The organism is Sedimentibacter sp. (assembly GCF_032080165.1).
Taxonomy (GTDB): Bacteria; Bacillota; Clostridia; order Tissierellales; family Sedimentibacteraceae; genus Sedimentibacter.
This window is the reverse complement of the sequence record NZ_DAMASY010000001.1, coordinates 381,255-496,146: the sequence shown is the minus strand read 5'-3', so window position 1 is coordinate 496,146 and position 114,892 is coordinate 381,255. Positions and strand designations below refer to the sequence as shown.

At 36.1% G+C, this 114,892-nt stretch carries 107 protein-coding genes, 1 tRNA gene, 1 pseudogene, 1 riboswitch and 1 other annotated feature (1 of these 111 running past the window's edge); of the genes and pseudogenes, 30 read left to right on the top strand and 79 right to left on the bottom strand.

The features are described from left to right. The 18 genes from RT412_RS02305 to ptsP form a co-directional block, all read right to left on the bottom strand. On the bottom strand, positions 1-3,403 hold a 3,403-nt coding region (locus tag RT412_RS02305), incomplete at its 3' end, for an S-layer homology domain-containing protein (RefSeq protein ID WP_313413087.1). 17 nt (positions 3,404-3,420) lie between these two features. Continuing rightward, positions 3,421-3,618, bottom strand: a complete 198-nt coding sequence (locus tag RT412_RS02300) for a DUF6133 family protein (protein ID WP_312833465.1) — start codon at positions 3,616-3,618, stop codon at positions 3,421-3,423. 56 nt (positions 3,619-3,674) lie between these two features. After that, complete coding sequence (locus RT412_RS02295) at positions 3,675-4,232, bottom strand: YodL domain-containing protein (protein WP_313339902.1); 558 nt, start codon at positions 4,230-4,232, stop codon at positions 3,675-3,677. 17 nt (positions 4,233-4,249) lie between these two features. After that, positions 4,250-4,747 (bottom strand): hypothetical protein, encoded by a 498-nt coding sequence (locus RT412_RS02290; RefSeq protein WP_313339900.1) that lies wholly within the window; start codon positions 4,745-4,747, stop codon positions 4,250-4,252. Next, positions 4,734-5,594 carry a DNA adenine methylase gene (locus tag RT412_RS02285; RefSeq protein WP_312833453.1) on the bottom strand — a complete coding sequence of 287 codons (861 nt, stop codon included), beginning with the start codon at positions 5,592-5,594 and terminating at the stop codon, positions 4,734-4,736. Before RT412_RS02285 ends, RT412_RS02290 begins: the two co-directional genes overlap by 14 nt. 18 nt (positions 5,595-5,612) lie before the next feature. Beyond that, on the bottom strand, positions 5,613-5,951 hold the full coding sequence (locus tag RT412_RS02280; RefSeq protein ID WP_312833454.1) for a hypothetical protein: 339 nt from the start codon (positions 5,949-5,951) through the stop codon (positions 5,613-5,615). 199 nt (positions 5,952-6,150) lie between these two features. Then, on the bottom strand, positions 6,151-7,170 hold the full coding sequence (locus RT412_RS02275) for a hypothetical protein (RefSeq protein WP_313339898.1): 1,020 nt from the start codon (positions 7,168-7,170) through the stop codon (positions 6,151-6,153). Continuing rightward, on the bottom strand, positions 7,167-7,463 hold the full coding sequence (locus RT412_RS02270) for a DUF4314 domain-containing protein (RefSeq protein WP_312833456.1): 297 nt from the start codon (positions 7,461-7,463) through the stop codon (positions 7,167-7,169). Before RT412_RS02270 ends, RT412_RS02275 begins: the two co-directional genes overlap by 4 nt. Continuing rightward, a complete protein-coding gene (locus RT412_RS02265) occupies positions 7,456-9,129 on the bottom strand; it encodes an antirestriction protein ArdA (protein WP_312833457.1) in 1,674 nt (557 codons plus the stop codon). The genes RT412_RS02270 and RT412_RS02265 overlap by 8 nt, the downstream gene beginning before the upstream one ends. A 14-nt stretch (positions 9,130-9,143) precedes the next feature. After that, positions 9,144-9,833: a hypothetical protein gene (locus tag RT412_RS02260; protein ID WP_312833458.1), complete on the bottom strand. Its 690-nt coding sequence runs from the start codon at positions 9,831-9,833 to the stop codon at positions 9,144-9,146. Positions 9,834-10,085: 252 nt separating this feature from the next. After that, positions 10,086-10,577 (bottom strand): Csac_0668 family 2Fe-2S cluster-binding (seleno)protein, encoded by a 492-nt coding sequence (locus RT412_RS02255; protein WP_312833459.1) that lies wholly within the window; start codon positions 10,575-10,577, stop codon positions 10,086-10,088. Positions 10,578-10,733: 156 nt separating this feature from the next. After that, positions 10,734-12,578: a heavy metal translocating P-type ATPase gene (locus RT412_RS02250; protein ID WP_312833460.1), complete on the bottom strand. Its 1,845-nt coding sequence runs from the start codon at positions 12,576-12,578 to the stop codon at positions 10,734-10,736. 15 nt (positions 12,579-12,593) lie between these two features. After that, positions 12,594-12,815, bottom strand: coding sequence for a cation transporter (locus tag RT412_RS02245; protein WP_256188793.1), 222 nt, complete (start codon positions 12,813-12,815; stop codon positions 12,594-12,596). A gap of 145 nt (positions 12,816-12,960) precedes the next feature. Next, a complete protein-coding gene (locus RT412_RS02240) occupies positions 12,961-13,329 on the bottom strand; it encodes a metalloregulator ArsR/SmtB family transcription factor (RefSeq protein ID WP_104409634.1) in 369 nt (122 codons plus the stop codon). A 510-nt stretch (positions 13,330-13,839) separates the two neighbouring features. Beyond that, the gene (rlmD, locus tag RT412_RS02235; RefSeq protein ID WP_313370192.1) at positions 13,840-15,213 is read right to left on the bottom strand and encodes a 23S rRNA (uracil(1939)-C(5))-methyltransferase RlmD; all 1,374 of its coding nucleotides are present in this window, start codon (positions 15,211-15,213) and stop codon (positions 13,840-13,842) included. Positions 15,214-15,333: 120 nt separating this feature from the next. Then, the gene (locus tag RT412_RS02230; protein WP_313339893.1) at positions 15,334-15,837 is read right to left on the bottom strand and encodes a PaaI family thioesterase; all 504 of its coding nucleotides are present in this window, start codon (positions 15,835-15,837) and stop codon (positions 15,334-15,336) included. A gap of 55 nt (positions 15,838-15,892) precedes the next feature. Continuing rightward, entirely contained in the window at positions 15,893-16,474 is a 582-nt protein-coding gene (locus RT412_RS02225; RefSeq protein ID WP_313339891.1) for a flavodoxin family protein, read from the bottom strand. Continuing rightward, positions 16,474-18,222 (bottom strand): phosphoenolpyruvate--protein phosphotransferase, encoded by a 1,749-nt coding sequence (gene ptsP / locus RT412_RS02220; RefSeq protein WP_313339889.1) that lies wholly within the window; start codon positions 18,220-18,222, stop codon positions 16,474-16,476. Before ptsP ends, RT412_RS02225 begins: the two co-directional genes overlap by 1 nt. Before the next feature lie 270 nt (positions 18,223-18,492). On the opposite strand from ptsP, the gene aroD reads away from it, so the two are divergent. Continuing rightward, positions 18,493-19,245 (top strand): type I 3-dehydroquinate dehydratase, encoded by a 753-nt coding sequence (gene aroD, locus RT412_RS02215; RefSeq protein WP_313339887.1) that lies wholly within the window; start codon positions 18,493-18,495, stop codon positions 19,243-19,245. Between the two features lie 91 nt (positions 19,246-19,336). On the opposite strand, the gene ileS is transcribed toward aroD, so the two are convergent. From ileS to RT412_RS02195, 4 genes are all read right to left on the bottom strand, one after another. Next, on the bottom strand, positions 19,337-22,462 hold the full coding sequence (gene ileS / locus RT412_RS02210; protein ID WP_313339885.1) for an isoleucine--tRNA ligase: 3,126 nt from the start codon (positions 22,460-22,462) through the stop codon (positions 19,337-19,339). Positions 22,463-22,500: 38 nt separating this feature from the next. Further along, positions 22,501-22,718 (bottom strand) — a binding site (T-box leader). Positions 22,719-22,853: 135 nt separating this feature from the next. Further along, complete coding sequence (locus tag RT412_RS02205) at positions 22,854-23,240, bottom strand: hypothetical protein (protein WP_312812419.1); 387 nt, start codon at positions 23,238-23,240, stop codon at positions 22,854-22,856. 114 nt (positions 23,241-23,354) lie between these two features. Then, positions 23,355-23,756, bottom strand: a complete 402-nt coding sequence (locus tag RT412_RS02200; protein ID WP_313339883.1) for a putative toxin-antitoxin system toxin component, PIN family — start codon at positions 23,754-23,756, stop codon at positions 23,355-23,357. 1 nt (position 23,757) lies between these two features. Next, positions 23,758-24,015 (bottom strand): AbrB/MazE/SpoVT family DNA-binding domain-containing protein, encoded by a 258-nt coding sequence (locus RT412_RS02195; protein WP_313339881.1) that lies wholly within the window; start codon positions 24,013-24,015, stop codon positions 23,758-23,760. Positions 24,016-24,379: 364 nt separating this feature from the next. On the opposite strand from RT412_RS02195, the gene RT412_RS02190 reads away from it, so the two are divergent. The 6 genes from RT412_RS02190 (at position 24,380) to RT412_RS02165 (ending at position 30,413) form a co-directional block, all read left to right on the top strand. After that, the gene (locus RT412_RS02190; RefSeq protein ID WP_313339879.1) at positions 24,380-25,033 is read left to right on the top strand and encodes a metal-dependent transcriptional regulator; all 654 of its coding nucleotides are present in this window, start codon (positions 24,380-24,382) and stop codon (positions 25,031-25,033) included. A 29-nt stretch (positions 25,034-25,062) separates the two neighbouring features. Continuing rightward, positions 25,063-26,001 (top strand): metal ABC transporter solute-binding protein, Zn/Mn family, encoded by a 939-nt coding sequence (locus tag RT412_RS02185; protein ID WP_313339878.1) that lies wholly within the window; start codon positions 25,063-25,065, stop codon positions 25,999-26,001. Positions 26,002-26,014: 13 nt separating this feature from the next. Next, positions 26,015-26,764, top strand: coding sequence for a metal ABC transporter ATP-binding protein (locus RT412_RS02180; RefSeq protein WP_313339876.1), 750 nt, complete (start codon positions 26,015-26,017; stop codon positions 26,762-26,764). A gap of 1 nt (position 26,765) precedes the next feature. Next, positions 26,766-27,689: a metal ABC transporter permease gene (locus tag RT412_RS02175; protein WP_313339875.1), complete on the top strand. Its 924-nt coding sequence runs from the start codon at positions 26,766-26,768 to the stop codon at positions 27,687-27,689. Then, positions 27,673-28,809 carry a metal ABC transporter permease gene (locus RT412_RS02170; RefSeq protein ID WP_313339873.1) on the top strand — a complete coding sequence of 379 codons (1,137 nt, stop codon included), beginning with the start codon at positions 27,673-27,675 and terminating at the stop codon, positions 28,807-28,809. Before RT412_RS02175 ends, RT412_RS02170 begins: the two co-directional genes overlap by 17 nt. A 68-nt stretch (positions 28,810-28,877) precedes the next feature. Beyond that, complete coding sequence (locus tag RT412_RS02165) at positions 28,878-30,413, top strand: FAD-dependent oxidoreductase (protein WP_313339871.1); 1,536 nt, start codon at positions 28,878-28,880, stop codon at positions 30,411-30,413. A 123-nt stretch (positions 30,414-30,536) separates the two neighbouring features. Here the strand turns inward: RT412_RS02165 and RT412_RS02160 are convergent, their stop codons facing one another. From RT412_RS02160 to RT412_RS02135, 6 genes are read right to left on the bottom strand one after another with little or no spacing between them, the layout of a single operon-like run. After that, on the bottom strand, positions 30,537-31,274 hold the full coding sequence (locus tag RT412_RS02160) for a tRNA1(Val) (adenine(37)-N6)-methyltransferase (RefSeq protein ID WP_313339870.1): 738 nt from the start codon (positions 31,272-31,274) through the stop codon (positions 30,537-30,539). Then, positions 31,258-32,058, bottom strand: a complete 801-nt coding sequence (locus RT412_RS02155; RefSeq protein ID WP_313370183.1) for an ATP-binding cassette domain-containing protein — start codon at positions 32,056-32,058, stop codon at positions 31,258-31,260. Before RT412_RS02155 ends, RT412_RS02160 begins: the two co-directional genes overlap by 17 nt. 8 nt (positions 32,059-32,066) lie before the next feature. Then, entirely contained in the window at positions 32,067-33,011 is a 945-nt protein-coding gene (locus RT412_RS02150; RefSeq protein WP_313339868.1) for an ABC transporter ATP-binding protein, read from the bottom strand. Then, on the bottom strand, positions 33,004-33,825 hold the full coding sequence (locus tag RT412_RS02145; protein ID WP_313339866.1) for an ABC transporter permease: 822 nt from the start codon (positions 33,823-33,825) through the stop codon (positions 33,004-33,006). The genes RT412_RS02150 and RT412_RS02145 overlap by 8 nt, the downstream gene beginning before the upstream one ends. After that, positions 33,826-34,782, bottom strand: coding sequence for an ABC transporter permease (locus RT412_RS02140; RefSeq protein WP_313339865.1), 957 nt, complete (start codon positions 34,780-34,782; stop codon positions 33,826-33,828). Positions 34,783-34,801: 19 nt separating this feature from the next. Then, positions 34,802-36,313 carry an ABC transporter substrate-binding protein gene (locus RT412_RS02135; protein ID WP_313339863.1) on the bottom strand — a complete coding sequence of 504 codons (1,512 nt, stop codon included), beginning with the start codon at positions 36,311-36,313 and terminating at the stop codon, positions 34,802-34,804. 308 nt (positions 36,314-36,621) lie between these two features. Here RT412_RS02135 and RT412_RS02130 point away from each other — a divergent pair, with 308 nt between their 5' ends. From RT412_RS02130 to RT412_RS02120, 3 genes are read left to right on the top strand one after another with little or no spacing between them, the layout of a single operon-like run. Next, on the top strand, positions 36,622-36,999 hold the full coding sequence (locus RT412_RS02130) for a hypothetical protein (RefSeq protein WP_313339861.1): 378 nt from the start codon (positions 36,622-36,624) through the stop codon (positions 36,997-36,999). 2 nt (positions 37,000-37,001) lie between these two features. Next, a complete protein-coding gene (locus RT412_RS02125; protein ID WP_313339860.1) occupies positions 37,002-38,723 on the top strand; it encodes an ABC transporter ATP-binding protein in 1,722 nt (573 codons plus the stop codon). 10 nt (positions 38,724-38,733) lie between these two features. Continuing rightward, positions 38,734-39,462 carry an MBL fold metallo-hydrolase gene (locus tag RT412_RS02120; protein WP_313339858.1) on the top strand — a complete coding sequence of 243 codons (729 nt, stop codon included), beginning with the start codon at positions 38,734-38,736 and terminating at the stop codon, positions 39,460-39,462. Between the two features lie 23 nt (positions 39,463-39,485). Here RT412_RS02120 and RT412_RS02115 read toward each other — a convergent pair whose 3' ends face one another. Further along, the gene (locus RT412_RS02115; protein WP_313339857.1) at positions 39,486-40,454 is read right to left on the bottom strand and encodes a C39 family peptidase; all 969 of its coding nucleotides are present in this window, start codon (positions 40,452-40,454) and stop codon (positions 39,486-39,488) included. A 134-nt stretch (positions 40,455-40,588) separates the two neighbouring features. Here RT412_RS02115 and RT412_RS02110 point away from each other — a divergent pair, with 134 nt between their 5' ends. Then, positions 40,589-40,810, top strand: coding sequence for a hypothetical protein (locus RT412_RS02110; RefSeq protein ID WP_313339856.1), 222 nt, complete (start codon positions 40,589-40,591; stop codon positions 40,808-40,810). On the opposite strand, the gene RT412_RS02105 is transcribed toward RT412_RS02110, so the two are convergent. The 4 genes from RT412_RS02105 to RT412_RS02090 form a co-directional block, all read right to left on the bottom strand. Further along, a complete protein-coding gene (locus tag RT412_RS02105; RefSeq protein ID WP_313339854.1) occupies positions 40,794-41,543 on the bottom strand; it encodes an ATP-binding cassette domain-containing protein in 750 nt (249 codons plus the stop codon). The two genes, RT412_RS02110 and RT412_RS02105, sit on opposite strands and share 17 nt — an antisense overlap. After that, on the bottom strand, positions 41,530-42,432 hold the full coding sequence (locus RT412_RS02100; RefSeq protein WP_313339853.1) for an ABC transporter permease subunit: 903 nt from the start codon (positions 42,430-42,432) through the stop codon (positions 41,530-41,532). The genes RT412_RS02105 and RT412_RS02100 overlap by 14 nt, the downstream gene beginning before the upstream one ends. A 15-nt stretch (positions 42,433-42,447) precedes the next feature. Further along, positions 42,448-43,440, bottom strand: coding sequence for an ABC transporter substrate-binding protein (locus RT412_RS02095; RefSeq protein ID WP_313339851.1), 993 nt, complete (start codon positions 43,438-43,440; stop codon positions 42,448-42,450). A 482-nt stretch (positions 43,441-43,922) separates the two neighbouring features. Next, entirely contained in the window at positions 43,923-44,756 is an 834-nt protein-coding gene (locus RT412_RS02090; RefSeq protein WP_313339849.1) for a nitroreductase family protein, read from the bottom strand. Between the two features lie 165 nt (positions 44,757-44,921). Here RT412_RS02090 and RT412_RS02085 point away from each other — a divergent pair, with 165 nt between their 5' ends. From RT412_RS02085 to RT412_RS02065, 5 genes are read left to right on the top strand one after another with little or no spacing between them, the layout of a single operon-like run. Further along, entirely contained in the window at positions 44,922-45,896 is a 975-nt protein-coding gene (locus RT412_RS02085; protein ID WP_313339989.1) for an RnfABCDGE type electron transport complex subunit D, read from the top strand. Then, a complete protein-coding gene (locus RT412_RS02080) occupies positions 45,893-46,495 on the top strand; it encodes an FMN-binding protein (protein ID WP_313339848.1) in 603 nt (200 codons plus the stop codon). The genes RT412_RS02085 and RT412_RS02080 overlap by 4 nt, the downstream gene beginning before the upstream one ends. Then, positions 46,496-47,122, top strand: a complete 627-nt coding sequence (locus RT412_RS02075; RefSeq protein ID WP_313339846.1) for an NADH:ubiquinone reductase (Na(+)-transporting) subunit D — start codon at positions 46,496-46,498, stop codon at positions 47,120-47,122. Further along, complete coding sequence (locus RT412_RS02070; RefSeq protein WP_313339844.1) at positions 47,119-47,709, top strand: Rnf-Nqr domain containing protein; 591 nt, start codon at positions 47,119-47,121, stop codon at positions 47,707-47,709. The genes RT412_RS02075 and RT412_RS02070 overlap by 4 nt, the downstream gene beginning before the upstream one ends. 9 nt (positions 47,710-47,718) lie before the next feature. Next, the gene (locus RT412_RS02065; protein ID WP_313339842.1) at positions 47,719-48,810 is read left to right on the top strand and encodes a 2Fe-2S iron-sulfur cluster binding domain-containing protein; all 1,092 of its coding nucleotides are present in this window, start codon (positions 47,719-47,721) and stop codon (positions 48,808-48,810) included. Between the two features lie 177 nt (positions 48,811-48,987). On the opposite strand, the gene RT412_RS02060 is transcribed toward RT412_RS02065, so the two are convergent. Together RT412_RS02060 and RT412_RS02055 are read right to left on the bottom strand one after the other, a co-directional pair. Further along, positions 48,988-50,121 carry a glycosyltransferase family 1 protein gene (locus RT412_RS02060; protein WP_313339840.1) on the bottom strand — a complete coding sequence of 378 codons (1,134 nt, stop codon included), beginning with the start codon at positions 50,119-50,121 and terminating at the stop codon, positions 48,988-48,990. Next, positions 50,121-50,720, bottom strand: coding sequence for a zinc dependent phospholipase C family protein (locus RT412_RS02055; RefSeq protein ID WP_313339839.1), 600 nt, complete (start codon positions 50,718-50,720; stop codon positions 50,121-50,123). Before RT412_RS02055 ends, RT412_RS02060 begins: the two co-directional genes overlap by 1 nt. 228 nt (positions 50,721-50,948) lie before the next feature. Between RT412_RS02055 and RT412_RS02050 the strand changes: the two genes are divergently transcribed. Next, entirely contained in the window at positions 50,949-51,122 is a 174-nt protein-coding gene (locus tag RT412_RS02050) for a hypothetical protein (RefSeq protein WP_313339837.1), read from the top strand. 90 nt (positions 51,123-51,212) lie between these two features. Here the strand turns inward: RT412_RS02050 and RT412_RS02045 are convergent, their stop codons facing one another. The 4 genes from RT412_RS02045 to cooS form a co-directional block, all read right to left on the bottom strand. Continuing rightward, positions 51,213-52,451, bottom strand: coding sequence for a CCA tRNA nucleotidyltransferase (locus tag RT412_RS02045; protein WP_313339835.1), 1,239 nt, complete (start codon positions 52,449-52,451; stop codon positions 51,213-51,215). 91 nt (positions 52,452-52,542) lie between these two features. Next, on the bottom strand, positions 52,543-53,703 hold the full coding sequence (locus RT412_RS02040) for a YibE/F family protein (RefSeq protein ID WP_313339987.1): 1,161 nt from the start codon (positions 53,701-53,703) through the stop codon (positions 52,543-52,545). Between the two features lie 71 nt (positions 53,704-53,774). After that, the gene (locus RT412_RS02035; RefSeq protein ID WP_313339833.1) at positions 53,775-55,358 is read right to left on the bottom strand and encodes an alkaline phosphatase; all 1,584 of its coding nucleotides are present in this window, start codon (positions 55,356-55,358) and stop codon (positions 53,775-53,777) included. 168 nt (positions 55,359-55,526) lie between these two features. Continuing rightward, on the bottom strand, positions 55,527-57,437 hold the full coding sequence (gene cooS, locus RT412_RS02030; RefSeq protein WP_313339831.1) for an anaerobic carbon-monoxide dehydrogenase catalytic subunit: 1,911 nt from the start codon (positions 57,435-57,437) through the stop codon (positions 55,527-55,529). A 196-nt stretch (positions 57,438-57,633) separates the two neighbouring features. Between cooS and gdhA the strand changes: the two genes are divergently transcribed. Beyond that, the gene (gene gdhA / locus RT412_RS02025) at positions 57,634-58,968 is read left to right on the top strand and encodes an NADP-specific glutamate dehydrogenase (RefSeq protein WP_313339829.1); all 1,335 of its coding nucleotides are present in this window, start codon (positions 57,634-57,636) and stop codon (positions 58,966-58,968) included. A 148-nt stretch (positions 58,969-59,116) separates the two neighbouring features. Here the strand turns inward: gdhA and RT412_RS02020 are convergent, their stop codons facing one another. The 3 genes from RT412_RS02020 to ppsA form a co-directional block, all read right to left on the bottom strand. Next, positions 59,117-59,962 carry a nitroreductase family protein gene (locus RT412_RS02020; RefSeq protein WP_313339827.1) on the bottom strand — a complete coding sequence of 282 codons (846 nt, stop codon included), beginning with the start codon at positions 59,960-59,962 and terminating at the stop codon, positions 59,117-59,119. A 470-nt stretch (positions 59,963-60,432) separates the two neighbouring features. Then, on the bottom strand, positions 60,433-61,692 hold the full coding sequence (locus RT412_RS02015; RefSeq protein WP_313339825.1) for an MFS transporter: 1,260 nt from the start codon (positions 61,690-61,692) through the stop codon (positions 60,433-60,435). A 9-nt stretch (positions 61,693-61,701) separates the two neighbouring features. Beyond that, positions 61,702-64,353: a phosphoenolpyruvate synthase gene (ppsA, locus tag RT412_RS02010; protein ID WP_313339823.1), complete on the bottom strand. Its 2,652-nt coding sequence runs from the start codon at positions 64,351-64,353 to the stop codon at positions 61,702-61,704. Positions 64,354-64,509: 156 nt separating this feature from the next. On the opposite strand from ppsA, the gene RT412_RS02005 reads away from it, so the two are divergent. Next, on the top strand, positions 64,510-65,091 hold the full coding sequence (locus RT412_RS02005; RefSeq protein ID WP_313339821.1) for a TetR/AcrR family transcriptional regulator: 582 nt from the start codon (positions 64,510-64,512) through the stop codon (positions 65,089-65,091). 119 nt (positions 65,092-65,210) lie between these two features. Here RT412_RS02005 and RT412_RS02000 read toward each other — a convergent pair whose 3' ends face one another. The 5 genes from RT412_RS02000 to RT412_RS01980 all read right to left on the bottom strand — a co-directional run bounded on the left by RT412_RS02000 (position 65,211) and on the right by RT412_RS01980 (position 70,503). Next, positions 65,211-67,835, bottom strand: a complete 2,625-nt coding sequence (locus RT412_RS02000) for a PEP/pyruvate-binding domain-containing protein (protein ID WP_313339819.1) — start codon at positions 67,833-67,835, stop codon at positions 65,211-65,213. A 17-nt stretch (positions 67,836-67,852) separates the two neighbouring features. Beyond that, positions 67,853-68,536 (bottom strand): TetR/AcrR family transcriptional regulator, encoded by a 684-nt coding sequence (locus tag RT412_RS01995; protein ID WP_313339817.1) that lies wholly within the window; start codon positions 68,534-68,536, stop codon positions 67,853-67,855. Between the two features lie 615 nt (positions 68,537-69,151). Next, on the bottom strand, positions 69,152-69,700 hold the full coding sequence (locus RT412_RS01990; RefSeq protein WP_313339815.1) for a flavodoxin domain-containing protein: 549 nt from the start codon (positions 69,698-69,700) through the stop codon (positions 69,152-69,154). Then, a complete protein-coding gene (locus tag RT412_RS01985; RefSeq protein WP_313339813.1) occupies positions 69,675-70,139 on the bottom strand; it encodes a MarR family transcriptional regulator in 465 nt (154 codons plus the stop codon). The genes RT412_RS01990 and RT412_RS01985 overlap by 26 nt, the downstream gene beginning before the upstream one ends. A 274-nt stretch (positions 70,140-70,413) precedes the next feature. Then, a tRNA-Ser gene (locus RT412_RS01980) sits at positions 70,414-70,503 on the bottom strand. Positions 70,504-70,734: 231 nt separating this feature from the next. Between RT412_RS01980 and RT412_RS01975 the strand changes: the two genes are divergently transcribed. Then, positions 70,735-70,863: a hypothetical protein gene (locus RT412_RS01975; RefSeq protein WP_313339811.1), complete on the top strand. Its 129-nt coding sequence runs from the start codon at positions 70,735-70,737 to the stop codon at positions 70,861-70,863. Between the two features lie 47 nt (positions 70,864-70,910). On the opposite strand, the gene RT412_RS01970 is transcribed toward RT412_RS01975, so the two are convergent. From RT412_RS01970 to RT412_RS01920, 11 genes are all read right to left on the bottom strand, one after another. Beyond that, entirely contained in the window at positions 70,911-71,588 is a 678-nt protein-coding gene (locus RT412_RS01970) for a CPBP family intramembrane glutamic endopeptidase (RefSeq protein ID WP_313339809.1), read from the bottom strand. A 107-nt stretch (positions 71,589-71,695) separates the two neighbouring features. After that, a complete protein-coding gene (locus tag RT412_RS01965) occupies positions 71,696-72,937 on the bottom strand; it encodes a nitrogenase component 1 (protein ID WP_313339807.1) in 1,242 nt (413 codons plus the stop codon). Then, entirely contained in the window at positions 72,924-74,219 is a 1,296-nt protein-coding gene (locus RT412_RS01960; protein ID WP_313339805.1) for a nitrogenase component 1, read from the bottom strand. Before RT412_RS01960 ends, RT412_RS01965 begins: the two co-directional genes overlap by 14 nt. Then, the gene (locus RT412_RS01955; RefSeq protein WP_313339803.1) at positions 74,219-74,971 is read right to left on the bottom strand and encodes a nitrogenase iron protein NifH; all 753 of its coding nucleotides are present in this window, start codon (positions 74,969-74,971) and stop codon (positions 74,219-74,221) included. The genes RT412_RS01960 and RT412_RS01955 overlap by 1 nt, the downstream gene beginning before the upstream one ends. Beyond that, a complete protein-coding gene (locus tag RT412_RS01950; RefSeq protein ID WP_313339801.1) occupies positions 74,946-75,785 on the bottom strand; it encodes an ABC transporter ATP-binding protein in 840 nt (279 codons plus the stop codon). Before RT412_RS01950 ends, RT412_RS01955 begins: the two co-directional genes overlap by 26 nt. Positions 75,786-75,801: 16 nt before the next feature. After that, positions 75,802-76,854, bottom strand: coding sequence for an iron ABC transporter permease (locus RT412_RS01945; RefSeq protein WP_313339800.1), 1,053 nt, complete (start codon positions 76,852-76,854; stop codon positions 75,802-75,804). Then, positions 76,854-77,897, bottom strand: coding sequence for an iron ABC transporter permease (locus RT412_RS01940; RefSeq protein ID WP_313339798.1), 1,044 nt, complete (start codon positions 77,895-77,897; stop codon positions 76,854-76,856). Before RT412_RS01940 ends, RT412_RS01945 begins: the two co-directional genes overlap by 1 nt. 141 nt (positions 77,898-78,038) lie before the next feature. Beyond that, a complete protein-coding gene (locus RT412_RS01935; RefSeq protein WP_313339796.1) occupies positions 78,039-79,034 on the bottom strand; it encodes an ABC transporter substrate-binding protein in 996 nt (331 codons plus the stop codon). Positions 79,035-79,058: 24 nt separating this feature from the next. Beyond that, on the bottom strand, positions 79,059-80,048 hold the full coding sequence (locus RT412_RS01930) for an ABC transporter substrate-binding protein (protein ID WP_313339794.1): 990 nt from the start codon (positions 80,046-80,048) through the stop codon (positions 79,059-79,061). A 180-nt stretch (positions 80,049-80,228) separates the two neighbouring features. Then, complete coding sequence (locus RT412_RS01925) at positions 80,229-81,056, bottom strand: AraC family transcriptional regulator (protein WP_313339792.1); 828 nt, start codon at positions 81,054-81,056, stop codon at positions 80,229-80,231. Between the two features lie 172 nt (positions 81,057-81,228). Then, positions 81,229-82,101 carry a DegV family protein gene (locus RT412_RS01920; protein WP_313339790.1) on the bottom strand — a complete coding sequence of 291 codons (873 nt, stop codon included), beginning with the start codon at positions 82,099-82,101 and terminating at the stop codon, positions 81,229-81,231. A 306-nt stretch (positions 82,102-82,407) separates the two neighbouring features. Between RT412_RS01920 and RT412_RS01915 the strand changes: the two genes are divergently transcribed. Beyond that, the gene (locus RT412_RS01915; protein WP_313339788.1) at positions 82,408-82,962 is read left to right on the top strand and encodes an NAD(P)H-dependent oxidoreductase; all 555 of its coding nucleotides are present in this window, start codon (positions 82,408-82,410) and stop codon (positions 82,960-82,962) included. Positions 82,963-82,988: 26 nt separating this feature from the next. Here the strand turns inward: RT412_RS01915 and RT412_RS01910 are convergent, their stop codons facing one another. From RT412_RS01910 to RT412_RS01880, 7 genes and pseudogenes are all read right to left on the bottom strand, one after another. Further along, positions 82,989-84,266 (bottom strand): HD domain-containing phosphohydrolase, encoded by a 1,278-nt coding sequence (locus RT412_RS01910; protein ID WP_313339787.1) that lies wholly within the window; start codon positions 84,264-84,266, stop codon positions 82,989-82,991. Between the two features lie 161 nt (positions 84,267-84,427). Continuing rightward, entirely contained in the window at positions 84,428-85,258 is an 831-nt protein-coding gene (locus RT412_RS01905; protein ID WP_313339785.1) for a MetQ/NlpA family ABC transporter substrate-binding protein, read from the bottom strand. Positions 85,259-85,353: 95 nt separating this feature from the next. Then, positions 85,354-86,016 carry a methionine ABC transporter permease gene (locus tag RT412_RS01900; RefSeq protein ID WP_313339783.1) on the bottom strand — a complete coding sequence of 221 codons (663 nt, stop codon included), beginning with the start codon at positions 86,014-86,016 and terminating at the stop codon, positions 85,354-85,356. An 18-nt stretch (positions 86,017-86,034) separates the two neighbouring features. Next, a pseudogene (locus tag RT412_RS01895) lies at positions 86,035-86,757 on the bottom strand (methionine ABC transporter ATP-binding protein); the annotation flags it as partial. A gap of 30 nt (positions 86,758-86,787) precedes the next feature. Beyond that, entirely contained in the window at positions 86,788-87,543 is a 756-nt protein-coding gene (locus RT412_RS01890; RefSeq protein ID WP_313339781.1) for a tRNA threonylcarbamoyladenosine dehydratase, read from the bottom strand. Positions 87,544-87,584: 41 nt separating this feature from the next. Then, complete coding sequence (locus tag RT412_RS01885; protein WP_313339779.1) at positions 87,585-88,055, bottom strand: YbaK/EbsC family protein; 471 nt, start codon at positions 88,053-88,055, stop codon at positions 87,585-87,587. Between the two features lie 183 nt (positions 88,056-88,238). Beyond that, positions 88,239-88,343: riboswitch (SAM riboswitch) on the bottom strand. Between the two features lie 79 nt (positions 88,344-88,422). Further along, positions 88,423-89,361: a hypothetical protein gene (locus RT412_RS01880; RefSeq protein WP_313339777.1), complete on the bottom strand. Its 939-nt coding sequence runs from the start codon at positions 89,359-89,361 to the stop codon at positions 88,423-88,425. 220 nt (positions 89,362-89,581) lie between these two features. On the opposite strand from RT412_RS01880, the gene RT412_RS01875 reads away from it, so the two are divergent. Next, positions 89,582-89,767 (top strand): DUF1858 domain-containing protein, encoded by a 186-nt coding sequence (locus RT412_RS01875; protein ID WP_313339776.1) that lies wholly within the window; start codon positions 89,582-89,584, stop codon positions 89,765-89,767. Positions 89,768-90,052: 285 nt separating this feature from the next. Here RT412_RS01875 and RT412_RS01870 read toward each other — a convergent pair whose 3' ends face one another. Further along, positions 90,053-91,120 (bottom strand): D-cysteine desulfhydrase family protein, encoded by a 1,068-nt coding sequence (locus tag RT412_RS01870; RefSeq protein ID WP_313339774.1) that lies wholly within the window; start codon positions 91,118-91,120, stop codon positions 90,053-90,055. A gap of 108 nt (positions 91,121-91,228) precedes the next feature. Then, positions 91,229-91,453 carry a glutaredoxin family protein gene (locus tag RT412_RS01865; RefSeq protein ID WP_313339773.1) on the bottom strand — a complete coding sequence of 75 codons (225 nt, stop codon included), beginning with the start codon at positions 91,451-91,453 and terminating at the stop codon, positions 91,229-91,231. A gap of 252 nt (positions 91,454-91,705) precedes the next feature. On the opposite strand from RT412_RS01865, the gene RT412_RS01860 reads away from it, so the two are divergent. Further along, a complete protein-coding gene (locus RT412_RS01860; protein ID WP_313339772.1) occupies positions 91,706-92,560 on the top strand; it encodes a hypothetical protein in 855 nt (284 codons plus the stop codon). An 82-nt stretch (positions 92,561-92,642) separates the two neighbouring features. On the opposite strand, the gene RT412_RS01855 is transcribed toward RT412_RS01860, so the two are convergent. The 6 genes from RT412_RS01855 to RT412_RS01830 form a co-directional block, all read right to left on the bottom strand. Then, positions 92,643-94,622 (bottom strand): sulfatase-like hydrolase/transferase, encoded by a 1,980-nt coding sequence (locus RT412_RS01855; protein WP_313370485.1) that lies wholly within the window; start codon positions 94,620-94,622, stop codon positions 92,643-92,645. A gap of 46 nt (positions 94,623-94,668) precedes the next feature. Continuing rightward, on the bottom strand, positions 94,669-95,691 hold the full coding sequence (locus RT412_RS01850) for a P1 family peptidase (RefSeq protein WP_313339769.1): 1,023 nt from the start codon (positions 95,689-95,691) through the stop codon (positions 94,669-94,671). A gap of 27 nt (positions 95,692-95,718) precedes the next feature. Beyond that, positions 95,719-96,627: a D-2-hydroxyacid dehydrogenase gene (locus RT412_RS01845; RefSeq protein WP_313339767.1), complete on the bottom strand. Its 909-nt coding sequence runs from the start codon at positions 96,625-96,627 to the stop codon at positions 95,719-95,721. Between the two features lie 97 nt (positions 96,628-96,724). Further along, entirely contained in the window at positions 96,725-97,588 is an 864-nt protein-coding gene (locus RT412_RS01840) for a nitroreductase family protein (RefSeq protein ID WP_313339766.1), read from the bottom strand. Between the two features lie 78 nt (positions 97,589-97,666). Further along, the gene (locus tag RT412_RS01835) at positions 97,667-98,491 is read right to left on the bottom strand and encodes a DegV family protein (RefSeq protein ID WP_313339764.1); all 825 of its coding nucleotides are present in this window, start codon (positions 98,489-98,491) and stop codon (positions 97,667-97,669) included. Between the two features lie 163 nt (positions 98,492-98,654). Then, positions 98,655-98,903, bottom strand: coding sequence for a GIY-YIG nuclease family protein (locus RT412_RS01830; RefSeq protein ID WP_313339763.1), 249 nt, complete (start codon positions 98,901-98,903; stop codon positions 98,655-98,657). Positions 98,904-99,115: 212 nt separating this feature from the next. Between RT412_RS01830 and RT412_RS01825 the strand changes: the two genes are divergently transcribed. Together RT412_RS01825 and RT412_RS01820 are read left to right on the top strand one after the other, a co-directional pair. Continuing rightward, positions 99,116-99,808: a 5'-methylthioadenosine/adenosylhomocysteine nucleosidase gene (locus RT412_RS01825; protein ID WP_313339762.1), complete on the top strand. Its 693-nt coding sequence runs from the start codon at positions 99,116-99,118 to the stop codon at positions 99,806-99,808. Positions 99,809-99,926: 118 nt separating this feature from the next. Next, positions 99,927-101,006, top strand: coding sequence for a 2-hydroxyacyl-CoA dehydratase family protein (locus tag RT412_RS01820; protein WP_313339760.1), 1,080 nt, complete (start codon positions 99,927-99,929; stop codon positions 101,004-101,006). Between the two features lie 146 nt (positions 101,007-101,152). Here RT412_RS01820 and RT412_RS01815 read toward each other — a convergent pair whose 3' ends face one another. Both RT412_RS01815 and cls read right to left on the bottom strand, forming a co-directional pair. Beyond that, on the bottom strand, positions 101,153-102,043 hold the full coding sequence (locus tag RT412_RS01815; RefSeq protein ID WP_313339759.1) for a YegS/Rv2252/BmrU family lipid kinase: 891 nt from the start codon (positions 102,041-102,043) through the stop codon (positions 101,153-101,155). A gap of 82 nt (positions 102,044-102,125) precedes the next feature. Beyond that, positions 102,126-103,571, bottom strand: a complete 1,446-nt coding sequence (gene cls, locus RT412_RS01810; protein ID WP_313339758.1) for a cardiolipin synthase — start codon at positions 103,569-103,571, stop codon at positions 102,126-102,128. A gap of 132 nt (positions 103,572-103,703) precedes the next feature. On the opposite strand from cls, the gene RT412_RS01805 reads away from it, so the two are divergent. Further along, the gene (locus RT412_RS01805) at positions 103,704-104,591 is read left to right on the top strand and encodes a DMT family transporter (RefSeq protein WP_313371006.1); all 888 of its coding nucleotides are present in this window, start codon (positions 103,704-103,706) and stop codon (positions 104,589-104,591) included. 23 nt (positions 104,592-104,614) lie between these two features. Then, the gene (locus RT412_RS01800) at positions 104,615-105,781 is read left to right on the top strand and encodes an O-antigen ligase family protein (protein WP_313339754.1); all 1,167 of its coding nucleotides are present in this window, start codon (positions 104,615-104,617) and stop codon (positions 105,779-105,781) included. A 143-nt stretch (positions 105,782-105,924) separates the two neighbouring features. Here RT412_RS01800 and RT412_RS01795 read toward each other — a convergent pair whose 3' ends face one another. Continuing rightward, positions 105,925-107,535 (bottom strand): CTP synthase, encoded by a 1,611-nt coding sequence (locus tag RT412_RS01795; protein WP_313339753.1) that lies wholly within the window; start codon positions 107,533-107,535, stop codon positions 105,925-105,927. A 333-nt stretch (positions 107,536-107,868) separates the two neighbouring features. Between RT412_RS01795 and RT412_RS01790 the strand changes: the two genes are divergently transcribed. The 3 genes from RT412_RS01790 to RT412_RS01780 all read left to right on the top strand — a co-directional run bounded on the left by RT412_RS01790 (position 107,869) and on the right by RT412_RS01780 (position 111,701). Then, positions 107,869-109,416, top strand: a complete 1,548-nt coding sequence (locus tag RT412_RS01790) for an SPOCS domain-containing protein (RefSeq protein WP_313339752.1) — start codon at positions 107,869-107,871, stop codon at positions 109,414-109,416. A gap of 193 nt (positions 109,417-109,609) precedes the next feature. Further along, the gene (locus RT412_RS01785) at positions 109,610-110,452 is read left to right on the top strand and encodes a M23 family metallopeptidase (protein WP_313339750.1); all 843 of its coding nucleotides are present in this window, start codon (positions 109,610-109,612) and stop codon (positions 110,450-110,452) included. Between the two features lie 148 nt (positions 110,453-110,600). Then, positions 110,601-111,701 carry a DUF5050 domain-containing protein gene (locus RT412_RS01780; RefSeq protein WP_313339748.1) on the top strand — a complete coding sequence of 367 codons (1,101 nt, stop codon included), beginning with the start codon at positions 110,601-110,603 and terminating at the stop codon, positions 111,699-111,701. Positions 111,702-112,001: 300 nt separating this feature from the next. Here the strand turns inward: RT412_RS01780 and dnaB are convergent, their stop codons facing one another. The 3 genes in view from dnaB to RT412_RS01765 are tightly spaced (at most 9 nt apart) and all read right to left on the bottom strand, a layout consistent with a single transcriptional unit that may run on beyond the window. Then, positions 112,002-113,333: a replicative DNA helicase gene (dnaB, locus tag RT412_RS01775; RefSeq protein WP_398438721.1), complete on the bottom strand. Its 1,332-nt coding sequence runs from the start codon at positions 113,331-113,333 to the stop codon at positions 112,002-112,004. Positions 113,334-113,342: 9 nt separating this feature from the next. Beyond that, positions 113,343-113,789 (bottom strand): 50S ribosomal protein L9, encoded by a 447-nt coding sequence (gene rplI, locus RT412_RS01770; RefSeq protein ID WP_313339747.1) that lies wholly within the window; start codon positions 113,787-113,789, stop codon positions 113,343-113,345. Further along, positions 113,786-114,892, bottom strand: partial view of a DHH family phosphoesterase gene (locus RT412_RS01765; RefSeq protein ID WP_313339745.1) — the 3' portion only. Its footprint extends 903 nt past the window's final position; the window shows 1,107 of its 2,010 coding nt (coding positions 904-2,010); its start codon lies off the right edge, out of view — the gene reads right to left on this strand; its stop codon occupies positions 113,786-113,788. Before RT412_RS01765 ends, rplI begins: the two co-directional genes overlap by 4 nt.

Below are 114,892 nucleotides of genomic sequence, written 5' to 3'. Positions count from 1 at the left end.
GTGTAGCAGTTAGTGTTACTGTTGGTGCTGAATTTATAACTGTAAAACTCTTTTCTAACCACGGCGAATAAGCACCAGCTATGTCCTTTGCTCGTACTTTAATTGTGTGTGTACCTACTGAATAGTAGTTATCAGCAGTTGTTCCTTCATATTCCAAAGTGGTTGCATCTCCATCTGCATCATTAGCAGTTGCCTTAATATCAACAAAGAATTTGCCATTTTTAACTGTTCTAGTTGGTGTAGCAGTTAGTGTTACTGTTGGTGCTGAATTTATAACTGTAAAACTCTTTTCCATCCATGGTGAATATGCATCTGCAATATCCTTTGCTCTTACTCGGATAGTGTGTGTACCTACTGCATAGTAGTTATCAACTGTTGTTCCGTCATATTCCAAGGTTGTTGCATCTCCATCTGCATCATTAGCAGTTGCCTTGATATCAACGAAGAATTTACCGTTTTTAACGGTTCGAGTTGGTGTAGCCGTGAATGTTACTGTTGGTGCTGAATTTATAACTGTAAAACTCTTTTCCACCCATGGTGAATAAGCACCTGCTATATCCTTTGCTCGTACTCGGATGGTGTGTGTACCTACTGCATAGTAGTTATCAGCTGTTGTTCCGTCATATTCCAAGGTTGTTGCATCCCCATCTGCGTCATTAGCTGTTGCCTTAATATCAACGAAGAATTTACCACTCTTAACAGTTCGAGTTGGTGTAGCAGTTATCGTCACTGTTGGTGCAGTATTAGCAATTGTAATAGTGTCATTGTAAGTGAATATTCTACCTTCACTATCTGTAATTGTAGCGATAAGAGTAAATACCCCTATATCTGATATTGAAATCTTACCTCCATCATTTGCAAGTTCTCCACTAAAAGAGGCTGGTTCACTTACTTTTTCTAATGTCCACTGAACCTCATTATTTCCAAGATTTTCAGAAGTGGTTTTTACTTCAAACTCTTTGCCATAATGAATTGATTCAGGCATTGTAAAACTATACTCTATAACAGGCTTTATCGTTATATTTTGGGAATGTGAGAAACTCCTTTTTAGAAAATCTGTCATTGTTGTAGTTAGAACATATTCCCCTTCTTCAAGAAAAGTGATTTTTCCACCATGTGCATTTAAGCTGCCATCAAATGCTTTACTTTCAGAAATGGGTTTATCGTCTTTTGTAATACCCCATTCCACTGGCAGTACGTTATTGTTGCCATGAGTTCTAATATCAATTATGCTGTCGGTGTATGCAAGGACAGGCAGTTCGAATCCTATGCTTAACACAGGAAGTACTTCTGTTTTACCACCCACTTCAAAAAGAAATACTCTGCCAGTGTCATCGGTAATTCTAGCTACCAATTCATATATGCCAGCTCTTTTAAATTGAATATTTCCACCGTTATTAGCTAACTTGCCATCCACATAGGTTGACCAGTCCTGATAACCAAAGGTATTATCAACTAGCCATTCAATCTTTAGTCCATCAAGTTCTGCACTATCTACATCTACACTAATATCACTATCAGTATGAACATATTTAGGGAGTGCATAGCTCACGGATGGCACAGGATAGACTTTGAGTGCTTGCTTATAGTTATAAGTTCTTCCTCCATCATCAATGAATGATGCCTTTAGTGTGTATTCTCCCTTCTGATTAAATTGGATCATTCCACCATCATTTGAAAGTTTACCAATGATGAAGTCAGAAAGCTTAACCTCCTTACCATCTTTTACAAGGTACCAATCAGCAATATGATCTCCGATTTCTCCAAATGTAGCTTCAACCTTTATGGTATCGTCTGTATGAAATATTTCGGGAAGATAAAAACCAGCTGAGCCTACAGGATATACTGTAATAGCTACAGTTTCCTTAAATACTCTTCCGGTCTTATCAATTAATGAAATACTAAGGTTGTATACTCCTTTTTCTTTAAAACGTATATTGCTTTCCCCTATTGAGATGTTGCCCTCAATGAAATCTTCAATAATAACTACTTTGCCATTTTGAGTAAGTGACCATTCAATCTCCATCTCTTCTGCATTCTTTGTTTCTGTATTTAATGTGATGGTCTTATCCGTATGGGTAATATTTGCAAGCTCCATTTTTATTCCTGCTAATGGATATACAGTAATAATATCTGATACTGTAACTTCTTTACCTAACTCATCAGTAATTGTGGCACTTAGTTCATATACTCCATTAGTTTTAAATAATATTAAACCACCACTACCTGTAAGTTCTCCTGTAATTACAGTTTCAAGGTCTATTTCTTTGCCATCTTTTTTAATCGTCCATATCAAGGAATTATCTCCTAGATTCTCAGTGACAAGATCCACAGCTACTGTTGTATCAGTATGTGCTGTTTCAGGCAAGCTAAATTGTGCTGATATAACTGGATAGATGCTGACAGTCTGTTCACAGACAACTGTTCTGCCCCTACTGTTTAATGCCGTAGCTGAAATTGTATAACTACCTGCAGCCTTAATTTTAATTACTCCACCTTCTTCTTTCAATTCTCCATCTAACACAGAGGAAATTTCAGTAGGAATACCATTTTTAGTAACTGTCCATGTTACAGATTTTACATAACTTCTAGTTGGGATAATTTTTATTTCTTCTCCTACATAAGCAGTGTTTGGAAGTGTATAATCATATTTCGGTGCTGGTACATAAGATGGACCTCCATTTGAGGATGAACCATTATCTGAAGGCTTATCTTCTTGCTCCACATCAGGAGAATCTACAACATCTTCTTCTATTTTGATTATCTCTTTAATTTCATCATGCCTATCAAGGATTTCAAAGGCTTCACCTCGTGTTGCCTCTCCGTCAGGACGTATTGTTCCGTCTGGATAACCAGAGATTATATTATAATGTTTGCCAGCACAGATATACTCACGTTCTTCTTCTGTCAAATCATCTTCATCAGTAAACCCTGTATTACAGGCACAATCCATATTATGTTCTTCCTTACCTATGGCTCTAACTAACATTTTAATCATTTCCATTCGAGTAATAGGCTCATCCGGAAAATATTTAGCACCATATTCTTCTTTTATGATAATAACTTCATCAATAAGTGCCTCAATTTCTTTCTGAGCAAAATGTCCTGCAATATCTTCAAATACTATGTTAACAGTATTTGATTCCTTTGACTCAAGTTCCATAATTCTTGCTAAAAGAGCAGAAAATTCTCCCCTTGTAATTATTTCATCTGGATGAGAAAGTCCATCTGGATATCCATGAATTACACCCTTTCTTGCAAGATTATTAATTGCATCTTCAGCCCAATGACCTACACTATCAGAAAATACAAACCTTGTTGCATAGGCAGAGCCTACAAAACTGGTAATTAAAATACAAACTACCAAAAGAATATTTATTATTCTCTTTGATTTATGATTCATTTTTAACTTTCCCCCTTTTAGCCTGCATAGTTAAACATTTCTTTGATTCGCTCTTCTAGTGTCGGCATAACTACTTCACCGAATAATGCATACAGACCTGCAAGGAGCAATGCTCCTAATACAACGGCAACAAGGATTTTTACAGCTGTATCAATATATCCTTCTCCACGGTTATTACTAACTGCTACCTTTGCTGCAATAGCCTTTCTTATCATAAATTCATTTGATTTTCTTAAGATATTTTTCATCTTGTTTTCCTCCATTATTTTTTTTAAATACTCATATCCATATCTTGTATTTGATCCTGTTGCTCAAAATCTATTTCTTTAAATCCAAAACGATCTACATAATAAAACTCACTGCCATTGTCATCATATAGCTCAACTACATCAGACATTGACAGTGAGTGTCCAGTAAATCCACAAGGATGATTTAGATTAAACTTTGAATAGATAGATTCTAAATCATTTGTTTCTATTTCTCCTTCATATACAAGCTCATAGTTATTTTTATCTGGCTCTCCAAAGTTTTCTTTAAGTTCCTCATATCCAATAAACTTATATTCAGGACTTATATCAGCTCTTAGCTGCCAGATACGACAGTCTTTAAGAGGTACTGGTCTTTCATTATTAATAAAGGATACACCTTCTTTTGAAAGTCTTTCAAACACACCCTCTGTCCATTTTGCTGTCAGTTTACGGTTACTAAGCCACTTACTAAATTCTTCATTCTGGAACATAGAATCTACTATTGCAGTACCCTCTTCCACATATCCTGACGGATTTCCATAGTAAAATATACAGCCATTTTTTAGTTCAATGCCTCTCATAAAGCACCTCCCATCATTTAATCTCCATAGACAATATCCTCCATCATAATTCTTTCTTCTAATTCTCTGATGCAGATACCTGACATCTCAAAGATATCAATAACAAACTTTGGTACATCAGCTATATCATAGTCATAATCTGCCTGCATCACTATGATTTCACCACTGTCTTCCTCAGTACAAGCACATAGTTTTGCATCCTTTGGAATACCAGCTTCTTCAAGGAGATAATCCGGGACAATAATCTCATCAAATTCTTCAAATCTCTCACAGTAGGAGCAATCATGACATCTCCCACAAATCCCTGCTAGATGAACAATTAACTCTTCTGAGAGATTTTTAAGTCCTTCAGCTACCTTTATAAGCTCAATTGCATTCATAGTTGTTTTCATAGCAACAACAGCATTCTCTAAGGTATTAAATTCAATTTCTTCACACCCTGTAAGGTCTGCTGCATTGAGTATTTCATTTGGTAAACTAACGTTGTTGTCAAAACACTCTTTAATCATTTTCATTATAAATTCCCTCCTGTTTTCCTATTCCATTTTTCATTTCAAATAAATTAATTTGTGATGGAGAATTTATCTCCCTTTCGTGCATATCATAATTTGCTACCAGTATTTCAGGAAACTGAGCCCCATTATCATAGCGCTGTTTAATATTATTGATACGGGTATAACTTTCAATCTGGATGTTTGGTGCATCGTATAGCTCTCTGATAAAGGAACAGTCATTGTAAGAAAGCAAGAACTTTCCCTCAATGCCCATAAGGGTATCTCGAAGTCTTATATGATCTTCTTTCTTAAATCCATCTTCACCAACATTTTTATAATATTTTTCTGTTTCAAAATACGGTGGATCTGCATAGAAAAAGCTGACAGGGCGGTCATACTGCCTAATCAGCTTTTCAAAATCTTTATTTTCAACCACTACTTTACTAAGCCTTCTATGTGCTTGTTCAATTAAAGGGAAGTTGCTCCACATATCATGAGGCTGACTTCCGAAGCTAGTAAGTCCAGAGGCATAGCTATAGCGAATCAATTGATAAAAATATGAGGCTCTTATTACATCACTTGTAGGACTGTCTCTTGCAAGGGCCTCCTTTACTATGTCAAAATCCTCACGAGAGTTTAACACAAAGTATAGTGCATCTATTAATTCGTTTGGTTTCTCCCTTACACAGCGATAAAGGTTCGTTAGAAGACCATTATAATCGTTATATACTTCAAAATCATTGCCAGGCGGCTTATGAAATAGTACCCAACCTCCGCCTCCAAACACTTCTATATATCGTTCATAATATAAGGGAAAGAGAGATACAATTAATTCTCTTAAAGATTTCTTGCCACCTATCCAACTCATAAAACTATTAATACTTCATCACCTCTCTCTTACCTCTTTATCAAGGTCTAGTCTCAATTGTCCGTTTGCATCTGGAAAATGCTCTAATGCTTTGACTAGTCCTCTCTTTGCTTTTGCAATTTCTCTAATCCGACTTGTCATCTGCCCTATACTAGCAAGCAGTTCTTTTCTATCTGATGCATAATAATATCCGTTGTCACCACTGCATATGGGATTGCCATCATTTCTTAATTGATTGACTAATTTCCTGACAGTTCTTGAACTGATACAGAATCTGCTTTGCAGAAATGCACTGGGGACTGCTTTTTCTTTTCCTGTATGGCATTTCTTTATATAAATTAAAAAATCATGTTCCACCTCCTCGCCTCCTTTTCGCATGCCATGTACCATAACATTGTGGATATGATTGGTTTTGGACAACAAAAAAGGCCGATTGCTATGCTGTAAATTACAGCTAACAATCGGCCTTATCTGTTTTTAGATATTAAAAAAACACGGATATCTTCCGTGCTACCCTAGAATATTAAGTTATGGGATATATCAATAAGAAAATTTACTACTCCATTGATATTCCCATACTATCTAGTTTTTTACTGAATTCATAGTGAAACTGTTCCCCGTTTGATTTTATAAAACCATTTTTACAAGGCGTTAACCCTCTATTATCAATGTCTGCTTTTGCATATAAGGTATAATCAAAGTTATCTCCAAGTATGGTATCAGGTTCTACAATACCATTCTTTCTCGCAAGTAATCTCCCATAGCTTTCAAGTTTGTCCTCCTTTGGAGCAAAATCATAACAGTTTAGATTCTGTGAAATATCAAGGGCAAAGTCAAGTCTAGTACAACCTTCAAGCTCCATCGCTGACTCTAAATGTTCTATAAAGAAAGCTCTGCCTTGTCCTTGTTCATCGCAGGCATATCCAAAGTTATTACCATCAGATATTAATTCTTCTATGGAGTCATATTGTTCTGCCAGCTCTTTAATATTAGGGAATACACACTTTGCATCTAATAAAGCACATCTACTCCACTTATTTGTACCAAGTGCATCTAAGGCTATTGCCATTTCATCAGGTTCTAAACTAGAAAATTCATAGTCAGGCAAGTTTATCCATACACCTTCAGGATAATCCTTACTTCCCACTTTAATTTTTATAGTCCAATCATCCCCTGTCATCTCATCTAAATTTGTGCCATCATAGATTTGTTTGAGACTATTTCTTTGATATACATATCCGTTGTCCGTAAATATCCCATTGAAATCTTCATGGTATTCACTACCAAGCTGCTTGGTTTTAATAAAGGGAAGTATATCATCAGATGCACATTCCTTATGTCTTGCTATATATTCTCCAAGAGATTCATTATCAGTAGCTTTGTAATGAAAATCAAAATTACTTAGTTGCTCTGTTAGATTAATCAAATCTGATACATTATTGACTTCCACAATCTGAACAGCACCCTCTAGAATATATTTTTCTTTGACTGACATTTCAGCAAATCTCTTTTCTAGATATTCATTTTCTTTCTCTGTTCCTTCAATATCTTTCCATAGATATTCTAAGTTTTTCATAAACTCATTCCTCCCATACCTTGTGATTGCTCTTCTGAAGGCTCATCTGACTCTTTAATCTCTTCTTCCTGCGGACGAGATAACACTTTAAAATTATCTTCTCCGGGAATAAGACCAAGACCTCTTCCATTATCCCATTTCATGTGTATGGTTCCTATATCATCTACGAGAATTACTGTTCCTTTAGTCCCTTTCTCAACCCCCTGCTGATCATCCATGGTTGAAAGTAATTCTATTCTTGTTCCTGCAGGGTACATCTTTTTAATTTTTTCTACTTGATTTCTATTATTCAAATTTTATCCCTCCCATTATTTGATTTTGATTTATTCCCATTTCTTCAGCTGTTTTAATAAACCAGCTTTTACTGCTATTCCAGAAACTAATGTAGAGATCTCCCATATCTGTGCTTATTTCTCTTTGTTCAAAACCTTCTCCCCAGCCGTCTGAAGCTTGGCCAGTTATTTCATCCTTGATCTTTTCAAGCTCTGAAGATGTTAAATCATCATTTAAGGTAAGTACAGCCACCCCCATTATTTCTTCTCCTACTTTTTCTACAGTAAATACATATTTTGAAACCTTAGCATTAACGCTATCATTGGCATCATAATATTTCATCAGTCCTCTTTGCTCTTCTCCCGGAAGATTGCTTACTTCAATAGCTTGTAAAATTTCATCCATATTGTATATTAACTCACTGCTTTCTAATTCTATAGGCTCATTTGATATTTCACGATATCCATGCTGATTTTCTATTTCGTAAATATTAACTGTAAGGGGCATATATAGCTTTAATGTCTTTAGTTCTTTTTCTTCAAGAATCATTATTCCAAGATTTTCGAATAGTAAATTGGAAAGCTTTTGATTATATCCATGATAAATAATGTATCCCTTATCTGAAAATGCTCCATCTTCCTGTGCCGTTTTTTCTCTGCCATATCTTTTAAAATCAATATATTCTTCAATATTTGAATCATATTCAAAATGTCCCGAGTCACAAATCATATATCTTCCATAGCTTTCTACACTATGGATACCATCAAATAATTCAAATTCATACATAGAATCTGCTAGTGCAAAGATTTCTTCAACAGTTCGAGGTTTAACATAGTCCATAAGTTTTTCAAAATATTCTATATCATGGTTGCCTATTTCCTTATAATATTCTGCTAAATTATTTAAGGTATCTATCTTAATTAATCGTGTTGTATCATCAGAAATGATATTTATTATTCTATCTGAAAAGTTATGGCTATCAATTGCAACTTCACAATCATGTAAGTAAGGAGTTTCTAATCTCAACAGTGCCTTTTCAATTTCAACATCAGAACAAGGAAGATAAATAAATTCATTTGCACCTTTTGCAGTCAACTGTATTGTTGCTACAGTTTCTTTCCAATGGTATTGGGGAAACTGCTTGCCATTATATATTTGCTCTGGTTCATTGCTATTCTTATATAAGACTCCATAAGGAGTAATTCTAAAATTAGGATTGTTTTTTATTACCTCCATTGCAAAGGATCCACCATCAAGCTCTTCTAATTCTCTAGTAGCTACTGCTTGCTTTTCTGATAGATATAAGTCTTTTCCTACAGTTTCCAGATTATTAAAGTCACTTACAAGGCTATAGCAATGAGTATTAAAGCTTAAATTGATTAACTCTGCTATTGTTTTCGAATTTTCTGCAAAGGCTGAAGCAAAAAACACTTTTCTTTCCTTTGTATCGAAACTATCCATCCTTTTAAATAAGAAATTTAATTCATCGATATTGCACTCTTTACCTTTTAGAACTTCATTGATATCTGGATCATAAACTACTTCTTCAATATAGCAGTTGGGAGCAATTGAAGTTTCAAGCTCCAGCTGATTATATACCTTGGATATTTCACTTTCCTCATAAGGGAAATTAAACATAATTGACTCATTTTCTTTTCTGTCGATTCTTTTTATTCTAATTAGCATATCTCTCCTCCATTCTATTTTTCAATTGAAAATACATCTGCACCATACTTTGCAATTAATGATGCATTGATTATTATCTTAAATGCATAATCATCAATAAGTTCTTTATCTGCTATCTCACTGATTCTTATATATTCTTTTCCTGACCATATAGTTTTTGCTGTTTGGTATAGGGCGTAGCCAGCTGTACTAATTTGTCTAAGATGTATCTGTGTAAAATCAAATCCATTTAAACAGACCGCATGCTCCGAGATGTTCCATAATACTTCATCAGCAGTAAGAAGAAATATTACTGCAAGATAGGTCGGTGTCCTTTCCCATACTTCAATATCTTGCTTATGGTTTACATGATGAAACCTTTCCTTATGGTTGTAATCTAGAAATAGCTCACCAGTAAATTTGCTGCTAAGTAATTTCAATCTGTTTTTTAGAGCATAATTTTTTATTCTTCCAAAGCAATCTCTTATTAGATCTGTATATTCAATTTCATCTGCCTTTAGTTTTTCTTTGAAACAAAAACAATCATTAGGGTTACCTCTGGTTTTAGCCGTAGATAGACATCCATTACAAGACTTAATACCTCCCTTGCAATTAAAATGATTATTAATGACTATTCCGCTTCTTCTTTGAGGAAAATTAGGTGCCAGCATCATCAGCTGTTCTATTCCTCCAAGTGTTGTACCATACATAAAATATCTTGACATTGTTCTCAGTCCTTTCAATTTTATTTTGAAATAAAAAAGAGGCGAAGCCTATCGATCATAAGTTGATCAAAGACTTCGCCTCTTTTGGTTTCTATATTTAGTTTTGGATTTATATAAAACAAAAGCACCAAGAGTTTTTCATCTCAGTGCTATTGAAGTTTTTTCATGCTATTGTTAGTATAAAATATATGCTCATTTTATGCTAATGGAATATAACCTATTTTTTCACTATCGCAGCACTCAAAACAATAATCATTTCATAATTAATCCTTTATCTATCGCATCTTGGATTATTTGATGACAGCATTTGCCTAGCGGATTTTTCTTTTGACATTGTGAGTTACTCATTGCTCCAGTAATCTCTAAAACCTCTTTCATATTGATAGCTCCATGTTTTACTACCGCATTTATTACTTCTTCTTCTGTAACTTCACTACAATAACATGCATATTTAGGATTTGCATCATTTTTAAACCATATTGGTACTTTTACTTGCTGTTTATTAAATTTATTTTTAGATTCTGTGTTATAGTAAGTAATATCACATTCCTCACTCATACATAAAAAATAATCATTGTCGCCAACTTGTTCCGTTAGTTCGTCAAGTACCATGTGCTTTACTGTAATGCTTTTTACAGGAATACCTTGTTTCTCACATATAGAGCACAAATTATTTTTTTCAATCTTACAAGAAGATTTCTTTGTATTTCCACAATAACATTTATTCAAAATTTCTTTTCCCATTGTTTTCATTCCATCCATGATTTATTTTTATTTCCTAATTATCGCACTGTAAAACTGTTGAAAAGTAATATCAGGATAAAATATATGTTTGTAGCTGATTATAGCCGATAAACATGCTGCTAAATTGATCTTTTTATATAGTTCAGTTATATAATACTACAGATTTTTAACATTAAGTGCTCTAAAAGCATTTAATACTGCGATAATAGTTACACCTACATCTGCAAATATAGCTGCCCACATAGTAGCTATTCCAAAAGCACTCAAAATAAGAACAATTATTTTTATTCCAATTGAAAATACTGTGTTTTGATGAGCAATTCTTAATGTTTTCTTAGAAACTTTTATTGCTGTGGCAATTTTCGAAGGTTCGTCGGTCATAATTACAATATCCGCAGCTTCAATTGCCGCATCAGAACCTAAACCACCCATTGCTATACCAATATCTGCACGGGCTAAAACAGGAGCATCATTGATTCCGTCACCTACAAAGGCAAGTTTACCCTTTGCAGATTTCTGTGCTAATAATTCCTCTACCTTTTCAACCTTATCTCCTGGTAGTAACTCGGAGTATACCTTATCTAATCCAAGCTGCTTAGCAACCTTTGATGCAACATTTTTTGTATCACCTGTTAGCATAACAGTTTGCTTAATTTTAGCTTCCTTAAGTTCCATAATTGCCCGAGCTGAATCTTCTTTAGCTTCGTCTGCAATAACGATATAACCTGCATACTTGTCATCAATCCCAACGTGTACAACAGTTCCAACAACTTCACCTTCATAGCAAGGTATATTCAACTTTTTCATAAGTTTAATATTACCCGCTGAAACCTTTTTACCATCCACTGTTGCAAAAACACCATGACCTGATACCTCTTCTACATCTGAAATACGTCCATTGTCAATTTCCTTGCCATAGGCTTGTTTTAAGGAATTGGAAATTGGATGGTTTGAATAACTTTCTGCATATGCAGTTAATTCTAATAACTCTTCCTTAGAAACTCCTTCTGGATGAACTTCCTGTACATTAAACACACCCTTTGTAAGTGTTCCGGTTTTATCAAATACTATGATTTCAGCTTCTGCTAATGCCTCTAAATAATTACTACCTTTAACTAAAATACCCTTTCTAGATGCTCCACCTATTCCACCGAAGAAACTTAAAGGAATAGAAACTACAAGAGCACATGGGCAAGAAACTACTAAGAACGTTAATGCTCTATATATCCAGTCGCTAAATGTTGCCCCATCTATAACAAGAGGCGGAATAATAGCAAGGAAAACTGCAATAATTACAACAATTGGAGTATAGTATCTTGCAAATTTCGTAATGAATTGTTCTGATTGGGATTTTTTACTACTTGCATTTTCAACTAAATCAAGAATCTTACTTACTGTAGATTCTCCATATTCCTTTGTAACTTCTGCAGTAATAACTCCATTAACGTTGATGCATCCACTTAGGATTTCATGCCCTACTTCTACCTCACGCGGAACAGACTCACCTGTAAGTGCTGATGTATCAACCATTGAATTTCCCTCAATTACCTTACCATCAAGAGGAACTCTTTCCCCAGGTTTAATTACGATTATATCACCAATTTGTACTTCATCAGGGTCAACTTTTATAACTTCATCGCCCCTTTTAACATTGGCATAATCTGGTCGTATGTCCATAGCATCTGCAATTGATCTTCTTGACTTATCAACTGCGTAACTTTGAAACAGCTCACCAACTTGATAAAACAGCATAACTGCAATACCTTCTGGATACTCACCGATTAACATTGCACCAATAGTAGCAATAGACATTAAAAAGTTTTCATCAAAAACTTTACCTTTAAAAATATTTCTAACAGCTCTTTTTACTATATCTCCACCTACAATAATATAACTGATTAGATATAGAGCAATATTTAACCACTCAATATTTGTATCAATTACTATGGCGACAATAAAGAATATTGCACCAATGATTATTCTCCAAAGACGGTTTTTCATGTTCTTACTCCTCCTTTATGCTTTTTTCATAACAGTGTCAGGTTCAATCTTCTTTACGATTTTTTCTGCCTCTTGTACAATTGTAGGCATCTTCTCATCTTCACCCTCAATAACAAGTTTTTGTGTCATAAAGTTTACAGTGGCTTCCTTCACACCATCAAGCTCATTAATAGCTTTTTCCATTTTTGCCGCGCAATTTGCACAATCCAAACCTTCAAGTATAAATTTCTTTTTCATTATTAAATCCTCCTAAATATTACTTGTAATTTTATTTTGAATACTACAAGTCTTTTTCAAATTTTCTTGAAGCATTGCTCATTTGATATGAAGACTTAAATATCTGCCCAAATATCTTCAAAAAATATTCTATTCTACAGCATTACTACTTCTCGTTGATATGAATTAGACCTTGGTCAAATATTTCTCTTACATGATCATCAACTAATGAATAATATACTACTTTGCCTTCTTTTCTGTTTTTCACTAAATTAGCTTGTTTTAAGACTCTCAGCTGATGGGAAATTGCTGATTGTGTCATGTTAAGTAATACAGCGATATCACAAACACACATTTCAGCTTCATGTAAAGCCCATAATATCCTGATTCGTGTTGAATCTCCAAATACTTTAAATAATTCTGCTAGATCATAAAGGCTTTCTTCTTGAGGCATTTTATCTCTAACTTGATTTACAATATCCTCATGAATTACATTGCAGTCACATCTTTCAATTGAATTAAACTTTTCAGTCATATTATCACCTCTTTTTAAATCATTTCACCTGAATACTTGAGCAAGCGTTCATACGTTGTGTATTTATTATATTATTGTTTTTCTCATATGTCAATAGTTATATGAGCATTTATTCAAGTGTTTTTTTATATTATTTGAAATATCTCAAAACCATCTATTACGACATTAGTACCATAAAAGGGTGATTTCAATACAAACTTTTTTTAAAAAATACAATTATTGTAGGTTCTATAAAAGTTTGAAATAAAATTTCAAACTATTAAAAAACTATAGTGGTAGCTGTTTCAAAACAACTACCACTACATTAGATTATATAAAATTCTTATCATCCCAGAGGATTATTTCTCCCTCTTTCTGAGCCATCAATTTTTCCACCTTTATAATGTCATCACTCTTTTTACCCTATGTCATCTATAAATCACCCCAAAAACAGGGGTCAAAAAACGATGTTTTTTCGCTCTATTTTTGCTCCAAAACCGTCCTTAAACCACTATATGTTGTGGTCAACCCCTACTTTTTTCCCCCTGAACCACAATACGTCATCAGAATTATACTCTCAACGTGCGGAGTCATCGGGAACATATCCACGCACTGAACTTTTTCCACCCTATACCCATTCTCCAAAAACACCGGCAAGTCCTTCTCCAAAGATGTCGGTTTGCAGGAAATATAAATAAAGGTTTCCGGCTTATAGTTTATTATTTTATCTATGGCTTTTGGATGGATGCCTTCACGCGGGGGGTCGAGAATTATGATGTCGGGCTTGTCGTTGAGCTCATCTATTTTTTTGAGAACGTCTCCTGCTATGAATGTACAGTTGGTTAAGTTGTTCAGCTTGGCGTTTTCGTTGGCTTTTTCAACTGCTTCTTCCACTAATTCTATACCTACGACCTTTTTTGCGGTAGGTGCTAATATCTGACCTATGGTTCCTGTTCCGGAGTAAAGGTCGAATATAGTTTTATCCTTTGTTGTTCCTATGAAATCTCTGACTATTGTATAGAGCTTTTCTGCTCCGAGGGAGTTTGTCTGGAAAAACGAGAAGGAGGATATGTTGAATTTTAAGCCCAAGAGCTCTTCTTCTATTTTGTCCTCTCCGTAGATAATTTTCATTGTATCCGCTCTTGCTACGTCAGCGACACCGTCGAAAATGGAATGAGCGATACACTTAATTGTTCCTTTTAGTTCTGTGTTTAGTATAAGGTCAACAAATTCCTTTTCATCTAAGGTGCTTTGGCTGGTGGTAATTAAATTAATTAATATCTGTCCTGTTTTTTCTGCTTTTCTTACCAATAAGTATCTTAAAAATCCAATGTTAGTGCTTTTATGGTAGTAGGATTGACTATTTCCTTGGAAATAGCCTAAAATCTTACATAATATTTGTCGAAAATCTTCATCGACGATTGAACAGCCGCTAACATTGACGATGCTGTGAAAGCTGTTTCTTTTATGCATACCTAATGTAAGGGGGCCTTCTTTTATTTCATCACCAAATGAAAACTCCATTTTGTTTCTGTATTCTGTTTTTTTAGGGCTTGGTACAATCGGCAGAAATTCATACGGTTCCGTCAGAACGCTGTCTAATATATCCTTGACCTGGTTCTCTTTCATATTAAGCTGTTTTTCATAAGGAATATTCTGATATGAACAACCGCCGCAAAACAAGAAATGATCGCATCCTGATTTTATTTCATATTCTGCCGGTTCTATAACTTCGACAACCTTAGCTTCTGCGCTGTCCTTTCTTGATCTGCTTATCCTTGCTCTGACCTTTTGCCCTGTAATTGCATTTTTGATTTTTATTCTTTTTCCTTCATAGGTTGCTTTACCTATGTTAGGAAAATTCATATCTTCAATTGTTACTTCTATAATGTCGTTCTTTTTCATTATTTCTCCTACTTGCAATTGACGAGCGATTGATTTGCTGTAGACAAGCAATTGATAAAGTTCTTTTTTCCATTGCACATCTATTGCTATTCTATCGCTAATCCATTGCATATCTATTGTTTAATACTCTACTTCCTCGGGCGCCAATGATAAATCATCCATCATTAATGTATTATCTGCGCCGGTTTCCTTTGCTAATTTTTCTAAGCTCATTTTATAATATTTTGCGTATCCGGTTGCTGCAATGCTTCCATCCTCTAATAATATTTCGCCTGTTCCTTCAAATAATAGTCGGGTATTACGGGTTATTCTTGCAACGCATTTAATTGGTTTATCTATGGGAACCGGTTTTTTATATTTGATGCTTAACTCAACTGTCACACCCCAGGCATCCGGCTCTTCTATCATGATTGCTCTCCCTATAATCTCATCTAAAACTGAAGAAATAACACCGCCGTGAACTCTGTCGGGATAGCTTTGGTGAGTGGGTGTTGGTGTTGAGACGGACATAAGCTCGCCGTTTTCTAATTCATAAAATTTAGTTTTTAATGATTCTTTATTATCTGTTCCGCACACAAAGCAGTACTTGCTTATTTTTTGTTTGTTTTTTACTTTGTATTTCATATTTTACCCCTTTATTGTTATTTATCAAAAAAGACGACTTAGGTTGTAGTCGTCCTTATAGTTGTAATAATCTTTCAGTCATTTCTTTAATTGCTAAAACTACTTCCCTGCTGGGTCTTAAGTTTGAATAATCGCCTACGTAATGTATGAGTCCGTAAGCCGGAAAATTTTGTCCCGTCAATAAATCTGCCGGAACGGGCACGGGAGTCATTCCCATGTGCTGAGCAAATATATTTATAGCATTTAAGCACATATCTCCTCCGCCTTCAGCATTGCCGGCTGTGGTATAAGCAAAAGCTTTTTTACCCCAAAACTTTGAATCAGCCCAATAGGGTGAAAATGAGTCCATAAAGCTTTTCATCGCTCCCGATACATTGCCGTAATACGTAGGAGAACCTATTATAATAATGTCACTGTACAAAAGTTTCTCTGCTTTTGCTTCTTCAACACTTATTATTTCGTTTTTATATTGACCTGCAATATTAAACTGTTTTGCAAGCTCGCTGTAATTCGGATCATTTACTCTTAATATTTGTACTTCCGCATTATGATTTTTAAATTCATTAAAGAATTCTTTTGCCATTAAGTAGCTGTTTCCACATACACTGTGAAATACGATTGAAACTTTTTTGCTCATTAATTTTTGCTCCTTATATTGCACCTTTTCAAATAGTCATTGTCTTCTGCAAACAAACAGCTTAAATAGTCCTCAACTTCTACTGCAGTTTCCATATTTAACGTCCTATTAGCTATTTGCTCCATTTCATTTTTATATAAATTCCTGATTATATACCTTGAGCTTAATATTGATGGTGAGTTCATGCTGAATTCATCCAATCCCATACCTAAAAATATAGGAATAAGCTTTGGATCACCTGCCGCTTCTCCGCACATACCAACCCAAATACCCGCATTATGTGCATTATCTATTATACCCTTTATCAATCTTAATAGTGCAGGATGATATTGGCTGTACAAATGAGACAGTTTTGAATTCATTCTGTCGACTGCCAATGTATACTGAATTAAATCATTGGTTCCTATGCTGAAAAAGTCAACTTCCTTGGCCAATAAATCGGAGATAATAGCAGCAGAAGGTATTTCTATCATTATTCCTATTTCAATATCATCTTTGAAAGGAATTCCTTCTTTTTTAAGGTCTTCTTTCGCTTTTTCAAGGATTTTTTTTGCGTCTCTCAGTTCCTTTATTGTAGAAATCATGGGGAACATAATTTTTACGTTGCCGTAAACACCTGCTCTTAAAATTGCTCTCAGCTGTGTTCTGAATACTTCAACATTTCCAAGGCACAATCTTATGGCTCTGTATCCTAAGAAAGGATTCATTTCCTTCGGGATATCAAAATAAGGGACATTTTTATCGCCGCCTATATCGAGTGTTCTTATGATAACGGGCTTGTCGCCCATTTTTTGCAATACTTCCTTATATTCTTCAAATTGTTCATCCTCTGTAGGTTGACAGTTTCTGTTCATGAAAATAAATTCACTTCTGAATAAACCGATGCCTTCAGCATCATTTTCCAAAACAGAGTCAACATCATGAGGTGTACCTATATTAGCTGACAGAGATACCTCAAAGTTATCTTTTGTAGTGGTAGGCAGACCAATTTGTTTTTTTAGTTCTATCGCTAATTTTTCTAATTTATCTTTTTTCTGTTGATAATAGAATAATTGCTTTTCATTAGGATTAACTATTACTTTCCCTGTTTTGCCGTCGCAAATAACAATATCATCATCCTTGATTTTGTCAATTATATTATCTATTCCTATTACTGTGGGGATACCCATAATCCTCGCTATTATGGCTGCATGTGAAGTTTTCCCGCCAATTTCGGTTATCATTGCTTCAATTTCTCCTTTTTCAAATTGTGCCGTATCTGACGGTGTCAAATCCTTTGCCACAATTATGGAGTCGCTATGTATTTTCGAATAATCCGTATCTTTAATACCAAGCAAAGATTTTAAAACTCTCGACATTACGTCCTTTATATCTTCCGATCTTTCTCTCAAGTAATCATCCTCTATGTTTTCAAATAATTGAATATAATAGTTTGATACTTCATTGAAAGCATACTCGGCATTTACCGCTTCACTCTTTATTTTATTTTCTACTTCTGATAAAAAAGTATCATCTTCAAGCATCATTTCATGAGATTTGAAGATTTGAGCTTCTTTTTCGCCTATATCATTAAGAGTTTTTAAATATAATTCATTTAATTGGTTTTTACCGTCTTCTATTGCATTTCTGAGACGATTTATTTCATTTTGAGTATCATCGACATGAATTTTATTTATATCCATCGGCTTTTTTTCAATGATAAAAGCCCTGCCAATTCCGATACCCGGTGAAACTCCTAATCCTTTCATACTCTCACTACCTTTCTGCCTTAAAATCATCTTTTGTAACAGAACCCACCGCCATAAAAGTGGGAGGCAATTATTTTAGTTATAATATTATAGTATTAATTATAACATATTGTCAACGGATAATATTGCAATTTCAACATTTATTTATGATAATGTTTTCATGTGACATTTATATTTCAATTATAGAGGCAATGATATATAATAGAATTAATAATGATAAACAGGGAAATCTCATTATGTAGAGGATAAACAATAACAAAAGGAGTTCATATGAAAGCGGTCCAGGTCAGAGATTTATTATTAGGTAATGATATACCTAAGATATGTATACCAATTGTTGGCACCACAAAAAATCAAATATTAAATGAAATTGAGCAAGTGAATAAAACTGATCACGATTTAATTGAATTAAGAATAGATTACTTTGAATATTACCATATAAATTCAATCATAGAGCTTCTGAAAGAAATACGTGAAATATATTTTAAACCAATTATTTTCACCCTCAGGACAAAAGACGAAGGCGGTATGAAATTTATAGATGAGGATGCATATTTTGAAATAAACAATTATGTGACAGAATCCGAATTAGTGGATTTGATAGATATTGAATTATTTAAGCCGGAAAATAAGATAAAAAAATTTATAGAAACGGCTCACAAAAGCAATATAAAGGTCATATTGTCCAATCATGACTTTTCTAAAACTCCGGATAAGGAAGAAATATTAAGCAGAATGCTAAGAATGCAGCTTCTTGGAGCTGATATTTCAAAAATAGCAGTAATGCCGACGTCAGAAAGTGATATTTTGACTTTATTGTCTGTCAGCCTAAAAATGAAAACCCTGAAAGCCGACAGACCGTTTATAGCATTGTCCATGGGTTCTTTAGGCACCATAACAAGGGTGGCTTCCGAGTTTTTTGGTTCTTGTATCACCTACGCATCATTGAATAAAAATTCTGCACCGGGGCAGCTGAGTGTTGAGGATACAAGAGAGGTCATGAGGATTTTTCGTAATAAGTAGGGAGATCCCTCACTACGTTCGGGATAACAAAACGGTATAGAGGTTTTCTATACCGTTTTCTGACACCAAATTAAAAATTTGGGTCATCTGCTTAAATTCTTTCTAACTTCATTCCTGTGTCAATGCCGTTTAAGTTCTGAACTTCCATCGCAGCGTCATCAACTTTTTCAATTGTATCTGCCAGTGTTTCTATTTTGATGAATTCGCCGAATTCCTTAACAGCTTTGTCTATTTCTTCTGTACCTTTATAGAATATTTTTATTCTGTCCATCATTTCATATCCGTTGTTCTTTCTCATCTGCTGAACCTTGGATGTAAACTCGCGGGCAAAACCTTCATTAATCAAATCCTCGGTTAATTCTGTATCTATGATCGTAAATAAGTTGTTGCCTGTTGATACATCATATCCTTCTTTTGCAGCTATACGGATATCCAAAAGCTCATCATTAAGCTCTACCGTCTGACCGTTTACAGTTAGCTCACATTTTTCTCCTGACTGAACCTTGCTGATTATTTCTAAGGAATCAGCTTTTGCCAATTCAGCAGCAAAAAGCTTAACGTTGCTTCCAAGCAAAGGTCCTGCAACCTTAAAGTTTGGTTTAAGTGAGAAATCCATGAATTCTTTTAAATCATGTTCAAACACAACTTCTTTAACGTTCAATTCTTCTTTTATCAACGGAACTAAATCTTCTATTAATTCCTGATATTTTCCGTCTATATGAATTTTTCTTATCGGCTGTCTCACCTTGATTTTAGCATTTTCCCTTGAGCTTCTTCCAAGCTTAACTAAATCCTTTACAAGATCCATTCTCTTTTCAACGTTTTCGTCTATTAATTCCTCATGTGATTCAGGATAGTAGCTTAAATGAACTGATGCTTCTCCTGTTAAATTTCTGTATATTTCTTCAGACAAATAAGGTGCAAACGGGGCCGTTAATTGTGCAACACCAACCAATATTTCATATGTTGTATTGTAAACTGCCTTCTTGTCTTCAGTAAGGTCTGTTGCCCAGAATCTTCTTCTTGAACGTCTGATATACCAATTTGACAAATCTTCATTTACAAATTCCTGAATTGCTCTTACGGTCTTGTTGTGGTCATAAACGTTCATGCTTTCTCTTACATATTTAACTAAATTGTTGAATTTAGATATAATCCATCTGTCTAATTCAGGTCTGTCCTTGTATTCGATAAAGAATTCCTTGGGGTTTATAGAATCTGTATTAGCATAAAGAGCAAAGAATGTATAAACATTTTTTATAGTTCCGAAATATTTGCTTAATACTTCTTTTAATCCGTCCTCATCAAATTTTGTAGGTGCCCATGCAGGTGAAACGTATAATAAATACCATCTCAATGCATCTGCGCCGTATCTGTCAAACAAATCGAAAGGGTCAACCGTATTTCCTCTTGATTTAGACATTTTCTTGCCGTATTTATCAAGTATCAGGTCGTTAACCAGCACCCTCTTATACGGAGATTTTCCCATAACGAAAGTGGAAATTGCTATCAGTGAATAGAACCATCCTCTCGTCTGGTCGATACCCTCACAGATAAAATCTGCCGGGAACAAATCGTCAAATCTTTCTTTATTTTCAAACGGATAGTGCCATTGTGCATAAGGCATGGCACCTGAGTCAAACCAGCAGTCGATTACATCTTTAACTCTTGTCATATGCTTGCCGCATTCAGGGCAAACTATATGAACATCATCAACATAAGGTCTGTGAAGCTCTATTGTTTTTTCATCTATTTTTTCTACTGCTTTTTCAGCTAACTCTTTTCTTGAGCCGATGCTTTCCACATGACCGCAATCACATCTCCACAGCGGCAGCGGAGTACCCCAATAACGGCTTCTTGAAATAGCCCAGTCATTTAAGTTTTCAAGCCAGTTTCCAAAGCGCTTTTCACCGACAAATTCAGGATACCATTCAACAGAATTGTTATTATCAATTAATATATCCTTTAATTTTGTCATTTGAATGTACCAGCTTGGTCTTGCGTAGTACAATAAAGGTGTATGGCATCTCCAGCAGTGCGGATAGTTGTGAAGAACAGGTTCCTTTTTATAAAGCTTGTTGTTTTCCTTTAACCATTTTAATATCGGCTGGTCAGCATCCATTACAAACATTTCCGACCACGGTGTTCCTCTGAATCTGCCCGTGTCATCGACAGGATTTAAAACAGGAAGACCATATCTTACTCCCGTGTTATAGTCATCTTCACCAAATGCAGGTGCAGTATGAACTATACCTGTACCGTCTTCAGTCGTTACATAATCGGCACATGCTACATAGAATGCTTTTTTATTTGACGGAACTTCAACGAAAGGCATAAGCTGTTCATATTCGATGAACTCCAAGTCCTTGCCCTTCATTTCTTCCATTACTTCGTATTCTTCATTTACAACCTTATCTGCCAATGCTTTTGCAAGAATATATACCTCGCCTTTTACATCCTCTTTATCTTTTGTTCTTACCTTTACATAATCAACCTCAGGATGTACTGCTAAGGTAACATTGGACAATAAGGTCCACGGAGTTGTTGTCCATGCAATAAAATATTCATCTGCATCTTTTCTCTTGAATTTTGCATATGCAGTTACTGTTTTTATTTCTTCATATCCTTGTGCAACCTCGTGAGATGCAAGACCTGTTCCGCATCTCGGACAGTATGGAAGTATTTTGTGACCTTCATACATGAGTCCCTGCTTGAACATGTTGTCAAGTATCCACCATTCTGACTCAATATAGTCATTTTCCAATGTGATGTACGGATCGTCCAAATCTATTAAATAAGCCATACGTTCAGTCATTTCGCGCCATTGTGCTTCATAGGTAAATACTGAATGACGACACTTTTCATTGAATTTATCGATACCATATTGCTCAATATCTGTTTTATCCTTTAATCCTAATTGTTTTTCAACTTCAATTTCTACCGGTAATCCATGGGTGTCCCAGCCTGCTTTTCTGTTTACCTGATATCCTTCCATTGTTTTGTATCTGCAAACAGAATCCTTCAATGTTCTTGCTATAACATGGTGAATACCCGGTCTGCCGTTAGCAGTCGGCGGTCCCTCATAAAATATAAACGGTTCTTTATCTTCTCTTGTTTCAACACTTTGTTTTAATAAATCAATCTCATTCCAATATTTTGATATTTCTTGTTCATATTGTTTATAATCTGCTTTTGAGATATCTTTAAATTGCTTCATGCTTTTTCCTCCTGTAATAAAATAGTCCCATGTCAAAGACATGGGACGAAATTCGCGGTACCACCCAAATTACATATAAATACTCTAAATTATATGTCACTCGAAAATTTAACGCATTTATACGTAATCTCTTACTGTTATTTCGGAAATTAAACTCATGGATGATTTTCAACACACTTGGAATTATAATCTCGCACCAAATGATTATATCTCTTTTAGACCGCCCTGCGCCTACTGTTCCAATCACTGTATTTGGATTTTAATATACGTATCATCTTACATTAAATCAAAAATATTGTCAAGATTTAATTTCTTTAACCATACTAACTTCTCGACAGTCAAGTGGTTATAATATTTTTAATAACTAATAAAAAATGCTTGTTTTTATTTATTAAATTGAAATCCACCAACACACTCCAAATTTATCAATAACAGTGGCACAACATTTGCTCCACGGAACTTCATGAATGGGATTAATAATAACACCGCCATTGCTCAAAATATTAAAGGCATTATAAACCGATTCTTCGCTTCCCATCTCAAAAACATTAAAAGTCATTGTTTCCCATTTCATTTTATGAACTAAGTTTATGTCACAAGGGTTTGCTGCTTCGCCTAATGCTAAAAAACCTTCACCATTTACGGATAATTCACAGTGTACATAAGCAGTTTCGGTATCATTTTTCACTTCAAATGTAATTTCTGCGCCAAAAGCTTTGCAATACATTTCTGCCGCTTCAAAACTACTTTTCACATAAACTTGAGTATAATTTTTCATATTTACCTCTGCACAAAATATCAATACCATTACACAAGCTTGTTTTGCTTGACTTGCGTACTATATCTCAACTAATCTTGATTTATTTGTAACTTAACTATAAATATCATATATCTATACATATTTCTCTAAAAATTCAGATGGTGTTAATATTTCAGGTCGCTCTATTTCTATATTTGTAAAATCCTTATCACCTGTAATTAAAATATCAACATCTGCTGTTATAGCGGAATATAGTACTGCCTCATCATTTTTGTCACGAATTTCAAACAGATGATGATCAGGAATCGGCTCTGGGGTATAAAAATATTCAAAAGGTAAATTCACAAGAAAAGCTTCAATCTGTTTTACTTTTGATGGAAATTTTTCTTTTACTACATAACGTAATTCTGCAACTACATATGAGCATAATACCAATGAATGCTTTGTTGCAAGAGATTTAATGATTTCATTCATAATTCTGCTTCTAAATACAATAGCTGAAATTAAGATATTTGTATCAAGCATGACTCTCATCTTACTCTTTCCTCCGCTCAGCACGCACTTCCTTTACCATACTAACTACATCATCAATATCTTTTAAATCATATTTTTCTGCTTCTCCGTCGAATTCCTTCCTGATATTTTCAAAGGCAATCATGGTAGGGTTAATAAGCACATATCTGCCATTTTCCTCTATAAAAGCAACTTTGTCTCCATCTTTTAAATTAAGACTTCTACGAATACCAATAGGTAAAGTAATTTGTCCTTTTGAAGTAATCTTAGCAAGTTCCATAACAACACCTCCATTCATTGTTTTCCTTACTTTATATTATACTATCTTACACTAAAATTATCAACACTTTTAAGATATATTTTTAATAATGTATGATTGATTTATTTGATTCTCTTTATCTCTCTCTTTTACATAATGTCTGTACTCAATATGTGTACCTTCTTTTTTTATTGCAATCATTTCAGTCTGTATTGTAACATTTTCAATAAAATCTCATAAATTAGCCTAAGGATACATTGTTTCCCGCCGCTAACTTTTAAGAGATATATTTTTATAAAAATCAAAATAAGCTATTGCATCTTCAGAACTTTAGGTATATAATGTAATAAATATTAGGTATACCTAAATATCAGGAGGAAGCAATATGACACCAAATAAAGAAGATTATTTGAAAGCTATTTACAAACTTGGAGGAATGGAACATCTGGTTAATAATAAGCAAATTTCGGATGAATTACAAATTGCCCCTGCTTCCGTAACGGAGATGCTTGGAAAACTGAAACGCGAGGGGCTGATATATTATGAAGCATACAAAGGTTCACGGCTGACTCAGGAAGGAATACGTGTTGCAATCACTCTGGTAAGAGGACATCGTCTTTGGGAAGTTTTTCTTATGCGGCACTTAGGATATTCATGGAGCGAGGCTCACGAGGATGCGGAGCTTCTGGAGCATATCACTCCGCCGCGCCTGACTATGCGTCTTGATAAATTTCTGAATTATCCGGCGTACTGTCCTCACGGCAGTGCGATACCAAGTACTGACGGACAGATTGACAGCACGCCGTTACTTCCGCTTAACCTGCTGCCTGTGGGAGAAACCTCGCATATCCGCCGGGTAAAGGAAGAAAAAGAATTGCTGGATTATTTGCAGTCATCCGGAATCACCATCGGAAGCTCTGTCCGTATTGTGGAGGCAGGAGCATACGAAGGTCCATTCACTCTTGAAATCAACGGCAAATGTATTCAAATCAGTTATAAAGCTGTCTGTCAAATCTATGTAGATGAGACACGGCAATAACGCCGAATATATTATTTCAGGAGGTTTATATGAATAAGAAAATCAGTGCTCTTCTGAGCACAGCTTTAAGTCTTGCATTATTATTTGCGGGCTGCTCTGCTCCCGCGGCAAATACAGATTTTTCGGAAGATAAGATAAACATAGTAGCAACTACAACCATGCTTGCGGATTTATCCGCCGTTATAGGCGGAGAACGGGTTAATGTAAACGGTCTGATGGGTCCGGGTATTGACCCTCATCTCTATCAGGCCAGCGCAGGTGACGTGTCGCTTATGCAAAAAGCTGATGTTGTCGTATATAACGGTCTGCATCTTGAGGGCAAAATGGGTGAAATCTTTGAAAATCTGTCCGGACAGGGACTTACAGTCATCTGTATTGAGGATGGTATGGATGAAACTCAGCTTCTCGCATCGGAGGATGACAGCTCGGTACATGACCCGCATATCTGGTTCGACGTATCACTGTGGAAGAATGCCGCCAAAATTGTGGCAGATGGACTCTCCAAGGCTGACCCTGAGGGTACGACCGAATATCAGAAAAACTTAAACTCTTACCTGAAAGAACTAAATGAAGCAGATACTTACATCCGTAACAGAGCAACAGAGCTGACACAAGAACAAAGGATATTGGTGACGGCTCATGATGCTTTCCAATATTTTGGTGAAGCCTATGGATTTGAAGTTCGAGGCCTACAAGGCATCAGCACAGATTCGGAAGCAGGAACAGCGGACGTGAGCGGGCTGGCAAATTTCATTGTGGAAAGACAGATTAAAGCCATATTTGTGGAATCCTCCGTTCCTCCCAAAACCATAGAAGCATTGCAGGCAGCGGTAAAATCTAAAGGCTTTGATGTTGCCATAGGAGGCGAGCTGTACTCCGATTCTTTGGGTGATGCAAATTCCGGAGCTTCTACCTATATCCTGACCGTCAAAGCAAATATTGACACGATTGTAGATGCCTTGAAGTAACGGGAGGTATAAAATGAATAAACAAAACTATGCGGTAGAGGTGGAAGACCTCACCGTTGCTTATGATATTAAACCGGTTCTTTGGGATATTGACCTCAAAATCCCGAAGGGAAAGCTTATGGCAGTTGTGGGTCCAAACGGAGCGGGAAAAACAACGCTGATCAAAGCTATGCTTGGACTATTAAAACCTGTAACCGGCACGGTTCATTTTATGAATGGGAACGGTGATATGCGTATGCTGAAAAATCGTATCGGATATGTGCCTCAAAGCGGCAGTGTAGACTGGGATTTTCCGACCACTGTGCAGGATGTGGTGCTGATGGGCTGCTACGGCAAGCTGGGCTGGATTCGCCGTCCCCGCAAGACGGATGTAGAGCTGACACGGCAGATGCTTAAAAAGGTCGGCATGGAGGAATATGCCTCACGGCAAATCAGCCAGCTTTCCGGAGGGCAGCAGCAACGGGTATTTCTTGCCCGCGCCCTTGCTCAGGAGGCTGACGTATATTTCATGGATGAACCGTTTAAGGGTGTGGATGCCCGGACGGAACGTGCCATTGTTGCACTTCTGAAGGAATTGAAGGAGCAAGGAAAAACTGTTGTAGTTGTCCATCATGACTTGCAGACTGTACCGGATTATTTCGACTGGGTGACACTGATTAATCTTCGTGTAGTTGCCAGCGGTCCGGTGGAAGAAGTGTTTCACGACGAAAATCTTAAGAAAACTTACCTCAGCTCCGGTACACTTCTGAGGAGCGTGGTATGACATGGATAACATTCTGGCTTTATTTCAGGACTACACTTTTCAAACCGTAGCACTCGGTTCCGCACTTTTGGGTATAATCAGCGGTGTACTGGGCAGTTTCGCCGTCTTGCGCAAACAAAGTCTTTTAGGTGACGGAATATCCCACTCCGCTTTGCCGGGCGTTGTCATGTCATTTATTCTGACAGGCAGCAAAAATACGGAAATTCTTCTTTTAGGAGCCCTTGTTTCAGGTCTTTTATCTACTCTTTTTATTGTAGGTATAGTAAGGCATACCCGCATCAAGTTTGACAGTGCTCTTGCCTTAGTGATGTCTGTCTTCTTCGGGATGGGTCTTGTGCTGTTGACCTATGTACAGAAAATTCCCAACTCCAATCAGGCAGGATTGAAGCGCTTTATTTTCGGTCAGGCATCCACACTGCTGCAAAGAGATATTATCCTTATGATTGTTTGCGGAATTATCCTGCTGACCTTAGTGCTGTTATTCTGGAAAGAATTCAAGCTTTTTACCTTTGACAGTGATTTTGCAAAGAGTCTCGGTTTTTCTCCCGGCAAGCTTAATCTCCTTCTGTCATTTATGATTGTAATGGCAATTATTATCGGGCTGCAAACCGTAGGTGTCATCCTGATGAGCGCCATGCTGATTACTCCGGCAGTAGCAGCCCGGCAATGGACTGATACACTCCGGGGAATGGTGACCCTTTCCGCACTGTTCGGAGCTGTGTCGGGCGTTGCGGGAACCATATCCAGCTCTTTGATTCCAAAGCTGCCCACCGGGCCTGCCATTGTAGTATGCGTGAGCTTTATCGTCTTGATAAGTGTGCTGTTCGCACCGGGCAGAGGTGTGCTTCACCAGCTTTACCGTCACAGGAAAAACCGGATATTATATAAATTGGAAGGGGGTATACGAGATGTCTCCCCAAATTGAAATTCAGATTATTGCTGTAATTGTGGCTGTAGGGTGTGCTCTGCCGGGTGTGTTTCTGGTTCTCCGGAAAATGTCCATGATGTCTGATTCCATTACACATACCATACTGCTGGGTATTGTGATTGCCTTCTTCATCACACATGATCTTTCGTCACCTTTATTAATTGCAGGAGCTGCCCTTATGGGTATTATGACCGTCTGGATAACAGAAACACTTAGCCGGACGCGGCTTTTAGCTGAGGATGCCGCAATCGGTGTAGTGTTCCCTTTGCTTTTCTCAATCGCCATCATCCTGATTACCCGCTATGCCGGTTCTGTTCACCTTGATACAGACTCCGTACTTTTGGGAGAGCTGGCTTTTGCGCCTTTTGACAGGATGATAGTGGCAGGTACGGATATAGGTGCAAAAGCAATTTACACCACGGGAACACTCTTACTCATTAATCTTGCATCCATAACAATTTTCTTCAAAGAATTGAAGGTGACAACCTTTGATCCCATGCTGGCTGCCGTACTGGGTATTTCACCCGCGCTGGTGCATTACGGACTGATGACGCTGGTATCTCTTACCGCCGTAGGTGCATTTCAGGCAGTAGGTTCCGTCCTTGTAGTGGCTTTTATGATCGGTCCTCCTGTAACGGCTTATCTGTTAACCGATGACCTGAAAAATATGCTGATTTTAAGCGGAGTTATAGGAGCGATAAACGGAATTATAGGATATCAGGCGGCAGCTGCGCTGGATGTTTCCATCGCGGGAAGCATGGCAGTAATAACAGGATTCAGTTTTTTTGCGGCATTTATTTTCACTCCGCGCAAGGGACTTCTAAGCACTATGTTTAAACGCAGAAAACAGAAATTTGAATTTGCAAAAGCCACACTTCTCTTTCACCTATATAACCATAAAAGCAGTGAAAAAGAAGTCAGCGGATCGAAAGTTGAAGCTGTACAAATTTATTTCCACTGGAGCACCGATTTTACCTCAAAAATAATTAAATCCTTAGAACGCGAAGGTTGCATTGAGCTTAATAAAGGTTTTGTAAAGTTGACCGACGGATGCGATTTCTCAGACTCTTTCTTCTTCACATCTGTCAAAGACAGAACTCTGTTAAACCAAGAATAATGTATAGAATAAATTGATTTATTTATGAAACAATATTTAAAACTGTGTAAAGAAGAAAGAGGTAATATATGGAATACCCACGACGTTCATATTGGCATGAATCGGCTGATAATAAAATTGAAGCTACACAAAGTAAGGATAAATTAAACGGCAGCAGCTACGATGTTTTAATAATCGGAGCAGGACTTACAGGACTTAACACTGCTTATTTGTTAAAAGACAGCGGTCTGAAAATAGGAATAATAGAAGCTGCAACAGTCGGTTATGGAGTAACCGGCTATACAACTGCTAAAATTACCGTCCAACATGACTTGATTTATGATTATTTAATAAACAGCTTTTCTCTTGAGGAAGCAAAAAAATATCTTAAAGCCAATGAAGAAGGAATAAAGCTATATAAAAAAATAATCGAAGAAAATAATATTCAATGTGATTATAAGGAGCAAACTGCATATGTCTATGCTGTAGATGATAATGAGCATAATGAAATAAAAAAAGAGCTCGAGGCGTACAATAAGCTTGGAATTGACGGTTTTTACACTGAAAGCATTCCTGTCCCCCAAAAAGTAAAGGGGGCTATAGGCATTAAAAATCAGGGACAGTTTAATCCTCTTAAATATTTATATACACTATATAACATTATCAGCAAGTCTGAAAACTGTGAAATTCATGAAAACGTAAGGGCTCTGAATATTGAACCTTCAGAGGGTAAACATTTAGTGACAACAGATGCAGGAAAAGTAAAAGCTGATAAGGTAATAGCAGCAACGCATTATCCCTTTGATAACAGCTTCGGGCTATACTTTTTAAGGCTATATCAGGAAAAGTCATACGTTATCGCTGCAAAAACAAAAGAAGAACCATTTGAAGGAATGTATATAAATCACACTGACCCTGTATACTCCATGAGATATCAGTTTTCTGATAAGGAAAATTTTTTATTATTAGGGGGAGGAAAACACCGTACGGGAGAAAAGGAAAATGAAGAGGATTCCTACTGGGAATTAGAGGATTTCTTAAACAAAAACTTCACCGGCGCAGAAATAGTTTCAAAATGGTCGACACAGGATTGTAAGAGCTACGATAAAATACCTTTTATCGGGTTATACTCCAACAGTGTAGACAACTTATACGTTGCAACGGGTTTTAAAAAATGGGGTATGTCTCACTCTGCCGCTGCAGCCATAATTTTAAGAAACAAAATATTGAATATAGAAGATGATTTTTCTGATGTATTCAATCCATCAAGATATACTATAGCTCAATCTTCAATGGAATTTTTTAAATCTGTTGGCGTCATATTAAAATCATTTGCAAAAAGAGTGGCTCCGCCACCTGACGATGTCGATGATATTGCAGTTGGAGAAGGTAAAATTATAAATCACAACAGCATGAAGGTTGGTGTATATAAGGATGAAAAGGGAGATTATTTCTTAATCAATCCTGTATGTTCTCACTTGAAATGTTCACTTTCATTTAATGAAGCAGAAAAAACATGGGATTGCCCATGTCACGGCTCAAGGTTTGATATAAAGGGAAATGTGTTGGAAGGTCCTGCGGTTAACCCCTTGGACAGAATTCATAATGTGAAAATATCACGATAGATAATAGGCTGTTGAAAAAACTCATCCTATAAGGCGCCGGAAGCCGGGCAAACGCAGCGTATTAAACATACGTGAGGATTGACCGGCTGAACGGCAACGAAGTAGGGGGACTTTTTCGGCAGCCTACATACCATATATTTCGTATACGTCCTTTGTGTATTTGCCGTTTTCACCGTAAATATAAAGCGGCGGATCGAATTTCAATTCAGGATTTCCGTTTTTGGAAGCTCTGATTAAAATCATATTTGGCTTTTCAGCAGCTCTCGGGTGGACAAAGCGTATTTGTTTTGGCTCCAGACGATACTTTCTTAAAAGACACATTATATCTGCTAATCTGTCGGGACGGTGAACCATGTAAAAACGACCGTATTGCTTTAAGAGGGACGATGCCTTGCTTATAACATCCTCTAAGGAGCACATTATTTCATGCCTTGAGATTGCCTTTTTATCTGAAGGATTTATAATTCCGCTGTTGTTCAGTTTGTATGGAGGATTAGAAATTACTGCGTCAAATGAATTTGGCCGGAGATAATTTAAAACATCCTTTAAATCAATATTCAAAACTTCAATTTTATCCTGCAGATTATTCAGCTTGACGCTTCGTGCTGCCATCTCCGCTACTTCTTCCTGTATTTCAATTGCATATGCTTTGGAATAATTCTTTTTTCCGCTTAGAAGTATAGGAATTATGCCTGTACCAGTACCTAAATCAACTACGGTAGAATTGTTTTTTATATCGCAATAATTTGTCAGCAGGACTGCGTCCATGCCAAAGCAGAACCATTTTTTATTTTGAATGATTTTTAATCCGTTACATTGCAGATCTTCAATTTTTTCATTTTCTTTAAGCTCTATGTTCATAAAATGCACTCTCCAACAGCTTCTTTGTGTAGCTTTCTTTTGGATTTAAAAATACTTCTTTGGCTTCTCCCATTTCCACTATATTGCCCTTGCTCATTACAATTATCATATCGGACATATAATTTACAACACCTATATCGTGAGAAATAAATATGTAGGAAATATTATATTCCTTTTGCAGCTTTTTTAATAAATTCAGTATTTGAGCCTGAACTGAAACGTCTAATGCCGAAACCGGTTCATCACAAACTATCACCTTTGGATTTACAGCTAAAGCTCTTGCTATAGCTGCTCTTTGGCACTGACCGCCGCTGATTTCCGAAGGATATTTATTTTTTATATTCTTATCCAGCCCGACCTTCTCCAGCATTTCTTCTACTTTAATCATTGCATCTTTTTTATTTTTTTCTATATTAAAAGTGATTAACGGAAAGGCAATATTATCTCCTACTGTATAGTTAGGGTCCATGGAGCCCTTGGGATCCTGAAATATGAATTGAACATTTTTCCTGTAATCGCAGCATTCTTCACTCGTCATTTCCTCTATATTTTTCCCATAATAAAATACATTGCCATAGGATGGTTTTTGTAATCCTCCTGCAATTTCACCGGTTGTTGATTTCCCGCTTCCGGACTCTCCTACAATTCCGACAGTTTTTCCTTCCTCAACCTTAAAGGAGGAATTCTTAACTGCCGTCACCTTTTCCTGTGTCTTACCTGTCAGGAAATGCTTTTTTACAATATATTCTTTTCTTATGTTTTTTACTTCAATAACTGTTTTCATTTTTCCTCTTAATATAGATTACATCTGTAATAATGTCCGCCATCGTTATGTTCCTTTACGCTCATACTGCAAACATCCATAACGAACGGACATCTTTCTTTAAACAGGCATCCTTGACTGTCTCTTCCCTTTTCAGGAACAAACCCCTTTATTTCAGGAATCGGTTCATTTTTTTTAATATTCATGGAAGGCATCAATTTTATTAATAATTTCGTATAGGGATGCTTTGGGTTTTCAAATATATCCGACCTATAACCGGATTCTACGATTTGACCGGCATACATTACACCAATTTTGAGACAGTAATGCTTTATTAAGCTTAAGTCATGTGATATCAGCAATATTGAAATTCCCGTATCTTCATTGATTTTCTTAAACAATTCCATAACCTGCTTTTGCACTGTGCTGTCCAATGCAGTTGTTGGTTCATCTGCTATTATAAAATCAGGATTATTCATCAATGCCATCGCGATATTTACTCTTTGGCGCATACCGCCGCTTAATTGCCATGGATAAAAATTAAGAATATTTTTCGGGTTATCAAAACCAACCATGCGCAGCAGCTCACAGCTGATTTTTAAGCCCTCAGCTTTACTTCTTTTCATATGATGCACGTATCCGTCAGTTATTTGATTTTTAATTTTTATCATGGGATGCAGGAAAAATACGGTATTTTGCGGTATATACCCTGCTTTTTTTCCTATATACGAAGCCGCTTCGCTATGTGAGGTTTTTAAAATGTTCTTCCCTGCAACTGTTATTTCATCTGCAGTTAATTTTAGTCCCTCAGGCAGCAAATTAATAATTGATTTTGCGGTTAAGGTTTTTCCTGAGCCGGATTCTCCCACCAATCCGTATATATCGCCTTTTTCGATAGTAAGGGATGTGTTACTCACAAGAGTGTTGTTTCCGTCTTTTATATTAAGGTTTTTTAATACAACCGTCTCATTCATTGCCGGACCTCCTGTGAATCAACATATCGTTTAATCCGTCTCCAATAAGCATAAATCCAAGAACAGTTATAATTATCGCTATTCCGGGAGCAACCGCTAAATAAGGATAATTAAGAAAAAACTGTCTCGATTCACTTAGCATCAGACCCCAGCTTGCAAAGGGCTGCTGTATTCCAAGTCCTAAAAATGACAATGACGTTTCGATCATAACTGCGGAACCTATGGCCGAACTGAATTGAGTTATCAACCTTGGAAGCATCGCAGGTATATAATGTCTCACAAAAATTGTTGAATTTGAACTGCCATAGCTTCTTGCAGCCTTTATATACAAAAGATTTTCAGTATCTAAAATCATCGAGTAAACTAATCGCGAAAAAACAGGCACCATAAAAATACTTATGGCAATCACCGACCCCTTGATACCCCTTCCTATAACCGTAACAAGCATCAAGGCAAGCAATATTCCCGGAAAGGCCATTAAACCGTCCATTATTCTCATAATAACAGCACTTATAAACTTATTGTTAATTGCGGCAATTGCCCCTAATATAATTCCGATAAACGTACCTAAGGTTACAGAACCGATTCCTACTAAAAGCACATTCCTTGACCCGTACATAATCCTTGAAAGTATATCTCGTCCAAAATTATCGGTTCCTAAAATATATTCACTGTTCATACCGGGTTTTAAAAATTTTTGTGAAATATTCATTTCATTCGGTTCATGAGGCATATATATGAATGACAATAAGCAAACTGCCAAAATTAAAATTACAAGAAAAATTCCAAGAGCTATGCTTAAATTTTTTTTCATTTATTCTCCTCTTTCGACGGATTTAATCCTTGGATTTATAGTCATTATCAATAAATCGACCATTAAAGTAATAAATATAACTGTTGCGGTAATAAACATTACCAATCCTTGCAACAGAACTATATCTCTTCTTTCAACTGCCGTTAAAACTAACCTTCCTATGCCCGGAAGAGCAAAAATAGTTTCTACAACCACTGTTCCTCCCGCAAGCTTTGCAAACTGCATGCCTATGATTGTGACCGGAGCAATTAATGCACCTCTTAAGCCGTATTTCATATATATCTTCCACTTGCTGAGCCCTTTAATTCTTGCAGCATCCATATAATCCTGCTTTAATGAATCGAGCATGGAGCTTCTGACTATTCGAAGAAGCGTCCCTGTTTCACCTATGGCAAGAACTATAGCAGGAAGGGTTATGCTTTTTAAAAATCCTTCGAAGCTGCTGTTTATGGGAACAAAGCCGGATATAGGAAACATTTTTAACTTAAGCCCAAAATAAACAATAAAAACCATTCCTATCCAAAAGGAAGGAATGGCTGTTCCGAGCTGCATAATGCTTCTGGAAAAATAATCGATTATTGAATCTTTTTTCACAGCAGACAGAATACCGAAAAAAAGAGCTGTAATCGTTGCTATGGTCATGGCAAAAACTGCTATTGAAAATGTAACAGGTATTGCTCTAAGTATTAGTGCAGTAACCGATTCACCATATACATAGGATGTTCCCAAATCAAATTTAAGCAAATCAAATAACCATCCTAAATATTGCTGATAGTATGGTCTGTTTAAACCCATGGCTATATGAAGGTCCTCTATTGCCTCGGGAGTTGCATCTGTGCCGAGTATAAGCTGTGCAGGATCTCCCGGTATAATCATGAGAACAAAAAATGTAATCATTGATACCACTAACAGTATAACTAAAGAGCTTTTAACTCTGTTTATCACATATTTTAACATTTTTCACCTTGTTTTATTATTAGGTAAAATACACTTCCTTGAAATCATAAAAATCTAACGGGAATATCTGCATTCCATCTACATTTTTCTGCAAAGCAAGCATCGTTCTTGGTGTCTGCAGATATATTGCAGGAAGCTTCTCAGCAAGAATAACCTGGATATCTTTGTATATTTCTTTCCTCTTATCTCCGTCAAGCTCTTGCAAAGCTCTTTCTAACAATATATCAACTTCGCCTGTCGTCAGGCTTATATAATCATTGCTTGTTGATTTATATCTTGATAAAAATGCATAGGCATCAAGTCGGCCGGTATGACCTACCACAGTCATATCAAAATTCTTTGCTCCGTAAACATCGCTTAGCCAGGTTCCCCATTCAATTATTTCTATTTTAGCATTTATGCCGATTTTGCTTAATTGATCTGCAATGACCTGACCTGCGTCAACATGAAGCTGATAATTTTTAGGAAGTGATAGTCTGACATCAAATCCGTTTTCGTATCCTGCTTCCTTTAACAATTCCTTTGCTTTTTCAGGATTATATTCTATTACATCATTTGTATCAAAGTAATCCGGTGAAGTAGGAGGCAAATGTGAACCGATTTTATCTCCATAGCCAAACATTGAAGCATCAATCACTTCATTTTTGTTAATCGCCATCGCCATCGCCTGTCTTACCTTTTCATTTGACAATATCGGATTATTTGTATTTAAAGACATAATTTGAACAGCATTCATCGGTTCAGATATAACTTTGTATTCAGATGTATTTTCAACTATGGTAACCTGATCACCCGTTAATGGAATTATATCCAAATCCCCTAACTGAAAGCTTGCCATCATAGATGTCGCATCAGGTATCAGTACCAATTTAACTGTTTCAAGCTTTGCCTTATCTCCATAGTAATTTTCATTTCTCTGCAATGTAAGATGCTGCTGAGGAACCCAATCCTTCAATGTAAACGCACCGGTTCCGATAGGTTTTGTTTTTAAATCAGCTTGCGCTTCCTCGGGAACAACCGCTGCCCAAGGATAGGCAAAGTTTTTTAACAATTCAACATCCAATGTTTCTGTTATAAATTTTATAGTAGTATCATTTAAAACTTCTATTTTAATTATATTTGCATAATCCCTTGCTCTCGGGCTTTCTGCATCCTTCAGTCTGTTAAATGAATATTCTACATCATTTGCAGTCATTTTTCTTCCGTTGTGAAAGCTTACATCATCCCTTAAATTAAATGTAATTTCCATACCGTCTTCAGAAATATCCCAGCTTTTAGCCAATCTCGGAATCAGTTCCCAATCGGGTGCTACTCCAACCAAGGTATCATAAATATTATTAGTTACTGTAAATGTGGAAGCTGCTGCAGTTCTGTGAGGATCAAGACCTTCGGGTTCTGTGGTATAACCCATTACAAGATTCGTCTTGATATCTGCATTCTCGTTTGGTGTGTTTTCTTGATTTGCACATGCTGTTATACTTAAAACCACAAGAACAACAGCTAAAACTAAAATAGTTTTAAAGTTTTTCATCTTCTTAATCCTTTCAGTTAATAAAATTTTTTGTAAAATATCTTTTACTGAACTACTTTTTCAATATAATAATATTCTGCCTATTTTCAAACTTTATAATCAAATCATTAATATGTATCTGTAATAAGCTATAAAAATATATATTATTATAAATCATTTTAGGTTTAACACAATTTCATTAAAATGTCAATAGAAAATGAACAATTGAGAATTTTAAGGAAATGAAAAGGACTGTCCCAAAATTGACGTTGTAAAGTACATTGAAAAATGATAATATAAATACATAATATGTATATCCGAGGTGCCCTATGAACGAAATGCGAAAAAGAAAGCAAAAAGAAATGCAGCAAAAAAATTGGTGGAGTTACGCCTTGTTAGCAGCTGCTATATTTGTGTACACACAAGGATGTTCATTAATTAAAACTAATATAGGTTATTCACTTCCTGTAATTTTATTAAGTTTTATTATGCATTTAAGAAGTGTGGGAGATTTAGCAAGAAGGATTTTTAAATTAAAAGAGTCCAAAAAAGCAAATATAGCAATGCTGATTGCATTAGCAGCTGTAGCCATTATTTGTTATTTAAAGGAATTTAATATTTTTTCTATTTTATTATTTAATTTAGCGGCAGTATTTGTTTACGTAATTACTGCGGCAATATTTTCTAAACATAATAAGGAGCAATAATAATGATAAAAAGATTTATATCATATTACAAACCTAAGCCTGTCAAAAAAATATTCATAATAGATATGATATGTGCATTTATTATGGCGGTTTGTGATTTGTTTTACCCTATGATTACAAGGAACATAATAAACATCTATGTACCTAACCAGCAATTCCAACTAATGATTACCTGGCTTTTAATCCTTGGTTTTTTATATTTATTAAAAGTAGGACTGAACTATTACATAACATATTACGGTCACATAATGGGCGTTATGATGCAGTCAGACATGAGAAGAGATATATTTGAACACCTTCAGGACCTTCCGTTTGTATTTTTCGACGAGAATAAGACAGGAACTTTGACCTCAAGAATTATCAATGACTTGATGGAGGTTTCAGAATTAGCTCATCACGGTCCTGAGGACTTATTTATTTCACTTGTAATGCTAATTGGTTCGTTTATTGCATTGAGCACAATAAACCTGCCCCTTGCTTTAATAGTGTTTTCAGTCGTTCCTTTTCTTGTATTTTTGGCAATGAAATTAAGAATCCGAATGTCTGATTCATTTATGGAAACAAGAGAAACCATCGGTGAGGTAAATGCCACAATTGAAAACAGTATTTCCGGCATAAGAGTGTCTAAAGCATTCAGCAACAAGGATAATGAAATTGAAAAATTTGAACGAAACAATGTTAAATTTCAGCAGGCAAGACAAAAGGCCTACAAGGTTATGGCTGAATTTCATGTAGGATCATCCTTTATCATAGATTTTCTGAACATTTTGGTGTTGAGCGCCGGCGGTATATTCTTCTTTAAAGGTTACATAAACTTTGGTGATTTTGCGGCATTTATATTGTATATAGGAAACTTTTTAAATCCTATCCGTAAGCTGATTAACTTCGTAGAGCAATATCAGTCAGGTGTATCAGGCTTCAAAAGATTCACCGAAATTATGGACAAGGATATTGAATCCGACGAACCGGACGCTAAAAATATTGAATCGGTAAGAGGCGATATAAAATTTGAAGATGTGAGCTTCTCTTATGACGATAACAAAGAAATATTAAAAGATATAACCTTCGATATTGAAAAAGGTAAGACAGTTGCATTTGTAGGTCCTTCGGGAGGAGGTAAGACTACTCTTTGTCACCTGATTCCCCGCTTTTACGAAGTAGAAGAAGGAAATATTTATATAGATAATACCAACATTAAGGATTTCACAAGAAAATCCTTAAGAAAAAATATAGGTATTGTACAACAGGATGTCTTCCTTTTTACAGGAACTATTGCTGATAACATACAGTGCGGCAGATTCGATTCAACTGAAGAGGAAATAAAAGAAGCAGCTAAAATGGCAAACATCCATGATTTTATAATGTCACTGCCGGACGGGTACAACACATATGTAGGCGAGCGTGGAGTAAAGCTTTCAGGCGGGCAAAAACAAAGGATTTCAATAGCAAGAGTATTTTTGAAAAATCCGCCGATATTAGTATTGGATGAAGCAACCTCCGCTCTTGACAATGCTACCGAATTACTTATTCAGAATTCATTGGAAGAGCTGTCAAAGGGAAGAACAACAGTTGTAGTAGCTCATAGATTATCAACAATAAAAAATGCTGATGAAATAATTGTTTTAACGGATAAGGGTATCATAGAAAGAGGAAAACACAAAGATTTAATCAACAATAACGGTATTTATGCAGAATTGTACAATTCACAATTTAAAAATATGTAGTGGAGAAATTATGAAAGTTACAATAATAGGACACTGGGGAGGTTTCCCCAAGGCAGGGGAAGCAACCTCAGGATACTTAATTGAACATGATAATTATAAGCTGTTATTAGAATGCGGCAGCGGAGTAATCAGCTCGGTTCAAAAGGTTGCGGATATAGGAGATCTTGATGCAGTACTCATATCACACTATCATTACGACCATTGCTGCGATATAGGACCTTTGCAATATGCGCGTCAAATAAAAACTCAGCTAAAAGAGATAAATAAACCCCTTCCCATTTATGCACCTGAGGGTGAATTTTTTAAGCTTTTAAAATGGGAAGATTACACCTACGGTGAGAGCTTTGATGAAAGCAGCACATTAAATTCAGGACCCTTTGAAATCAGCTTCCTGAAAAATAATCATCCTGTTTTAAGCTACAGCGTTAAAATCAAATGTGATAATAAGATATTATCATTTACTTCCGATACTTCATATTTTGATGAGCTGGCCGATTTCTTTAAAAATTCAGATCTGTTGATTGCCGAATGCAGCTTTTATTCACATATGGATGGTACAGATGCAGGACATTTAAACAGCTCACAAGCAGGCATGTTAGCAGAAAAAGCATGTGCTAAAAAATTAATACTTACACACCTTCCCCATTTTGGAAGCATAGATGATTTAGTGTTTCAAGCCAAGGAACAATATAAAGGGGAAATAATCTTAGCATCATATTTATTAGAGTTAACCGTATAAATAACAGGGATTTATTCAATCGCTTAATCCATTGTTACCGCATATATATAATGTCTCCACACCTTAACCCATTCATCAAGCAGATAGGATTTTCTTACTTCTGCATCGGAATTGGCAGCAGGGTCATTTACAACTATGTATTCTGCTCCGTCTTTTATTTCAAAACCTGCAACAACCATCAAATGTCCGTGAGGAAATGCAGATATGGCTCCTGCTAATTGTTCTTTATCTTGTACGCATACGGAAGCGACAACCGGAATGCCCTTAGCAATAAAATTTTTCACAGGATTTATAGACTTGCATCTCTTGGTGTACGCTCTCATTCCTAATTCGCCTGCCAATGCTACATTTTGAGGCCAATTCCCGTAAGCATTGTTACCTGAGTCAAGTGTCCCTCTTGCAACCTGATTTAAACCAACATTCATTCCATGAAATTTTAAAGCCATTGTTAAAGAAGTGGGGCTGCAAATCACGCGGGCATCCTTATGACCGCTTGCAAGCTGGGAAATCAGCGGGATATTTTCAAGAATCCTCAAATAGTTTCCTTCGACAGCCTCATCCCCTCCTCCGTCAGTACTAAATGCAATTAGCTTGAGCTTAGGACTGTTTCCTTTGAATAATACCTTTATCTGAACAGCATCCCCGAATTTTTCATCCTTAACAAATATTCTGTCACTTGTAACTCTCATAAGATCATAGTTTTCACGTTCTTTAATACCTATATTATTTCCATCTGTTGACCATATACCGTAGCTGATATATGGAGTCCAGCTATTCTCTACTCTTATTTTTATTAATAATTCAACTGAGCTGTCAATGTTAGTTTTTGAATTCCACGACGGAGTTATTTCTTTAAACTTTTCGGTTTCAATTACAGGAGTTTCCAAATAACCTTCTTCATAATTTTCCTTTAATTCAACATAGTCATTCTTAATCTGTAAATTATGCAACACATTTTCAGTCAACGCGCTATTTTCACATATCCAATCCATTTTTGCCTCCCTATAACCTTTGACATACATTAAATTCATATTAACATCTAAAAATTGGTTTTTCAATTTAATCTTGAAAAACTTTTTATAAAAAGATATACTATGATTGCAAAATTTATATAGGATGTGAATTGATGATAGCTGTTAAAGGCAGACGCAAATGCGAAAACTGCGGTAAAAGATATAATTATTACTATGCAAAAGGTCCTGAAGCAGAAAAAAAAGTAAAATTTAAGGGCAAGGACGAAAATGGCAGTGAAGCAACAAAAGTAAAGGTGCTTTCTGTTTATACATATGAAGTAACAGTAAACTGCCCTGAATGCGGATTTGAAGAAATATTTATTTATACTGACTAACCAGCTCCCGAACGGTTAGTTTTTTTCTTTCTTCTCCGCATACATCAATAATTATTTCCCCCAGATCCATCATTATTGTTCTGCCTCCGTAATCTAAAGCGGACTTTATATTATGGGTAATCATCAGTGTCGTTATATTATTTTCCGTTACAATTTTTTCTGTAAGCTCCATTACCGCTTTTGCACTCACAGGGTCTAAAGCTGCCGTATGCTCATCCAGCAATAACAGCTTTGGTTTAATTAGTGTAGCCATAACTAAAGCTATTGCCTGTCTTTGACCACCTGATAACAAACCTATTTTAGTGTTTAATCTATTTTCAAGTCCTAATTTCAAATCAGCCAAACGCTCTTTAATATAGTTCTTTTCTTTATTAGAAGGAATGCTTAAAATGTTTTTCTTCATACTTCTCATATATGCAATAATTAAATTTTCTCCGACAGTCAAATTTGGAGCCGTCCCTTTCATTGGATCCTGAAAAATTCGTCCGATATAAGAAGCTCGTTTATATTCCGGCATATAGGTTATATCTATTCCACCTAATTCAATCATGCCTGAATCGCATAAAATGTTTCCTGAAATTATATTGAAAAGAGTAGATTTACCTGCGCCGTTTCCTCCTATAATTGTTACAAATTCACCGTCTGAAACGTATAAGTTCAAGCTCTTTAATGCAATAAACTCATCATGTGTATTTTTATTAAACACCTTATGAGCCGATTCAATTCTTAGCATACAATTTCCTCCTTTCCAATTTTCTTACATCCATTTTCTTTTTAATACTCGGAAAAGAAAGTGCCGTTATTACAATCAGTGATGATATCAGCTTCAGATATGACGGTGGAAAATTGGTGGTAAGTATGAGTGCAATTATAAATCTGTATATAAGGGAGCCTATTATAACAGAAAAAAGTCCCAGTGTTATATTTTTGTTTTTTATTACAGTGCTTCCTATGATAATTGATGCAAAGCTTATTACAACCATTCCCGCTCCCATGTTCACATCTGCCGATTGCTGCATCTGAGCAACAAGTGCGCCTGATAAGGCAACTATGGCGTTTGATAATGAAAATCCTACAATTTTAATAAAATCCGTATCTATGGACGATGCCTTGCACATTTCTTCGTTATCTCCTGTAGCTCTTATGGACAAACCCAGCTGTGTTCTGAAAAACCAGTTCAGGGTGGCAAATACAAATGCTATGATTATAAACAGAGCAGCTATTTTGTATCCTCTCCCCTGAAACAATTGCTCGGCATAGGTAAAGATGCTTGTTTTGTTCAGCAGTGGTATATTTGCTTTTCCTCCCATTACGGTCAGATTAATAGAATATAGTCCCGTCATCGTAAGAATACCCGACAATATTGGTTGTATGCCCATCTTGGTCTGAAGCAGGGCGGTGATAATCCCCGCCAGTGCCCCCGCTGCAATTGACGCTATAAGTCCCAGAACCGGATTGCCTGAAACTGTGAACACTGCCGAAGCAGCCGCTCCCAAAACAAAGCTCCCGTCCACCGTCAAATCAGCTACATTCAATATTCTGAATGATATATATGTTCCGAATGCCAGGAGCGAATAAACCAGTCCCAGCTCTATCGCTCCTATAAATGATGTCAAGCTCAATTTGTGCCTCCCTTATTATTCAAACTCTTTTATTTCCTTTAATGCATCCTCGGAAATTTCGATACCGAGAGATTTTGCCGTGGTTGTGTTTACCATTCTTGAATATTGACTTATAATCTCAACGGGATTATCGGAAATTTTCTCCCCTTTTAAAATTCTTTCTGCCATGGCGGCAGTCTGTCTGCCCAGAACCTTGTAATCAATACCTACCGTCGCAAAGCCTCCGTCCTTAACCATGGAATCTGCTCCCGTATAAACGGGGATACCCGCATTTATTGCCTCCTGTGCAAGTACGGACATTGCAACAGCCACGGTGTTGTCATTTGGTACGAATATGGCATCAACCTTGCTTGCCAGTGACTGTGCCGTCTGATGAAGCTCACCTGAATTTGCGATATTTGCTTCAACATACTTCAGACCGTTTGCATCGCAGTAGTCCTTTGCCCTCTTGATGCCTGATGCTGAATTCACTTCTCCCGGGTTGTATATGAAGCCATAGGTTTCAACCTCAGGTGTAAGCTCGGCAGAAAGCCTGAATATGTCTTCCACCGCTATTGCATTGGATACCCCTGTTATATTTCCGTCTGTTTTATTCATATCCTCAACCAGCCCTGCCTGTACGGGATAGCTCACCGCCGCAAACACTATGGGTATATCTCTGGTCGCCGCCAATGCCGACTGTGCAGCACCCGTTGCGATAGGAATTATCATATCAACATTGTCTCCTACGAACTGGTTTACAATTGTGGTCACATTTGTTGGGTCATTTTGTGCATCCTTGTAAATTATTTCCATGCTGTCCTTCATGCCTGCTTCTTCAAGTCCTATGATTATATATTCTCTTATTTCATCCAGAGACGGATGATTTTGTGCCTGCACTATTCCTATCCTGAATTTTTTGTCATTGTCATTACTCAAAGCTCCGACCTCATTTACCTTCTCTGCACATCCTGATAAAGATGTAAGAAGTACTGATACTAATGTTAAAACTGCAATAATTTTTTTCATGTTATCCTCCGGATTTATATTTACAAAAACAAAAAACCTGTCCTTAACATAAAAGGACAGGTATAACCTGCGGTACCACCTTAATTGACTGAAATTTCAATCCACTTTAACAAAAATGCCATCACATTTTCTGCCTGTAACGTAGGCATACGTTTCAGATACTTGAGTGTTAACCCGTTCACCTCACCCTCGGCGATCCATTTGTCCGTACTGCGTTCTGCCGGGCTCTCATCTTCCCCGACTCTCTGTAAGTGCACATATCAGTTTAATCTTCGCTTCAACGGTTTGTTTTTGTATTATTGTTAAGCAGTTTAACATCAGCTGCTTAATTTTGTCAATGGAATATATTGTAATTTTTTTATATTAATTCCTTAAGCCATCTTTATTTCATCACTGCTGAATGACCTATCAAATAAAAGACCTTGGTTCTACTTTTTCCTTATCGCTCAGAATAACAAAATCAGGGTTTGTCAATGAATCAGCTATTTAGCAATCCAAGTAATAATATATTCCCAATCATCGGGCTTATATACATCTTTTAATTCATTCCAATTCCCTGCTAATCCTAAATCTTTAGCAGTTAATTCAAAATGACACATTGCAATACCTATATCATTTTTTTGTATGTCATAATTATCTGCTCCATAACCCTTGGTTCTGCAAAGATAAAAGTGATATGAGTTTTTATCCTTTATAACTCTCCAAGGCTGTTTGTTGGAAGCTGAAGGGCCTAACCTCACCATTTCTAATGGAGTGGCATAGAAGTTTGCATCTCCTTGTTCAAGAGTTTCAGATATACTCCCATCAAAAAATAATTCATTCCATGGCTTTCTGTTGTTTGCGCCGACAACCTTTCTCATTGCTGCTTCGACTATTCTTGACTTATCTTTTTTATAGCCCACAGGCGAAACAATAGGTATGTACTCTTTATCTTTTAAATTTGAATGTTTTATAAAATCTTCTCTTTTAAATGTTCCCCCCAGCCAACAGGTTTGAAGACCTAAATCTGTCGCAAACAATATGATTTTTTCAAACAAGTAGCCAAAACTGACTGCATCGTATTTTTCACTGTTAATAACTCCCACAATATATGTGTTTGCACCGGAAATAACACCGTAGGTTCCTAACTTCTCGGCCTTTTCAGCATGTTTTTTATTTATTATTAAAAATCGTTCATTATTTTTTGCTTCTTGATTAATTTCTTCTATATGACTATTTAATTTTTCAAATACTGTATCATTAATCTTCTTTAAATCATAGGTTCTGCATGATGATCTGATTTTTATAATTTCTGTAATATGGTTCTGAAAATTCATTATTCCCTCCATAAATTAATTTCAATATAACTTGCTTTAAATTGTATTATAAGGTTATTATTTCCCTTAATTATATTATATCATCAAAAGTATGTCATTAGTAATGTTTTATCTTATAAAAATTGAGGTATATATAGTTAGTGAAAGCGTAGCTTTATTATGGAGGTGCATATTTTGAATGAATTTTATAAAGACGTTTTTATTAAACAAAAATTAATGCGTACAGTACTTATGTCCTTAATTCCTATTATTATTTTTTCTACATATCTTTTTGGAACGAGAGTCCTTGTTCTCCTTGCGACAGTTGCAGTCACGGGAACCATTGCCGAATATCTGTGGGAAAAGCACTACGGTAACAAAGCATCCGAAGCAGTATTTGTTACATGCGTTCTATATACATTAACACTGCCTGTGTCTACTCCTATATGGATTGCAATTTCAGGTATACTGTTCGGTCTTTTTTTCGGCAAGCTTTTCTTTGGCGGATTTGGCAAAAATACTTTTAACCCTGCCCTTGTGGGAAGGATTTTTATATATGTAAATTTTCCTGAACCGCTGACAAATTCATGGAACGATGCTGTATCAATATTTCCCGGCGGATTCAGTACATATTTAACCGATCATATTGATGCCATATCAGAAGCAACTCCTATGATTTTGTATAACAACACTACAGAATTATATGATATTCAATCTCTTATATCAGGTACCGTACCCGGTGCAATAGGAGAGACCGCTAAATTACTCATAATATTAGCCGGATTATACTTAATATATAAAAAGGTTGCATCATGGGAAATTATGGTTGGAACAGTAATTGGATTTATTGCTGCAAATGCAGTGTTTTATCTTTTCAATTTACCTGTACTGAATCCTTTGTACGGAATGCTCATGGGCGGCTTTTTATTCGGAGCGGTTTTTATGGCAACAGACCCCATCAGTGCACCAAAAACCAAGACAGGAAAATGGATTTACGGAATAATTATAGGATCGGTTACACTGTTAATCAGGTCATTGTCTCTTTTTAACGGCGGTATGATGTTTGCAATTCTTATCGGTAATACTTTTGCTCCAATAATCGATTACTTTGTGAAAGAAAGCGCAGCAAGAAAGAAAAATAAATTGGAGGCACTTTCATGAAAAATTCATTATATTACCCGATTTTATTTATGATAGCAGTCACAGTAGTATTTATTGCGATGCTGTCATCAATTAATTATATGCTTACCGACACTATAGCATTCAACCGGGAAAGTGAACTGAGGCAAAAAATACTTTACATATTTGACATTTTACCGGAGAATGATGACCCACAGGAAATTAAACGAACTTTTGATGAGAAAATAAAACAAAAAACTATTAATAACATTGAAGTATATGCTCTTGTTGAGAATAATCAGGAAACAGCATATGCAGTTCCGATAAACGGACCCGGTCTTTGGGGTTCTATAACCGGTTATATAGGACTGAATAATGACTTTACAAAAATAATAGGTATAGAGTTTGTAACCCAATCAGAAACTCCGGGATTAGGCGGCAGAATATCAGAGGACATATATAAAAATCAATTCAGAGCCATTGATATTGAAGGTGTTACAGATGGAAATTACATTATATCATCACCTCAGCCGGGAAGTAATGTAGATGCCATAGCAGGGGCAACACAGACATCATCTGCCGTTGTCAAGATGATAAACGAAGACTTAAATACATTTTTTGAATCGCCGGGGGTGAGATAATTGATTAAGAAAACTGAAGTTAAAAAAATCTTTAAAAAAGGAATTTATACAGAAAACCCCGTATTTGTCCAGGTTATCGGAATATGCTCTGCTCTTGCCGTAACCAACCTGATGATGAACTCGTTAATTATGGGAATAGCACTTACATTTGTAACCGCATTTTCATGTTTGACCGTATCACTTTTAAAAGCTCATACTCCAAAGCATATACGTATGATGGTTCAGGTGTTAATAATTTCATCCTTCGTAATTATTGTCGATATTTATTTAAAAGCATATATGCCCAATATGAGCAAAGCATTAGGACCATATGTAGGATTAATTATAACCAACTGCATTATAATGGGCAGGGCTGAGGGCTTTGCACAAGCCAATCCTCCCTCTTTATCTTTTCTGGACGGCATCGCTTCGGGACTTGGCTACACCTTGGTTTTATTAATGATATCATCAATAAGAGAACTCTTAGGTTTTGGGACTGTATTTGGTTTTCAAATACTGCCCGAAACAATCACCAAATGGACACTCATGGTAATGCCTCCATCTGCATTTTTTATACTTGCATGCATTATGTGGGCTGCCAACAACAGAAGACTAAAATTTGAAAGAAAAGGAGCTGAGAAAAGATGATAGAAGTTAACCCGATTATAATACTCTTTGCTGCCATATTCACCAGCAACATGATTTTCTCAAACTTCCTCGGAATGTGTTCCTTCATAGCCGTTTCAAAAGAAATTCCAACGGCAATAGGACTCGGTATTTCCGTAACAATGGTTATGACTGTTACAGCAATGCTGAATTACATAGTATACTGGACTGTCTTAGTTCGATTTAATTTAGAATATCTTATGTATATAATTTTTATTCTGATTATAGCTGCATTTGTACAGTTACTGGAAATGGTATTAGAGCGTTATCTGCAAACTTTATATTACTCATTGGGAATATTTTTACCGTTAATAACAGTAAACTGCGCAATTTTAGGAATTTCTTTGTTTATGGTAACAAGACAGTATAGCTTTACACAAACATTGGGCTATGCCGTAGGCTCGGGAATAGGATGGCTGCTTGCTATTACCGCAATGGCAGGAATCAGGTCAAGATTAAATGAAAAATCCATACCCGAAGGTCTCAGAGGCACACCCATCACCTTAATTATAACAGGTATCATGGCACTTGCATTCATAGGATTCAGCGGCATGGTGCAAATACAGTAGGAGGAAGCAATGAATACAATACTGACGACCATACTTATCGTTACCTGCATTACGGCAATACTTGCCGCATTGCTGACCATATCAAATAAAACCATTGCTAATTATGGTGAGGTAACCTTAACCATAAATAATGACAAGGAATATATTGTTCAAGGCGGTAACACTTTGTTAGACACTCTCAGAGCTGAAAGTATTTTTATACCATCGGCATGCGGCGGCAAGGGCTCATGCGGCTACTGCAAAGCAAAGGTACTTGATGGAGGAGGTCCTGTTCTGGCAACGGAAAAGCCCCTGCTCTCCAAAGAAGAGCTCGATAATAATGTAAGATTGACCTGTCAATGCAAAATAAAACAGAATATTAAAATAGAGATTCCCGAAGAACTGTTCAACGTAAAGGAATATGCTGTCTACGTTGAAAAAATGGAACAGCTTACAGCTACAATAAAATTGCTGCGTTTTAATTTCGGTAGTGAAGAAATAGCCTTTAAACCGGGACAATACATACAGCTTAAAGCCCCTGCCTATGAAGGCAATGATACTGAGGTTTACAGAGCTTACTCGATTGCATCATCCGTAAATGACACACGTGCGGTAGAACTTCTTATTGGTTATACAGGAGGCATAGCAACCACATATGTCCACCATCATTTAAAAAAAGGTGACCCGGCACACATCAACGGACCTTATGGAGATTTCTACTACCACGAGGACGACGGAGGACCTATTATACTTGCAGGAGCCGGAACAGGCATGGCACCTATTATATCAATTCTGCAGTATATGGCGGATAATGATATTAAACGTAGGGCGATATTTTTCTTTGGTGCAAGGACCATGGATGATTTGTTTTTATTGGATAAGCTGAAAATGCTTGAAGAAAGGCTATATGACTTTAAATTTATTCCGACTCTTTCCCGGGAAGAATCGCAGGAGTGGAAAGGCGAAAGGGGCAGAGTCCCTGTAGCAATAGATAAATATATAGAAAACGGCGAAAACTATTCTGCGTATCTTTGCGGCAGTCCGGCAATGATTGACTCTATAGTAGAAGCATTATTAAAAAAAGAAATTCCTTTAGAAAAAATATATTACGATAAGTTTTAAAAAAATGAAAGGCAGCTCACTATGCTTCCTGCAGAGTGTATGCGTTCAGAATTAGCATATGATGCAGCAAAAAGGATGTAAATTATATTAATATAAAAAATAAAACCTATTTGCTTAGGTTTTATTTTTTATAATTTAATAGGGGGAGTTTAATTCTTTTTCAGCCATAAAGCCGCCTTACGCACTGATGTATTGATTTTCTTTTAATATTTCACAATAAATAACATAAAGATTATCTATTATTCTTTCCCAAGTTCTATTTTGAGCAAACTTTAATCCGTTGGATTTTACGTAATTTCTTAGACTTTTATTTTCAATTAATTCCTGCATGCAGTTTGTTAATTCATTTGAATCCTTTGCTTTAAACTTTAATCCGTTCTGCTTGTGAGATATTATTTCTTTAATACCTCCTGCATCTGCTCCTATGACAGCCAAACCTGAAGCCATTGCTTCCAATACGACATTTCCAAATGTTTCTGTAGAGGACGGACATACAAACATATCACTGGATGCATAAATTTCTGCCAGCTCATGACCCTTTTTAAATCCTGTATAAATAGTGTCCTCAGGGAACATTTCCTTACATTCTTCTAAATAAGGACCCTCCCCTGTTATAATCAGTGCCGTATTATGATGTTTTTCTCTAATCAATCTATAGCTTTCATTTAAAATATCCATATCTTTTTCAGTTGCCACTCTTCCAACATACAAAAATGTTGTTTTATTCTCTATACCAAGTTCTTTTCTTAATTTTACATTTCTGTACGAAGGATTAAATTTATGTGAATCAATGCCTCTGGAAAATAATGAAGTTTTATTTATGCCGTTTTTATTCAGCAATTTTTGTGCTTCATTTGAAGGGCAAAGAGTAATATTATTTTGGTTATGGAACCATTTCATATAGTCCCAAATCGGTTGCTTAAAAATTTCTAAATTATAATATTCGGTATATTGAGAGAAATTTGTTGTATAGTTTGATATAGTCGGTATGTTATTTTTTTTACCGTAAATCATTCCTGTCATACCCATATTAAATTCTGTCATCAGATGTATAATGTCAGGTTTAAATTCTGATAATGATTGTGAAATTCTGAATATATTCGGTAATGCAAGTCTGCATTCGGGATACATGAAGAATTTCAAACTATAGAATCTTTCAGTGTGTTCTTCTTTATTTTCATCATCATATTTAGGAGCAAAAATTTTGTATTCTATGTGGTTAGATTCAAAATACTGTACAAGTTTATCTAATGTATTTGTAACTCCATTTATCTGAGGAGAGTAAGTATCGGAAAATATTGCAATTTTCATTATTGACCTCCTGCTATGGGAAGTGTAAGATAAGATTCATTTAACTCTTGATTATCATTGCTTTTTACATAATTGTCAGAAAAGAAATATACAGATTCACATATCCACATTGTCGCCTTTAATGCATATTCTAAGTCTTTTTTCATTGCAGGAGGAACAGCTGTATATTCTTTTCGCAATTCATTTATAATGGAAGATATATTACGCCTTACTGCTTTTATTTCAGGATTTTTATTTATTTTGGAGGAATTCATTATAAGCACAAAATGCAACTTCAATTCATATATGAAATGTTCTCTGAATTTATGAAAGATTTCATAATTTAAATGATATTGACAAAAGAAATCACATACATAATGACATATTATTCCTAATTCAAATGAAAATTTCTGTAGGGATGATTTATTGCTCATTAGTTTTTCGGCACTGTTACAAACTATCAGGAAATAATTTTCTAAAGTATGAGAATCTCTTAATAAAGTATGTGTCATGTCAGGCTTAATATTTCCATAAATAAAAGCTCTTTTATCTAAATCCATAATACTATTCAAATTGTTGTATAGTATTTTCGATAAGGTAATATGTGTAATCAGGTTCATTGTTTTCCCCACCTTCCACTATTATTAATTTAAATATAGCTTGTTTATTTAAAGATTCCTTCAACATTTGGTGAATTTCTCGTTAATTGATTGTAAAATAATTTTTAAAAATTAAAAGATAAATATAGAAATAAAAAATACATAAAAAATTTACGTACTTTTTATAGTTTAAATAAATTTCAATTGTATCATGTAATTAATCAAACAAGTATTTATAGGGGTGACGTTGTGAGCAATAGTTGTTTTAACTGCACTGAACGCAAGTTATTTTGTCATGGTAAGTGTGAAAAATATGCAGAATATAAATATAAAAGAGAGTTAGTAAATAAAAAACAAAGAGAATTCTTAGATGGTTGGGGATATGACGGATGTCTGGTATCTAAAAAAAGAAAATACTATTAAATATATAATTCCACTATAATGCGAAAGGTGAAATTGAGGATACGCCCAATTTCACCTTTTTACATATTTTTTTAATATGAGTTCTAATCATTATTCAATAATATTCAACAATTTGTATTTTTTCACAAAATTGATTAATATATCTCTGTCATTTTCTAATCTTTCTTCTATTACCTGGTTTAAAACATCATTTAAAATTGAACCTAATTCCTTACCCCTTCTGAAACCTTCCTTCATTAAATCATCACCGTTGATTGCCAATGATTTCAAATCATATGCTTCATTGTTCTCTATGATTTCATCTGTTATTTTTTTAGAATTTTTAATAATTATAACCTCATTGACAATATTATCGGCCAAAGCCGCCGCAGTTTTAAAATTTAATAATAATGTTAAATTATCATGGCCAAATTTATTTAATTGCTTTTTTAGTTTGATCTTGTCGGCTATAATCATTTCGTTTATATTATCGCTTAATAATTCTGCTGTACTGATTGTAGCATTATCATATTTTAAATCCTTTAAAATAACTGCTGTATTATTTGTATACAACAGCAATAATGACAATTTAACAGTCTGATTATCTGCAAAACACATGGATTTTAACGCATGCTCCCATTCCATCCGGGTATAGCTTTTTATTTCAGGTATAAGTACCTCTACAACACCCCTGTACGTGTTTAAAATATTTAAAAAATTCTCTCCGTTAATAAGCTTATTCAGCTCTACATTTATTCTTTCCTTGGAAATATTTTTTAGCAGCTCCTTGTTCTTATGTATACTGTTTGAAGTTTTATCATCTATACTGAATTCTAAAACAGAAGCAAAGCGAAGTGCTCTTAAAATTCTAAGTCCGTCTTCATTAAATCTTTCATCCGGATTTCCAACACATTTTATTACCTTGTTTTGTAAATCTTCTATTCCGTCAAATAAATCCACAATTCCATTATCATTGTATGCAAGAGCATTTATGGTAAAATCTCTTCGTTTTAAATCATGATATATATCATCAGTGAAAACCACGTTGTCAGGACGCCTGTTATCTGTATACTTACCGTCAATTCGATAAGTGGTAACCTCAATTTGAACATTATCGATCAGTACCGTAACCGTTCCGTGCTTAAGCCCTGTGTTAATAGTTCTGTAATTCTTAAAGCAATTTATAATCTCATTTGGCTTAGCTGATGTGGTAATATCCCAATCATGAGGAACCGTACTTAATAAGCTGTCTCTTACGCAACCTCCGACTATGTATGCTTCATAACCGTTTTTATTTAAAATACTTAATGCCGTTTCAACCTCTTTTGGTATATTTATATAAATATTCATAGCAGCCCTATTCAAGTTTTTTATTTTATTATAACCCAAATTTTTTATTTATCAATGAAAAAAAATTTTTTCTATTGCAATTATAGAGCTTTTAGGGCTGAAAAGTAGTGTGTGCGTTATCCACAGCATTTCTTTCTTTTTCGAAAATTAATCCACTGATTACTGATGTCAGCGGCGAAACTAAAACAAGACCTAAACAACCTACAAATGTATGAAGTATCTCAGCTGCAATTGTTTTTGAATTCAAAATGTTCATTATCGGAGTTCCTTGTGCTACATATACCATCATAATAGTTATATAGCTTCCCATATATGCAAATAATAAAGTAGTAGTTTGACTTCCAACTACAGATTTTCCAATGTTAAGTCCTGATTTTACCAGTTCTGCCTTAGCAACGCTTGGATTGTTATTTATGATTTCTTCAAGTGCTGATGAAATATCTATAGCCAAATCAAGAATTGCACCTGAACTGGCAAGATATATCCCTGCCTGGAAAATAGAAGTTAAATCAAGGTTCATAAATCCGGCGTACAAAAGTGATTCTGCTCCTTCCATTACCGCACCATGAATGTTAAATAAATTCCCAAAGATAATTGCAAGAATACATGTGGTTAAAGAACAAATGACAGAACTGATAATTGCTGCATATGCTTTTTTTGAAAATCCTGCCACTAAAAGAAGCGTAACAAGGGTAAGTATATTTCCAACAATTAATGCAACAATTAACGGATTATAACCATTAAGCATTGCAGGTATTAATATTTTCCAGATACTTAACAGTGCAAAGGCAAAAGAAAGCAATGTGCGGACTCCGGTATATCCGGAAAATATAATTATAACAACAGCAAAGCAACCAATTAATAATATTTCCTTATCTATACGATAATGATCTATCATATTTGCAAAATTAATATTGTTATCTTCATCAAATCCAATTAATACCCAAGCTGTATCCCCTGCTTTAAAAATTTTGTCCGCGGATAATCTACCGGTAAGCATATTATTTGCCTGAATCTGTTCACCCTTGCGAGAACCGGTTTCTATTTCTATTAAAGCGCTTTGATCACCTAATTTAAAAATCCCCGAACTGTGTATGCCCATGTTATTGACGGAAATAACCTTAGCCCGGACACCCTCGGTAAATCTATATTCTTGCTTCTGAAACCCTGTGGGTATTATTGTAATAATTGCTATTACTATCAATAAAGTCATAATAAAAACAACTTCTTTTCTGTTAACATTCTTAAACATCTTTTTCAACGTCACTCCTCTATTTAAATAAGACCGGAAATAATTCCGGCCTTATTTAAAATCTAAATGAATTATTTAAGTTTTGCAGCTTCTACTAATTTATGGTATACTTCAGTATTATCATACGCGCCGTTAAATAATTCTGCTCTAACTCCTGTTGCGTATACCGGAACCGGTACCCCTGTATGAGAATATGATGTCCAGCCTATACCCGCTTTATTATTCAGTATATGTGTTAATGTTACCGAAAGAGGATTGTAACCACCATATAACAAAGCTGTTTCTTCATTTTTAGTAGGTTCAGCTGCTATTGTTTCAGCAAATGCCGTTTGTAATTTAGCTGCTTCTCTATCTGAAAGCTCAAGAGTCATATATGTTTTAGCAGCTTCATTATCTTTAGCTTCAGCATCGGTAAATTCGTTCTTAAGACCGAAGTTTTCAGTTATAACAGGCATTACTTTTTCAAATGTTAAACCATCCTCGTCTTTTTCAATCAACTCATCTATTAATTCATCAAATGCAATATAAGACATTTTTTGACTTTCTAATACGCTAAATGCTGTATCATATCCGGTTGTTGCTTGTCCTATGGTCATACCACCTGTTTCATGGTCTCCGGTTACGATTATTAAAGTATCTTGAGGGTGTTTCTTTGCAAAGTCCACAGCTACCTGTATAGCTTCTTCAAACGCTATAACATCACCTATATTTGCCTTTGCATCATTTGCATGTCCTGCCCAGTCAATCTTACCTGATTCAGCCATCATGAAAAATCCGTTATTATTATCAAGGACATCTATACCCTTTTTAACAAAATCTGCAAGTGTTAAATCTTCTTCTTTGTTATCTATCGCATATGGCATAGCACCGCTGTCTTGAACAACAGGAGTTACCGCATATACTTTACCCGAATTATTGTTAAGAGCCAATATGTCTTCTTTAGTATTTACTACTTTGTATCCTTTTTCTTTCATAACTTCATATGCATCTTTTTGATCATTATTTTTTCCTGACGGCTGACTTAAAGTACCACCACCAAAGTAATCAAATCCTGAATCTGCCATTTGTAAAGCTATATCATAATAATCATTTCTTGAGGCAATATGTGCATAGTAAGCTGCGGGTGTGGCATGATTAAGTGTTACTGTTGAAATGATACCTACTTTCATACCTTTTTCTGCTTTAAGTCTTTCTGCAATAGTTTTTGGAACATCTTTTCCATCTACGTTTTCATCCTTATTGCCTGCTTTATTACCTATCGGCTTTAATCCTAAAGTTCCGCTCCATGTTTTAAATCCCGATGAAAGAGAAGTAGCCGTAGATGCAGAGTCAGGTGCAAATGATGTTGCATCGTGAGTGGTTTGATATCCTACTGCTTCAAATTTTTGGAAATTCATTTCATCCAAGCTCATATTATTGTGCTCATTAGTTCCACCGTAAATTTGAGCCGAGTTTACTTGTACTGCTGCCATACCGTCTCCGATAAACATAAATATGTACTTAGGAGCGTTTTTTGAATTTGTTGCGGAAGCTTGGCTGCTAATTGAAGCAAATTGTTGAACAGCTTGTTGTGTTTGAGCATTTACTGTCGAACACCCTGTTAATGTTCCTACTATCATTACCAATGATAGGAATGCGGTTATAATTCTTTTCATTATTTCCTCCGATTTTTTATAAATATTTTGAGGTCATAATAATAAAAAAATATATAATTAAAACCATATAAATGTAAACTTTAAGTAATTTTTCCTTAATATTTTGGAAAATACCTTTTTACTTTACATAGAAAAAGCTGCCAAACATTTATCGGCAGCTATATATACTTATATTCCCATCTTTTGTCTCTTCATCATTATATGCTTCTCTATACCGTTAGCGGCTTCAACAGGATCGTCTCCAACTGCCACCTTTCCTCCGGTTAAACCTTCTACATCTTCAGTAAGAAGCTTAACTAAATTTGGAGCTCCGGTTATAAACGGTGTAGGAGACAAATGTGTATAACAGCCATAAGCAACTGCAAACAGACCGTCTATGGTAGCTTTTTGCTCCATCCATTCAGGAGCCGTAACCGCAATCGGCAAATCGGAAATATCAGCGTCAAGGTGATCAGCTAAAGCTGTTACCAGCATTGATATTCTTCCTGTGTCCGTACATGTTCCAAAGCTCAATACCGGCGGTATTCCCAATTGCTTGCATATTCCTTTAAGTCCATCACCTGCATATTCAATTGCATCAAGATTACAAAGCCCGGCTACTTCCAATCCGTGATTGCCGCATCCTCCTGCTACAACAAGTATATCTTTCTTGATTAACTGTTTCGTAATATTAACTGTATTCCAGTCATGGGGACCGTTACGTAAAGTCGCACAGTTTGCCAATGCTACGACACCCTTTAATTGTCCTTTAACTATCACATCCGCTAACACATTTAAATCATTGTTGATTGCTTTTAAAACTGCTTCGGTAGAAAAACCTGCAATTGCTTTTGTTATGTGTTTAGGTACCATGGGTTTAATTTTTCCGTGTCTTTTCTTAAAGTTTTCAATTGCGACGTTTATACATTTTTCAGCCATTTCATCAGCTTCTGCCGGATAATATGGCATCTGATGCTCCGCTCCGGGAACACCTATAATCGTACTTACGCTTATTAAGGCAACCTGATACTTTTCCGCATATTGATCGATAGCCGGAGGTGAACAATTTTCTTCCATTACTAAGGCATCAACGGTTCCGGTTGCCAAAAACGGTTCAATAGCAAGCCAGTTTCCCATCAATCCGACAAATACATCGTCAGTTTGGAATCTTTGCAGCATTTCCTGTCCTGTTTCAATAGAGCCAACTATGTGAATTCCCTTTGCTCCTGCCCTCTCTGCCATTTCCTGATACTCTTTTTTTCTTGCCTTTTGCAGTGCCGCTACACCAATCCACGGCTGATGACCGTTAAAGGCAATATTAACGTAATCAGGATCCATTATGCCTAAATCCACTTCAACCTCATGAGGCATTGGAGTTCCAAATAAAATATCCTGTGTCATTTCCAAGCCGATTTGAGCAGTGTAAATAGTGGATAATCCTAAGCGAAGTGCTTTTTTAGCCAATGATACATAGTCACCATCCACATTAGTTAAGCAGCTTGCTATGCAATTTTCCACTTCATGCTGTACACCGGTCGGATAAATGTGCAAGTCCTTCCATATTTTCTTTCTTTTCCTGGGCGCAAATGCTTCAACCATTACACTTTCATAATCAGGTGAAATTTTCATTTCCTTGTCCAGAAGCTCCGCCAATTGTATTGCCATTTGATTTACATCCTGATTAGTATCAATACCGGTTTTTTCACACATCCATTTTAACTTTTCAACATCTGTAATCTTAAAAGGTGTCTTGCCTTCTCCCGTCGCTTTTAAAGTTCTGAATGCCTCAAAGGCGTGATGTCCATATGTTGCAGCTCCCATTATATTTCTCATAAGTAAGCTGCGCATTGCCATACCGTCAGCATCAATTCCGCAAACACCTTTTACAGCACCTGCTTTCTCACTTATTCTGCATGGACCCTGTGTACATAACTGACAGCTTAATCCCTGCAAGCAAAAAGTACACCGTATTTTTTCCTGTTCGGACCATCTTGAAAATACGCTGGAAAGTCCATCCTCTCTGATTCTTTTTAACATTTCCTCAACAGAATCATGATATGAAACACGACCTTCCATTCTTTCTAAAACTGTTTCAGACATATATCCCTCCATAAAAATATTAATTATTGTTTAGGATGACCATATGTAAAAATAAAATTCTATATAGACCTTTTTTGTTTGAAATTAGATTTATTTCATTTATTTATTTCTTTTAAAAAAAATATATATAATTTGTTTAATCAAAATTTTTTTAGGTAATATAATAAATGAAAAATATTTACATAACGGAGGTTATATGAGCTATTTAGAAGAATTAGCAGGAAAAGTGAAAGCAAAAAATTCTAATGAGCCTGAGTTTCTGCAGGCAGTCGAGGAAGTTTTGGAGAGTCTTGTACCTGTTTTGGAAAAAAATCATGATATAATAAAGTATAAGGTTTTGGACAGACTGGTGGAGCCTGAAAGGCAGATTATGTTCAGAGTCCCTTGGATAGACGAAAAAGGAGATATTAATGTAAACAGAGGCTATAGAGTTCAGTTTAACAGTGCCATAGGTCCATACAAGGGAGGGCTTAGATTCCATCCCACGGTAAACTTAAGCATAATGAAGTTTTTAGGATTTGAACAAACCTTTAAAAACTCATTGACGGGACTTCCCATAGGAGGGGGAAAGGGAGGTTCCGACTTTGACCCTAAAGGCAAGACGGATCTGGAGGTAATGAACTTTTGCATAAGCTTTATGACTGAGCTTCAAAGACATATCGGACACTATGTGGATGTACCTGCCGGAGACATCGGGGTCGGCGCAAGGGAAATAGGCTACCTTTATGGGCAGTATAAGAGAATTCTCAATTCATTTGAGCCGGATGTACTGACAGGAAAGGGACTGACCTACGGAGGGTCTCTGGTAAGAAAAGAAGCCACCGGCTACGGAATATTATACTTTATAAATGAAATGATGAATCACCACGGGCATAGCTTGGAAAATAAGAAAGTAGTTATTTCAGGTTCCGGCAATGTGGCACTGTATGCCTGCAAGAAGGCACAGGAATTCGGTGCCAAGGTAATAGCCATGAGTGACTCAACAGGCTTTATCGTTGATGAAAACGGAATAGACTTTGAAAAGATGAGACTTTTGAAGGAAGTGCAAAGAAAGAGAATCTCGGAATATGCCGATATGATACCGACAGCAGTATACACAGAAGGAAGAGGTTTATGGAATATAAAATGTGATATAGCTATTCCATGCGCTTCTCAAAACGATATAGATGTGCATGAAGCTCAAGTATTAATTGATAACGGCTGCATTGCTGTAGGCGAGGGTGCAAATATGCCAACCACAAACGAAGCGGTAAAGCTGCTGCTGGACAATAATATCCTGATTGCACCAGCCAAGGCTGCAAACGCCGGCGGTGTTGCCACTTCAGCCTTGGAAATGGCTCAAAACAGCGCAAGAATGTCCTGGAGCTTTGAACAGGTTGACAATACATTAAAGGATATTATGAAAAATATCTTCAAAAATTCAAAAAATGCGGCAGAAGAATTCAATTCTCCGGGAAACTATATCAAGGGAGCAAACATTGCAGGCTTCATGAAGGTTGCCGATGCAATGATATCCTACGGTATGAATTAACAGTTCATTATACAGGTGATTTATAATATTTTTTTAATATCAGAAATAATAACGCCAACCTGTATTAATTGGTTGGCGCCATGTTTCTCTTATCGGGTAAAATCGGGGGTTGCCACGGATGGACAAATTGCCGCTTGTTAGTCTACAGCTATATTGAAATTCTCCAAACCGCTCTTCCGGAATCGTCGCTGACAGTAACATTCGGATTAAACCCTTTGTCAATCAATCCGAGCCAGACATGACATGCACAAATGCCTATATCGATGTTTGGATGTTCCCATTTGAAATGCTTATATCCCACTGGCATAGCAACAGTGATTGTTTTAAAAGAATCCTCAAAGGCAAATCTCCACATTTGAGAGTTTGCTGCTGAAGGTGCTTTTCTTCCCAGATCAAGCGCATACAAAATGTCATCAGAAAGCTTGCCATAATCATCGTGATTCTCAAGCAACTCTTTAATTTCCTTACGTTTGAAGCTTGAAGTCCTATTTTGAAATCTGTCCATAAGCCGTAGTCCGCCGGTTTCGTAATAACCGAGCGGCGAGATACATATTGCCCGTCTGCCGGTGGTTACACCTTTCGAGTATCCGTAACCCGCGTTTGATTCCTTTATCTGCTCAGGCGTTTGTAAATGAGGCATTAAACGCTCAAGCTCAGATAGTTTATAATGTCCGTACCAACAGGTTGATAGACCTTTACTCTCAGCAAAGAGGACAAGCAACTCCCCGATAAAACCAGTCTTTGATATTGAGATAATATCAGTTTCTGCCATAAATGCAATGTTGTCCGGTGGAGATGTCATGAGCAAATAAAGAGTTTTTGTCGGGTCAGCATTAAAAAACTTAATCTCAACATTGTGATCAAAAGGAACTGACAGTGACTTTGCAAAGTCCTTTATAGTATCAAGGGCATCCTTTTCAACACCGTTCATTTTGTAACTGCGTGTCGAGCGCCGTAAATCAATAGTACTTTTAATCTGAAATGGGATGGTCATATTCAATACCTCCTATGCATTATATATTCTTAAAATTTAATTAACCATTGGTCAGTATAATTATAACATTTTGTTGACCATCGGTCAATATGTATTGTATTATTTTTATTATTCTGCTCATTTTGCATAATTTATATGAAAAAAAAAGTTTTTGGATGAAACAACCTTCTCTTTAGTGAGGTCGTATTAGATGTCATCAATGTTTTTTCAGTTGTGTCCATCTTTGAGTATATTAATATTATCAACTGTTAAAGCATATGACCCAAGGCTTCCTATTTGAGAAGTTACTACACATTTTTTGAAGATAACTTACAGATGTTTCATTAATGAGTAATATCACTAATATAAATTCAAACGGAAATTAAAAACCGATGTTTAAAGAGTTCTGGAAATCATAATAAGTGAATTTATTAAAGCAATTGAATCAGGTAAGTTGAATAAATGTATTCCGCATCATAAAACAAAAGAGATTAACTCGCCTTATCCGGGCGTCTGTGTAAGGAAATCTGAAACATTATGGAAATCAGCAGCAATAAAATCACAGTAGACAATACCGCCCAATGTGTCGCGATTTTTTCAAGCAGCAAGCCGTATATCAGCGCACCGAAAGGAAGTCCGCCCCTTGTGATCATGCCGACAATGGCGAACACTCTGGACATATGACTTACCGGAGTTTCTCTTTGGATAACCGTCTGTACCGGAATATTGATAAACATAATGGACACATAGAGCAAACTTATAACACCGGCAAAAACGCAATAGTATAATACGGTATCTCTCCCAAGTAAATTAAGGCTTTGTGGGAAAAGCAACATTGAAAAGCTAAGCGTCATACCCATCATCAGAAATAAACCAACGATAATCGCTTTTATTTCCTTTTTGCCCTTTCCAAACAACACTCCTACCAGTACGCTGCCAATTAGCGCTCCGGCTACAGTTATTGTTTGCAGAAAACCGTACTGCGCGTCGGAATAATTAAGCTCGGTTCTGAAAAACAAAGGAAGCGCAACAGAAAATAACGGCATGATCATCGTGTAAATCGCAAGAAGGAAAAAGCACAGGTTCCGAATCATCTTTTGGTTGAGAATAAACCTGAATCCGTCAAGCAAGTCCGCAAAAAACTTTGTTTCAGCCTGCTGTTTCCGATATACATATTTTATCAATGTTTCACTCAGACCAGACAGGATAAATGAAATTCCATTGATAAGAAAAAGCATCTGAATCCCAAAAGCAGTATAAAGCAATACGCCGATAACCGGTCCCGCCATGCCGGACATGGTTCTCAGAGTGGCGACGGATGAATTGGCGCGGGATAATTTATCACCTTCCACCAATTGAGGCAGGATGCCTTTTGTTGCCGGGTCAAACAAACCGTTCAGCACAGAAATAGCTACCTGTGCTAATAAAAGCATTGGCAGCGTAAGCGACCCGGAATGCGCCAGAAACGCGAGGAGCAATACCGCCGCGCCGCAGGCAAAATCTGTTGAAACCATAATCGTCTTCCGGTTATGTCTGTCACCCAGCACTCCGGCAAAAGGGTAGACAAGCAAAGCGGGTACAAGTAACAGAAAGGAATACAGTCCGATTGTCGCGGCGGAACCTCCGATGTCGATAATATAAAGCGGCATTACGACCATCTGAATACTTGTGCCGGTATCGGAAACCATACGGCCTGCCAGCAAAAGGATCAGGTTCATGTTGATTTTTTCATTCTTTACTATATTGCCCATATAACACACCTAAAGCAGCTCAACATACCCAACCGAGCCGTTTATTCTGATCCGCTGCCCTTCCTTGATGAGTTTTGTCGCGTTCTCGACGCCCACAACGCCCGGAATACCGTATTCCCGCGTGATGACCGCGCCGTGGGTCCCAACCCCGCCGATTTCGGTCACCAACCCCTTCACCGACACAAACAGCGGTGTCCAGCTCGGGTCAGTGAATATCGTCACCAGTATATCACCTTCCATCAGATCCGCCTTTGAGGGGTCAAGTATCACCCGCGCGCGACCCTCGACCACACCAGAGGAAACAGGCGTACCGGGCAGAGCGCCCTCAGGTAGGTTTTCGGTTTCATATTCGCCGTTGATGATTTCGCCCTCCGATGTGATGACGCGGGGCGGCGTCAGCTTTTCAAACAGTTTATACTCCTGCTTTCGTGCTTCAATAACGCTCTTATCCGCCTTGCCGGTGCGGGCGGCCTCCCAAAATTCCTCAAAGTACAGATAGAACACATCCTCCGGCGCTTCCACCACGCCCTGCCGCGCCAGCCTTTCCGCCTCGCGTATCAGAGCTTCCTTGTATGCCTGAAAATAGGAGATAAAGCAATATTTGGGATATTCTCTGTATCCCGTGACACTGCGCAGGACATCGATCTTGTGTTCAGCGAGTTTGGCTTTACGCCGGCCTCCCGGCAGTTTTCGGATACGCTCCAAGTATTCTTTTTCCTTTTGCTTCGATTCCAGCCTGCCTTTTTCAACCATAACCTCCCCGGCACCCGCTTCAAAATTCCTGACATTCCCCAGTATCATCGGAATCACCGCCGTGGGGTTCTCGATCCAACGCTCTCTCGTGATGTCGATTTCACCGGGACAGCGCATGCCGAACTTTTTCAGGAAGTCTTGAAGTTCCTTGCCAAACTCCTGCCCGCCATCCAAGGCTTTTAGATTACTCCAAAGTGTGTCGTCTTTCGCGTTTGGCAGATATGCGCAGAGGCGGGGATATTTCCGGGCGGTATCGGCTAAATCCATAAGGGCGAGTCCCATCTCGGTGGTGATGTTGCCCGGCACGGACTTGGTGAGGTCGTCGATGGCGTTTTCCTCCCCGAGCCATTTTTTCATGTGCTTCTTTACCCAGCTTGTATTAAGGTTCCAAAGCACCATCAGACCATACTGCATCGAATTATTTTTATCAAACATTCTGTTTCCGAAGTTCTTTGCGTCCTCGTGTATATAGGCGAAAACCGCGTCTCCCGATTTTTCGCGGAGATCGTCCCTTATTTTTTCTACCTGCATGTTAAGGATCAGCCGCTGCTCCTTAACATGCGCTTCAAGGACGGTTCCGCCCTTCTTCGCCTCTTTCATTGCCCGCATGATGATACTTATCACTTGCGGATTGGCAAGGAAATTCGTAGCACTCTTTCCCTTGGGGAGGGATTTGATAAACTCTTTATCGCTTACCGCTTTTCGCAGCGCGCTGTACATAAGCAGGTCCTGAGTGGCATAGCTGTTCAGAATAAACTTTCGTGTAAGGGGCGACTTCATGTCGGAAGACATGTCCATGTACATCCTGCCCCCAGCCTCTGCCATCATATCCGGGATAGCGAAGAAGAAAAAGAGTTTATTAAACGTTATTCCCAAAGGCTTTACCACGTCTGTCATCATCTGCTGGTGACCGTAGGAGCCGTAGATGCGGTTGCGGTCGTCCGGCCCTTTCGGAATAGGATACAGCGTTGTGATGGGGCGGCTTTGGAGGATATATAACACGCCGTCCGCCAGAGCCCACTCTATGTCCTGAGGGCATCCGTAATGTTTTTCAATCGTCCTGCCGATACGCTCCAATTCCAGTATTTGCGCGTCGGACAGCGCCTGCGCGTCCCGTCGGACAGCTTCGATCTCACTTTCCGCCGTACCGCCTTCCGGGCGCGCCACAATCGCGAGCTTCTTACAAGATATATTCTTACTGATGATTTTCTCTTCGCGTACCTTGTAATTATCCGCGCTTACCAATCCGGAGACCAGCGCCTCACCTAACCCAAAGCCCGCGTCTATGGATAATACCCTGCGGTTGGACGTGACCGGGTCGGCGGTGAACATGATTCCCGAACACTCGGGAAAGACCATTTTCTGCACAACTACTGACAAAAACACATTTTCGTGGTCGAATCCGTTTTGGATTCGGTAGGTGATTGCGCGGTCGGTAAAGAGCGACGCCCAGCATTTTTTGACGTGTGTAAGGATTTGATCCTTTCCGCGTACATTTAAAAAAGTGTCCTGCTGACCGGCAAAGGAAGCGGATGGTAAATCCTCCGCCGTGGCACTGGAACGCACGGCGTAAGCGGCATCCTCACCGAGTTCGCATATCCGTCTCGTGATCGCCTCCGCCAATTCCAGATCCGGCTCCACATTTTCTATGAGCCGCCGGATCTGGACGCCGATTGTGGAAATCTTATCCTGCTCAGCCGGTTTAACTGAATACAACTGTACGATCAATTCTCGCACGCCGTTCAGCGTCTCAATTGCCTTCCTATAGCCGTCCGTAGTGATGCAGAATCCGTCGGGAACGCGCAAACCGGGGATTTTCCTTAACTCGCCCAGATTCGCCCCCTTACCTCCAACCGCCGGCAGCATGGTTTTATCAATCTCTTTGAAGCTTAAAACGAATTTGTTCACATTACCCACCTCCAATTATGAAGTATTATTCGATTTCACTTCATAATATCACTCCGAGCTGCGTTTGTCAATAAAATATGAAGTTTTCTATTGATTTAATTCATAATTTATGATAAGCTGTATTTAAAACGAAAGCGAAAGGAACGGATGATAAACATGAACGGTTTTGAACTGCGCAGGAAAAGAAAAATGGACGATATTTTGGATGCGGCGTTCGAGCTGTTTAAAAACCAGGGCATTAAGTCCACAAGCGTCAACAGCATAGCAGAAAAGGCGAAGGTTTCACCCGTCAGCATCTTCAACTTTTTCGGGAGCAAGGAGAATTTGGTTAAGCAGGTTGTTTTCAGGGTAATGGACGAGGGGATACGGGACTTTGAATCTATCGTCAAAAGCGACCTGACATTTCGCGAAAAAGCAAAAAAAATACTGCAATTTTCCGATGATGAGACATATGCCACTATCAATGACGACATAATCAGCTTCAACATTGAAAGTGATCCCCAGATGATAAAATTCTTTGAAGAGATCGGCAATACAAAAACAATCCCGCTTTATATGGAGCTGATCGAGCATGGAAAACAGGAGGGTGCGATTGATAAAAGCTTATCGCCCAGCGCCGTTTTGCTGTTCATCAACTCGGTCAGCGCGGCTTTAAGAACCGCCGCCAACGCGAAGGAGCGTATAGATTTGGGAAAGCTGCTTTATTATGGGCTTTTCGGTAACGCTGAAAATGAATAACACCCCTTGCTTCTTTATAAATGTTTTCGCGGACTTTCTTCCACACAGGCGATTGGAATGATAAATAACTGACAAGCTGTTTTGGAATCTTAAGCTTAAGGGAATAGCTTACATCCGTACTATAACAGTCTGATAATTCCATTGAGTCCATCTATTTCTACCAGTTGACCATCCTTCAAAACTGAAACCGCATTCTCTACTCCTGAAACACAAGGTTTTCCATATTCCCGTGCAACAAGAGCTCCATGCTGGAGCATACCGCCGACCTCAAGAATCACTCCGGCCGCGTTAATAAACAAAGGTGTCCATCCAGGATCTGTAGCTCTTGCCACAAGTATTTCCCCGGGCAGTACAGGTTTCTCAGGACTTTTAAGAACCTTTACAGGCCCCCTTACCGTTCCTGGAGAGATAGGCTCTCCAGCCAACTCACCATTACGTGCTTCCTTTTTAGGCGGATGCAATATTTTCCCTCTGGAATCTATGACTCTGGGAAATTCTTTTATATTCGCAAGCCTTTTGAGAAATACTGTATTCTGTGAAGCACGCTGCCTAAGATCAATCGTTGTATCAGCCATTGCCATGTCCAAGTCATCTATGGTGAGATCAAATACCTGGTTTAAATTATCAATACGTCCCAATGCCGCCAAAGCTTCTGCAGCTTCGATTACTTTTCTCCTTAATTCTGCAACAGTCATTATCCAGTAATATTTGGGGGCCTCCCGATATCCTGAAAACGTAATTAGCATATCATAGTATTTCTTGAATTTCTTTGACTTCCTCTTCTTTTCCGCCTCTCTTAGCAATAACTCGAAATCACTTTCACGCTCTTGTCTGGCCCGGTTAAATATGGACTCTGGATTATGCTCGGGATCTGTGTTTTCCGCCAGCGTTTTTAACTGCTTATAAAATGCTTCAGCCTCCTCATACATACGAGGTGTAGCTATGTCAAGCTCTTTCGGGCATCTGAATCCATACCTTTCCATAAAGTCTTCCCAGGCATTTATATAATCCGCAGAAAGGGATTTTGTTTCCCATTTTTCCTCAAACTCCTCAAAAGACGGACTTTTTTTGATCTCATCAAAAAGTGAGAGACGATACATACTAAGTCCCATTTTTGTGGTTATATTGTTTGGCAGCGCCTTCTCAATAAATGTTACCTTACTCTTTATTTCCGTACTGCTGTCTCTAAAAATTTTCCCCAGTCCTGATTTTGCAACCGCTATAACCGCCAGTATCGGAAGGGAAACAACAAAGAAAGACACATACTTCTCGGTAACAGATTCTGCAAAGCCCTTAATAGCTTGCTCCTTACACCGCTCATTTTTTAATTTTTTAACAAACTCCTCCGCCTTTTCAAGAAATATTTTCTCATATCCTGAGGGATTATTCAGAGCTTTTATAGTATTAACCCCCATACCCAGGCTGTTTCGAATTGTACCTGATATGACTCCTCGCAGCTTTTCCGGTAGTTCCTTAGGCACATATTCATCTTCACTAATATTTGCAATAATTTCGGCGGAAGCCATATCCAAGAGGCGGTAGGTATCTATCAACTTCTTCTTGCCGTAAAGCTTAATATTATTAGAAACATTTAGATACATTTTCCCTTGAAAAAACCCTTGTATGCCTTCTGCAACTCCGGAGTTGTCTTTACCGGTCATAGATATCTCAATTCTCGACTGGAACATGGAAAGATAGTCCGTACCCATAACCGACAGGGGTTCATGTATACCTTGCTTAGCAAGGGTGGCATCAAGGTATAACTGTTTTTGCTGTCCCGGAGCAGTTTGCATTTTTTCATGCAGTGGTATATATGCGGTGATAGGCCGGGCTTGAAGAAGATACAACTTACCGTCGGAAAATGCCCATTCAATGTCAACAAATATTTTATAGTATCTTTCCACATCTATAAGCATGTTCACCAGCGATAATAAATCATTATCCTCCAGACACACACCATGTGCAGATGACAGAGTCTTTTCATATGTTCCTCCATCAAGATCAAGCCATATGGACGTTTCCTTCTTCCCTGCCTTCTTCTCCAGTATTTTCTTGGAGTTTTTATCAACAATAAATGTGTCAGGTGTGGCTAAACCAGAGACAACTGACTCACCCAAACCAAAGTTAGCATTGATTACTGCCTCATCATAACAGTTGTTTAGAGGATTTAGTGAAAAAGCTACACCTGCAGTTTCTGATTGAATTTGAGACTGTACAATGACAGCTATTCTTGGATTGTCTATAGGAAAACCATGCTCTTTCTTGTATACAAAAACTCGCTCATCCAGGCTTGATGCAAAGGAGCGGCGCAAGGCATCCTCAATATTATCTTTTCTTACTCCAAGAGTGGTTTCATAACCCCCTGCGAACGAAGCTCCTTCAAGATCCTCTTCAGGAGAAGATGATCTTACTGCAAACAGACGATTGTTAACTTTTCTTTCAAGAATATTTAACGCCTCTATCAAAGCTTTTCTGCGCTCTTCATCTAGTTTCAGGCTCATACACAGTTTTTTCATAGCTTCTGAACTTAACTTCAGTTCATTGGCTGAGGAATTTATAACGCTATGCCATTCCGGAGTACTTTTTATATAGTCAAACCAAGGTTTAAAGAATTCCACTGACATGACAAATCCAGGAGGCACTGGCAGCCCCTGATTTGTCATACGGATCAAAGACATCCCTTTTCCTCCAACCTGTGTAAGTTCAGGTGACACCTTAGAATTAAAGCCATATATCAATTCCATATTCTAACCCTCTCTTTTTATTTTTTATTGTTCATGTATTCTTCAAAAATTCTGATATTTTCTAAAAAATTAATCGAATCTTTTGGAGCCCCCAGAATTCTTTCTACCGCTTCCCGGTAGGCCTCAATTTTACGCTTGATAACTGCTATATTTTCAGGTTTCTCATTAATATCTGAAGTCAATTTTACAACCATTGAATTCAAAATAATTAGCATTTGTATAATCTGCTCCGCTACCTCGTCAGGATAAGATGTTTTAAAGATGCCTTCCATGATCCCTTGTTTTATTATGCTTAGATACAGTGGAGTTAGCAGTTTTATCTTATTCTCTACAACCTTTCGCTGAAATTTTACATTTCCTTCACTTTCAAAAAACTTAGAAATTTTTTGACGCTCACCCATATCGAGAACCTTATGCGTTAATACCTCATTAAATACCTTGTTAATCTTCTCAAGAGCATTCAGATATCGCTCCTCAGCTGCCTTTTTCGTAATGGTTATTTCCACTTCAATATGACGCCCTGCAACTGCTTCTAATACATCTTCCTTCGACTTAAAATAGTGATAAAATGCCCCTTTTGAAACACCCACATTCTCAATAATGGCGTTTATAGAAGTATTATCATAGCCTTTTTCATAGAATAGCTCCATAGCGACATTCAAAATATGCTGCTTTACATTGCTTTCCTTTAGTGCAATCATATCATCAGCTCCTTGATTTTAATAATATAGCCAACATACCGACCGTCGGTATGTTGGCTATATTATATTATATTATATTCTTTTCTCATTGTCAAATAAATTTTGCTCATCCGTCAATGTGCTAAAGGAGTAAGAATGACTCCTTCTATATTTCAGAATATATTCCAACTATATAGGTATTAATTAGATGAATTTTAAAATGAATGTTAACCATACTAAAACCGAGCAGGCGCTGATGATCAAAAAAATACTCGTTCCCCTGAAAGCCTGTCGTATACGTCCTCCGCATATGTCTCCATGCTTAGAATCTGTTATAACGACAGGAGAGCGAGCTCCCAAATTGAATCGCATATAAAAGAAATAGTTGATTGAAGCTTACTCCCATAATCAAGCAGGTGAACGCATACAAAATGATGGCCAACAATCCGGCTTGAAGAAGGATACCGACTTTTCTGTTTCGAAAAGCGAGCAAGATGGTAAGCAGAATTAACCCGGTAAATATATATAGAAAACGCCGATACTGGCGGAGATCACGGATGACAACACAGCAATGATTGATAGTCCCATAATTGCTTTTTCATATCCACCATGCTTTCTTAGCTAATGAAAATGTAATTATGTTCCGGTTTTTATCTGGTCAATCATGTCGCTGATGGCTGATATGCTAGTAAAATCGACAACTTGACCATAGGTTGCCAGCATGATTTTTTCTTCATTGCTTAATTCGGATTCCGGTTTCTTTCGGATTGTTTTCACCATCATACTCATCATGATACGATGAATAAAGCTGAGTCTCGGGTAATCAATGCCGCCTCTAAAATGGAAGATATTCATCTTGCTCTCCATTTCAACAGAAAGCACCTTCGACAATGAACTGCGGATGCTATTTATGTTCTTTTCATCGCTTACATCAGCAGCACCCACAGTAAACAGATACAGCGACTTATCCGCAAGAGATTGAAACGACTTGCTGATCAACGAAAAACCGTTTACGCCGCCCGCATAAAGACCGCCACCATAAATAATAACATCGTAATTTTGCAAATCCGAAGCCCTTATCTTTCCGGCTTCCATTAGCTCCGCACCTAATTCTTGGGCAATCCAATGCGCATATTTTTTTGTAAAGCCGTACCTGGATTTATATATGACGATCACTTTTTTCATATTGCATTTTCATCCTTTCAAGATTGTTAAAAAGCGCCTCCACCGTAATTCTGGTGCTTTTCTGAAGGTCAGAATGAATTCCGTCAAAAAGCTGTTCCAGAAAGGCAGCGCCCTTGGCTTCAAACTGGGTGAAGAACAGAAATGTCTTTTCAGTCAGGACTACGGACAGATTCCGTTTATCCCGTTCGTTCACGCAAAGCGCCACATAACCTTTGGCGGAGAGAACTTCCAGCATTTTTCGTACATTCTGCCTGGTGCTACCAATAGACTCCGCTATTTCCGTTACGGATGGCTGTTTCTTCTCCATATTAAAAATCATGATAAGCAGTAACCATTGCTTTAATGTCATCTGCTTCAAGAAAGCGTCTCCCAACGTTTGCAGCTTATTTGCGAGAAGAAAAATGCTGCCAAAGAGATATTCTTTGGTTGGAATATCCATTTTATAATCCTCCAAAATATCGCACAACTTATTGTGTATTTATTATACGCAATAAGTTGCGCTTTGTCAAATATTATGATATCGAAGGAGCTCATGAGCGGTTTCAATTTTAAAAAAACATATGGGAATAACCAGTTTTAGAATGGGCTTGGAATACTAAATATGTGCCTCTTAACAATCTTTATGGCTGTTTCTTATGCAATAGGCTGCATTTTGGGACATAAAAAAGACAAACCCATCTTTAACTACCGTTAAAAAATAGGTTTGTCTATTCTGGCGGAGAATGCGGGATTCGAACCCGCGATACGGTTCCCCGTATACACGCTTTCCAGGCGTGCTCCTTCAACCACTCGGACAACTCTCCAAAAATGCTTTACAGCAAATGATATTATATCCTATAGTATAATCAAATGTCAATGGATTTTTAGCATTTACCTGAAATGGAATAAACAATTATAAAAAATTAAAATATTTTAAATTTATCATGAAATACTAAATGTATATTTTATTTTCAAAGGCATCTATAATGCTTCTTCGGATATATAGTGTAGTTTACAGTAATATATGACAAAATAAGATTATACAAGGAGTATATATGAAACAGCAAATAGCGAAATTAACAGAAGAACAGGAACAAAAGATTAAAAAAATGGAAAGTGAATTAGGTTATGTATTAGTTGCTTATCAAACGCAAAATTCTTCCGGTGCCGGCGAAATGAAATAATATAAAAATGCTGCGGATCAATTTTTGGTTCGCAGCATTTTTTACAGTTATATTATCCCGAACATCATAAAACCTATCGTATTAATGGAAAAATTCGCACACATATGCACAATCCATGAATTAAATATATTGTTATATCTGTCGTTCAACCAATTAAAAAATAATCCTGTTCCAAATAAACCTGTTATAAATAATATATAAATTATTATGTTAAACCAATCAGCAAGTATGGACACATGATAAACAGAAAATGCAAGTGCGCTGACTATGTATGTATACCTTTTTGATGAGAATTTTCTAAGCGTAATAAAACCGAATCCTCTGAAGAACAATTCTTCCAGCAAGGAATTGATAAATGATATATAAAGTGAAACAAAGACGAAATTGTCCTTATTGACACTCAGATTATTTTCAAGAGTCATTGCAATATTATCTAAATCAATAAATCCTTTAAGGATATAGTATCCTGCCTGTATAAGCAGATAAACACCCAGTCCAAGTGCCACAGCGAATTTTATTTGTTTATTATTTATTATGAAATATTCTTTAAACTTTACTTCCTTGTCCAACACACAATAAATCAACGGCAACCCTGCAAATATAATTATTTTATATAATGATTTAATTACATAGACAGGTTTAATATAAGATTCTACCAAGTACATTAATATACATGCGACAATCATTATGCTTGATATTGTTATCTTTCTTTTATAATTGTTCATACCAGTTCACCAATTTAATTTATGCTTAGCATTTGATATATATTAACATATTAAATATTCAATAACAAGTATGATTGATTCTTTCAAAATAATTACAAAATTTTTCTTTAAGTTTTATCATTATTACTCATAGCCTCATTAACCCATAATTCTACAAGATGAAGTGCACCTCTGAATCCAACAAACGGCGGAACGTAAGGATTTATACGCCACTTTTCGTCCGGATTTGAAATCTGGAGCATTCTGTTGCGGCCGGTCCATTCTAATAGTTCTCCGCTCGCCATGAGTATTCCGTCCTTTTGTTCCGATACATTTTGCATCAGTTGTTCCTCTGTGAAATAAGGAAGCTCTTTACCAGACATTTCCCGGCTGTCACACCAGCATGTTCCTTTAGGCAAATTAAACTCATCGCATCCAAAACCAAGAATACCATTTACGACATCAGCATGAGTTCCCAAAGAAAGCTGTACTTTTTCAGGATGATCGTGAATAAGATGGCGGAATGTAGGTTTAACGGATGAAATTAACCGTAAAGCTTCTTCGCGCTGACTATCGATGAAATCTCTGTCAGGCGTTATATTTAAAATTCTTGCAATATTCTCTATCCATTGTATAGTTCCCTCTATTCCGTAAGGACGTCCCAAATAATACGGTGTTTCAAAATTATTTTGCAGTTGTTTTGCTGCAGGCTCTCCCTCCCTGCGCAGAACTAAATTAATATGAGCACCACCCATTTTTTCTATATCTTCAACGGAAGCATCTGATGTCATTATACAAAGTGGTTTCATATTAAACGACCCTTCCATTATACGTACAATTTCGTTAGCGTCAGCATGAAAATTGAAAAGGTCGGCACATGAACCTACTATGTTAAATGTATGCTCCCGTGTTTTTTCTGCTTTAACAGGCAATGTCCTGGCAAGAAGTAAAAGTGCCTCCTGTATTCCTCTGTGTTGGGTTATATCAAAACCTCCATATCCAAATGGAAGCAAGCGTATATTCGGATATTCCGGCTGCAGCTCCTCACATATTGCAGGAAGATCTGTTCCGATTATCTGCGGTACAGAAGACGGAAGCAGGAATATAACTTTTGCAGTACTATTTTTTGCTACACAATCTACTGTTTTTCGTATGCGTTCTATTCCCCCCAGCGCTATGTCAGTTTCATCAATATGAGTAGAATACAGATTGCATGCCTTCGGAACACCGGCTCGATTTAGAAATGCCCGCGCATAGAGCATGTGTCCCATGCATCCGTATTCAACAAGTGCGGCATCTTTAACAGATGCCAGAGTCCATAGAATTCCCATACGCCCTGAAGGCATAGGTTTAAATTTATGCAATCCCATTTTCTAAAACTTCCTTTCCTGATTGTGTCCGGCTATCAAATATTTGAAGCAGATCATTCAGCAGATAGCTTGTACGTCCGTATCCTATCTGCCCATACAGATTATGTATATCATGAACGTGAGTAAAATCGAGTTTCTCTCCTGCCAAGTATCCGAAATAAATATCCGGTGACAATCTTTCTATAACAGGTATATCTGAATTGTTGTTTATCATATGACATACAGGAGGGTTATATCCCCTTTCTACCAGTTCTTTAATATACTGTTTATCATCCGGATATACTTCCTCCATATGAAGAAGCAGAGGTTCCATACCAAATCCGGTCAGATAGGAAGCAAATGGTACAACCATTGTAGGACCTATAAATGCAGAAACAAACTTAAGACCTGCAAATATCTTTTTAGCTTTTTCCTGCGAAAATAAAGCATGCTGCCTATCTTCTTCAAACTCTTTTCCCCATTTTATACTTAGCTTTTCTCCAATTTCTGCATATGCCTTGTCAATCTCAAATACATCGTATATATTATGCAAGCTGATATAAGAAATGTCAAATTCTTGTTCCATCATTACAGCCAAAGGCTGTGTGAATGGAGATATAACAATGTTTAAAGCTGCGTCCGCCGCATTAAGAAAATCATCCAGTGAAGAGTCCATTGCAAGAAATCGCAAGGAAAATCCTTTCTTCTCAAGTAATGATAAAACCGCAGGCATAGGCACATGATCTTCCTCCGGAGAACGACCAAGTACATTTACCGTATTTAGGGATGTTTCTCTTTTTCTCATGAGATTTCCGATTGACAGCAATGTTTTCCACGATCCAGAAGGATAGCTGTTACACTTAAAATGCCCCATTAAAACAAAAGTAAGGCTGGTCTTAATCTCCGGCTGTATTTCGAATATAATACCTTCAATATCTTCTCCGATTATTTCCGGCACACAGGTTACAATAATTAAAACTGCTTTTGCTCCGGCCAAATCCATTTTTTTGAGGGCATTAACAATTCCATCCCGACATCCGAATACCACTTCATGGGAATCCAATACATACATCCAATGCAATTCTCCATTTTTCCCGGTGGCTTGCGGAATTACCATGCGGCTGTACGTAGTACACTCCGATGTTCCGATAATCAGAGTTGATAACCCCTTAATCTTTCCGGAAAGAGCCAATGCAGTATGCATAGGACAGTGGCTGCCCGGAAAAGCAGCAGGAGTCAAAAACTTAACACCGGCATTGGACTTTATTGCCGATAATTTTTTTAAATGCTTTAAGTTATCCATTATGCTTCATTCTCCTCTAATAATATTTTCGCAAGAGATTTGTAATGGGCTGCCATATCAGAGTCAGGAAAAGCTTCTACAACTGTCTTTCCTTCTGCTTCGGCTTGCTGAACAAGAGCGTGACGAGGCAGACGATAGATTATTTCTGTTCCGATTTCGGTTGCTGCCTTATCTGTCAGCTCATCTTCGTTCTCTATATTTTTAGCATTGAGAATCAACCCTCTCAAGGATGCATACCCTCTCTTGCCAAAACTTTTCACTGCATGAGAGATATTGGCTGCTGCGTAAAGAGACATCATTTCCCCGGAAGTTACGACAAATACTTCATCTGCGTATCCTCCTCTGATGGGCATGGCAAAGCCTCCGCATACCACATCCCCCAATACATCATACAGTACAACATCCGGTTTATAAACTTCAAAGGCATCTAATTCTTTTAGCTTTTCAAAAGCTGTAATGATACCCCTGCCGGCACAACCCACTCCCGGAACCGGTCCTCCGGATTCTACACAGAAAACTCCGGTGGTGCTTTTCACTACAAGGTCATTTAAATCCGCATCCCCATTTTCTCTCAGTGTATCCAGAACAGTAGGAATATTTTTTCCTCCTGTCAGATTGCGTGTGGAATCAGCTTTAGGATCACAGCCGATTTGCATTACAGTAAGCCCCATGGCTGCCATAGCCGCTGATATATTTGACACGGTAGTAGACTTACCTATACCGCCTTTACCATATACTGCAATCTTTTTCATTTATACATCCTCCGCATTCATTTTTGTTCATTTTTATAAGGTCGTAAAAGATACAGGCAGGACGTCCGGTGCGAGGTTCCTTTACAATCTCCGCATCAATATTAAATGTTTCTTTCAATACCTGAGGTGTCATAACCTGCTGCGGAGTTCCGTGACTGATAATTTTTCCGCATCTGATTGCTATCATATAATCAGCAAATCTGGCTGCCATATTCAGGTCATGAAGAACCATGACAATTGTACATCCTTGTTCTCTGTTAAGCTTGTATAACAACTCCAGCACCTCCAGCTGATATGACAAATCCAGATATGTGGTTGGTTCATCCAATAAAATTAAATCTGTCTGCTGAGCCAACGCCATAGCAATCCAGACCCTTTGCCGCTGCCCTCCGGAAAGATTGTCCACTGCTTTAGTTTCGTGTTCGGTAAGTTTTGTAACCTCTAATGCCCATTGAATAATTTTTTTATCTTCCGTATTTAATTTTCCAAATCCTCTCTGGTGCGGAAAACGCCCATAGGCTATCAGTTCTCCAACCGTAAGACCTGCGGGAGCTTGAGGTGATTGAGGAAGTATAGCCATCTTCTGCGCAATCTCTTTGGTGGTTAAGCGTTGTATGTCCTCGCCGTTTAAATATACCATACCTCCTTTTGGCTTAAGTATACGTCCCACAGCTTTTAAAACAGTAGATTTACCGCAGCCATTAGATCCGATAATGGTTGTAATTTTTCCACGAGGTATTTGAATATCCAGGTTTTCCACTACAAGGTTATTTTCATAAGCAACTGCAAGATTTTCCGTTATAATACTATTCATAATTTATCTCCCTTTTTTATTGTTTACTTTTTGCAAGAAGGTATAGAAAATAAGGTGCTCCTATAATTGCCACCATAGTTCCTGTAGGTATCTCTGAAGGCTGCACAATTACCCGTGCAATAGTATCTGCCGCAGAAACCAGTACTGCTCCGACCATTGCGCATGCAGGAAGCAAAACTCCATGTCTGGGTCCCACCAGTTTCCTTGCAAGATGCGGAGAAATAAGACCCACAAAACTGATACTGCCGCTTACAGCTACGCAGGATGCAGCCAACGCAACAGCAGCTCCAAGAAGCTTTCTTCTTTCTCCTTCTACCGAAGCTCCCAATCCATATGCAATTTCATCTCCCAAAGTCAGAACATCAAGCATTCGGGATTTCATCATTACATAGGGAATTAAAATCAACAGCCATGGAAGCAGGGCAATCACAAATTTCCAGTTTGAGCCCCAAATACTTCCTGCCTGCCATGCAGCCACAAAATCAAACTGAGTTTCATCCAGTTTGATTACCAGCACAGTAGTTAACGCTGAAATGCCTGCCTGCACGGCTACTCCCGTAAGAATCAGGCGCATGGGTGCAATACCTTCACCTTTTTTTAAAGCCATAATATAAATGACTATTGCAGTAATTCCTGCCCCGATAAGCGCAAGGAAAGGAAGAGTAAAGGTTGATAAGAAAGACTTGGCTCCGAAAAACAGCACATATAAAATTACCATCATTCCTGCCCCGGAATTGATACCAAGTAACCCCGGATCTGCCAGACCATTTCTGGAAATTCCCTGTATTATACAGCCGGAAAGTGCCAATCCTGCACCAACAAGCATGGATATAACAATTCTCGGCAATCTGAAATCAAATAAAATCAGATTTTCCTTATCAGTACCGCCTCCAAACAAAGTACGGAGTGTATCAAATGGAGTAAGTTTTGTATATCCTGTGTTCATGCTTATAATGAAAAACAATATTAATAGAATTCCGCATACTGTAAGAATTACAGTATTGCGAACAGCAATTTTTCTTTTATAAGCTTCATTTTTTTGTTGTATTGTTGTTTGTTCGTTGTTCATTACAATGCCCTCCTTTGCTTGCGGGACAAATATAAGAAAAACGGAACGCCCACGAGAGAAATCAATGCGCCTATAGGTGTTTCAAAAGGCGGATTGAGAGTTCTGGAACCTAAATCTGCCACGACAACCAGCACAGCTCCTAAGACTGCTGATGAAGGTATTACCCAACGATAATCAACTCCCACAAGAAAACGTGCAAGATGCGGTATTATCAGTCCCACAAATCCAACCGCACCTACTACCGATACGGCTGATCCTGCGAGAATAAGAACGATAAGAGAGCATAATATATTTATTGCGGCTGTATTAAGTCCAAGACCCTTTGCAGTCTCCTCTCCAAGGTTTAACAGCGAAATTGAGCGTGAAAGTACTATGGCTCCCAAAAGCGCACCTGCAATCCAAGGAAACATAGTACGTATCTGTTCCCAGTTGGACCCGGCTACACCTCCCACAGTCCAGAACATAACATTCTGTGCCACATCAAAATATATGGCAATTCCCTGACTGAGAGCTGCAAGCAGTGAGCTGACTGCTGCTCCTGCCAGAATTAGCCGCATGGGAGTAGCACCTCCTCTGCGCATAGATGCTATGCCATTTACCAATACCGCACCTAAAGCAGCACCTGCAAAAGAGAACAGTATTATTTTTGTATATTTCATTCCCGGGAAAAAAGCAAAGCATATTGACAATGCAAAGCCTGCTCCTGCATTAAGACCCATAAGCCCGGAATCTGCAAGAGGGTTTCCGGTAGTTCCCTGCATAATCGACCCGGATACCGCAAATGCCGCTCCTACCAAGGCGCTCGCAATAACTCGGGGCAGCCTTAAATCAATTATAATCAGGTGCTGGGTATTATCGGGGTTAAAATTAAAAAATGCCTCCCATACTGCACTTATGGGTATCTGCGCCGCTCCCCTTGTTATAGAAAAGGACATGAGCAAAAAAAGAACTGCAGGTCCAATTAATATAATTATAAAAGCCGTCAAAATTCGGCTATTGTTTTTAAGTTTTGTTGTTTGTACCGATTTATTATGTTCATTCATTAAACGATTTGCCTCCTTGATGCCATATCTATATGCGACTGACAAAATCTGATACAGGTTATTGTTCTTTCAAATACAAAAACCGTGCGCATACTATCCGAACAATCTGCGCCCGGTTTTTATCCTGTATAAAATTACATCCTATTTTAAATACTCAAGAATCTGTTCTGAAGCCAGGCGTATTGCTAACGGGCTTCCCGTATTCAGAGAAATATCCAGATAGCCGATATTTCCTTCTTTAACAGCCGTAATGGAATTCCATACGGAAGAGGATTCCATTTCCGCGACTTTTTGACGGCAGAGTTCTTCTTTATCCTGGAAGAAAATGTAGTCAGGATTCATCTCGACCAGTGCCTCAAGAGAAATTTCCGCCCACGATTCAGGATAATTTTCAGGCACATTCATGCCAAAGCCATTTTGGGAATCATGATAATGCGAGTATATCTCGCTTCCGACAATTCCAAATTCGCTTTTTGAAGAAGGTCTGAGAAACACAAATGTCTTATCCGAATATTTTTCCAACTCTCTGTATGTTTGAGAAATAATTTCCTTTGAACTTTCTATGTATTGCTCCGCTTTTTCCTCTCGTCCTAACATCTGGGCATAGTCCTGCAGAGTTTCATCCCATTTGCCGTAATTCTTTTTAAATACAACAGGAGCAATTTTTTTAAGGCTTTCACGCATATCATCATGTATTCCTGCGCCTGCAATAATAAGATCCGGCTGAAGTTCAAGAATTTTTTCCAAATTAGGGGATACCGTTTCACCTACGTCAATAATTGTATTTAATTCTTCATATTGGTTAAGGGTCTCAAATTGCTGGGCTATGGACAGTGATGCAACACCTACAGGCACCACATCAAGGGCAAGAAGGTACTCAGTGTAGCCGAAGTGCAATACAACAATACGCTGAGGCTCTTTTTCAATTATAACTTCCTTACCTAATCCATCAACATATGTTCTCGGCCATGCTGATTCAGAATCAGTTCCAGCATCTTTATCCTGTACTTCGGTTTCTGCAACTTGATTATTACTATCCTCTGCAGTTGTATTATCCGCTTCAGGTGCCTTGGCACACCCTGCTAACATGCTTGCAACAAAAGCAAACAAAATGATAAATTTCATAAATCTTTTCATATTTTAGTTCCTCTTAATGAATACTTATTTTAGAGCTTCCAATATAGCATCAATTCCATAGCTTATTGACAATGGTCCGCCTGAAAACGCCGAACGGTCAATCAAATGTACATTATTGTTTTTAACTGCTTCGAGTGAATTCCAAACAGAATTATTGCTTAATTCCTCTATATATGATTCATCCATATCATTTAGTGCATTATTATAAATGAACAAATAATCCGGATTAAATTCTGCTATACCTTCCAGTGATATTGTAGTTCTTCCTTTATCAAGATAATCCCCCGGTGCATTAAGACCAAGCCCGGCTTCCTTGTTGTAAACGAAGTCCAATACATACACTGTAAACTCTTTTGAACTTTCCATAGAAAGAAAAGCAAAAGTTTTATCGCTGTAAGAAGCCAATTTCTCAGCTCCTTCCTTCAGCTGGACTTTTAATTTATGAATCTCCTCTTGTGCCTTATCTTCTTTTCCAAAAATCTTACCATATTCAACTAAAGGCGTCTGCCAATCGTCGCCATAATTGTTTACCGCTATAGTCGGAGCAATCTTTTCAAGCTGCTCTCCAACTTTTTCGTAAGTTCCTGAGTAAACAAGAATCAAATCGGGTTCAACTTCCAAGAGTCTCTCTATGTTTACCGCGCTCATACTTCCCAAATCAATAACTTCATGTGTTTCTGCATATGGTTTGAAGACCTCCCAACCATTATACACATCCACTACTTCAGTTCCTGCCACCGGCGGCTCATCCATTACAAAAAGATGTTCAAGGTTACGGAAAAATATCATAACCGGCTTTTCCGGCTTTTGTTCTATTACAACTTCTCTTCCCAAAGCATCCACATATGTTCTGGGCCATTCTGATTCTGTATTTATATCAGTATTTGTTTCTGTTTCCGGAGCCGGGCTCTCAGATACAGGTATATTGTTAGTCTCCTCAGGCGCCTTGGCACATCCGGCCAATAGTCCTACCAAAAGTACAGCTGAGACAATAAATCCCATAAATTTTTTCATATTAATCCTCCAATAAATAAAGTTAGCCGAACCTAACTCGGCTTCATAAGTATAGCAAACATCAAGACATATGTGAATAGGATAATTTACAAAATTATATGGACTTTTGTCCGAATTTTATAAGTAGAATTGACTGCAATATTGGTGTATTTTACCTTAATATATTATAACTATTTTTTGTTATACACTGTTTTTTATGAACATTCTGAATTCTGACGGAGCCATGCCTGTCCGCTTTTTAAAAGCCCTGCTGAAATATAAACTGTCTGTATACCCCACACATTCAGCAACTTGTTTTATAGGACAATCGCAAGTTCCTAACAGCTCTTTTGCTTTTAGCATACGGTACTGTATTAAATAGTTGCTGGGGGTAATGCCTATCTGATGCTCAAATAAATAAAAAAGTCTTCGTCTGTCCATATTAAAATCCATGGCTATCTGAGCAATGGTTATGGATTCTGCGTAATTTTTCCTCATATGTTCCATAACTTGCTCAATCACCACAGTATCATTATCTGCAAGCTGCTTTTTTACCGAATCAAAAATTTCACTCAGCAGGGTAGTAAACAATAGCTTTGTTCTGAACAAGGCTGAAGCGCCCGGTGTTGACTGACTAAGCATGAGCTGTTGAAGCAAATCTGAAATCTTCCCGTTTTGACCTGTTAAAAGTGCAAAATGGCTTTGGTACAACGGAAACTTTTTAATCTCACTTTTAGGAATTTTATAATGTATAACCGCATATTTCCATGATTCGTCACCGATAACTTCTTTGTCCAGGCACATGTCAGGACCGGCATGAATAACCATGCCCGGCTTCATTATATAAGGTTCTCCCTCCAAAGTAAAACATGCACTTCCGGAAATAGGAATAATCAGACCACCTGATGAAGGGTCGGTTATAGCCCCCTTGCAGCTTCTATGCGGTAATACCGTGAACTTCAGCAAATCCAAAAATGATATATTTGCTTTTGCAAAATAGTTTATGATTTCATTTATATTTTCTTTCATAATTTCCTCTGCCATATTTAATTAATACTATTTGTGCTATTCAAGTTAGCTCAAACTAACCATATGATATCATATTAATAGTATAAGTTCAAATTAAATTTAATATAACATTAAGAGGCAGGTAATTAATTATTTTAATTACCTGCCTCTCGGCCAAAGCAGTAAAGTAAAATTATCTTTCTTTACCAAAGAAAAACAATGCCAATGCTCCCTGTCCTGTATGAGATCCTATTACGGGACCAATAAAATTGATTACAACTTCTTTTACGTTTAGTTTTTCTTTAATTAAATTACCTAAGTATTCCGCATCCTCCAAACAGTCAGCGTGACTTATAAAAACTGAATTTTCCTCAGGATTTATACACGTTGTTTCCATTTGTTCCAATAAGGCATGTATGGATTTTTTCCTGCCTCTGACATTTGTAACAGATACCAAGTGTCCTCCATTATCAACATGTAATATCGGCTTTACACCAAGAGCTGTACCTATGGTTGCAGTCATGGCATTTATTCTTCCTCCGCGCTTCAAATGATTTAAATCGTCTACAGTGAACCAGTGACATAAATGAAGATTATTCTCTAAAATCCATTGTTTTACTTCATCGAGATTTTTTCCTTCCTGTTTCATTTTAGCAGCATAATAAATTAGTAGACCTTCACCCATTGATGCAGCCAATGTATCTATACATTCTATTCTTGCATCCGTATATTTTTCCGATAGTTCTTCCCTTGCTATTAGAGAAGAGCCGTATGTACCGCTAAGTGGTGATGAAAATCCTAAATATAAAATATCATTTCCCGCTTCCAATAAAGGTGTTAAATATTCTTCAAAGGTTTTTGCATTTACAAGGGTAGTAGTTGATCTTTCACCCTTTTTAATCCTCTCATAGAACTCCTTTATTGCCAATTGTCTATGATCTGGATAATTTATATAATTTTCATTTTCAAAGCTATAACTCAAAGGAACTACCGTTAAATTATATTCTTCAATAATATTAACGGGCAAATCTGCTGTAGAATCTGTTACTATAACATAATTTTTCATAATTTTAATTCCCCTTCTATTCATTATAAATACTTCATGTTAAATTAATATTAGCATATTTTTACATCCTTTACAACACATAAATAATATGGTAAACATTTATTTTCTAATTAATTAATATGTTGTCCGCTCAATTTTATATTATGTATCAAGGTGTTTAAATTTTAATTTTTCGGGTATTAATAAGGCATAACATTTGTTAGTTAGAATTATAGGAAGGGGACACATCTCTTTTTGAGAGTGATAGTCTTTGCGGGATAGGAGAAATGTCCCGAATTTGATAGATATTAATATAGGAGGATTTAAATGACAAAAATAGCTATAATTTTAGGAAGCACAAAACCGGGAAGAAACGGAGAAGCCGTTGCTAAATGGGTTTATGATATAACAAAGAAAAGAAATGATGCACAGTTTGAATTAGTTGATGTGGCTGATTACGATTTACCGCTTTATGATGAGCCGTATCCCGCAATGATGCAGCAATATCAGAAAGAACACACTAAAAAATGGTCACAAAAAATAAATGAATTTGACGGTTACGTATTTATAACTGCAGAATATAATCACAGTGTACCGGGTGCATTGAAAAATGCCATTGATTATCTTAATGTTGAATGGAAAAATAAAGCTGCGGGCTTTGTCAGCTACGGCAGTGCAGGCGGTGCTCGCGCAGCAGAACATTTAAGACAAATAGCAGGTGAACTTCATATGGCTGATGTCAGAGCTCAGGTTATGCTGAACTTATATACAGATTTTATAAACATGAGCAAATTCAAGCCGGACCCGCGCCATGAAGATGAAGTAACTGAAATGATAAATCAGGTTATTAGTTGGAGCGATGCTCTAAAGGTTTTAAGATAAAAACAAGCCAGAATCTGGCTTGTTTTTTAATGGAAGTTTAAATATACTTCATAAAATTCATTTTGATATCTTGAAAGCGACTCTACAATATTCGGGTCAAAATGACTGCCGCTTCCTTCAATAATATAGTTTATACTTTCTTCAAATCCATAAGGCTTTTTATATGGCCTTTTGCTTGTTAAAGCATCAAAGACATCTGCAACAGCCACAATTCTTGCACTTAACGGAATTTCATATCCTTTCTTATTATAAGGATACCCTGAGCCATCCCACCATTCATGATGTCCTTCTACTATTTCAATTCCCATTTTAAACATACTGTATTTTTGTTTTGCTATATTACTTTCAGCAGTTCTTAAAACATCAGCTCCGTAAGTTACATGTTTTTTCATTTCGTCAAATTCTTCTGCGGTTAATTTCCCCGCTTTTAGTAATATGCCGTCCTTAACACCAACCTTACCTATATCATGCATCGGACTGAATCTTTCGATACCCTTTAAAAAAGGAACTGTTAACTGATCACAATAAAGCTTGTCATGAAGCAAAAATTCTGTTATTTTTACAGAATATGCTGTCATTCGGTCAAGATGTTCGGCTGTGTCTTCATCTCGTGCCTCCGCCATTTTAGTTAATGCCAGCAATGTGGAATACAGCATTTCATCTATAAATATATTCTTATTTAAGCTTATGGCTATGCTGTTTGATAATGTAGTTAAAAATTCAATATGGTTTTCATTGTAAACATCTTTCCTGATATTGGAGAAAAATATTATTCCTATCGGCTTATCATAAACTTTTAACGGCAACGTAATGGATGATTTAATTCCGGATTGCAGTAAAATTTTGTTATAGTCAGCATCCTTATTTTTGGTGTAAGCTTCTAAATCGTTAATAATTCTCGGTGTGCAATGCTTTACTATATTTTCTAAGCTTGTTTCACTAACCTTAGCTCTGATACCCACAAGCTTTTTAGGCAAATCATCTAAATATGTATCAGAAATTCCATATGAAGCTTCCAAAACTTTCCCTTCATCCTTTAACAAAGCAATACCTATATGATTATATGGTATAAACTCTGAAAATGTTGAATATATGTAATTTAATATACCTTCAAACGAAACATCCTGATTCATATTCTCAATTAAATTAATTAATTTGTCTAACTTATTAAACCCTAAATTAATTTCATCCAAAACAGGAGCTATAGCCTGTCCTTTGTATATTCCGATACTGCTTATTTTATTGAACAAATCGTTAATCGGATCTGTCAAATAATTATAAATTTTTTTATCAATATTCTCCATGCCCATACCTTTAATGTATTTTTACCCGCCTCCTACAGAGACGGGTATCATCTTAATTTAGTTATATAATATTATTCGACAAAATTACCAATAAAATTAGTTAAGCAGATGACCCGAATTTTAATTTGGTGTCGGTCGCTGTATCGAAGAATTCCTTATAATTAATCAATTGCTATAACTGCACCTTTATATGTGTCGTTAATGTATTGTTTCACTGCATCGCTTTTTAATGCATCAACTAATGCCTGAATGTCTTCTCTTTGTTCATTTCCTTCTTTCACAACAAGGATGTTTGCATAGACTACAGCTGCTTCTGATTCTTGTTCTTCCTTGGCAACAGCTTCTGATATATTCAATCCGGCATCAAGTGCATAGTTTCCGTTTAAAACTACAAAATCAACCTCTCCTATGACTCTTGAAACCTGCGCCGCTTCTAATTCAATAATTTCAATGTTGTAAGGATTATCAACTATATCATTTTTTGTAGCTGCCAGTCCTGCACCCTCTCTGATTTTTATAACACCATTTGTTTCAAGCAACAGCAATGCTCTTGCTTCGTTAGTCGTATCATTTGGTACGGCAATTGAAGCCCCGTCAGGAATATTTGCCAAATCAGATGATTTTCCTGCATAAACTCCAAGTGGTTCATAATGAACCGGTGCAACAGTAACTAATTTTGTTCCTTTTTCATTATTGAAATCATCTAAATACGGTTTATGCTGAAAGAAATTTGCATCCAGATCACCTGAATCAACAACTAAATTTGGCTGTACGTAATCTGAAAATTCTACTATTTCTAATTCATATCCTTGTTCCGCTAAAACATCTTTAACCTGTGCTAATATTTCTGCATGAGGTGTTGGTGAGGCAGCTACTTTTATTTTACCTGATACCTTATCGTCTTGTTCTTCATTATTCTGACATCCTACAAAAGCTGTAAGTGACAATGCTAATACTAATATTATTAAAAATAATTTTTTTAATTTTTTCATGATGCTCTCCTTTTGTTAATTAATTTTTATGCTGCTTTGAGCAATCAATTGCATATCTATCGCGAGTCAATAGCAAGTCAATTGTCAATCTATGTCTATATAATTCTCATATCGGTTTTTTTTGCGATTTTCATCCCTGTTATTTGCAAAATCTGTACAAGTATTACCAATAATACTACGGTTATCAGCATTATATCCGTTTGATATCTGTAATACCCGAATCTGATTGCAATATCTCCAAGGCCTCCGCCTCCAACAACGCCCGCCATGGCTGAATAGCTTAGTATTGTACCGATAGCAATTGTGGCTCCCACAATCAGAGATGTCTTTGCTTCCGGTATCATTACCTTAAAAACAATTGTTGAAATTGATGCTCCCATACTTTGTGCCGCTTCAATAACTCCATGATCTACTTCCTGCAGTGAAGATTCAATCAATCTTGCTATAAAAGGAGTTGCGGCAATTACCAATGGTACTATTGTTGCAGTTGAACCGTAACTTTTGCCGGCTACTAATTTCGTTAGAGGGATAACTGCTATCAACAATATCAAAAATGGTATTGAACGTCCTATATTAACTATAACGTCCAAAAATCTATTTAAAAATCCCATAGGATGTAAACCGTCTTCTTTAGTAACTACTAAACCTATTCCAATCGGAAAAGCAAAAAGATATGCAAACAGAGTTGAAACAAAGGTCATATATAATGTATCCTTAGTTCCATTTAATAACATTACAATCGTATCACTATTAAACATAATCAATCAACTCCTTACATATACAAGCCTTTTTGCAGCTTCTGTACTTGGATTCGAAAATACATCTAAAACTTTTCCTTGCTCTGCTAAATGACCCTTGTCTACAATTGCCACATAATCGCAAATCTCTTCCACAACCTTCATTTCATGAGTAATAATTATTATTGTAATTCCAAGTTTTTTATTAATGTCCTTCAACAACGAAAGTATGGAACGTGTCGTATCCGGATCTAATGCACTGGTTGCTTCATCGCAAAGTAGTATTTCGGGATTGGTTGCAAGTGCTCTTGCAATTGCAACTCTTTGTTTTTGTCCTCCACTTAGCTGTGATGGATAGCTTTTACATTTATCAGATAAATTTACTAATTCTAAAAGCTCTTCAGCTCTTTTCCTTGCTTCTTCTTTTTTTACACCGCTTATTTCTAAGGGGAAACATATGTTATCTATTACATTTCTTTGCATCAATAGGTTAAACTGCTGAAAAATCATACCTATTTTTTGCCTTACACGTCTTAACTGCTTTTCGTTTAATTTGGATAAATCCTTATCGCCTATTATAACTGTACCGCTTGTAGGTCTTTCTAAGAAATTTATACATCTTACCAATGTGCTTTTGCCGGCACCGCTCATTCCTATAATTCCGTATATGCTTTCTTTTTCTATATCTAAATTGATTTTCGAAAGGGCTGTTACCGTATTATTATGGCTTGTATAATTTTTTTCTAAATTTTTTATTTGTATAAACGGAGTAATCTCCACTTTTGTCCCTCCTTACTGTGCTGCTATATCCTTTATGACCTCACTTGCTATTATTAATCCTGCTACGGAAGGAACAAATGATACGCTGCCCGGTATAGCCCTTCTGTGTGTACATTTTCTTGTTGTGCCTGGCGGGCATACACAATTATCTTTGCAGCTTATATTATCTTCATCTATCGGTGTTAATGGTTTTTCTTTTGAATAAACTACCTTTAACTTTTTGATTCCTCTTTTTTTGAGTTCATGCCGCATCACTTTTGCCAGCGGGTCCATTGATGTTTTATATATATCCGCAACCTCAAGCATTGTGGGATTCAATTTATTTCCTGCCCCCATGCTGCTGATAATAGGCACATCAACTGCCTTAGCTCTTACTATCAATTCAATTTTTGCAGAAACAGTATCGATAGCATCGACTATGTAATCATAATTCGATAAATCGAATTGATCTGCATTTTCAGGCAAATAAAAGCATACATGTGTTTCTACGGTTGCTTTAGGGTTTATTTCCATAATCCTTTCAGCCATAACCTCTACCTTTTTTTTACCGATTGTTTTTCTTGTAGCTATAAGCTGTCTGTTAATGTTTGTCAAACACACCTTATCATCATCAAAGAGTGTAAAGCTTCCTATTCCGCATCTTGCCAAGCCCTCTGCAACAAATGTTCCGACTCCGCCAATGCCGAATACCGCCACCTTTGCATTCTTTAATTTGTCCATTGCTTCCTTGCCTAATAAAAGCTGTGTTCTTGAAAATTCGTTTAACATATTATCCTCTGTTTATAAATTTTTAAAATCTTAATATTACATTATCTCCAATTCTTGCATACATCAATCCATTTTTGTGATTTTGATATTTTTTCTAATTCATTCAGTGTAAGTTCAATTGCAGAATTACCGCTGCCGCAAGCAGGAAACATAGTTTCAAATCTTTTCATTGAATCATCTAAGTATACTGTTACATTTTCAGTAAGTGCAAAGGGACAAACACCGCCGATAGCGTGACCTGTAAATTTTACCGTATCTTCAGGCACGAGCATTCTTGCCTTAAATCCAAAATACTCTTTAAACTTCTTGTTATCAATTTTAGCATCTCCTGCAACAACGATAATCATTGCATCATCTCCGTTATAAAAGGAAAGTGATTTAGCTATTCTTGCTTCTTCTGTTCCAAGAGTTCTTGCAGCTAATTCAACCGTTGCTGTTGATTCATCCATTACAAGAATATCCTGATCCTTACCAAATTGTTTTAGATATTCTCTGACTTTTTCTATTGACATATATAAAACCCTCCTTATATATCGCAGTCAAATTCACAAAATTTTCTGCTCCTGAAGTCGCAAAATTTTGGAATTAGTTGCGTTTGACCTACCGCTATTTTTCAGAAAAAACACCCTGAAAAATAGGGTTAGGGCATAAAATAAACCCTCTCAATGACGAGAGGGTATAATAGCTTAACCGTCTCCTCATCTCCCAAAGAAAATCTTTGTCGGAATTAGCACCTTTCAGCAAAACTGCAGGTTGCCGAGACATCACCGGGCCGATCCCTCCGTCTCTCTTGATAAGAAGTAATTCTTATTTAATTGTTAAAAAACACTTTATACTATAAATTTATATTTGTCAACAGTATTTTAAATTTTTTTTATTTCATACACTTTCTATAATATTCTTAATTTTCTCTTCCAATTGTTTTAACATAAATTCTTCGGTTACTTTTTCTTCGTAAAGCTTTGACATTGCTTTATCTATCTGATTCTTGGTATTTTTAACAGCATCTAATGATTTACCGATTTCAGATTGAACAACCCAGTCAAAAATTAAACCGTCAAAAAAGTAATCAGCAAATGTATCGAATGTACCTATGGAAATTTCTGTACCGGTGATCATTTTTATATCTGACATTTCTCTTTTAAATCTGCCGAGGGCTCTTTGAGCGTCATCAACATATTTGCCTGCCTTGTCGATATGGTCATATTTTACGGCAGTAACTATAAGGCCACCGCCTAATATATCTGCAATACCCCATCCTTCGGCACTTTCAAGCTCTTTAATCGTGTTTTCAATTTCAAATAAAGATTCCTCTCCTGCTTTAATCGCCTCATCGATTTCAATTATATTAGCATGCATGCTTTCTTTACGTTCAATAAGCTTTTTAAGCTCATCACTGATTTCTTTATTTTCAAGATTTATAAGTGCTAACTTTTTATTGATTAAATCTTCATATTCCGATTCACAGACTTCAACCTTTGAAAGCTCATCAACCAACCTCTTGGATTCCCTCGCAAGATATTCAACATTATTTTTACATTGGTCATATTTAAGGCGAGCCTTTAATACCTCTTGCTTTTCCTTTTCTAATTTTTCATCCTTAGTTCCTAATATGGCGTAAAATAATGAAGTCATATTTGCAGCTTCTAATTTTAAAACATCTTCATTCTCTTTTCGTAATTCTTCTGAAAGCTTATTTAAAAGTAATTTTTCCTTAATCATATCTTGTTCAGTTTGTTTTAAAAGAGTATTTAATTTATTCTTTTTTTCCATACATTTTTTAACATAACTGATTCTTTCATTTAACTCACGATGCATATTAGTTCTCCTTTTACTGCGACCTATATAAACGAGATATGTATATAGATAAAACAATTTATACTGTCCTTAACATTTGTAAGTATATCATACATCAATTTATGATTCAAACAGTTTTTAATACCAATCCACAGGAATACGTTGGTAATTTATAATTTTTGTTGAATCTGAATTTTTCATCATGTATAATTAAATTAACAATTTAATAAGGAGGAAAATTATGTCTATAACTAAAGATATGGTTATTCGTGAAATTATTCAATCTAAACCTGAAGCTGCAGAAATATTGATGGCGCACGGAATGGGTTGTGTAGGATGCCCGGGTGCTCAAATGGAAACATTAGAAGAAGCAGCAGCTGTTCACGGAATGGATTTACAACACTTGCTTGCAGCTTTAAATAATTAATAATAAGCAGGGTTAAAGCATACAAAACCGGCAAAATTCCAATTCAGATTACGATCTTATTTTTGGTATCCTTTATGCATATTAACTGATGTCATATCTATCGGATCACTTAAATATCGATTTATTCTCATAGCAAAGCATTTGAAAATACTGAATTGCAATAAATGCCGGTTTTCTATTTAAAAAGCAAACAATGAATATCTGCTTATGAACTTATTGTTTACATTTCTAAAATTAATAGTATACAAATATTTTAGTTAATTTAGATAAAATTGTTAATTAAACTTATAATTTAAATACTTTTTGAGTTTCTCCCCATAGCTCTTCCTGCATTGCATCGGCATGTCCTTCGGAAAATATCCCCGGTGCTCCGCCTGTATGAAGGAGCATTACATTTTTATCCTTTGCAATTTTACCCTTTTCAATTAAGTCAATCATTCCTCTGAATACCTTAGATGTATAGCAAGCATCTAAAATTACTGCTTCTTCTCTCGCCATCATATACATGTATTTTCTCGTTTCCGGATCCGGAACATTATAGGAAATTCCGACGTAACCCTTTTCAATCCACATATCATCATTTGTAACATTAACTCCAAGTTCCAAAAACTTATTGGTTTCCTTTATGAAATCTACCTTTTCCCGTATTTCAGCATCATTTTTATGAGAAACACACACACCTACAGGGGTAAATCCCGCATCAAAATATTTTGCACCTAAATAAAGACCACCATACGTTCCAACTGATCCAAAGCCGGTAAATATATAGTCAATATTTAAATTCATTTCATTCAGCTGATCCTTGATTTCCTTTGCGGTCATTACATAACCTGCCGCACCGACAGGACTGCTTCCTCCAACAGGGATTAAATATACCTTTTCGCCTTTTTCTTCATACATTTTTACTACTTCTTTGGTAGTTTTATCAACTAATTGATTATATTTTGCTGTCTTTATCTCCCTTGGTTCATCGGCAAAATCCGTATCGTCCATGAAAAATAAATCAGCACCCATCATTTTATCAAGAATTAAATTTCCTGTAGCTTTTTTTGGAGCAGATCCATCCATTATAATACCGCATTTTAACCCGAATCTTGCAGCTACGGCAGCTGTCAGCCTTCCATGGTTGGTTTGAGGTCCTCCGTAGGTTAAAAGAACAGTGCAATTTTTATCTAATGCATCCTTTAACAAATAATCAAGCTTTCGAAGTTTGTTGCCGCCAAGTGCATAACCCGTTAAGTCATCTCTTTTTATGTAGATATTCATGCCATACTTTTTGCTCAAATTATCAAGTTTGTGAATAGGTGTTTTATAAAATCCTGTTTCAATTCTTTGTAAACTTTCTAATTTCATTAATGCCTCCTACAAAAATGAGCAGTTTCCTGCTCGTCAGATTGATGACAAAGTCATCAAGATGGAAGACTGTTGAAAAAACAGTTTCCTGCTCATTTAATTTATCTTTTATAACAATTCTTCTAATTTTTGTTTATTAAAACCAACAACAACCTCGTCATCAATAAATGTTATAGGTACACCCATATAACCCATTGATATCAGTTCCTTTTTTGCTTCAGCATCTAAAGAAACATTTTTTTCTTCATAGTCATATCCTTTTTCCTTTACCAAATCCTTTACTAACGTACAATTAGGACATGTTGAGCTTGAGAATATTTTTATATTTTTCATATGTTCCTCCTAAGAAAGTATCTTTTCGCTTATTCTACCATAACTTATAATATAACTCCATAAATATTTAACTGAATTTTTCACAAATAAGTTTAATCGGAATAATATAATTTATACTGTTTCTTTTTTAAAACGCGTACAAATATTTGTCCGCAGAATGGGAAAACAGTATATACTAATTTGCTTAGAGGGAATTAATGCAAATTAGTATTATACAATTATGCTTATTAAAACATGAAAGGAATGAAATATATGAAAGAACTAATTATTTCAATCAAGCCACCTGATAAAATTTTAAAGGGCGCAGGTATTCCAAACACTTCATTTATACCATCTTACATATATAAATTAAATATTGAATTTATAAACAACAGTAATCAATTTAAATTATGTTCATTTAGTTCTACATTAGGTAATGGAATAAGATATTTAAAAAATATGGAGCATACGGGACCTGATAACATAGCTGATAAAGTAAAAATTGTTGAACCATGCGAGGATGTGTACAACAATAATGTAATAGTATTCGCCAACAATATTAATTTATCACCCAATTCAACAAATATAATAACCTTGGACATTGGTCTTTGTGATAAATATACTCTTGATTGCGTTGAAAATGCAGGTGATAAAATACCTCACAAAGAGAAAATTCATTACTATGGTCATTTAATATGCAATGATTATGTAGCCTCCTGTTCCGCCACATCTCTTGCTTGCGACTACGAGCTTACAGTCAAATGTGATGCTGATAAGCTAAAAAAGGGAAAATCAATCAAGTATTACATCCATTGCAGCACCGGTCAGTACGACATGGCAAGAAGCGTCTATGTCAGGTGTATCTTAGACAATGGATTAGCATTTATAGGAGATTCCAGCAACCTTCAACCTAAAAATGTGTATAATTTCAATGGAAAAACAATTGTCAAATGGGATGTGGGGAGCTTGCAGCCCTCAGAAATTAAAAGAATCGGCTACATGGTCAAAGTAAAGGATGATGTTGAACAGGGCAGAATATTAAAAAGCAAATTAAATTCCAATTGTATAAACAATTCAACATACACTCAATGCCCTTCAGGCTGCGAACACCTTTTAACGATAGAATGATAATAAATAGGGAGATTCCTCACTGCGTTCGGAATGACGAAATACTTTGTCATCCTGAACGCAGTGAGGAATCTCATGTTTTTTATTTATTAAATACCGCCTTATAATAATTATTATCCAAAATTAAACTTGAATATTTAAATTTTTGCTTAACCTCATTAATTTTTTCGTTTATATAAGAGCTGTCGGCATCGAATCCTTCTTTATTTGTAACTCGTTCTGTCTTTGCTTCAAATATAATTTTATCTGTTATAAAGCTTCTGTCTTCAAATACAACCAATGGTTCTGTATCAGACAGTATATCCCTGCCCATCAGCAATCTTGAATCATAATTCAAACCCATCAAATTTGAAATTGTAGGTATAATATCTAAGCTTGAAGATACCTTATTAATTTCAACCGGCTCCATACCCTTGGACCAAAGCAGAAAGACACCTTTGTAAAGATCAAAATCAGATTTAATTTCTTTTCCCGCAAGCTCACTTAATTCCTGTTTAGTCAAACCATAAGGATAATGGTCAGGACTTATGGCTATTAATGTATCCTCAGCGATTCCTGCTTCTTCAAGTTTGGCAATAAGTATTTCCATCGCCCTGTCAAGCTCTATGTTGCATGCAAGATATGCTTTAACATGTTCCGAATAATTAAGATGCTCTACTAAACTTCTATTTTTAGCCGCTATGTAATTTCCTGTAAAATTATACTGTAAATGACCGCTTACTGTCATATAGTAAGTATGAAATGGCTGGTTGTTTATGAATTCAGGCACAGATAATTCTATCATTTCTATATCTGATTCAGGCCAAGTTTCCGTTACGTCAAGCCCGTTACCCAATCCCTTATAAATATAGCCCATATTAGGATGAGATTCATTTCTGAAATAATAATCATAATAATGATTATGGTACGCGTATGTATTATACCCTGCGTTTTTCAACTGATTTCCCATACTATAAGGCATATAATTTTTTGCTGACTTGTAAAAACTCCAAACACCTTCCTTAGGCAAAAGACTTGTACAAGCTACATATTCTCCGTCCGATGTGCTGACTCCCCAAAGAGGTGTGTAGAAGTCCGTAAATTTAAAGCCGCTCTTCTGCATCATATACAGGGTTGGAGTAATATCCTTGTCTATTGCATATGGTGAAAATCCTTCTGCAGTTATTAATATTAAATTTTTACCTTTGAATATTCCTGTATATTTATTTTTCTTAGTGGGCTCAACATTCATAAAATATTTATGCATATCTGCGACAGATGACCTATTCTCATTTTTTATAAGCTCATCAAAAGGAATATTTAACTTGTTGTATGCATAAACAATATTGTTTTCATCTATCTCTGTTTCGATGACATCAGGTGTATCATTATTTATTATGTCCTCGGATTCAACTATTTTTATGGGTCCGGATTCTTCCGCATAAACATCTATATTTTTAAGTATGTTCCTTATATCCAAACGTCCTGTTGTTAAAAGTCCAAATTTATCAACAGAATCCTGTATCAGAAAAACCTCAGTATATAAATAAGAAGGGCTGAGCATCCCCTTATCGGAAGAAACCACAAAGAATACTACCGATGCCTGAAGCAATGCAGCAGAAAAGGCAATTTTATAAATATTTTCCTTGGGTATCTTCAACAAATTAACTTTCTTAAACAAAATCACGGTAACAATTAAAGGCAGCAACATAAAAAACAATGGAATAAGGTTATTTCCTATTGTCTCAAATAATATAAATGCAAATTGTGCCGCTTTTTTAGCTCCTATAAAAAAATACAATGAAGCAAAGGTGGAAAAAATCTTATAGTAAAGCATTTGTCCGCCGTAATAAATTGTTAACAATGATAATATGGTTATAAACAGTATCTTATTTGTTTTTTCTTTAAATCCCGATGTCAGTAAATAAAAAGCAATACCTGCGGGAATAGAAAACAAACACATAAAGATATAACCATCATTTAATACTTCTTCATATACAGATACTTTTAAAACCGTTTCAAAATATATAATTATTAAGGGTAATAAAAATAAATGTTTTATGTTTCTCATTTTAGAAGTCATTATTATCTTCTTTCATTCAATAAGGATTTTATCCGTTATTCAACGGCTATAAATATTCTTTTAGGCTTTTAACTGTCTTTCCGTTAATTCCTGTTGTGGTTTCAGCATGATACAAAGCACTTATAATAGACTCCTCAACCGATTCAGCCACTGTCTTAAAAATATATTCTATTGAATTTTCTTCAATCATTTTCAAGTCAATTATGCTTGTATCCGGGTAATGTTTCAATATATTTGCCGTAGTAAAGGATATGCAGATATCTCCGCTTCCATTACCTAAATATGAGCCGGTTCTTACGAGGCCTGCCACAGAACGATTAGCAATTCTTTTTAATTGTCTTTCGCTAAGAGGTATATCTGTTGCGATAATTATTATTATTGATCCTTGATCGACACTTACTTTATCGCTGTTATTGATTCTTTCCCCGATTTTATCACCGTTTATAGTCAAATATTTTTTTGAACCGAAGTTAGCTAATACAAGTGTACCAATTGTATATTCCTTGTTATCTAATTCAATAATTCTTGAAGAAGAACCAATGCCGCCTTTTAAATCAAAGCATACCATTCCCGTGCCTGCTCCTACTGCTCCTTCTTCAAAATCAGCTCCGGCATTATTTATTGCCTGAAGTACATGCTCCTCTTTTACGTGAAGACCTCTTATATCATTGAGATTACCGTCATTGCATTCCGTTACAATACAATTAACCGTTCCTGTTTTAGTACCTATATCTTCATTTTCACTGAGCATGTATTTAACTAATCCTTCAGCAACAGTTCCCACACTTAATGTATTAGTCATCATAATTGGCGTTTCAATGCTTCCAATCTCTTCTATCTGCAGCAGTCCCATGCTTTTGCCAAAACCGTTGATAACACTTACAGCTCCCATTACCTTTTCCTTGAACATATTGCCTCCATGCGGCAATATGGCAGTAACCCCGGTTTTTATTTTGCCATCGCTTAATGTTACATGACCAACCTTGACCCCTTCAACATCAGTAATTAAGTTCCTGTTACCTTTTTTTATTTTCCCTATTTTAATTTTTCCATCCTTCGCTAACCCCATTATTACAATATCCTCCAATTCGGACAGCTATTTGACTACGTTTATTAACGTTTCATTCTCTATAAAGTTTTTAATATTTTTTATAATCAGTTTTTCCCATCTATCCTTGTTTTGCTTAACTAAAGCACAAGCATGAGGTGTTATATATACGTTATCCATATTCCAAAGGTCATCATTTTCCGGCAGAGGTTCAACTTCAAATACATCAAGCCCTGCGTAGCTTATTGTCTTATTTTTCAAAGCATCTTTTAAATCTTCCTCATTAATAATTGCTCCTCTTGCAATATTAATAACAGAAGCAGTTTCCTTCATGAACTTGATATTATCCTTATTGATTAAGTGGTATGTATCTTTGTTTAAATCTGCAGTCACAACTAAATAGTCACTGTTTGCCATTACAAATTCCAAACCCTTTTTTCCTGCGTATATTTCATCAAAGTACGGCATACTGATAACAGGAGTTTTCTTGTATCCTAATATTTTTACTCCGAAAGGCTGTAACCTTTTTGCTATTTCAGTTGCAATTGAACCGGTTCCGATTATACCAATCGTCTGTCCGTTAAGTTCATCCCTTTTTAAATGATTATCCCATATATGAGATTTTTTATTCTCCAAATATTTAAATGCATTAGTGCTGTGCATCAATATTTTACAAACTACATCTTCAGCTATCGGTATGGAAAATATATCTTTTCCGTTGCACAGGATAATACCTCTTTTTCTGATATAATCCATATCAAGCATGTCAAACCCGGCTCTGAAAAGCTGCAGCCAGCTTAGCTCAGGCAGCTTCTCCAAATTTCCTTTTTGCATTAACTCCGGCTGACCAATTACTGCTTCGGCATCCGGGCATTGATCGATTTCAGTGTAAAATTCAATCTCAGGAAATGCTTTTGTAACTATTTCATAAAAATGTTTATCAATTATTATTTTCATATGTCCTCCTAAATTTAAGAAAGGACGCATCTGCGCCCCAATAAAATCAATATATTATTATGTCATTCTACGGTCTCTGACTTATGAATGACAATAATTAACTGATGCAGTATGCTACAATTTCATAGTCTGACGGTATTTCATAATCTTTTTCCGGCTTGCCAAATTTCCATTCTAAGTTGAACAATGTGCTGTCAACAATAAATTTAAAGTAAAGCATCACTATTCCTGTATCAACTTTTTGTTCATATTCATTTACATTTTCATCTTTTCTCAAAGTAAGAACAACAGTACCGTTATCATAAATAAATCTCCATGGCTGTCTGTTTTTTGTTGACGGGGCTAACCTCGCATAAAAGAACGCTTCTAAAAGTCCTAATCTCGCCAATTCATCCGGGTTAACATCTTCACCCCATTTGTTTAAATAAACCAAATCTCTGACTCTCATTCTTTCCGAAACATTATCTTCCACTATTTCCACTTCAGCATGAGAAGGATTATATTCAGATATATTTTCATATAATACCTTGTTTTTATTGTCATCATAACCAAGAGCAATAAGAGCAGACAATTTTTTATCTGTCTTGATGTCTAACTTTTCTTTTATTGCATCGCCGTCTTTAATAGTTATCCAGCATGAGCCGACTCCTGATTCAAAAGCCTTCAGCATTACATTCTGTACAGTGTATCCTATATTTTCTATATAATGTTCCTTATCCTCTGAAAGAAAAATTAAATAATGAGGTGCTTCAATCATTAGATCATTATAACCTGCAATATTTTTAAGATTGTCATAAACCTCATCCTTATTTTTTAATATAACTTCAATCTGTATGTCGTTTAATAATCTTTTTCCTTTTTCAAAATAATCTTTAAGCTGTTCTAATACTTCCGGACTTACAGTATCTTCTTTATAATCTCTGACCGATTTGATTCTTGAAATAATGTCTTTGTATTCCATACATTCCCTCCGTATTCATTTTATTATAGCTTTTATACCCACTTATTATGTAAAAATAACAATTAATTTTCTAAAGATTTAAAATGCTATAACGATTCCCCCATCGTCAGCATAAACGGTGCTTAATCCTGATGAATTAAATATTTTAATGTCCTTAAACGGATATCTTGCTTTTATATCATCGCGAAGCTTTTCTGCTTTTTCAAGACAATTCACATGTGTAATACCCAATACCGTATTTTCAAAATCCACATTGTATTCGGCAATCATATCAACCAATCTTGCAAAAGCTTTCTTTCTGCCTCTAACCTGTTCCTTTAATTCTATTCTGCCTTCACCATCTTCCCCCATGATAGGAACAATGTGCAGCATATTTGCAAGTATTGCTTTAAAGTTTGAAATTCTTCCGTTCTTAGCTAAGTTATCTAAAGATTCAAGTATAAAAAATGTTCGCACCTTGGAAATATACTTGTTTGTTTGTTCTATAATTTCTGCAGTATTAAAGTTTTCTTCTATTAATTGCTTTACCCTCATAGCAATTAATGTTTCTCCTGTAGCGGCAGTCTTTGAATCAAAAATGTGTACAAAGCTGTTTGGAAACTTTTCCTTAAAGCTTTCAACAGCTACCATTGCACTGTTGTAGGAACCGCTTAACTGACTGGATATAGTTACCACAAAATTATTTTTATGCTCCCTTAATTTATTGATAAAATCCTCAGGAGGAGCACAAGCTGTTTTTATCTGGTTCTTTGTATTTTTCATTTTTGCTATAAGATTATGTATGTTTAAATTTTCATCAATTATTTCTTCTTCGTCGATTAGAATTCTGAATGGTATTCTACCGATATCCTGTGTATCTTCGTTAAAGTCAACACAACTGTCAACTATTAAATTATCTTTCATACAAATTCTCCTTCGCTTAAATTTTATTAAACTAATTATAGCAAAATTTGACATGCTATACAATTTATATTTTATTTATACTGTTTTTATTTTATAAAGCGGACAAGTATTTGTCCACGGCATTGGAAAACAGTATATACTAATTCGCTTCAAGGGAACTAATTTAATGCGAATTAGTATTTATTAATAATAACTTTTTTTCTCTTGGTAATTTCTTTATGTCGCACTCTCTTTTCATTGCATCACCCCTGTTGTTAAATTCTTCATAGTACATTAAAGAAACAGGCGTTCTGCCTCTTGTGTATTTTGCTCCCTGATTTCTGTTATGCTCCTTCATTCTTCTATCCAAATCAGTTGTATAGCCCGTATACAATGAACCGTCACTGCATTTCACAATATATATATAATGCATATTATCATCCTTATTATTAACATGATATTTATTTTAACACAAAATATTTATAAATAGTACTTATACTTTTTTAATTTTAAAATGCGGACAAATATTTGTCCGCATTAAGATGTCCCCCGACTATAGGCGAGGGACATCTTAATTTAGTTATATTTGACTTTTATATTTTCATATAATAAAATAATGCCAAAACAATTGAAGAGAGGGAAATAATGAAAATAGGCATACTCGGAGCCATGGAAATAGAAGTTCAAGAACTTATAGAAAACATGGAAAATATAGAAAAAGAAACAATAAGCCAAATTACTTTTTACAGCGGCACATTACAGGGAAAAAATGTTATTGTTGCAAGATGCGGGGTAGGAAAAGTTCATGCAAGCATCTGTGCGCAAACAATGATATTAAAATATGCCCCTGATGCGATTATAAATACAGGTGTAGCCGGAAGCTTAAGTTCAGATTTAGATATTGCTGACCTTGTTATATCCGATAACGTAGTACAGCATGATTTTGATACATCGGCATTCGGCGATCCGAAAGGATTTTTATCCGGTATTAATTTAGTTAAAATACCTTGCCCTCAAGATTTAGTTCGGAAAATCAAAAAATCTGCAGATACCATCGAAGGAACAAACGTAACCGTTGGAACCATCGCTTCAGGAGACCAGTTTATTTGCAGCAGTGAAAGGAAAGATTTTATCGTTGATAATTTTGATGCACTGTGTGCAGAAATGGAAGGTGCAGCAATCGGTCAGGTCTGTTATATCAACAATGTGGATTTTTGCATAGTCAGAGCTATGTCCGATAAAGCTAACGGCTCGGCACATATGGATTTTCCTACATTTACACAAATAGCGGCCAAAAAATCAACACAGCTTATTAATGAATTTTTAAAATCGATATAACTAAATTTAAAATTTCAATGATTTCTTAAAATCTAAAACGCGGAGGATTTAAGTGTATAATGTTGGAAATCTTCAATCTCGTGGAGCAGGTCGAAGAAATCTCTAAAGGGTGAATTAAATGGAGAATCTTTATAATTTATTGGAAGAATTTCAGGAAGCCAGAAGAAATGCTTATGTTGACGCCATATACTTAAAAAGTCAGTACAGACATGTTGCAGGCATTTTCGGCAAAAATATTCCCAGAGAATTTTTATGGGCATTGGATATAACACCTGTTAATGTTTATGGTATTGACGGCTCCAATATTTTTGCATCACATGGAATTTTAGATAAAGAAAATTGCTCTGTTGTAAAATCAAGCTATGGCTATACTGCCACAGAAAGATGTCCCCTGATATATTCATCCGATATAATCATCGGCAATGATATGTGTCCTCATAAGGTTTCAATGATTTCAAAAATTGATAAATTTAAAGACACATATATTATTAAGGATTATAAAAATGCCGATGAGCTGGAATTGGAATATATACAATTTGTTGATTTTATCGAAAATAAATTTTCTAAAAAAATGAATGAAGAAAAGCTTAATGCGGTAATTAATAAAGTTAACAGCATCAGTGATATTACAGTAAAAATTATTAATATGTATATGAAAAGAAAATGTCCGATAAACGTCTGTGACTTATACAATATAATATATGGAAGCCAGTTTATTTTAGATTTAGACGAAAGATATTCAAAGCTTTCTGAAATATATAGTATATTAAAAGAATCATCAAGTATCGATATATTTAATAAAAATAATAATGCTAAGACGATTCTTATAACAGGTGCTCCGTTAGCAGGATTAACAGAAGAAATATTAAAGCCGTTATCACAAAACAAGGATGTTTTTGTTATCTTTTCCACATCATTTTGTGAAGGCGAAAATAACAATCCTGTAAAGCCTTGTGAAAATCCTTACAGAGCACTGGCAAATAAATATGTAAATGATGACGATTTTACAAAAGAAATTTTCAATGAAAATATTTCTCAGGTAATAGATGTACGGCTTTCAGGATGTAATGTATTACCTGAGCCTAATCATAGCTTACCCTATTTATCACTAACTGTTAATTATGGCGATAACATTGAAATTAACAAAATTTTTGAAACGGAATTAAAAATAAATCCAAAAAAGGATAATTTTTGTTAGTGTAAATTTTATTATCAAAAAATAGGCTGTCGAAAATGTTCATCCTGCAAGGCGCCGGAAGCCGGACAACCGCAGCGTATTCAGACATACGTGAGGATTGGCTGGCTGAACGGCAACGAAGCAGGGGGACATTTTCGGCAGCCTATTTATGGTGTAAGTATTTCTATGGCACTATGCACTGAGTATATTTCTGCAGGTACATTACAGCATAAATCTCCATCCGTATCTATGGGTATTCCTTTTTCCGAAAGTACTTTAATATTTTTTCCTTGGAAATAATGAACTTTAGGATGAGTAATATGTTGTCCGTTAAAAACCTTCGTAAATATCTGCAATAATTCTGCATTGTTTGTTTTTTCAAAAATAACTACATCCAATAAGCCGTCATCCAGCTTTGCTTTCGGGCACAACTTTTTAAATCCCCCTGCCCCTGAAGAATTTATAACTAAAAACAATAATGTTTGGTAAGTATATTCAACACCATCTATTATATATGTAACTTCGTGAGTGTTTTCAAGCTGTCCCGGAACATCTAAAGCAGCTTGAAAATAGTAAGCATATTTTCCTAATATAGTCTTTGCCTCAATTGTTACATTGTGAGGAATACTTGTAAATGCTCCTCCCCCCACAACATTGATAAAATACTTATCATTAATTTTACCAACATCTATCGTTCTGAAATTTTGCTTCATAACAAGAGAGGCAAAATTAGCATATGCCTTCGGTATTTTAAGCTGGACAGCAAAATCATTTACCGTTCCTGCAGGCAAAATGGCTAACTTTGTTTTAACAGGACTTTTCATTATGCCATTTACTATTTCGCTTACCGTACCATCTCCCCCGCATGAAATAATCATATCATAACCTTCTTGACAACCCCTTATTGCAGCAAGCTCCGCACCGCCTTTTCTCTTTGTTGCGTAAAAGGTAAATTCTACATCTTCCACTTCTAATAATGTTTCAGAAACGCGAAATATTTTTTGTCCGGCAAGTTCTTTTCCGGACGAAGGATTATAAATTACATAGTATCTTTTCACTTTATCACCTTTTCATAAGTAATTCTTTACTTAATTCATTTTACCAGAATTATTAATAATTTCAATATGCCATTGTCCGTCTTTACAAAAGAGGGGCAAGAAGCCGGCAGATTGATTCCTTAAATCTGATTATAATTCCTCTTTCAAGATAAAGTTCTCTTGTTAATTCCAAGGAATAATTCAAATCTTCCATAAAGAACTCATGAAGAGCTGTTGAGGTGTTAGTATCGTAAATTACAGCATTGCATTCAAAATTAAGCTTAAAGCTTCTGACATCAAAATTTGCCGTTCCTACGGAAGATACAACTCCGTCTATAACTATAGTTTTAGCGTGTAAAAATCCATATTCATAAGTATGCACCTTTACGCCGTACTGCAAAAGCCCTCCGCAATACCAGTAGGTTGCCCAATAAACAAAGGGATGGTCCGGCTTGCAAGGTATCATAATTTTTACATCCACTCCCGACATTGCTGCTATTTTTAATGATTCAAAAACACTGGCATCCGGTACAAAGTATGGTGTTTGAATCAGAATGCTTTTTTTGGCAGAATTAATCATTTTAACGTAATTGCTTTTAATAATTTCATTCGGCTTGTCAGGTCCGCTGCTGATTATCTGTATACCCACATTACCATTATTGTTGCTGTCGGGAAAATATTTGGGCAGAAACATTAAATCCTCTTTAGAAGCATAGCCCCAGTCCAGGAAAAATCGTGTCTGCAAATCAATAACCGCATCTCCCTTGATTTTTATATGTGTATCTCTCCAATATCCTATTTTCTTATTTAAGCCTAAGTATTCATCCCCCACATTGAAGCCTCCTATAAAAGCGGTTTCGCCGTCGATTACAACAATTTTACGATGGTTTCTGTAGTTGATTTTGAAATTAAAAAAGGGTAGATTACTGGCGAAAAACACGGCAATTTTCACACCTGAATTTTTTAATCTTTCAATAGTTTCTTCGGGTACATGCCTGCCCCCTATGGAATCAAACAAAAACCTGACCTCTATTCCTTCTCTTGCCTTCTTTTCCAGCAAATCAAACAGCTTATTACCTAAATTATCATTTTTTATAATGTAATATTCCAAATGAACATGATGTTTTGCATTTTCGATGTTATTTAATAAATCATAAAATTTATCTTGTCCGTCGGTATAAATTTTAACCTCATTATTTTGTGTATAAGAGAAATCATGTGAGAACAAATTCATTTTAATTAAATCTTTATATTCTTCTATATTTTTATCATGCAAGACCAATTTACCTTCATTAAAAAGCTCTTGCTGCACCTTTATGTAATCGCCGAATGTTTTTTTAGCGTAAATTTTCATGGTAAAGAGTTTTTTTCTGCTGAAATTTTGGGAAAGCAGCAAGTAAAATACGAATCCGATGCCGGGCAATATCAACAGCACCAACACCCAAGCCAATGTTGCTGTAGGGTCTTTACGCTCCAGGAAAATTACAATTACCGCCATTGCAAAGTTAATTAAATAAATCAAAGAAACTGCACTGAAAAAATCAAACATAATACACCCCCTCAACAATAAGATTTATATATTTATTACCTTTATATTACAATTTATTCTTTTTGTTCCTATCCATTGAAATATTAACTTTTTTATGCTATTATGACTATATTATTTAAGGAAGGTAATACAATGGAACGTACACCGTCAAAGTATATAGTATTAGCAGGAACCTTTTTTACATCATTATCATCAATAATCATCAGGTTTTCAACAGCTCCGGCTTTAGTAATATCATCCTACAGGATGCTTTTTACATGTATTATCCTGCTGCCTGTCATTATAAAAAACCGGAATGAATTTACCGAGTTAAACAAGAAAAACATAATTCTTTGTATAATAAGCGGAATATTCCTTGCACTTCATTATGCAACATGGATATCCTCCATTAAATTGACAACGATTGCCAACTCCACAATATTGGTTTCGTGCAGTCCCATATTTGTATGCCTGGCAAATTACTTTATCATTAAAGAAAAGCTAAGCAAAAAGATGATTATGAGTATTGTGGTTTCGCTTGCAGGAACAATTATAATTGCCTTAGGATCTGCAGGCGCATCAGCCAGCAATATGATGCTTGGAAACACTCTTGCATTTTTAGGTGCTATTTTTGTAGCAGGATATTTGGTTATTGGCGGTATTGTAAGAAAGAATTTAAGTGCAGGTGCTTATGTATTTATAGTTTACTCGGTATCAACAGTTGTATTGTTCATTATGTGCTTATTAAGCAGTACATCTGTCTATCCCTACCCGCCAAGAGAATTTATGCTGTTTATAAGCTTAGCATTTTTCTGCTCAATATTAGGTCATACATTGTATAATTACATGGTTAAGTATGTGTCATCAACGCTTATATCCGTATCAACATTAAGCGAACCGATATTTGCAAGCTTGATGGCATTGGTAATTTTTAAAGAGATACCTTCTTTATATACCCTTTTGGGAGGTGTAATAATCATAACAGGTATATTAAACTACCTTATTACACAGAATAATGAAAGATTAAAAATTAAGAACTAAGTTATACAAAGAGGAACACTAACATGAATTATGAAATAACAAATCAACAGATTGCTGAATTATCAAATGATAAAACCAACAAAGTTCTGTTTTTATTATTAATATTATCAATTGTATTTATTCCTGCTGCTTATATGTTCTTGGCAGCACTTTTAATTAAACAACCGTTTAAAAAAGTTTCGATAATAAATTTTAATAAACCGATTGCTTCATTATATGCATATATAGCAATTGGTTTAATATCATCAGAATACAAAATTATTTCTTTATTTTTTGGATCGTTGATGGTGTTGTGCATTCATTCCTTTAACATATTCAGCAACTCAATAACAATAGGCGATTTTACAAAAATAAAGAAATATATATTTATAGTGTCGCTGATAGTATTTCTTTACGGTATTCTACAATATATTAGTCCGGATTTTATTCTGCCTGACAAATGGGTTGATACAACCGAATACAAATTAAACAAAAGAATATATTCCACGTTCTTTAATCCCAATGTGTTTGGTTTTTACATAAATTTTATAATACTTTTAGCATGTGAAAGCTTGGATACAAGAAAATTAAATTTAGAATCATTTGTATTTTTAAGCGCTGTCTTTTGTTTAATTTTGACGTTTTCAAGAACTGCATGGATTTCTTTAATAATGACCTTGATGATTACCGGCTTTATGAATAAAAAATATTTTAAATATGCATTGATAACGGCTATTTTAATATTTTGTACTGATTTTATTTTAGAGGCAGGCCGAATAGATCCTTCAAAAGCAGTCAGGGACAGTTCCATGATTTACAGATTGGAAGTTTGGAAAGCATCCATAGCAATTATAAGGGATAACTTTTTATCAGGTATTGGCTTTGGCACTCTGTTCAAACATGTGGGAAATTATTCAAGTATAGTAAGCATTAAAATTGAGCACAGTCACAATTTATACCTGCAGGTATTTACTGAAACAGGAATTTTGGGATTCGGAATATTTACATGTTTCATAATAAAAATATTTAAGTATTTACATATTAAATTTATAGAAAACAAAAATCAATTTATAACACCGTTAGCTATCTTAATAATGTCATTGATACACGGATTAGCTGATTCGGTTGCACTTACGCCGCAAATAATGATGATACTGTGTATTTACGGAGGAATCGTAAAAGCTTCCATAAGCAGACGACCCAAATTTTAATTTGGTGTCGGCCGCTTATACTGTATGCGAAATTTGGTGTCGGCCGCTTATGCTGTAAGTGCAAAAAAAGCTCTGTTAACTCATTAAGTTAATGGAGCTTTTATCATTCTATTTGTTATACTGTTTCGCTTCAAGTAAACTTATTAATGCGAATTAGTATTATCTACCGCTGCTTTAATAAAGTTTCTGAACAACGGATGACTTCTTGTTGGTCTTGATTTAAATTCAGGATGGAATTGAGCAGCCACAAACCAAGGGTGATTTTTTAACTCAACAATCTCAACCAATTTGTTATCAGGAGAAACACCGGAAATTATCAGTCCGTTTTCTATACAGACTTGTCTGAAATCATTATTGAATTCATATCGATGTCGGTGTCTTTCATTGATCATATCAGCACCTTCATAAGCTTCCTTTGCCTTTGTGCCGTCAATCAGCTTGCATGGATAGCTTCCTAATCTCATTGTACCGCCTTTATTTTCAATTTCCTTTTGGTCATTCATTAAGTCAATTACCGGATGTTCTGTTTCTATATTAAACTCTGAGCTGTGAGCATCTTTATAATTAAGTACCCCTCTTGCAAATTCAATTACAGCCATTTGCATACCAAGACATATTCCTAAAAACGGAACTTTGTTTTCTCTTGCATATCCTGCTGCTAAAATTTTACCTTCTATACCTCTGTCTCCAAATCCGCCGGGAACTAATATGCCATCATGACCTTTTAGTATTTCTTTATAATTTTCTTCGTTGACATTTTCGGAATGAATCCAGGAAACATCTACATCTGCTAAATTATCTATACCTGCATGTTTCAACGCTTCATAAACAGAAAGATAAGCATCTTTTAGTTCAACATATTTTCCCACTAAAGCAATTTTTACACAAGAGTTGTATGTCTTTGAACGTTTAACCATGTCATTCCATTCAGTCAAATCAGGTTCCTTGCAGTTTAAACCGAAATGCTCACATACTATTTTTGCCAAACCCTCTTTTTCTAACAATAAAGGAATATCATATAATGAATCGGCATCTGTATTTTGAATTACATTTTGACTTTCAACGTTACAGAACAAGGCTATTTTAGACTTTAAATCCATTGTTATTTCTTTTTCGCTTCTACACACAAGAAGGTCCGGCTGGATACCGATACTTAACAATTCTTTTACGCTGTGCTGAGTAGGTTTGGTTTTTAATTCACCTGCTTTAGTTAAGTAAGGAAGTAATGTTACGTGTATATACATTACATTTTCTCTGCCGACTTCATAGCGTATTTGACGGATTGATTCCAAGAACGGTAAGCTTTCAATATCACCAACGGTACCGCCGATTTCGGTAATGACTACATCCACGTCATTTACACTTGAAACTCTTTTAAGCATACATTTTATCTCATTTGTTATATGAGGTATTACCTGGACGGTTCCCCCAAGATAATCGCCTTTTCTTTCCTTGTTCAAAACAGACCAATATATTTTACCTGATGTAATACTTGAATATTTGGTCAAATCTATATCAACAATTCTTTCGTAATGCCCTAAGTCTAAATCGGTTTCCGCACCATCATCAGTGACATAAACTTCACCATGCTGATAAGGACTCATCGTTCCGGGGTCCACGTTTAAATATGGGTCAAACTTCTGTAAAGTAACCTTCAATCCTCTTGCTTTAAGTAATCTTCCTAATGATGCAGCTGTAATCCCTTTTCCTAATGAAGAAACTACTCCTCCCGTTATAAAAATGTATTTTGGCATTTTTTCCTCCTGCGTTTATCTTCTAATATTATTCCACTAATTTTATATTTTTAACATGGGTTTGACCCAAATTTCTTTCTAACATAAAAAACAGAGACAAAAAAGGGGTTTTTTTTTTGGCTCTATTATTTGCTAATCAGTAATATATTATTGTATATAATTTTACAAAATTCTTCAAAAGTATTTACTAAACAATTCTATATTATCTAAAGCAAAAGGTCAATGATTTTTTAAAAAAATTTACATATACGTTGTACTATTGAAATTTATTATGCATATACATTTATAAAAGAATGCTGATTCTAACTGTATTATCTTAAAGGAGGATTTATTTTGTATAAATTAATTAGCGATACTTTTAATATTAATGAGTTTATTGACTCAAATTCAACTGAAGTTTTGTTGGAAAACGAGTTTACGATCCCTGATAATGCTCCAAATATAGAAAAAATCGTATCTACGGAGGGCAAAGCGAGGATTAGGGGTGTTACTGTCCATGATGGCTCTGTAACAGTAGATGGAGAAGTTGTTTACAACATTATTTACCGTTCAAATGATGAAGAGGTATTAGTATATTCAATTACAGACGCAATTCCTTTTACAGAAGAAATTGCTTTTACGAATGCTCAGGAAGGTATGAATGCACATGTTGATACAATTGTTGACTACATGGATTCTGACTCACCCACAGAAAGAACCTATTCAATCAAAGCTGTACTTTTATTGGATACAGAGTTGACTGACAATCATCCCGTAACATTTGTGTCCAATTTAGAATCAGACGGCAGCTTTCAAGCAAAAACAAGAAATGTAAAATATACGGATGAAGTTAACTCATTGTCGGAGGAAGTAAACATTAGTGATGCCGTAGAGCTTAATAAGGGTTCTGATGAAGTTGCCAAAATACTTAAAGCAGATTCAGAGGTATATATAACAAACATTGATATATTGGATGAAAAAATGCTTGTTGAAGGAACCTGTAAGGTTGCATTCCTTTATTCGGAAAACAACAATTTAAATTCAACAGGTTATGTATCAGAAGAATTCCCGTTCACTCATTACATAGAAGCAAAGAATTTAAGCGATGATATGTTAAAAGACATAAATATTTCTCTTAACGACATGACATATAAGGTAAGTGAAAATTATGACAATGAATTAAAGTTGATTGAATTTGATCTTTCCTTCATGATTAATGCAAATTTATTTGATACCATCGAAAAGAACATTATTACTGACTGCTATTCAACAGAATACATGCTCGATTTAGAATCCGACAAGGTAAACTTGACAAGTATTTCAGACATAATAAACAAGACGGTAAAATATGATAATAGTTTTGATGTTGTAACCGGTACAATCAAAGATATTTACACTGTTGATATCAGCCCGAAAATTTCTGAAAAAAGAATTCTTGACAGCAAGTATGTTATTGATGGTTTTATGGATATGAATATATTGTATCTGAACGGCGATATCAATAAGATTGATAAGGCATATGCATCATTGCCGTTTACAACAAGCTTTGATTTGAAAGATAATGAAACTAAATCTGAAATTGATTCGGATATTACCATTACAAAACCCGGTGCTTACAGAAAAGGAAGCAATTCGGTAATTGTTAACTGCGATATCAACGTATGCATGAAATTAAAAAATAAAGACGAAATAACCGTTATCAGTAATATTGCTGAAACAACACCCATAGACAGAGGTAAAATGCCAAGCTTGGTATTCAGAGTTGTTCAGCCTAACGAAAGCATTTGGGACATTGCCAAAAACTATAACCTCTCAATCAACTATCTAAAGGAAATAAATAATTTACCCGAAGACAATGTAGTAACACCAGGCTCGAAAATTATAATTGCACGCATGGTATGATCAATAGATTGGCATTGACAGGCAATTGAAAAGAGCGCGTTTCGATATAATACTTCCAAAGTAGACTGTCTAATTAATTAAAAGCAGACTGTCTATTTGGAGGTATTTTTTAATTGGAAGAAAAGCAACAAGTACACCGAAATGGTCATCAACTAGTACGACAGGTACTCAGGAGTTAATTAGTGAAGCATCTGTGAAAGCAAATACAGTATATTATATAAAGGTTACATATCCATCAGGAACTTTGCCAACAAATGCTAATTATTGGTTGAGAGCAAAGATGCTTGAATATGTATGGCCAGGATATACTTCACCTCAAATTCCGTCGTCTATTAATTGTTGTTATCATTGTCCTAGATATGGATTGCCTATTCAACATAGGGGAATAGATATTAAATCTACAACAGGTCAAAATGTATATGCCGCTGCAGATGGAATAGTAAGTTTTGCTGGTGAATATCCAAAGACTGAAAATGAATATGATCCATGGACGTGGGGGAAAAATGTACTTATAACTCATGACTATAATCCCGCTGAAAGTGTGACAGGACAAAAATATATGCGTACTCGTAGTTGCCATCTAGATACTATATCAGTAACTAATGGTCAAACTGTAGTAAAAGGTCAAAAAATTGGTACATCCGGAAATACAGGACTTTCTTCAGCACCTCATTTACATTTTGAAACGCAATCAGCAAATAGTAAATCGGCAACGACATGGAATTTATTTAATCCAAAATATTTATGGTCTGGATTATACTGTAATACATGTTATAACACAATAAATAGTTATGATGGCGAATATGCGATAGAGAAAAAAACATTTGAAGGATATTCAGGTGAGTTACGTCTATTTGGTATTGATATAAATGGACTTTTGATAGATATAGAGAATTTAGTATCCATGACCAATGATGAACTTGAAAAATATGGAATTGGTTCTGAAGATCTGAAAATATTTAATGAAATGATACAAGTTGATGATAGTCTATCAATATATTATAATAAGATAGAGAAAATATCCAATGAAATTTAAGATTTAAAGGGGTATTCTCAGAAACAATAAAAAGAAAAAAGGTTTAAAAACAACTGCAATATTTGGGGGTAAATCTTAAAAACATATCTTTATTTATTGCAGTTGAAGCACCATATGACATTACTTATATTATTATGGAGGTAAATCAATGAAAAGTAAACTTTTAATTATTATATTAATTGTGCTTACAGCTCTTACAGGATGTACCGACGGAGGTATTCATAAAACAGATAATGGTTATGATCCCGAAACGGAAGAGGATGTACGGCAGGGTGAGGAATCGAAGGAAAATGATTTGCCTCCATATGATAATGAAGAAAAAATCTTAACAAATACATCGGCAAATATAGCCAATGGGGGAAAGGCAGCCATGGATGACCGGTATATTTATTATGCTAATTCAATGGACGGGGATAAACTTTACAGGCTGGATACTAAAGAGAATACAAATGAAAAGGTGCTTGATGAACGAATTCAGGGAAATATAATTTTATATGAAGACAAAATATTCTTCAATAGAATTTCCGGAGATAACGTTGATGTATGCAGCGTAAACAAGGATGGAACAGGATTTAAGACAGTGATTGATATAAGAACCTTCTTTGCTATTGACGCCGGAAACATATATTATATTAAAGGTACGGGAATTTTTGATGAATTTCAATTTGAAAAGTACAATCTATGCAGCATGAGCATTGATGGGGGAAACGAACAAATAATAGAAGAGTATATATGGGACGTGCCTATATTCCTTTATAATGATATGCTTTATTATACTGCATATAAAGACTATAAGGAATATAATATTAAGTCGGGAGGTTCAAGAGTTATAAACCGTGCTGAACATTCTTACAGCATGCATGCATATAATGATAATCTGTACTATATTACAGATTACAATCAATTATATACAACAGATTTAACAAATAATGAAGTATCGGAAGTGGTTTCAGTTAATGAAGATTATATCCGAAAATTATATGCCTTTGATGAATATATATTTTTTACTGCATACAGTTTAAACAAGGATAATATTTTTGAAATTTACCGTGTAAAGAATGACGGAAGTGAACTCACGAATATACATCGTATTGAGTATACAGAACCCCTTGGAAATATAATAAAAGAAAATATTTTTATATTTAAGGATAAAATAATATTGTTTGACGATAGAGGAATTAATAGTGAAATAAGGGCGATGGATTTTTACGGAAATGATGTAGAGATGAACTTAGGAAGATTAGATTAAAAGAAGATATATAGGTATGTATGGATATACTGTTATCCGATTCATGCATTATTTTAGGGGTGTTTCGTGCAGAATTTGTGTCAGGAAATATATTTTAGTCTACAATATATAGAAATAAGCTTGAGAAAAGCAAAATATATTCACCTATAAAAAACTATTGAGTAAATGTTCAAAGTATAAAAGAGACCATTCAAGTTTTGTGTAAAGACAAAACTTGAAACGGTCTCCGCTCACGCGCTCTTTATTTTATCCATCGCTAATATATTGCTAATCAATTGCAAGTCTATCGCCAATCCATCGCTATCGTTGGATATTTCCAAACTTTGTAAACTGACCGATCCATGCAAGCTCTACGGTTCCAACAGGACCATTTCTTTGCTTTGTTATAATTACGTCGGTTATGCCTTTTTTCTCCGATTCTTCCTTATAGTAATATTCATCTCTGTAAAGCATGAGAACTACGTCGGCATCCTGTTCTATTGCACCGGATTCCCTTAAGTCAGACATAATAGGTCTGTGGTCATTACGCAGCTCCGGAGCACGGGAAAGCTGTGACAATGCCATTACAGGACAATCCATTTCCCTCGCAAGCGCCTTCAGCCCACGAGATATGTTTGATATTTCCTGCTGTCTGTTTGAAGAGCTCGTCCCATCCGACATCAATTGTAAATAGTCTATTATTATTAAATCCAGTCCCTGTTCGATTTTCAACCTTCTGCATTTAGACATAACTTCAAACAGCGTAATTGCGGCAGTATCATCTATAAAAACTTTATAGTTTGAAATTGAACTCATAACACTTATCAGCCTTGTCCAATCATCGTCGCTGAGGTTTCCCGTCCTGAGCTTTGAACTGTCAACCATTGATTCCATACTTATAATTCTTTGAACGTACTGTTCCTTAGACATTTCCAGGGAAAATAACGCAACAGATGCCCCTGTCTTAACTGAATTCATTGCAATATTCAATGCAAGAGCAGTTTTTCCCATTGAAGGTCTTGCAGCAAGAAGTATTAAATCAGACCTTTGAAGTCCCGATGTCATTCTGTCCAAATCATCGTAACCCGTAGTCAATCCGGTCAGTCCGCCCTTATTCATGGCTCTTTCCTCTAACTGATTGAAAACACTCATTAATACTTCCTTAATTTCAGTAAAGGAATTTATGCTTCTGTTCTGCGATATAGAAAATATTCTCGATTCTGCCAGCTCAATAATTCGTTGAACCTCGTCATTTTCTTTATAGCTTTTCTCAATAATTTCATTGGAAGCACTTATTAATTTTCTTAAGGTTGATTTTTCTCTGATAATATTGCAGTAAGCTTCAACATTTTTAGAAGTAATAATATTTTCGGTAAGGTTTGCCAGATATTCAAATCCTCCGACATAGTCAATTTTGCCTCTTTTACTCAGCTCCTCCGTAATCGTAAGAGCATCCACCGGAACATTCTGCATATGGACTTGTTTAATACAATCAAAAATCTCTTTGTTTGCTTCAAAATAAAAATCCTCGGAACTTAACAGATTGATGACCTTTTCAACAGCTACGTGGTCAATCAAAGCAGAGGCAAGAACTCTTTGTTCTGCCTCGGCATTATGCGGCGGTACTTTTCCAAAATTAATCAAATCAGCCATATTTTCCTCTTATTTATCAGTTACTATTACTTTTAATTTTGCATTCACCATAGGATGAAGCTTAATCTTTACAAAATATTCTCCTACTGATTTTATTGGATCATCTAAATCAAACTTCTTCTTGTCGATATTTATACCATGTTCTTTTTCAAGGTTTTCAGCGATTTCTTTTGTGGTCACAGCTCCGAAAAGCTTGCCGTTTTCACCTGCTTTACCTTTCAAAACTATTGTAACCTTCATTAATTCTTCTTCAAGCTTCTTTGCTTCCTCGAATATTTCTTTTTCTTTTGCTTCTTTCTGTTTATTTGCATGTTCCAGATTTTTTAAGTTTACCGGTGTTGCTTCTATAGCTAAATTCTTAGGAAATAAAAAGTTTTTTGCATAACCGTCTTTTGCATTGATTATTGCTCCCTTTTTTCCTACATTCTTAACATCTTCCAACAGTATTACTTTCATTTATCTTTACTCTCCTTCTTGTAATGTGAAATTGCCTCATAAAGCTTATTCTTTGCTTCCTCCATATCCTGAGTCGGTATTTGAGCTCCTGCCATATTCAAATGGCCGCCTCCGTCAAGATACTCCATGATTACCTGTACGTTGACAGTTCCGGATGAACGGGCACTGATATTAATATAATCCTCATTTCTTACAAGCACAAAGCTCATCCTGACATCCTTAATGGTTAACAGCTCATCGGCGCTTTGTGCGGCGATGACATTTGAATTTTCCGAAATTTCATCTATATATGATATGGCAACATCATCAAATATAATTTCTGATCTTTCGATAATTTCTGTTTTCTTTTTCATGGAATCCAGGCTTTCATTAAAAAGCTCCTTAACATCAGTTGTATCTGCACCGTTTCTTCTTAAAAACGATGCTGCCTCAAAGGTTCTTACTCCTGTTTTAAACGTAAATGAATTTGTATCCACAACTATTCCGGCCAATAATGAATCAGCTTCAAATTTAGTAAGCTTTATATGTTCCTCCATGTATTGTACAATTTCAGAAACAAGTTCACAGGTTGAGGATGCGTATGGTTCTATATAATCCAAAAGTGCATTTTCTATATATTCTTCACTTCTTCTGTGATGGTCGATAAGCACTACTTTATCAACTTTTTGCAAAAGCTCAGGTGCTTCCGTATAGCTTGGTCTGTGAGTATCCACTACTACAACCAACGTATTTTGATCCACAAGGTTAAGTGCCGTCTCAGTGCTGATTACGGACTCAACGTAGTGACTGTCTTCCTTTTTCATTCTTTCATACATGTTTTTAAGAGCATAATTTACAGTATTTAAAACGATGTATGCTTTTTTGCCCCTGCTTTTAGCAATTGCGTAAATCCCTATAGATGCACCTAAGCTGTCCATATCACCTACGCGGTGACCCATTATTAATACATTAGAGCTTTGGTCGATTATTTGTCTGAGTGCATAAGATATAATTCTTGCTTTGACCTTAGTTCTTTTTTCAACTGCCTTGCTCTTTCCTCCATAAAACTTAACGGAATTCATTCTTTTAACAACCGCCTGATCTCCGCCTCTGCCAAGTGCCAC

Coding starts and splice junctions, on each gene's coding strand:
- RT412_RS02300 (WP_312833465.1), bottom strand. CDS start 3,618: ATGATAAGAAAGGCTATTGCAGCAAAGGTAGCAGTTAGTAATAACCGT.
- RT412_RS02295 (WP_313339902.1), bottom strand. CDS start 4,232: ATGAGAGGCATTGAACTAAAAAATGGCTGTATATTTTACTATGGAAAT.
- RT412_RS02290 (WP_313339900.1), bottom strand. CDS start 4,747: ATGAAAATGATTAAAGAGTGTTTTGACAACAACGTTAGTTTACCAAAT.
- RT412_RS02285 (WP_312833453.1), bottom strand. CDS start 5,594: ATGAGTTGGATAGGTGGCAAGAAATCTTTAAGAGAATTAATTGTATCT.
- RT412_RS02275 (WP_313339898.1), bottom strand. CDS start 7,170: ATGAAAAACTTAGAATATCTATGGAAAGATATTGAAGGAACAGAGAAA.
- RT412_RS02265 (WP_312833457.1), bottom strand. CDS start 9,129: ATGCTAATTAGAATAAAAAGAATCGACAGAAAAGAAAATGAGTCAATT.
- RT412_RS02260 (WP_312833458.1), bottom strand. CDS start 9,833: ATGTCAAGATATTTTATGTATGGTACAACACTTGGAGGAATAGAACAG.
- RT412_RS02255 (WP_312833459.1), bottom strand. CDS start 10,577: ATGGGAAAAGAAATTTTGAATAAATGTTATTGTGGAAATACAAAGAAA.
- RT412_RS02250 (WP_312833460.1), bottom strand. CDS start 12,578: ATGAAAAACCGTCTTTGGAGAATAATCATTGGTGCAATATTCTTTATT.
- RT412_RS02245 (WP_256188793.1), bottom strand. CDS start 12,815: ATGAAAAAGAAATTTATACTTGAAGGTTTGGATTGTGCAAATTGCGCG.
- RT412_RS02240 (WP_104409634.1), bottom strand. CDS start 13,329: ATGACTGAAAAGTTTAATTCAATTGAAAGATGTGACTGCAATGTAATT.
- rlmD (WP_313370192.1), bottom strand. CDS start 15,213: ATGAAAAAGAACGACATTATAGAAGTAACAATTGAAGATATGAATTTT.
- RT412_RS02230 (WP_313339893.1), bottom strand. CDS start 15,837: ATGAAATACAAAGTAAAAAACAAACAAAAAATAAGCAAGTACTGCTTT.
- RT412_RS02225 (WP_313339891.1), bottom strand. CDS start 16,474: ATGAGCAAAAAAGTTTCAATCGTATTTCACAGTGTATGTGGAAACAGC.
- ptsP (WP_313339889.1), bottom strand. CDS start 18,222: ATGAAAGGATTAGGAGTTTCACCGGGTATCGGAATTGGCAGGGCTTTT.
- aroD (WP_313339887.1), top strand. CDS start 18,493: ATGAAAGCGGTCCAGGTCAGAGATTTATTATTAGGTAATGATATACCT.
- ileS (WP_313339885.1), bottom strand. CDS start 22,462: ATGAAGCAATTTAAAGATATCTCAAAAGCAGATTATAAACAATATGAA.
- RT412_RS02205 (WP_312812419.1), bottom strand. CDS start 23,240: ATGAAAAATTATACTCAAGTTTATGTGAAAAGTAGTTTTGAAGCGGCA.
- RT412_RS02200 (WP_313339883.1), bottom strand. CDS start 23,756: ATGAGAGTCATGCTTGATACAAATATCTTAATTTCAGCTATTGTATTT.
- RT412_RS02195 (WP_313339881.1), bottom strand. CDS start 24,015: ATGGAACTTGCTAAGATTACTTCAAAAGGACAAATTACTTTACCTATT.
- RT412_RS02190 (WP_313339879.1), top strand. CDS start 24,380: ATGACACCAAATAAAGAAGATTATTTGAAAGCTATTTACAAACTTGGA.
- RT412_RS02185 (WP_313339878.1), top strand. CDS start 25,063: ATGAATAAGAAAATCAGTGCTCTTCTGAGCACAGCTTTAAGTCTTGCA.
- RT412_RS02180 (WP_313339876.1), top strand. CDS start 26,015: ATGAATAAACAAAACTATGCGGTAGAGGTGGAAGACCTCACCGTTGCT.
- RT412_RS02175 (WP_313339875.1), top strand. CDS start 26,766: ATGGATAACATTCTGGCTTTATTTCAGGACTACACTTTTCAAACCGTA.
- RT412_RS02170 (WP_313339873.1), top strand. CDS start 27,673: ATGTCTCCCCAAATTGAAATTCAGATTATTGCTGTAATTGTGGCTGTA.
- RT412_RS02165 (WP_313339871.1), top strand. CDS start 28,878: ATGGAATACCCACGACGTTCATATTGGCATGAATCGGCTGATAATAAA.
- RT412_RS02160 (WP_313339870.1), bottom strand. CDS start 31,274: ATGAACATAGAGCTTAAAGAAAATGAAAAAATTGAAGATCTGCAATGT.
- RT412_RS02155 (WP_313370183.1), bottom strand. CDS start 32,058: ATGAAAACAGTTATTGAAGTAAAAAACATAAGAAAAGAATATATTGTA.
- RT412_RS02150 (WP_313339868.1), bottom strand. CDS start 33,011: ATGAATGAGACGGTTGTATTAAAAAACCTTAATATAAAAGACGGAAAC.
- RT412_RS02145 (WP_313339866.1), bottom strand. CDS start 33,825: ATGAAAAAAAATTTAAGCATAGCTCTTGGAATTTTTCTTGTAATTTTA.
- RT412_RS02140 (WP_313339865.1), bottom strand. CDS start 34,782: ATGTTAAAATATGTGATAAACAGAGTTAAAAGCTCTTTAGTTATACTG.
- RT412_RS02135 (WP_313339863.1), bottom strand. CDS start 36,313: ATGAAAAACTTTAAAACTATTTTAGTTTTAGCTGTTGTTCTTGTGGTT.
- RT412_RS02130 (WP_313339861.1), top strand. CDS start 36,622: ATGAACGAAATGCGAAAAAGAAAGCAAAAAGAAATGCAGCAAAAAAAT.
- RT412_RS02125 (WP_313339860.1), top strand. CDS start 37,002: ATGATAAAAAGATTTATATCATATTACAAACCTAAGCCTGTCAAAAAA.
- RT412_RS02120 (WP_313339858.1), top strand. CDS start 38,734: ATGAAAGTTACAATAATAGGACACTGGGGAGGTTTCCCCAAGGCAGGG.
- RT412_RS02115 (WP_313339857.1), bottom strand. CDS start 40,454: ATGGATTGGATATGTGAAAATAGCGCGTTGACTGAAAATGTGTTGCAT.
- RT412_RS02110 (WP_313339856.1), top strand. CDS start 40,589: ATGATAGCTGTTAAAGGCAGACGCAAATGCGAAAACTGCGGTAAAAGA.
- RT412_RS02105 (WP_313339854.1), bottom strand. CDS start 41,543: ATGCTAAGAATTGAATCGGCTCATAAGGTGTTTAATAAAAATACACAT.
- RT412_RS02095 (WP_313339851.1), bottom strand. CDS start 43,440: ATGAAAAAAATTATTGCAGTTTTAACATTAGTATCAGTACTTCTTACA.
- RT412_RS02090 (WP_313339849.1), bottom strand. CDS start 44,756: ATGAATTTTCAGAACCATATTACAGAAATTATAAAAATCAGATCATCA.
- RT412_RS02080 (WP_313339848.1), top strand. CDS start 45,893: ATGAAAAATTCATTATATTACCCGATTTTATTTATGATAGCAGTCACA.
- RT412_RS02070 (WP_313339844.1), top strand. CDS start 47,119: ATGATAGAAGTTAACCCGATTATAATACTCTTTGCTGCCATATTCACC.
- RT412_RS02065 (WP_313339842.1), top strand. CDS start 47,719: ATGAATACAATACTGACGACCATACTTATCGTTACCTGCATTACGGCA.
- RT412_RS02060 (WP_313339840.1), bottom strand. CDS start 50,121: ATGAAAATTGCAATATTTTCCGATACTTACTCTCCTCAGATAAATGGA.
- RT412_RS02055 (WP_313339839.1), bottom strand. CDS start 50,720: ATGAACCTGATTACACATATTACCTTATCGAAAATACTATACAACAAT.
- RT412_RS02045 (WP_313339835.1), bottom strand. CDS start 52,451: ATGAATATTTATATAAATATACCAAAAGAGGTTGAAACGGCATTAAGT.
- RT412_RS02040 (WP_313339987.1), bottom strand. CDS start 53,703: ATGTTTAAGAATGTTAACAGAAAAGAAGTTGTTTTTATTATGACTTTA.
- RT412_RS02035 (WP_313339833.1), bottom strand. CDS start 55,358: ATGAAAAGAATTATAACCGCATTCCTATCATTGGTAATGATAGTAGGA.
- cooS (WP_313339831.1), bottom strand. CDS start 57,437: ATGTCTGAAACAGTTTTAGAAAGAATGGAAGGTCGTGTTTCATATCAT.
- gdhA (WP_313339829.1), top strand. CDS start 57,634: ATGAGCTATTTAGAAGAATTAGCAGGAAAAGTGAAAGCAAAAAATTCT.
- RT412_RS02020 (WP_313339827.1), bottom strand. CDS start 59,962: ATGACCATCCCATTTCAGATTAAAAGTACTATTGATTTACGGCGCTCG.
- RT412_RS02015 (WP_313339825.1), bottom strand. CDS start 61,692: ATGGGCAATATAGTAAAGAATGAAAAAATCAACATGAACCTGATCCTT.
- RT412_RS02005 (WP_313339821.1), top strand. CDS start 64,510: ATGAACGGTTTTGAACTGCGCAGGAAAAGAAAAATGGACGATATTTTG.
- RT412_RS02000 (WP_313339819.1), bottom strand. CDS start 67,835: ATGGAATTGATATATGGCTTTAATTCTAAGGTGTCACCTGAACTTACA.
- RT412_RS01995 (WP_313339817.1), bottom strand. CDS start 68,536: ATGATTGCACTAAAGGAAAGCAATGTAAAGCAGCATATTTTGAATGTC.
- RT412_RS01990 (WP_313339815.1), bottom strand. CDS start 69,700: ATGAAAAAAGTGATCGTCATATATAAATCCAGGTACGGCTTTACAAAA.
- RT412_RS01985 (WP_313339813.1), bottom strand. CDS start 70,139: ATGGATATTCCAACCAAAGAATATCTCTTTGGCAGCATTTTTCTTCTC.
- RT412_RS01975 (WP_313339811.1), top strand. CDS start 70,735: ATGAAACAGCAAATAGCGAAATTAACAGAAGAACAGGAACAAAAGATT.
- RT412_RS01970 (WP_313339809.1), bottom strand. CDS start 71,588: ATGAACAATTATAAAAGAAAGATAACAATATCAAGCATAATGATTGTC.
- RT412_RS01965 (WP_313339807.1), bottom strand. CDS start 72,937: ATGGGATTGCATAAATTTAAACCTATGCCTTCAGGGCGTATGGGAATT.
- RT412_RS01960 (WP_313339805.1), bottom strand. CDS start 74,219: ATGGATAACTTAAAGCATTTAAAAAAATTATCGGCAATAAAGTCCAAT.
- RT412_RS01955 (WP_313339803.1), bottom strand. CDS start 74,971: ATGAAAAAGATTGCAGTATATGGTAAAGGCGGTATAGGTAAGTCTACT.
- RT412_RS01950 (WP_313339801.1), bottom strand. CDS start 75,785: ATGAATAGTATTATAACGGAAAATCTTGCAGTTGCTTATGAAAATAAC.
- RT412_RS01945 (WP_313339800.1), bottom strand. CDS start 76,854: ATGAACAACGAACAAACAACAATACAACAAAAAAATGAAGCTTATAAA.
- RT412_RS01940 (WP_313339798.1), bottom strand. CDS start 77,897: ATGAATGAACATAATAAATCGGTACAAACAACAAAACTTAAAAACAAT.
- RT412_RS01935 (WP_313339796.1), bottom strand. CDS start 79,034: ATGAAAAGATTTATGAAATTTATCATTTTGTTTGCTTTTGTTGCAAGC.
- RT412_RS01930 (WP_313339794.1), bottom strand. CDS start 80,048: ATGAAAAAATTTATGGGATTTATTGTCTCAGCTGTACTTTTGGTAGGA.
- RT412_RS01925 (WP_313339792.1), bottom strand. CDS start 81,056: ATGAAAGAAAATATAAATGAAATCATAAACTATTTTGCAAAAGCAAAT.
- RT412_RS01920 (WP_313339790.1), bottom strand. CDS start 82,101: ATGAAAAATTATGTTATAGTAACAGATTCTACAGCAGATTTGCCCGTT.
- RT412_RS01915 (WP_313339788.1), top strand. CDS start 82,408: ATGACAAAAATAGCTATAATTTTAGGAAGCACAAAACCGGGAAGAAAC.
- RT412_RS01910 (WP_313339787.1), bottom strand. CDS start 84,266: ATGGAGAATATTGATAAAAAAATTTATAATTATTTGACAGATCCGATT.
- RT412_RS01905 (WP_313339785.1), bottom strand. CDS start 85,258: ATGAAAAAATTAAAAAAATTATTTTTAATAATATTAGTATTAGCATTG.
- RT412_RS01900 (WP_313339783.1), bottom strand. CDS start 86,016: ATGTTTAATAGTGATACGATTGTAATGTTATTAAATGGAACTAAGGAT.
- RT412_RS01890 (WP_313339781.1), bottom strand. CDS start 87,543: ATGTTAAACGAATTTTCAAGAACACAGCTTTTATTAGGCAAGGAAGCA.
- RT412_RS01885 (WP_313339779.1), bottom strand. CDS start 88,055: ATGTCAATAGAAAAAGTCAGAGAATATCTAAAACAATTTGGTAAGGAT.
- RT412_RS01880 (WP_313339777.1), bottom strand. CDS start 89,361: ATGCATCGTGAGTTAAATGAAAGAATCAGTTATGTTAAAAAATGTATG.
- RT412_RS01875 (WP_313339776.1), top strand. CDS start 89,582: ATGTCTATAACTAAAGATATGGTTATTCGTGAAATTATTCAATCTAAA.
- RT412_RS01870 (WP_313339774.1), bottom strand. CDS start 91,120: ATGAAATTAGAAAGTTTACAAAGAATTGAAACAGGATTTTATAAAACA.
- RT412_RS01865 (WP_313339773.1), bottom strand. CDS start 91,453: ATGAAAAATATAAAAATATTCTCAAGCTCAACATGTCCTAATTGTACG.
- RT412_RS01860 (WP_313339772.1), top strand. CDS start 91,706: ATGAAAGAACTAATTATTTCAATCAAGCCACCTGATAAAATTTTAAAG.
- RT412_RS01855 (WP_313370485.1), bottom strand. CDS start 94,622: ATGACTTCTAAAATGAGAAACATAAAACATTTATTTTTATTACCCTTA.
- RT412_RS01850 (WP_313339769.1), bottom strand. CDS start 95,691: ATGGGGTTAGCGAAGGATGGAAAAATTAAAATAGGGAAAATAAAAAAA.
- RT412_RS01845 (WP_313339767.1), bottom strand. CDS start 96,627: ATGAAAATAATAATTGATAAACATTTTTATGAAATAGTTACAAAAGCA.
- RT412_RS01840 (WP_313339766.1), bottom strand. CDS start 97,588: ATGGAATACAAAGACATTATTTCAAGAATCAAATCGGTCAGAGATTAT.
- RT412_RS01835 (WP_313339764.1), bottom strand. CDS start 98,491: ATGAAAGATAATTTAATAGTTGACAGTTGTGTTGACTTTAACGAAGAT.
- RT412_RS01830 (WP_313339763.1), bottom strand. CDS start 98,903: ATGCATTATATATATATTGTGAAATGCAGTGACGGTTCATTGTATACG.
- RT412_RS01825 (WP_313339762.1), top strand. CDS start 99,116: ATGAAAATAGGCATACTCGGAGCCATGGAAATAGAAGTTCAAGAACTT.
- RT412_RS01820 (WP_313339760.1), top strand. CDS start 99,927: ATGGAGAATCTTTATAATTTATTGGAAGAATTTCAGGAAGCCAGAAGA.
- cls (WP_313339758.1), bottom strand. CDS start 103,571: ATGTTTGATTTTTTCAGTGCAGTTTCTTTGATTTATTTAATTAACTTT.
- RT412_RS01805 (WP_313371006.1), top strand. CDS start 103,704: ATGGAACGTACACCGTCAAAGTATATAGTATTAGCAGGAACCTTTTTT.
- RT412_RS01800 (WP_313339754.1), top strand. CDS start 104,615: ATGAATTATGAAATAACAAATCAACAGATTGCTGAATTATCAAATGAT.
- RT412_RS01795 (WP_313339753.1), bottom strand. CDS start 107,535: ATGCCAAAATACATTTTTATAACGGGAGGAGTAGTTTCTTCATTAGGA.
- RT412_RS01780 (WP_313339748.1), top strand. CDS start 110,601: ATGAAAAGTAAACTTTTAATTATTATATTAATTGTGCTTACAGCTCTT.
- dnaB (WP_398438721.1), bottom strand. CDS start 113,333: ATGGCTGATTTGATTAATTTTGGAAAAGTACCGCCGCATAATGCCGAG.
- rplI (WP_313339747.1), bottom strand. CDS start 113,789: ATGAAAGTAATACTGTTGGAAGATGTTAAGAATGTAGGAAAAAAGGGA.